This window comes from Rossellomorea sp. GAMAL-10_SWC (assembly GCF_049568075.1).
Lineage (GTDB): Bacteria > Bacillota > Bacilli > Bacillales > Bacillaceae_G > Gottfriedia.
Window position 1 is genome coordinate 4093697 of record NZ_CP144911.1, and the last position, 115343, is coordinate 4209039.

Annotated in this window: 90 protein-coding genes, 23 tRNA genes, 9 rRNA genes, 1 pseudogene and 3 riboswitches (2 of these 126 running past the window's edge); of the genes and pseudogenes, 17 read left to right on the forward strand and 106 right to left on the reverse strand. The window is 36.0% G+C overall.

All coding sequences use genetic code 11. The features are described 5' to 3' along the window. Positions 1 to 895, reverse strand: the 5' end (the start) of a protein-coding gene (locus V5E38_RS19765) for an endonuclease MutS2 (RefSeq protein WP_499211253.1). It extends 1007 nt beyond the left edge of the window; 895 of the gene's 1902 nt are visible here — the first part of the coding sequence; it begins with the start codon at positions 893 to 895; the stop codon falls past the left edge of the window. Between the two features lie 661 nt (positions 896 to 1556). Between V5E38_RS19765 and V5E38_RS19770 the strand changes: the two genes are divergently transcribed. After that, positions 1557 to 1994: a hypothetical protein gene (locus V5E38_RS19770; RefSeq protein ID WP_499211254.1), complete on the forward strand. Its 438-nt coding sequence runs from the start codon at positions 1557 to 1559 to the stop codon at positions 1992 to 1994. 770 nt (positions 1995 to 2764) lie between these two features. Here V5E38_RS19770 and rrf (V5E38_RS19775) read toward each other — a convergent pair. From rrf (V5E38_RS19775) to guaA, 9 genes are all read right to left on the reverse strand, one after another. Then, positions 2765 to 2880, reverse strand: a 5S ribosomal RNA gene (gene rrf / locus V5E38_RS19775). A gap of 57 nt (positions 2881 to 2937) precedes the next feature. Next, positions 2938 to 5875: ribosomal RNA gene (locus tag V5E38_RS19780) — 23S ribosomal RNA — on the reverse strand. Between the two features lie 153 nt (positions 5876 to 6028). Then, positions 6029 to 7578: ribosomal RNA gene (locus V5E38_RS19785) — 16S ribosomal RNA — on the reverse strand. Together the 16S, 23S and 5S rRNA genes form the textbook arrangement of a ribosomal RNA operon. A 350-nt stretch (positions 7579 to 7928) precedes the next feature. Next, a complete protein-coding gene (locus V5E38_RS19790; protein ID WP_499211255.1) occupies positions 7929 to 9614 on the reverse strand; it encodes a glycerol-3-phosphate dehydrogenase/oxidase in 1686 nt (561 codons plus the stop codon). Between the two features lie 132 nt (positions 9615 to 9746). Continuing rightward, positions 9747 to 11237, reverse strand: a complete 1491-nt coding sequence (gene glpK, locus V5E38_RS19795) for a glycerol kinase (protein WP_499211256.1) — start codon at positions 11235 to 11237, stop codon at positions 9747 to 9749. Positions 11238 to 11255: 18 nt separating this feature from the next. Continuing rightward, positions 11256 to 12080 carry an MIP/aquaporin family protein gene (locus V5E38_RS19800; RefSeq protein WP_499211257.1) on the reverse strand — a complete coding sequence of 275 codons (825 nt, stop codon included), beginning with the start codon at positions 12078 to 12080 and terminating at the stop codon, positions 11256 to 11258. Between the two features lie 310 nt (positions 12081 to 12390). Continuing rightward, positions 12391 to 12948 (reverse strand): glycerol-3-phosphate responsive antiterminator, encoded by a 558-nt coding sequence (locus V5E38_RS19805; protein WP_499211258.1) that lies wholly within the window; start codon positions 12946 to 12948, stop codon positions 12391 to 12393. A 111-nt stretch (positions 12949 to 13059) separates the two neighbouring features. Next, positions 13060 to 14388 carry an NCS2 family permease gene (locus V5E38_RS19810; RefSeq protein WP_499213612.1) on the reverse strand — a complete coding sequence of 443 codons (1329 nt, stop codon included), beginning with the start codon at positions 14386 to 14388 and terminating at the stop codon, positions 13060 to 13062. Positions 14389 to 14557: 169 nt separating this feature from the next. After that, a riboswitch (purine riboswitch) is annotated at positions 14558 to 14657 on the reverse strand. A gap of 568 nt (positions 14658 to 15225) precedes the next feature. Beyond that, the gene (gene guaA, locus V5E38_RS19815; RefSeq protein ID WP_499211259.1) at positions 15226 to 16761 is read right to left on the reverse strand and encodes a glutamine-hydrolyzing GMP synthase; all 1536 of its coding nucleotides are present in this window, start codon (positions 16759 to 16761) and stop codon (positions 15226 to 15228) included. Positions 16762 to 16907: 146 nt separating this feature from the next. After that, a riboswitch (purine riboswitch) is annotated at positions 16908 to 17010 on the reverse strand. 190 nt (positions 17011 to 17200) lie between these two features. Here guaA and V5E38_RS19820 point away from each other — a divergent pair. Further along, the gene (locus V5E38_RS19820; protein WP_499211260.1) at positions 17201 to 17548 is read left to right on the forward strand and encodes a DMT family transporter; all 348 of its coding nucleotides are present in this window, start codon (positions 17201 to 17203) and stop codon (positions 17546 to 17548) included. Position 17549: 1 nt separating this feature from the next. Next, a complete protein-coding gene (locus tag V5E38_RS19825; RefSeq protein WP_499211261.1) occupies positions 17550 to 17870 on the forward strand; it encodes a DMT family transporter in 321 nt (106 codons plus the stop codon). A 60-nt stretch (positions 17871 to 17930) separates the two neighbouring features. On the opposite strand, the gene V5E38_RS19830 is transcribed toward V5E38_RS19825, so the two are convergent. After that, complete coding sequence (locus V5E38_RS19830) at positions 17931 to 18689, reverse strand: peptidoglycan recognition protein family protein (RefSeq protein WP_499211262.1); 759 nt, start codon at positions 18687 to 18689, stop codon at positions 17931 to 17933. A 140-nt stretch (positions 18690 to 18829) separates the two neighbouring features. Further along, positions 18830 to 19231, reverse strand: a complete 402-nt coding sequence (locus V5E38_RS19835) for a hypothetical protein (protein WP_499211263.1) — start codon at positions 19229 to 19231, stop codon at positions 18830 to 18832. 231 nt (positions 19232 to 19462) lie between these two features. On the opposite strand from V5E38_RS19835, the gene V5E38_RS19840 reads away from it, so the two are divergent. Next, on the forward strand, positions 19463 to 20314 hold the full coding sequence (locus V5E38_RS19840; RefSeq protein ID WP_499211264.1) for an ATP-dependent DNA ligase: 852 nt from the start codon (positions 19463 to 19465) through the stop codon (positions 20312 to 20314). 895 nt (positions 20315 to 21209) lie between these two features. Here V5E38_RS19840 and groL read toward each other — a convergent pair. Beyond that, positions 21210 to 22835 carry a chaperonin GroEL gene (groL, locus tag V5E38_RS19845; protein WP_069033993.1) on the reverse strand — a complete coding sequence of 542 codons (1626 nt, stop codon included), beginning with the start codon at positions 22833 to 22835 and terminating at the stop codon, positions 21210 to 21212. 59 nt (positions 22836 to 22894) lie between these two features. Next, positions 22895 to 23179, reverse strand: coding sequence for a co-chaperone GroES (gene groES / locus V5E38_RS19850; protein WP_025672094.1), 285 nt, complete (start codon positions 23177 to 23179; stop codon positions 22895 to 22897). Between the two features lie 274 nt (positions 23180 to 23453). On the opposite strand from groES, the gene V5E38_RS19855 reads away from it, so the two are divergent. After that, a complete protein-coding gene (locus V5E38_RS19855; protein ID WP_499211265.1) occupies positions 23454 to 24125 on the forward strand; it encodes a CPBP family intramembrane glutamic endopeptidase in 672 nt (223 codons plus the stop codon). A 47-nt stretch (positions 24126 to 24172) separates the two neighbouring features. Here the strand turns inward: V5E38_RS19855 and V5E38_RS19860 are convergent, their stop codons facing one another. Further along, positions 24173 to 24799, reverse strand: coding sequence for a redox-sensing transcriptional repressor Rex (locus V5E38_RS19860; RefSeq protein WP_025672092.1), 627 nt, complete (start codon positions 24797 to 24799; stop codon positions 24173 to 24175). Positions 24800 to 24960: 161 nt separating this feature from the next. On the opposite strand from V5E38_RS19860, the gene V5E38_RS19865 reads away from it, so the two are divergent. Further along, on the forward strand, positions 24961 to 26886 hold the full coding sequence (locus V5E38_RS19865) for an ABC-F family ATP-binding cassette domain-containing protein (RefSeq protein WP_499211266.1): 1926 nt from the start codon (positions 24961 to 24963) through the stop codon (positions 26884 to 26886). Between the two features lie 215 nt (positions 26887 to 27101). Here the strand turns inward: V5E38_RS19865 and tsaD are convergent, their stop codons facing one another. From tsaD to V5E38_RS19925, 12 genes are all read right to left on the reverse strand, one after another. Next, a complete protein-coding gene (tsaD, locus tag V5E38_RS19870) occupies positions 27102 to 28124 on the reverse strand; it encodes a tRNA (adenosine(37)-N6)-threonylcarbamoyltransferase complex transferase subunit TsaD (protein ID WP_420488318.1) in 1023 nt (340 codons plus the stop codon). After that, on the reverse strand, positions 28121 to 28573 hold the full coding sequence (rimI, locus tag V5E38_RS19875; protein ID WP_499211267.1) for a GNAT family protein: 453 nt from the start codon (positions 28571 to 28573) through the stop codon (positions 28121 to 28123). Before rimI ends, tsaD begins: the two co-directional genes overlap by 4 nt. A 9-nt stretch (positions 28574 to 28582) precedes the next feature. Continuing rightward, positions 28583 to 29275 carry a tRNA threonylcarbamoyladenosine biosynthesis protein TsaB gene (gene tsaB, locus V5E38_RS19880; RefSeq protein WP_499211268.1) on the reverse strand — a complete coding sequence of 231 codons (693 nt, stop codon included), beginning with the start codon at positions 29273 to 29275 and terminating at the stop codon, positions 28583 to 28585. Beyond that, positions 29256 to 29723 (reverse strand): tRNA (adenosine(37)-N6)-threonylcarbamoyltransferase complex ATPase subunit type 1 TsaE, encoded by a 468-nt coding sequence (tsaE, locus tag V5E38_RS19885; RefSeq protein WP_499211269.1) that lies wholly within the window; start codon positions 29721 to 29723, stop codon positions 29256 to 29258. The genes tsaB and tsaE overlap by 20 nt, the downstream gene beginning before the upstream one ends. A gap of 395 nt (positions 29724 to 30118) precedes the next feature. Further along, positions 30119 to 30194: transfer RNA gene (locus V5E38_RS19890), tRNA-Asp, on the reverse strand. Between the two features lie 4 nt (positions 30195 to 30198). Further along, positions 30199 to 30275: transfer RNA gene (locus tag V5E38_RS19895), tRNA-Met, on the reverse strand. A gap of 181 nt (positions 30276 to 30456) precedes the next feature. Further along, positions 30457 to 30572: ribosomal RNA gene (rrf, locus tag V5E38_RS19900) — 5S ribosomal RNA — on the reverse strand. Between the two features lie 57 nt (positions 30573 to 30629). After that, positions 30630 to 33567: ribosomal RNA gene (locus V5E38_RS19905) — 23S ribosomal RNA — on the reverse strand. A gap of 153 nt (positions 33568 to 33720) precedes the next feature. After that, a 16S ribosomal RNA gene (locus V5E38_RS19910) occupies positions 33721 to 35270 on the reverse strand. Between the two features lie 82 nt (positions 35271 to 35352). Next, positions 35353 to 35426 (reverse strand) — tRNA-Gly (locus V5E38_RS19915). Positions 35427 to 35431: 5 nt separating this feature from the next. After that, positions 35432 to 35508 (reverse strand) — tRNA-Pro (locus V5E38_RS19920). Positions 35509 to 35513: 5 nt separating this feature from the next. After that, positions 35514 to 35590 (reverse strand) — tRNA-Arg (locus tag V5E38_RS19925). Positions 35591 to 36147: 557 nt separating this feature from the next. Here V5E38_RS19925 and cls point away from each other — a divergent pair. Both cls and V5E38_RS19935 read left to right on the forward strand, forming a co-directional pair. Further along, positions 36148 to 37593, forward strand: coding sequence for a cardiolipin synthase (cls, locus tag V5E38_RS19930; RefSeq protein ID WP_097978952.1), 1446 nt, complete (start codon positions 36148 to 36150; stop codon positions 37591 to 37593). Between the two features lie 117 nt (positions 37594 to 37710). Then, positions 37711 to 38529: a M15 family metallopeptidase gene (locus tag V5E38_RS19935; protein ID WP_499211270.1), complete on the forward strand. Its 819-nt coding sequence runs from the start codon at positions 37711 to 37713 to the stop codon at positions 38527 to 38529. A gap of 76 nt (positions 38530 to 38605) precedes the next feature. Here the strand turns inward: V5E38_RS19935 and V5E38_RS19940 are convergent, their stop codons facing one another. The 15 genes from V5E38_RS19940 to V5E38_RS20010 all read right to left on the reverse strand — a co-directional run bounded on the left by V5E38_RS19940 (position 38606) and on the right by V5E38_RS20010 (position 46182). Beyond that, positions 38606 to 39334: a GntR family transcriptional regulator gene (locus V5E38_RS19940; RefSeq protein ID WP_499211271.1), complete on the reverse strand. Its 729-nt coding sequence runs from the start codon at positions 39332 to 39334 to the stop codon at positions 38606 to 38608. Between the two features lie 60 nt (positions 39335 to 39394). Then, a complete protein-coding gene (gene frlD, locus V5E38_RS19945; RefSeq protein ID WP_499211272.1) occupies positions 39395 to 40177 on the reverse strand; it encodes a carbohydrate kinase family protein in 783 nt (260 codons plus the stop codon). Positions 40178 to 40240: 63 nt separating this feature from the next. Next, the gene (locus V5E38_RS19950; RefSeq protein ID WP_499211273.1) at positions 40241 to 41254 is read right to left on the reverse strand and encodes an SIS domain-containing protein; all 1014 of its coding nucleotides are present in this window, start codon (positions 41252 to 41254) and stop codon (positions 40241 to 40243) included. Between the two features lie 102 nt (positions 41255 to 41356). Next, entirely contained in the window at positions 41357 to 42721 is a 1365-nt protein-coding gene (locus V5E38_RS19955) for an amino acid permease (protein WP_499211274.1), read from the reverse strand. Between the two features lie 23 nt (positions 42722 to 42744). Continuing rightward, on the reverse strand, positions 42745 to 43566 hold the full coding sequence (locus V5E38_RS19960) for a sugar phosphate isomerase/epimerase family protein (RefSeq protein ID WP_499211275.1): 822 nt from the start codon (positions 43564 to 43566) through the stop codon (positions 42745 to 42747). A 406-nt stretch (positions 43567 to 43972) separates the two neighbouring features. Next, a tRNA-Leu gene (locus V5E38_RS19965) sits at positions 43973 to 44055 on the reverse strand. 13 nt (positions 44056 to 44068) lie between these two features. Beyond that, positions 44069 to 44141 (reverse strand) — tRNA-Lys (locus V5E38_RS19970). A gap of 122 nt (positions 44142 to 44263) precedes the next feature. Next, positions 44264 to 44338, reverse strand: a tRNA-Gln gene (locus V5E38_RS19975). 265 nt (positions 44339 to 44603) lie between these two features. After that, positions 44604 to 44678, reverse strand: a tRNA-Gln gene (locus V5E38_RS19980). Between the two features lie 539 nt (positions 44679 to 45217). Next, positions 45218 to 45293, reverse strand: a tRNA-Asp gene (locus V5E38_RS19985). 12 nt (positions 45294 to 45305) lie between these two features. Then, positions 45306 to 45381, reverse strand: a tRNA-Val gene (locus tag V5E38_RS19990). Positions 45382 to 45391: 10 nt separating this feature from the next. After that, positions 45392 to 45466 (reverse strand) — tRNA-Glu (locus V5E38_RS19995). 7 nt (positions 45467 to 45473) lie between these two features. Beyond that, positions 45474 to 45564, reverse strand: a tRNA-Ser gene (locus tag V5E38_RS20000). Between the two features lie 7 nt (positions 45565 to 45571). After that, a tRNA-Asn gene (locus tag V5E38_RS20005) sits at positions 45572 to 45646 on the reverse strand. 83 nt (positions 45647 to 45729) lie between these two features. Continuing rightward, positions 45730 to 46182, reverse strand: a complete 453-nt coding sequence (locus V5E38_RS20010; RefSeq protein WP_499211276.1) for a SprT family zinc-dependent metalloprotease — start codon at positions 46180 to 46182, stop codon at positions 45730 to 45732. A 301-nt stretch (positions 46183 to 46483) separates the two neighbouring features. Here V5E38_RS20010 and cmpA point away from each other — a divergent pair, with 301 nt between their 5' ends. Beyond that, positions 46484 to 46594: a cortex morphogenetic protein CmpA gene (gene cmpA / locus V5E38_RS20015; RefSeq protein WP_088003988.1), complete on the forward strand. Its 111-nt coding sequence runs from the start codon at positions 46484 to 46486 to the stop codon at positions 46592 to 46594. Here the strand turns inward: cmpA and V5E38_RS20020 are convergent. The 13 genes and pseudogenes from V5E38_RS20020 to msrA form a co-directional block, all read right to left on the reverse strand. Continuing rightward, positions 46584 to 48257, reverse strand: a pseudogene (locus tag V5E38_RS20020) (helix-hairpin-helix domain-containing protein); the annotation flags it as partial. The gene cmpA and the pseudogene V5E38_RS20020 sit on opposite strands and share 11 nt — an antisense overlap. 211 nt (positions 48258 to 48468) lie before the next feature. Continuing rightward, positions 48469 to 48819 carry a type II toxin-antitoxin system endoribonuclease NdoA gene (gene ndoA, locus V5E38_RS20025; protein WP_056476047.1) on the reverse strand — a complete coding sequence of 117 codons (351 nt, stop codon included), beginning with the start codon at positions 48817 to 48819 and terminating at the stop codon, positions 48469 to 48471. A gap of 4 nt (positions 48820 to 48823) precedes the next feature. Continuing rightward, positions 48824 to 49105, reverse strand: a complete 282-nt coding sequence (locus V5E38_RS20030; RefSeq protein ID WP_069033898.1) for a CopG family ribbon-helix-helix protein — start codon at positions 49103 to 49105, stop codon at positions 48824 to 48826. Positions 49106 to 49249: 144 nt separating this feature from the next. Then, positions 49250 to 50416 (reverse strand): alanine racemase, encoded by a 1167-nt coding sequence (alr, locus tag V5E38_RS20035; RefSeq protein ID WP_499211277.1) that lies wholly within the window; start codon positions 50414 to 50416, stop codon positions 49250 to 49252. Between the two features lie 168 nt (positions 50417 to 50584). Continuing rightward, positions 50585 to 51604 (reverse strand): LolA family protein, encoded by a 1020-nt coding sequence (locus V5E38_RS20040; protein WP_097978942.1) that lies wholly within the window; start codon positions 51602 to 51604, stop codon positions 50585 to 50587. Between the two features lie 344 nt (positions 51605 to 51948). Then, complete coding sequence (gene acpS / locus V5E38_RS20045) at positions 51949 to 52302, reverse strand: holo-ACP synthase (protein WP_097978941.1); 354 nt, start codon at positions 52300 to 52302, stop codon at positions 51949 to 51951. Between the two features lie 25 nt (positions 52303 to 52327). Beyond that, complete coding sequence (uvsE, locus tag V5E38_RS20050; protein ID WP_499211278.1) at positions 52328 to 53293, reverse strand: UV DNA damage repair endonuclease UvsE; 966 nt, start codon at positions 53291 to 53293, stop codon at positions 52328 to 52330. Positions 53294 to 53419: 126 nt separating this feature from the next. Beyond that, positions 53420 to 54967, reverse strand: a complete 1548-nt coding sequence (gene cshA / locus V5E38_RS20055) for a degradosome RNA helicase CshA (RefSeq protein WP_091024766.1) — start codon at positions 54965 to 54967, stop codon at positions 53420 to 53422. A 419-nt stretch (positions 54968 to 55386) separates the two neighbouring features. After that, positions 55387 to 56769 (reverse strand): UDP-N-acetylmuramoyl-tripeptide--D-alanyl-D-alanine ligase, encoded by a 1383-nt coding sequence (locus V5E38_RS20060; RefSeq protein ID WP_499211279.1) that lies wholly within the window; start codon positions 56767 to 56769, stop codon positions 55387 to 55389. Positions 56770 to 56849: 80 nt separating this feature from the next. Further along, entirely contained in the window at positions 56850 to 57950 is a 1101-nt protein-coding gene (locus V5E38_RS20065; protein ID WP_141437846.1) for a D-alanine--D-alanine ligase, read from the reverse strand. 286 nt (positions 57951 to 58236) lie between these two features. Further along, positions 58237 to 59508, reverse strand: a complete 1272-nt coding sequence (locus V5E38_RS20070) for an MDR family MFS transporter (RefSeq protein ID WP_499211280.1) — start codon at positions 59506 to 59508, stop codon at positions 58237 to 58239. 169 nt (positions 59509 to 59677) lie between these two features. Next, the gene (locus tag V5E38_RS20075; protein ID WP_097978935.1) at positions 59678 to 59905 is read right to left on the reverse strand and encodes a hypothetical protein; all 228 of its coding nucleotides are present in this window, start codon (positions 59903 to 59905) and stop codon (positions 59678 to 59680) included. A gap of 280 nt (positions 59906 to 60185) precedes the next feature. Continuing rightward, positions 60186 to 61133: a peptide-methionine (S)-S-oxide reductase MsrA gene (msrA, locus tag V5E38_RS20080; protein WP_235832967.1), complete on the reverse strand. Its 948-nt coding sequence runs from the start codon at positions 61131 to 61133 to the stop codon at positions 60186 to 60188. Positions 61134 to 61284: 151 nt separating this feature from the next. Here msrA and mscL point away from each other — a divergent pair, with 151 nt between their 5' ends. After that, positions 61285 to 61674: an MscL family protein gene (gene mscL, locus V5E38_RS20085; RefSeq protein WP_499211281.1), complete on the forward strand. Its 390-nt coding sequence runs from the start codon at positions 61285 to 61287 to the stop codon at positions 61672 to 61674. A gap of 78 nt (positions 61675 to 61752) precedes the next feature. Here mscL and V5E38_RS20090 read toward each other — a convergent pair whose 3' ends face one another. Together V5E38_RS20090 and lysA are read right to left on the reverse strand one after the other, a co-directional pair. Next, positions 61753 to 62958: a C40 family peptidase gene (locus tag V5E38_RS20090; RefSeq protein ID WP_499211282.1), complete on the reverse strand. Its 1206-nt coding sequence runs from the start codon at positions 62956 to 62958 to the stop codon at positions 61753 to 61755. A gap of 212 nt (positions 62959 to 63170) precedes the next feature. Beyond that, on the reverse strand, positions 63171 to 64490 hold the full coding sequence (gene lysA / locus V5E38_RS20095; RefSeq protein ID WP_387332593.1) for a diaminopimelate decarboxylase: 1320 nt from the start codon (positions 64488 to 64490) through the stop codon (positions 63171 to 63173). 135 nt (positions 64491 to 64625) lie between these two features. Continuing rightward, positions 64626 to 64799: riboswitch (Lysine riboswitch) on the reverse strand. A gap of 306 nt (positions 64800 to 65105) precedes the next feature. On the opposite strand from lysA, the gene V5E38_RS20100 reads away from it, so the two are divergent. Then, positions 65106 to 66044 (forward strand): cation diffusion facilitator family transporter, encoded by a 939-nt coding sequence (locus V5E38_RS20100; protein WP_499211283.1) that lies wholly within the window; start codon positions 65106 to 65108, stop codon positions 66042 to 66044. Between the two features lie 67 nt (positions 66045 to 66111). Here V5E38_RS20100 and V5E38_RS20105 read toward each other — a convergent pair whose 3' ends face one another. The 3 genes from V5E38_RS20105 to V5E38_RS20115 all read right to left on the reverse strand — a co-directional run bounded on the left by V5E38_RS20105 (position 66112) and on the right by V5E38_RS20115 (position 68026). Next, positions 66112 to 66768, reverse strand: a complete 657-nt coding sequence (locus tag V5E38_RS20105) for a DUF3159 domain-containing protein (RefSeq protein ID WP_499211284.1) — start codon at positions 66766 to 66768, stop codon at positions 66112 to 66114. 228 nt (positions 66769 to 66996) lie between these two features. Next, positions 66997 to 67464, reverse strand: a complete 468-nt coding sequence (locus V5E38_RS20110) for a DinB family protein (protein WP_499211285.1) — start codon at positions 67462 to 67464, stop codon at positions 66997 to 66999. Between the two features lie 175 nt (positions 67465 to 67639). Further along, positions 67640 to 68026 carry a DoxX family protein gene (locus V5E38_RS20115; RefSeq protein ID WP_097978520.1) on the reverse strand — a complete coding sequence of 129 codons (387 nt, stop codon included), beginning with the start codon at positions 68024 to 68026 and terminating at the stop codon, positions 67640 to 67642. Positions 68027 to 68202: 176 nt separating this feature from the next. On the opposite strand from V5E38_RS20115, the gene V5E38_RS20120 reads away from it, so the two are divergent. Both V5E38_RS20120 and V5E38_RS20125 read left to right on the forward strand, forming a co-directional pair. Beyond that, the gene (locus V5E38_RS20120; protein ID WP_499211286.1) at positions 68203 to 68847 is read left to right on the forward strand and encodes a TVP38/TMEM64 family protein; all 645 of its coding nucleotides are present in this window, start codon (positions 68203 to 68205) and stop codon (positions 68845 to 68847) included. Positions 68848 to 68959: 112 nt separating this feature from the next. Next, complete coding sequence (locus V5E38_RS20125; RefSeq protein ID WP_069033916.1) at positions 68960 to 69268, forward strand: magnetosome magnetite crystal formation protein family; 309 nt, start codon at positions 68960 to 68962, stop codon at positions 69266 to 69268. A 114-nt stretch (positions 69269 to 69382) separates the two neighbouring features. Here V5E38_RS20125 and V5E38_RS20130 read toward each other — a convergent pair whose 3' ends face one another. The 3 genes from V5E38_RS20130 to V5E38_RS20140 form a co-directional block, all read right to left on the reverse strand. After that, on the reverse strand, positions 69383 to 70267 hold the full coding sequence (locus tag V5E38_RS20130; RefSeq protein ID WP_499211287.1) for a TVP38/TMEM64 family protein: 885 nt from the start codon (positions 70265 to 70267) through the stop codon (positions 69383 to 69385). A gap of 300 nt (positions 70268 to 70567) precedes the next feature. After that, the gene (locus V5E38_RS20135; RefSeq protein WP_387332606.1) at positions 70568 to 71398 is read right to left on the reverse strand and encodes an aldo/keto reductase; all 831 of its coding nucleotides are present in this window, start codon (positions 71396 to 71398) and stop codon (positions 70568 to 70570) included. A gap of 39 nt (positions 71399 to 71437) precedes the next feature. Beyond that, entirely contained in the window at positions 71438 to 72640 is a 1203-nt protein-coding gene (locus V5E38_RS20140; RefSeq protein ID WP_499211288.1) for an MFS transporter, read from the reverse strand. Between the two features lie 394 nt (positions 72641 to 73034). Here V5E38_RS20140 and V5E38_RS20145 point away from each other — a divergent pair, with 394 nt between their 5' ends. After that, positions 73035 to 73400, forward strand: coding sequence for a winged helix-turn-helix transcriptional regulator (locus tag V5E38_RS20145; RefSeq protein ID WP_056476111.1), 366 nt, complete (start codon positions 73035 to 73037; stop codon positions 73398 to 73400). Positions 73401 to 73449: 49 nt separating this feature from the next. Here the strand turns inward: V5E38_RS20145 and V5E38_RS20150 are convergent, their stop codons facing one another. Next, complete coding sequence (locus tag V5E38_RS20150; protein WP_499211289.1) at positions 73450 to 74121, reverse strand: META domain-containing protein; 672 nt, start codon at positions 74119 to 74121, stop codon at positions 73450 to 73452. A gap of 63 nt (positions 74122 to 74184) precedes the next feature. Then, entirely contained in the window at positions 74185 to 75549 is a 1365-nt protein-coding gene (locus V5E38_RS20155; RefSeq protein ID WP_499211290.1) for an alkaline phosphatase family protein, read from the reverse strand. 332 nt (positions 75550 to 75881) lie between these two features. Here V5E38_RS20155 and V5E38_RS20160 point away from each other — a divergent pair, with 332 nt between their 5' ends. Together V5E38_RS20160 and V5E38_RS20165 are read left to right on the forward strand one after the other, a co-directional pair. Next, positions 75882 to 76424: a copper resistance CopC family protein gene (locus tag V5E38_RS20160; protein ID WP_499211291.1), complete on the forward strand. Its 543-nt coding sequence runs from the start codon at positions 75882 to 75884 to the stop codon at positions 76422 to 76424. After that, the gene (locus V5E38_RS20165) at positions 76421 to 77500 is read left to right on the forward strand and encodes a CopD family protein (RefSeq protein WP_499211292.1); all 1080 of its coding nucleotides are present in this window, start codon (positions 76421 to 76423) and stop codon (positions 77498 to 77500) included. Before V5E38_RS20160 ends, V5E38_RS20165 begins: the two co-directional genes overlap by 4 nt. Before the next feature lie 55 nt (positions 77501 to 77555). On the opposite strand, the gene V5E38_RS20170 is transcribed toward V5E38_RS20165, so the two are convergent. The 24 genes from V5E38_RS20170 to V5E38_RS20285 form a co-directional block, all read right to left on the reverse strand. Continuing rightward, a complete protein-coding gene (locus V5E38_RS20170; RefSeq protein ID WP_176522648.1) occupies positions 77556 to 77720 on the reverse strand; it encodes a hypothetical protein in 165 nt (54 codons plus the stop codon). A 90-nt stretch (positions 77721 to 77810) separates the two neighbouring features. Beyond that, positions 77811 to 78227, reverse strand: coding sequence for a methylglyoxal synthase (gene mgsA / locus V5E38_RS20175; RefSeq protein WP_097978524.1), 417 nt, complete (start codon positions 78225 to 78227; stop codon positions 77811 to 77813). A gap of 151 nt (positions 78228 to 78378) precedes the next feature. Continuing rightward, entirely contained in the window at positions 78379 to 79788 is a 1410-nt protein-coding gene (locus tag V5E38_RS20180) for a sensor histidine kinase (RefSeq protein ID WP_499211293.1), read from the reverse strand. Further along, positions 79778 to 80452 (reverse strand): response regulator transcription factor, encoded by a 675-nt coding sequence (locus tag V5E38_RS20185; protein WP_499213613.1) that lies wholly within the window; start codon positions 80450 to 80452, stop codon positions 79778 to 79780. The genes V5E38_RS20180 and V5E38_RS20185 overlap by 11 nt, the downstream gene beginning before the upstream one ends. A gap of 148 nt (positions 80453 to 80600) precedes the next feature. Further along, a complete protein-coding gene (locus tag V5E38_RS20190; protein ID WP_499211294.1) occupies positions 80601 to 81269 on the reverse strand; it encodes a PspA/IM30 family protein in 669 nt (222 codons plus the stop codon). A gap of 1 nt (position 81270) precedes the next feature. Further along, positions 81271 to 81681, reverse strand: a complete 411-nt coding sequence (locus V5E38_RS20195) for a hypothetical protein (protein ID WP_499211295.1) — start codon at positions 81679 to 81681, stop codon at positions 81271 to 81273. Between the two features lie 712 nt (positions 81682 to 82393). Next, positions 82394 to 84196, reverse strand: coding sequence for a glutamine--fructose-6-phosphate transaminase (isomerizing) (gene glmS, locus V5E38_RS20200; RefSeq protein ID WP_097978508.1), 1803 nt, complete (start codon positions 84194 to 84196; stop codon positions 82394 to 82396). A gap of 534 nt (positions 84197 to 84730) precedes the next feature. Next, the gene (gene glmM, locus V5E38_RS20205) at positions 84731 to 86074 is read right to left on the reverse strand and encodes a phosphoglucosamine mutase (RefSeq protein WP_499211296.1); all 1344 of its coding nucleotides are present in this window, start codon (positions 86072 to 86074) and stop codon (positions 84731 to 84733) included. Positions 86075 to 86087: 13 nt separating this feature from the next. Continuing rightward, positions 86088 to 87377, reverse strand: coding sequence for a CdaR family protein (locus V5E38_RS20210; protein WP_499211297.1), 1290 nt, complete (start codon positions 87375 to 87377; stop codon positions 86088 to 86090). Continuing rightward, positions 87370 to 88188, reverse strand: a complete 819-nt coding sequence (gene cdaA, locus V5E38_RS20215; protein WP_097978505.1) for a diadenylate cyclase CdaA — start codon at positions 88186 to 88188, stop codon at positions 87370 to 87372. The genes V5E38_RS20210 and cdaA overlap by 8 nt, the downstream gene beginning before the upstream one ends. Positions 88189 to 88775: 587 nt before the next feature. Then, entirely contained in the window at positions 88776 to 89675 is a 900-nt protein-coding gene (gene rocF, locus V5E38_RS20220) for an arginase (RefSeq protein WP_088014518.1), read from the reverse strand. Between the two features lie 239 nt (positions 89676 to 89914). Beyond that, positions 89915 to 89990: transfer RNA gene (locus V5E38_RS20225), tRNA-Ala, on the reverse strand. A gap of 20 nt (positions 89991 to 90010) precedes the next feature. After that, positions 90011 to 90085, reverse strand: a tRNA-Gly gene (locus tag V5E38_RS20230). 16 nt (positions 90086 to 90101) lie between these two features. Further along, positions 90102 to 90174 (reverse strand) — tRNA-Lys (locus V5E38_RS20235). Positions 90175 to 90202: 28 nt separating this feature from the next. After that, positions 90203 to 90277 (reverse strand) — tRNA-Gln (locus V5E38_RS20240). A gap of 8 nt (positions 90278 to 90285) precedes the next feature. Next, positions 90286 to 90370, reverse strand: a tRNA-Tyr gene (locus V5E38_RS20245). A gap of 18 nt (positions 90371 to 90388) precedes the next feature. After that, a tRNA-Val gene (locus V5E38_RS20250) sits at positions 90389 to 90464 on the reverse strand. Positions 90465 to 90474: 10 nt separating this feature from the next. Further along, a tRNA-Glu gene (locus tag V5E38_RS20255) sits at positions 90475 to 90549 on the reverse strand. Between the two features lie 16 nt (positions 90550 to 90565). Further along, positions 90566 to 90638: transfer RNA gene (locus V5E38_RS20260), tRNA-Thr, on the reverse strand. Positions 90639 to 90651: 13 nt separating this feature from the next. Continuing rightward, positions 90652 to 90726 (reverse strand) — tRNA-Asn (locus V5E38_RS20265). Between the two features lie 11 nt (positions 90727 to 90737). Then, positions 90738 to 90853, reverse strand: a 5S ribosomal RNA gene (gene rrf, locus V5E38_RS20270). Positions 90854 to 90971: 118 nt separating this feature from the next. After that, a 23S ribosomal RNA gene (locus V5E38_RS20275) occupies positions 90972 to 93909 on the reverse strand. A 153-nt stretch (positions 93910 to 94062) separates the two neighbouring features. Next, positions 94063 to 95612 (reverse strand): 16S ribosomal RNA (locus tag V5E38_RS20280). A 351-nt stretch (positions 95613 to 95963) separates the two neighbouring features. Then, positions 95964 to 96140 (reverse strand): hypothetical protein, encoded by a 177-nt coding sequence (locus V5E38_RS20285; protein WP_176522633.1) that lies wholly within the window; start codon positions 96138 to 96140, stop codon positions 95964 to 95966. Positions 96141 to 96292: 152 nt separating this feature from the next. On the opposite strand from V5E38_RS20285, the gene pdaB reads away from it, so the two are divergent. Then, positions 96293 to 97060, forward strand: coding sequence for a polysaccharide deacetylase family protein (gene pdaB / locus V5E38_RS20290; protein WP_499211298.1), 768 nt, complete (start codon positions 96293 to 96295; stop codon positions 97058 to 97060). A gap of 21 nt (positions 97061 to 97081) precedes the next feature. Here pdaB and V5E38_RS20295 read toward each other — a convergent pair whose 3' ends face one another. From V5E38_RS20295 to V5E38_RS20375, 17 genes are all read right to left on the reverse strand, one after another. Continuing rightward, positions 97082 to 97669 (reverse strand): KinB-signaling pathway activation protein, encoded by a 588-nt coding sequence (locus V5E38_RS20295; protein ID WP_097978185.1) that lies wholly within the window; start codon positions 97667 to 97669, stop codon positions 97082 to 97084. Between the two features lie 192 nt (positions 97670 to 97861). Then, positions 97862 to 98923, reverse strand: coding sequence for an Mrp/NBP35 family ATP-binding protein (salA, locus tag V5E38_RS20300; RefSeq protein WP_499211299.1), 1062 nt, complete (start codon positions 98921 to 98923; stop codon positions 97862 to 97864). Between the two features lie 421 nt (positions 98924 to 99344). After that, complete coding sequence (gene cwlD / locus V5E38_RS20305; RefSeq protein WP_056467529.1) at positions 99345 to 100055, reverse strand: N-acetylmuramoyl-L-alanine amidase CwlD; 711 nt, start codon at positions 100053 to 100055, stop codon at positions 99345 to 99347. 58 nt (positions 100056 to 100113) lie between these two features. Further along, the gene (locus tag V5E38_RS20310) at positions 100114 to 100545 is read right to left on the reverse strand and encodes a DUF2521 family protein (protein WP_088014585.1); all 432 of its coding nucleotides are present in this window, start codon (positions 100543 to 100545) and stop codon (positions 100114 to 100116) included. 240 nt (positions 100546 to 100785) lie between these two features. Next, complete coding sequence (locus V5E38_RS20315; protein ID WP_499211300.1) at positions 100786 to 102054, reverse strand: saccharopine dehydrogenase family protein; 1269 nt, start codon at positions 102052 to 102054, stop codon at positions 100786 to 100788. 164 nt (positions 102055 to 102218) lie between these two features. Next, entirely contained in the window at positions 102219 to 103544 is a 1326-nt protein-coding gene (locus V5E38_RS20320; RefSeq protein ID WP_499211301.1) for a phage portal protein, read from the reverse strand. 223 nt (positions 103545 to 103767) lie between these two features. Beyond that, positions 103768 to 104700 (reverse strand): response regulator, encoded by a 933-nt coding sequence (locus V5E38_RS20325; RefSeq protein ID WP_499211302.1) that lies wholly within the window; start codon positions 104698 to 104700, stop codon positions 103768 to 103770. After that, positions 104697 to 105950 (reverse strand): ATP-binding protein, encoded by a 1254-nt coding sequence (locus V5E38_RS20330; RefSeq protein WP_499213614.1) that lies wholly within the window; start codon positions 105948 to 105950, stop codon positions 104697 to 104699. Before V5E38_RS20330 ends, V5E38_RS20325 begins: the two co-directional genes overlap by 4 nt. Positions 105951 to 106124: 174 nt before the next feature. Continuing rightward, a complete protein-coding gene (locus V5E38_RS20335; RefSeq protein WP_499211303.1) occupies positions 106125 to 107819 on the reverse strand; it encodes an NAD-dependent malic enzyme in 1695 nt (564 codons plus the stop codon). A gap of 227 nt (positions 107820 to 108046) precedes the next feature. Further along, positions 108047 to 109483 carry an aspartate ammonia-lyase gene (aspA, locus tag V5E38_RS20340; RefSeq protein WP_499211304.1) on the reverse strand — a complete coding sequence of 479 codons (1437 nt, stop codon included), beginning with the start codon at positions 109481 to 109483 and terminating at the stop codon, positions 108047 to 108049. Between the two features lie 18 nt (positions 109484 to 109501). Continuing rightward, positions 109502 to 110773: a cation:dicarboxylase symporter family transporter gene (locus V5E38_RS20345; protein WP_499211305.1), complete on the reverse strand. Its 1272-nt coding sequence runs from the start codon at positions 110771 to 110773 to the stop codon at positions 109502 to 109504. Between the two features lie 387 nt (positions 110774 to 111160). Further along, a complete protein-coding gene (gene rpsI, locus V5E38_RS20350) occupies positions 111161 to 111553 on the reverse strand; it encodes a 30S ribosomal protein S9 (RefSeq protein WP_056467505.1) in 393 nt (130 codons plus the stop codon). A gap of 21 nt (positions 111554 to 111574) precedes the next feature. Beyond that, positions 111575 to 112012: a 50S ribosomal protein L13 gene (gene rplM / locus V5E38_RS20355; protein WP_056467502.1), complete on the reverse strand. Its 438-nt coding sequence runs from the start codon at positions 112010 to 112012 to the stop codon at positions 111575 to 111577. Between the two features lie 157 nt (positions 112013 to 112169). Continuing rightward, positions 112170 to 112913, reverse strand: coding sequence for a tRNA pseudouridine synthase A (gene truA, locus V5E38_RS20360; RefSeq protein ID WP_499211306.1), 744 nt, complete (start codon positions 112911 to 112913; stop codon positions 112170 to 112172). 12 nt (positions 112914 to 112925) lie between these two features. Further along, positions 112926 to 113720, reverse strand: a complete 795-nt coding sequence (gene cbiQ, locus V5E38_RS20365) for an energy-coupling factor transporter transmembrane component T family protein (RefSeq protein WP_499211307.1) — start codon at positions 113718 to 113720, stop codon at positions 112926 to 112928. Continuing rightward, entirely contained in the window at positions 113717 to 114583 is an 867-nt protein-coding gene (locus V5E38_RS20370; protein ID WP_499211308.1) for an energy-coupling factor ABC transporter ATP-binding protein, read from the reverse strand. The genes cbiQ and V5E38_RS20370 overlap by 4 nt, the downstream gene beginning before the upstream one ends. After that, a protein-coding gene (locus V5E38_RS20375; protein ID WP_097978196.1) for an energy-coupling factor ABC transporter ATP-binding protein crosses the window boundary here: on the reverse strand, positions 114559 to 115343 show its 3' portion. Its footprint extends 58 nt past the window's final position; only the last 785 of its 843 coding nucleotides appear in the window; its start codon lies beyond the right edge, outside the window; the stop codon is at positions 114559 to 114561. The genes V5E38_RS20370 and V5E38_RS20375 overlap by 25 nt, the downstream gene beginning before the upstream one ends.

A 115343-nucleotide genomic window follows, 5' to 3' on the forward strand; every position in this document is an offset into this window, starting at 1 on the left:
TTATATATCCAAAGTCATTTAATTTCGGCTCAACTCCACCAATATGTTTGCTAAATTTAGCTTTAGCAAACACCATATCATATTGACTAATTAACTCCATATTTATATTTATTTCATAAATGTTTTCTAAAATCATTCCTGAAAGAGTAGCTAAAATTTGATATTCTTCCATTGCCTCTTCAGCCTTCAGGCTTGCTAACTCACTGTTTAATTTAGTTACTGTATTCGGTTCAATAAAGACTGTTGCCCCTTTAGAAGAAACTTCAATAATCGATCCAGGAACTTGCTTCTTAAAGGAAGCTTTAATTGGTATTGTATATCGGTCATCTTTCTTACTTATAAAAAAGTCTTGAATATACATTTTATTAGCACTACTACTTAAAAACTTATTTAAACGATCTTTAATTTTCTCTTCAACTGATTCAATATTATTTCGTATTCGTTTAAGGTCCTTACTTGCCGCAGAATCAACGCTGTTTCCTTTAATTGAGAAGTTAATCTCATCTTCAATAGTTATAAATTCACTCATTGAGTTTGCGTATGAAGCGAGAATTGGAGCAAAAAATAGGTTATCTTGCATAAACTTTTTAATTCTTCTACATCCTCTTAAAAAGTCCGAAACACTGATTAAGTCACTCGGATCTAGTATCATGCCCTTTTCAAGATCTTGAATAAGATTTTCAATGTTAGAAACACCTAAAAATGGCACATGTCCTTCTACATCTAATATTGCCCGAGCTTCAGTTGTCTCATTTAATCTATTTTTAACTACTTTTATATTGCTACTAGGTTCTAATTGATTTATCAGTTTTTTACCTAATCCACTTACACAATAAGTTTTTACAATTTCTTTTAACTCGTTATATTGTAATTTTTCAAATGTTATATTATTCAACTTTTATTCTCCTCTTTCATATGATTTTATCGATCATAAATGGAGATACCTACCCGTTAGATTCCAATGAGATTATTATAGAATTAAGATTTACCCGAAAAAATATAAAAAAAGCTGCGGAGATACCGCAGCTTTAATCACATTACAAGGCAATTATAATTGAAATATAGTTAAATAAGCTATTACAGAATAGCCAAACTAAATTCATTACACGCATTATAAAGTATTGTAGGTATCTTCATAGGTTTGAAATAAATACATGACAAAATTAAGGGTACGAATTCTACAAATTCCCCTTTTTTTCATCCTATTTATTTCATTTAATTTTTTCCTATTTAGAACCTACCGCACTCACAAAATGCACCTCATTTATTATTATGTTCATTGAAAACTAACTTATTGAAATCATCATACTATGTGTAAATTGAAAAGTAAAGATGCTCTATTTACTATATGTGATTTATATAAATTTTCTACAACTTTTTCCCCTTCAGGTAAATACTCTTTTTTAAGTTTTAGATTCACTGTAAGTCAATTGAAAAAAGTAATAAATGACCATTCCAAATTTGTAGCAAATAGAAATTTAGTTTAATAAGAATTAATCATCGTATAAAAACACATCATTTAATTGAATATTAAATATAAAAACTGGAGATTTAAAATGAAAAATACAATAGCTCATCTCACTTTCAGTTTATTGTTCTTATTTAACTCAGTTACTACAGTACACGGAGAAATTGCAAATCATTTATTTAGGACAAAGTCTGTTAGTTTTAAAGGAGCCGATAATAACTGGGAAATTTTACACGAAATGACTTTGGTCGGAACTGATATCTTATATCAAACAACTTTAAAATATAAAGGAAAATATGATAAAGATTTAATTAAGTCAAACTCACACTATTTGATTAGCTATAATCACGGAACGATCGGAGGGGAGACATTTTTATTAAATCAATCTGGTGAATTTCATGGTAAGAAAAGAGAGTGCGGTGGATGTGAGTTTATTGATAAGGAAAAGGAGATAAATTATGAAATTTACTGGAAAGATACTATAAGTACCATTATTTTAAAAAAATTGGATAAACCAAGTACTTAACCTCTAAAAGTACTAAAGCATGTGATCGTTACAGAAAACGAACTGTTATAAGCAATTCGTTTTTTGTATTTGTTTTAGTTATTCAACAAGAATTAATAAATCAATGAGCTAAATACTAAGTATAATGCATAAATAAAATAACTCGGTATTGAACTGATTTTTATTTAGAATAGTTCTTCTTTTATTTAAATATTTTTAAATTAGGGAAGGAGTGTAGATCTTAATGACTGAAGTCCAAAAGAAAAAGTAGGTTGATAAAGGCATTATTCTATTATTAGCTTTAGTATTCATTATTTTAGCTACAAACGTCCCAAAAATACAAAATTTATATGAGTCAACTTTACTAGGAACTTACCACAGCAAAAAACTTCCATTTGCAACAATAGTATTTGATGAAGAGGACCATCATTCATTTTATTATTATAATCAATCTGAGACAGATAAAGGAACTTATACACAGAAAACAGATACGACGTATGTCATTAACAGTTCTAAGTTTCATAACTTGAAAATCATTTATGATAAAAAAGGAAGCACTTTTAAAATAAAAATTGATAAGGAAACCTATGTTTTTAAACAAACCGATACAATTCCTACGATTATTGATAATTCTGAATAACTAGATTTAGGTTCTTCAGTACTTGGTAATCAAATTTTGTACAAAGAATTTAAAAGAACAAAAATTGACAGTCCTTTATGTTTGTTAAATATCAACAATAAACCGATTCAAAATAAAAAAAGCACCAGCTAATTAGCTGATACTTTGGCAAACCAGGCGACGTTCTACTCTCACAGGGGGAAACCCCCAACTACCATCGACGCAAAAGAGCTTAACTGCCGTGTTCGGTATGGGAACGGGTGTGACCTCTTTGCCATAATCACCTGATTTGTATTGAGTTGTACTTCGTACCCTCAAAACTAGATAATGTCATCATCAAACTTGTTAGTTAAGTCCTCGACCGATTAGTATCAGTCAGCTCCACGTGTCACCACGCTTCCACCTCTGACCTATCAACCTGATCGTCTCTCAGGGGTCTTACTAGCTTAACGCTATGGGAAATCTCATCTTGAGGGGGGCTTCATGCTTAGATGCTTTCAGCACTTATCCCTTCCACACATAGCTACCCAGCCATGCTCTTGGCAGAACAACTGGTACACCAGCGGTGTGTCCATCCCGGTCCTCTCGTACTAAGGACAGCTCCTCTCAAATTTCCTGCGCCCACGACGGATAGGGACCGAACTGTCTCACGACGTTCTGAACCCAGCTCGCGTACCGCTTTAATGGGCGAACAGCCCAACCCTTGGGACCGACTACAGCCCCAGGATGCGATGAGCCGACATCGAGGTGCCAAACCTCCCCGTCGATGTGGACTCTTGGGGGAGATAAGCCTGTTATCCCCGGGGTAGCTTTTATCCGTTGAGCGATGGCCCTTCCATGCGGAACCACCGGATCACTAAGCCCGACTTTCGTCCCTGCTCGACTTGTAGGTCTCGCAGTCAAGCTCCCTTATGCCTTTACACTCTTCGAATGATTTCCAACCATTCTGAGGGAACCTTTGGGCGCCTCCGTTACTCTTTAGGAGGCGACCGCCCCAGTCAAACTGCCCACCTGACACTGTCTCCGAGCCGGATCACGGCTCTAGGTTAGAATTTCAATACAGCCAGGGTAGTATCCCACCGACGCCTCCACCGAAGCTAGCGCTCCGGCTTCTCAGGCTCCTACCTATCCTGTACAAGCTGTACCAAAATTCAATATCAAGCTGCAGTAAAGCTCCACGGGGTCTTTCCGTCCTGTCGCGGGTAACCTGCATCTTCACAGGTACTATAATTTCACCGAGTCTATGGTTGAGACAGTGCCCAAATCGTTACGCCTTTCGTGCGGGTCGGAACTTACCCGACAAGGAATTTCGCTACCTTAGGACCGTTATAGTTACGGCCGCCGTTTACTGGGGCTTCAATTCAGAGCTTCTCCCGTAAGGGATAACCCCTCCTCTTAACCTTCCAGCACCGGGCAGGCGTCAGCCCCTATACTTCGCCTTGCGGCTTCGCAGAGACCTGTGTTTTTGCTAAACAGTCGCTTGGGCCTTTTCACTGCGGCTCTCCCGGGCATACACCCAAAAGAGCACCCCTTCTCCCGAAGTTACGGGGTCATTTTGCCGAGTTCCTTAACCATAGTTCTCTCGCTCACCTTAGGATTCTCTCCTCGCCTACCTGTGTCGGTTTGCGGTACAGGCACCTATTTCCTCGCTAGAAGCTTTTCTTGGCAGCGTAGAATCAGGAACTTCGGTACTATATTTCCCTCGCCATCACAACTCAGCCTTATGATGTGCGGATTTGCCTACACATCAGCCTAATTGCTTGGACGCGCATATCCAGCAGCGCGCTTACCCTATCTTTCTGCGTCCCTCCATTGCTCAAACGGAAATGAGGTGGTACAGGAATATCAACCTGTTGTCCATCGCCTACGCCTGTCGGCCTCGGCTTAGGTCCTGACTAACCCTGGGAGGACGAGCCTTCCCCAGGAAACCTTAGGCATACGGTGGACGGGATTCTCACCCGTCTTTCGCTACTCATACCGGCATTCTCACTTCTAAGCGCTCCACCAGTCCTTACGATCTAGCTTCAACGCCCTTAGAACGCTCCCCTACCACTGATACCATACGGTATCAATCCGCAGCTTCGGTGATACGTTTAGCCCCGTTACATTTTCGGCGCAGAGTCACTCGACCAGTGAGCTATTACGCACTCTTTAAATGGTGGCTGCTTCTAAGCCAACATCCTGGTTGTCTAAGCAACTCCACATCCTTTTCCACTTAACGTATACTTTGGGACCTTAGCTGGCGGTCTGGGCTGTTTCCCTCTTGACCACGGATCTTATCACTCGTAGTCTGACTCCTATGGATAAGTCATTGGCATTCGGAGTTTGACTGAATTCGGTAACCCGTTGGGGGCCCCTAGTCCAATCAGTGCTCTACCTCCAAGACTCTAACACATAAGGCTAGCCCTAAAGCTATTTCGGGGAGAACCAGCTATCTCCGAGTTCGATTGGAATTTCTCCGCTACCCACACCTCATCCCCGCACTTTTCAACGTGCGTGGGTTCGGACCTCCATTCAGTGTTACCTGAACTTCATCCTGGACATGGGTAGATCACTCGGTTTCGGGTCTACGACCACGTACTATATCGCCCTATTCAGACTCGCTTTCGCTGCGGCTCCGTCTCTTCAACTTAACCTTGCACGGGATCGTAACTCGCCGGTTCATTCTACAAAAGGCACGCCATCACTCGTTAACGAGCTCTGACTATTTGTAAGCACACGGTTTCAGGTTCTCTTTCACTCCCCTTCCGGGGTGCTTTTCACCTTTCCCTCACGGTACTGGTTCACTATCGGTCACTAGGTAGTATTTAGCCTTGGGAGATGGTCCTCCCAGATTCCGACGGAATTTCACGTGTTCCGCCGTACTCAGGATCCACTCAAGAGGGAACGAGGTTTCAACTACAGGGTTTTTACCTTCTTTGACGGACCTTTCCAGGTCGCTTCATTTACCCCGTTCCTTTGTAACTCCGTATAGAGTGTCCTACAACCCCAAGAGGCAAGCCTCTTGGTTTGGGCTATCTTCCGTTTCGCTCGCCGCTACTCAGGAAATCGCTATTGCTTTCTATTCCTCCAGGTACTTAGATGTTTCAGTTCCCTGGGTCTGTCCTCAGTACCCTATGTATTCAGGTAAAGATACTACTCCATTACGAGTAGTGGGTTTCCCCATTCGGAAATCTCCGGATCAAAGCTTACTTACAGCTCCCCGAAGCATATCGGTGTTAGTCCCGTCCTTCATCGACTCCTAGTGCCAAGGCATCCACCGTGCGCCCTTTCTAACTTAACTAATTTTAAAACTAATTGAATTAAACTTACGCAGTTTAATGAATGACATTATCTAGTTTTCAAGGTACAAAGTTGAGAGTGAACTCTCAAAACTAAACAAAACAATGAAGAAACATTTTCATACATGAACCATCGGTTCATGATGTCTCCATAGAAAGGAGGTGATCCAGCCGCACCTTCCGATACGGCTACCTTGTTACGACTTCACCCCAATCATCTGTCCCACCTTAGGCGGCTGGCCCCTAAAAGGTTACCCCACCGACTTCGGGTGTTACAAACTCTCGTGGTGTGACGGGCGGTGTGTACAAGGCCCGGGAACGTATTCACCGCGGCATGCTGATCCGCGATTACTAGTGATTCCGGCTTCATGTAGGCGAGTTGCAGCCTACAATCCGAACTGAGAATAGTTTTATGGGATTAGCTCCACCTCGCGGTCTTGCAACCCTTTGTACTATCCATTGTAGCACGTGTGTAGCCCAGGTCATAAGGGGCATGATGATTTGACGTCATCCCCACCTTCCTCCGGTTTGTCACCGGCAGTCACCTTAGAGTGCCCAACTAAATGCTGGCAACTAAGATCAAGGGTTGCGCTCGTTGCGGGACTTAACCCAACATCTCACGACACGAGCTGACGACAACCATGCACCACCTGTCACTCTGTCCCCGAAGGGAAAGCCCTATCTCTAGGGTTGTCAGAGGATGTCAAGACCTGGTAAGGTTCTTCGCGTTGCTTCGAATTAAACCACATGCTCCACCACTTGTGCGGGCCCCCGTCAATTCCTTTGAGTTTCAGTCTTGCGACCGTACTCCCCAGGCGGAGTGCTTAATGCGTTAACTTCAGCACTAAAGGGCGGAAACCCTCTAACACTTAGCACTCATCGTTTACAGCGTGGACTACCAGGGTATCTAATCCTGTTTGCTCCCCACGCTTTCGCGCCTCAGCGTCAGTTACAGACCAGAAAGTCGCCTTCGCCACTGGTGTTCCTCCAAATCTCTACGCATTTCACCGCTACACTTGGAATTCCACTTTCCTCTTCTGCACTCAAGTTTCCCAGTTTCCAATGACCCTCCCCGGTTGAGCCGGGGGCTTTCACATCAGACTTAAGAAACCGCCTGCGCGCGCTTTACGCCCAATAATTCCGGACAACGCTTGCCACCTACGTATTACCGCGGCTGCTGGCACGTAGTTAGCCGTGGCTTTCTGGTTAGGTACCGTCAAGGTGCCAGCTTATTCAACTAGCACTTATTCTTCCCTAACAACAGAGCTTTACGACCCGAAGGCCTTCATCGCTCACGCGGCGTTGCTCCGTCAGACTTTCGTCCATTGCGGAAGATTCCCTACTGCTGCCTCCCGTAGGAGTCTGGGCCGTGTCTCAGTCCCAGTGTGGCCGATCACCCTCTCAGGTCGGCTACGCATCGTCGCCTTGGTGAGCCGTTACCTCACCAACTAGCTAATGCGCCGCAGGCCCATCTGTAAGTGATAGCCGAAGCCATCTTTCAATAAAGGAACAGGAGTTCCTTTATATCATCCGGTATTAGCTCCGGTTTCCCGAAGTTATCCCAGTCTTACAGGTAGGTTGCCCACGTGTTACTCACCCGTCCGCCGCTAACTAACGGGAGCAAGCTCCCATTAGTCCGCTCGACTTGCATGTATTAGGCACGCCGCCAGCGTTCGTCCTGAGCCAGGATCAAACTCTCCATAAAAGTTAAGTTTAAATCTTGTATTGCTCAAAAAACTAATAATTGACGTTTACTTCATGTTTTGTTTAGTTTTCAAAGTTCACTTTTCCGCTTCAGAAGCGACTTTTAAATCATAACATTTAAAGCTTGTTTTAGTCAACAACTTTTTAAATGTTTTTTGATTTTTATTTCGTTTGTTTTCCCTCGTTTGGGACAACATAGAATAATATATCAGCTATTTAGATTAATTACAATACTAAAATAAAAGAACTATTATTCAGAATCTTCCATTTAACAGACCCCTTTATTAACAATAGTGACTGTATTCACTTTAATATATCTAGGATGCTTCTTTATGAAGCATCCTTTGATTCTTATGCTAACGTTGCATTCTTCTTTAATTTTCCAATTGGTTTTACTGCTTCTACTAATGCTCGATCTAACTCTGTAGTGTATTTTGCTTTTTGTTCCTTACTCCACTCTAGCTTTATTGACATAAATTCAATAACTGAGTCTTTCCATTCATATACCCAATGAATATTGAAGAACAATGCACCAGTACGACGTATAAAAAAGTCGACTGGTTTTACAACCATCTCAAAGTCTATTGCATATAAAAGCGGTAAGAAGACATCTATAGGTAAATTATATTGATTAGCCACCACTCTGTATTGACTTGCTAACTGAAATAATGTGTCAACATTGGAACCATAAAATTTTGTAAAACGTTCTGCTAGATTTTCTGACAAACCATACTTGATTCCTTCTTTGGTTTTTTCAGAAATATATTTAGAAAATTGTGATGCTCCACCTACATGTCCACCAGAGATAGGCATATGTTTTGTCTTACTTTTTATATAGTTAGAATTGTATCCTTCCTTTTTTAGTAATCCAGTTACATAGTCGATTACCGTTTCGGCCATTTTTCGATACCCCGTTAACTTTCCACCAGCAATTGTTATTAAGCCAGAATTTGAAGTCCAAATTTCATCTTTGCGTGAAATTTCGGATGCACTTTTCCCTTCTTCATATATTAACGGACGTACCCCTGCCCAACTTGATTCTATATCCTTTTTCGAGATATTTATTGTTGGAAACATGTAGTTGATTGCATTGATAATATAGTTACAGTCTTCATTAGTCATTTGTGGTTTCGCAGCATCTTCTTTATAAAATGTATCTGTTGTACCAACATATGTCTTTCCATCTCGAGGAATCGCAAATACCATACGTCCGTCTGGCGTATCAAAATAGATTGCTTGACCGAGCGGGAAACGGCTATGATCAATAACTAAGTGAACACCTTTGGATAGCTGTAATACCTTACCTCTCTTTGATTGATCCATTTCACGTAGTGAGTCAACCCACGGCCCCGCTGCATTTACAATTTTTTTACCGTATACTTCATACACTTCACCATCCAATAAATCAAGGACAATTACACCGCATACTTTACCATCTTTATATAAGAAACCATCTACTTTAGCATAGTTCACTGCTTTAGCCCCATGAAAGATTGCTTCTTTCATTACCTCAATTGTTAGACGAGCATCATCTGTGCGGTACTCTACATAGTATCCGCCACCTTTCAACCCTTCTTGTTTTACAAGTGGCTCTTTTTCGATCGTTTGTTTACGATTAAACATTTTTCTGCGTTCATTTCTTTTTACACCAGCTAGGAAATCATAAATCCTTAATCCTATTGATGTACTAAATGCACCAAATGTACCACCTTTATGGAAAGGTAATAACATCCATTCTGGAGTTGTTACGTGGGGACCATTTTCGTAAACAATTGCACGTTCTTTCCCAACTTCTGCTACCATTTTTACTTCTAATTGTTTTAAGTATCGTAATCCGCCATGTACAAGTTTAGTTGAACGACTAGATGTACCTGCTGCAAAGTCTTGCATTTCAAATACAATTGTTGATAAACCACGTGTACTAGCATCTAAGGCAATACCAGCTCCAGTTATACCTCCACCGATAACGATTACATCTAATTCTCTTTTATTTACTGTTTTTAAGACATCTTTTCGTAATGCACCTGAAAATTTCATGGCTTTTCCTCCTTTAAATACGAAAAAAAGAGACCACAAACATCACTATAGAAATTCTTCTATAGCATGTTGTGGTCTCTCTAAATCTCCTACCGAAATATTAACTTGTTTCTATTTTAACACTATACTATGTTATTTGAAAGCTTTTGTTGCTTCGATTGCTTTTTTCCAACCACTGTATAGTTCTTCTCTTTTATCATCTTGCATTTCCGGTTTAAATCTCTTATCCATGTTCCATTGTTTTGAGATTGTTTCTTGATTTTCCCAATAACCAACAGCTAGGCCTGCTAAATAAGCTGCACCTAAAGCTGTTGTTTCATTTACTTCAGGACGTTCAACTGGGACATCTAATAGATCACTTTGGAATTGCATTAAGAAATTATTCTTAACTGCTCCACCGTCCACACGTAAAGTTTTTAGTTCAATACCCGAATCAGCTTCCATTGCACATAATACATCTTTGGTTTGATAAGCTAATGCTTCCAGTGTTGCACGAATAAAATGTTCCTTCGTTGTTCCACGAGTTAATCCAAAAACCGCTCCCCGTACTTCACTATCCCAGTAAGGAGTACCTAGACCAACAAATGCGGGTACAATATAAACTCCATCTGTAGATTCAACTCTAGTAGCATATTCCTCACTATTACTAGCATCTTTAAACATGCGCATTCCATCACGTAACCATTGAATAGCGGAACCTGCTACGAAAATACTTCCTTCTAAAGCATATTCAACTTTTCCATTTAGGCCCCATGCAATTGTTGTTAATAAGCCATGATTAGATTTTACCGCTTTTTCACCAGTATTCATTAACATAAAACAACCAGTACCATAAGTATTTTTCGCCATTCCTTCGCCAAAGCAAGCTTGACCAAATAACGCAGCTTGTTGGTCACCAGCTATCCCTGCAATAGGTACATTTTGACCAAAGAAATGGTAATCAACAGTATGACCATATACTTCAGAAGAAGATCGTACTTCTGGAAGCATACTTTTTGGTACCGTTAGCATTTCAAGTAGCTCATCATCCCAACTTAATTCATGAATGTTATACATTAATGTACGTGATGCATTTGAATAATCCGTAACATGTACATTGCCTCCAGATAATTTCCAAACAAGCCAAGTATCAATCGTTCCAAATAATAATTCATCACGTTCTGCTTTCTTTCTTGCACCTTCTACATTATCTAGAATCCACTTAACTTTTGTTCCAGAGAAATAGGCATCAATTAAAAGACCTGTTTTTTCACGAACAACCTCTCCATAGCCTTTCTCTTTTAGATCATCACATATCTCACTCGTTTGACGTGATTGCCACACGATTGCATTATAGATTGGTTTTCCAGTTGTTTTGTCCCACACAACGGTTGTTTCGCGTTGATTTGTAATACCTATACCTGCAATTTGCTCAGGTTTTACATCTGCTTCACTTAAACAAGTAGCAATGACAGCTAAAATTGATCCCCAAATTTCTTGCGCATTATGCTCAACCCACCCTGGCTTTGGAAAATGCTGTGTAAATTCTTTTTGTGCAACATGGACTATTTTGCCATTTTTATTAAATAGAATTGCACGAGAACTTGTTGTACCTTGATCTAAAGAAAGAATGTATTTATTCATAATCGTCCCATCTCCTCATTAAGCTACTACTTTTCTATTATTTGTATGACTTTGACTCTTTTTACTTGTTAAATAAGAAACTATCAAAATACCAACTGTTACAATTCCTACATAAATAATTGCAGAGTTATGCTTACCTTCAAAAATAATTTGATAGAATAATCCTGCAAGTGATCCTCCTAATGCTGGCCCAACAACTGGAATCCATGCGTATTTCCAATTTGAACCCCCTTTACCAGTAATAGGTAATAAAAAGTGTGCAATGCGAGGTCCTAAGTCACGAGCTGGATTAATTGCATAACCAGTCGTTCCGCCTAATGATAAACCAATGCTAACAATTAAGAAACCTACGATAAAAGGATTTAAACCATCTGCAAATTTATTTGAACCAATTGCTAAAATACCAAACACTAAGATGAACGTTCCAATCAATTCGCTTAAAAGATTTGCAAATGTATTAGGTATAGCAGGACCCGTTGCAAATACACCTAATTTTGTTCCTGGATCTTCTGTTTCTTTCCAATGAGGTAGGTAATGTAAATAAACAATTGCTGCTCCGATTATCGCACCAATCATTTGTGCTGCAATGTATTCGGGTACTTGACTCCATGGAAATGAGCCTTTAAAAGCTAATGCTAAAGTAACAGCTGGATTTAAATGCGCTCCACTAATACTTCCTACTGCATAAACAGATATTGCAACTGCTAGACCCCACCCTAGAGTTATTACAATCCAACCTGAATCCTTAGCAAATGATTTTTTTAAACTTACACCTGCACAAACTCCTCCACCTAAAACAATTAGCAAAGCAGTTCCAATTAATTCCCCTAAAAATGCTGACATAATTTCACTCCATCCACATTCAATTTAAGATTAAGTTTTCTCGTGAGCGAAAATAAATCGAATGGCCATTCTTTTTAATAATAACTCTGTTAATATAGAAAAGAAGTATTGAGACAATGAGTATGATATTAGTGCATACCAATTATTAACTGAGCCTAAAAACAAAAAGACCCACAATCAATCAGCTTCTATTAATAAATAGAAACAATTAATTGTGGATCTCTTCATTTCTCCGTCACGTTTATTAACTTGTCTTTTATGCTAACCTCAAATGAAAGCGGTGTCAACAATAATTTTCACATTTCTGCCATTATTTTAGGAATTTTTTCCATAAGTCTTTATCCGATGTTGTAATTGCAGTAGCACCAGCATTTAAAGCTGCATCCACATCTTCAACAGTTCTTATAAATCCACCAGCTAAAATAGGTATACCAGTTCTTTCTTTTACCTCTCCAATAACATTCGTAAGCGCTCCTGGTAACACTTCAATATAATCGGGCTTTGTTTTTTCTAATAACAAAAAACTTTTTTCCATTGCTCCGGAATCAATCAAAAAGATCCGTTGGATGGCAATAACCCCTTTTTGCTTAGCCTTTAAAATAACATTGGATTTTGTAGAAAGTAATCCATCTGGCTTGTATTCTTGACAAAGAAATTCCGCTGCATGCCCATCACTTTGTAAACCATGTATAAGGTCGACATGTAAAAATACTTTCTTTCCATGTTGCTTAGCTAGAGAAACTACACTTTTCAATTGACCGATATGAATATCAAGAATAACAATATATTTATACGAAGTAGTTAATAATTTTTCTATATCCTTTATTTTTCTAACCGCTGGTAGAATCTTTTGTTCATGAAAATCCATCAATATTACCCCTATAGAATTTTTTACTTTTATAGTACACAATATAAAAAAAAGAAAAAGCCTGTACAATAAAAGAATTTTCTTTGTACAGACTCTTTTTAACTTTTAAATCTACTCTCTGAAATACGCTAAGAATAATAGGAAGACTACAAACAATACGTACATTACTGGATGGATTTTTTTCGCTTTTCCAGCAGCAATCATCGAAATCGGATAGAAAATGAAACCAACTGCAATACCAGTTGCAATACTATAAGTTAATGGCATTGCAATAATTGTAAAGAATGCTGGAACAGCAATTTCGAACTTTTTCCAATCAATTTGTCCAATTGATGAAACCATTAATACTCCGACTACAATTAAAGCAGGTGAAGTTACCGCTGCAGTTACTACTCCTAAAAGTGGTGCGAAGAATAATGCTAATAAGAATAGAATACCTGTTACTACTGCTGAGAATCCAGTACGTCCACCAGCAGCTACACCAGCAGTTGACTCAATATAAGAAGTAGTAGTACTTGTACCTAAAGTTGAACCAACTACTACAGCAGTTGCATCAACCATTAATGCTTTACCAGCTCTTTCAAGCTTGTTTTCTTTTAATAATCCAGCTTGGTTAGCTACAGCTACTAATGTTCCAGTTGCATCAAAGAAATCTACAATAAAGAAAGTTAATACTACAGCAAACATTTTACCTGAAGAGAAAACATCTGGAATATGTTTAATTGCTTGACCGAATGTTGGAGCAATACTTGGTACTGGGCCAACAACTGAAGATGGTAAGTCGATAATTCCAAAAATCATACCTGCGATTGCAGTGATGATCATTCCTAAAAATACACCGGCTTTTATTTTTCTAGCCATTAACACTACAGTAATAACTAAACCAAAAATCGTTAATAAAACAGCAGGTTCATTTAATTTACCAAGTGATACGAATGTCGCAGGGTTACTTACGATAATACCTGAGTTTTTTAAACCAACAAATGTAATAAAGAATCCAATACCGCTACCAATTGCTAATTTTAATTCAATTGGAATTGCATTTATAATTTGTTCACGAAGACCAGTTAATGAAAGAATGATAAAAATGATACCTGATACAAATACGCCAGCTAATGCCGTTTGCCATGGAATACCCATTCCAAGAACTACGTTAAAAGCAAAGAATGCATTTAATCCCATACCTGGTGCTAAAGCAATTGGATATTTCGCATAAATACCCATTAAAATCGATCCATATGCTGCAGCTAAAGATGTAGCTACAAAGATTGCCTCTTTATTCATTCTTATTGCTTCTGGGAAATCCTTTATATCTGATAATGATAAAATCGATGGATTTACAAATAGAATATATGCCATTGCTAAGAATGTAGTTAAACCAGCAATTGTTTCTTGACGATATGATGTGCCTAACTTGTTGAACTCAAAATAATTACTGATACGTTCCTTCATGTGATCCTCCTAAGTTTTAGTCTTAAAAGTCGGTCTCTATTGTTTAAATAGAAAAGGCACTTTTACACAATGGTAAAAGCGCCTATCACGAGCAGTTTCATTCTGAACATATTAACCCAAGAATAGTAGAATAATAGCAAAATAGTAGGTTAATAACTTTCAGAAATCATTACTTCGTAGTCCGCCATTTTACGGTGGCGGGTAGAGACGCTAGTCCATATTTACTAGCCTATACGACAAGTTATGACAAATAATTTATTTAATTTACCTCTTTATATTACAATCAGTTTTGGCTAGTGTCAACAAAAAAACGAACGTTTTTTTATAAAACATTCGTTTTCGTTCGTTTTTACCATATTTTAGTTGTTCAATTAGACTTCATCATTTGGAAAAACACATTTTAGTCAAATAAAACGTTTAATTAACAGTAAATTCTAATAACTATTGTACTATAAATTGTTCAATAAATGACAAATTTCAACAAAAAAAAGATATAATCACTTACTAAAGAAGAGATTTAGCAATGTTTTACTATTTATAATACTTATTTTGTTTCCTTTTCGACTTTTAATAACCTATATAATAACGATGCAATTACTAATAATTATTGCGATTATCTTCAGTAAATTTATATTAATAATTGAATTGCTCTCTTACTCCCTAATACTCCTCAACACACTTTACTAACCTTGCCCAACTAAAAATACCGATTATAAACCAAAATTATCACAGCATACGATAACAAGTCCGGCTAATTGCTGCAGTTAAATCTCAAGATAAAATAAAAAAGCCATGAACCCAATAAGGGTTTATGGCTTTTTATTATTATTCCCACTCAATTGTTGCAGGTGGCTTACTAGTTACATCATAAACTATACGGTTTACGTGTTTAACTTCATTTACTATACGAGTTGAGATTTTTTGTAGTACATCCCAATCAATACGTGCCCAGTCAGCAGTCATTCCATCGATAGACGTAACTGCACGAATACCTACAGTGTAATCATACGTACGTTCGTCACCCATTACACCAACACTACGGATGTCAGGTAATACTGTGAAATATTGCCAAATTTCTTTATCTAAACCAGCTAAAGCAATTTCTTCACGTAAAATTGCATCTGATTCACGAACGATTTCAAGTTTTTGATCAGTAATTTCACCTAATACGCGAATTCCTAGACCTGGTCCTGGGAATGGTTGTCTCCAAACGATTGCATCTGGAATTCCTAGTTCAGTTCCAACTGCACGTACTTCGTCTTTAAATAATGTATTTAAAGGCTCGATTAACGTGAATTGCATGTCTTCAGGTAATCCACCAACATTATGATGTGATTTGATTGTTTGAGCTGTAGCCGTACCGCTCTCGATAATATCTGTATATAGAGTTCCTTGAGCTAAGAAATCCATACCTTCTAATTTAGCTGCTTCATCATCAAACACATAGATGAATTCATTACCGATAATTTTACGTTTTTCTTCTGGATCAGAAACGCCAGCAAGTTTACCTAAGAAGCGCTCTCTAGCATCTACTTTAATTACGTTCATGTGGAAGCCTTCACTAAACGTCTTCATAACGCCTTCAGCTTCATCTTTACGTAATAAACCATGGTCAACGAAGATACATGTTAATTGATCACCAATTGCTTTGTGAATTAATACTGCTACTACTGAAGAATCAACACCACCACTAAGTGCACAAAGTACTTTTTTGTCACCAACAGTATTACGAATATTTTCAAGTTGAACTTCAATGTAGTTTTTCATTGACCAGTTTGCTTCACATTCACAAATATTGAATACGAAATTCTTTAATAGATCATTTCCATATTCAGAATGACGAACTTCTGGGTGGAATTGTACACCATACATTTTTTTAGCTTCGTTACTCATTGCTGCGATTGGGCAAGAAGCACTAGTTGCATCTACAATGAATCCTTCTGGTTGTTGGGTTACTTTATCACCATGGCTCATCCAAACTACGTGGTCTGAAGGAAGGTCTTTTAATAAGGCAGACGGATTTTGAATATTTAATTCAGCTTTACCGTATTCACGTTGGTCAGCTCTAGCTACCGTTCCACCGAAATGTTGCGTCATTAACTGCATTCCGTAACAAATACCTAAGATTGGAATTTCTAAATCAAAAATTGCTTCATCACAGAAAAAAGCATTTTCACCATATACGCTATTTGGTCCACCAGAGAAAACGATCCCTTTAGCACCCATTTGCTTAATTTCCTCTGCAGTGATTGTATGAGGACGTAATTCACTATAAACGCCAAACTCACGGATACGGCGTGCTATAAGTTGGTTATATTGACTTCCAAAATCTAGTACTACAATTGTGTCATGTTGTTGCAAAACGGTCACCCCATCTATATATATTGAATTAACGTATCAGTTAAACTGATACTATTTTTCCCAAAAAAAATAAAAAAAGCCGACTTTCTCCTCTTTTTACATACGAAAAATACGCATAAGAAGGCAGAAAATCAGACTTAAATTAAACAAAGTCAGACTGCCTTCATAGTCAGGGCATGTTACGGCGCCCCGGTAGAGACTCTCGACCCGTATTGTCGAGGATATATGAAGAATAATGACGAATATTGTATTATTGTCTCATTCTAACAATGTATATTTTTTCGGTCAAGGTATTTCAATACATAAAAAAAATAAATTTTTGTGGAAACGTTACAACTTGTCATGAATAAGATTATAGTGTATCTTTTAACTAACGAACGGTAGGTAGTTTACCGGAACAAAATCATTTATTTAGTCTGCTATAAAGGGGAGATTTTTTATGAGTTGGATTTACTTAGTTATAGCGGGAGTTTCCGAAATTGCTTGGGCATTTGGACTAAAATACTCAGAAAGTTTTACAAATTTGTTACCAACAATTTTAACGATAGCTGGAATCTTGTTCAGCTTTTATTTATTTTCAAAAGCAATAAGAGATATTCCAATAGGTACTGCCTACGCAGTTTTTACAGGAATCGGTGCCGCTGGGACAGTTATTATAGGAATGTTATTTTTAAATGAATCAGCATCTATATTAAAAGTTATTCTGGTAATTACATTATTATCTGGAATTATTGGCTTAAAATTAACTTCAGGTGATAAAAAAGCAGAAAAGGGAGATGCAGCTTAAAATGGCTTGGTTATTTTTATTTATTGCAGGTTTGGGTGAAGTTGGCTTTGTCATTTTTATGAAGCTATCTAATAATTTTAAAAAACTTAACTATTCCATTTTGTGTATTCTATCTGGATGGACTAGTTTTTACTTATTATCAAAAGCCTTAAAGGTTATACCCGTCGGAACAGGTTATACAATCTGGACTGGTATAGGTGCCGCTGGTTCTGTTTTGATTGGCATGTTGTTCTTTAATGAATCACGTGAACGGAAGAGACTATTATTTATCACCTTAGTAATTGGTTCTGTTATTGGTTTAAAAATCATCTCACCTCATTAAATAAATCCCTATTTGAAAAAGAAATAGGGATTTTTCTTTGGGATTATGTGATATTGTCTTTTAAAACAGCTTGCCCCAAGTGTTTTTTCCAACAATTCCATCGACAACTAGTCCATTACTTGCTTGAAATTTTTTAACTGCATTTTCAGTAACTGGTCCAAAAATTCCATCTGCCGTTATTTTAAGTTTTTGTTGAACTTTTTTGACAGATTCCCCTCTTGATCCTTCTTTTAAAATACCAGGGTATGGAACTGAATCTGTTTGAGTTACCGGGGGATTTAAGATCGCATCAACTTGTGCTTTAAACTCGTTAAATCGATCGGGGTTGTCTATAAAGGTTTTTGGACATGGCTTATGTGTTATGTCATAATGTCTTACAATGTCATTTGCATTTAATTTAAACATCTTACACAATTCTGCAGTTACTCTGATCGTACGTGTTAATGTATATTGTGAAATCGTACCATCCTTTTCGACACACATTTCAACACCGATTGAAAGCTTATTTGCGTTCGGAGCGAGTTCATCCACCCCTCTATATACACCACCATTACTATTTCTTTCATAATGATCATTTGCATGATAAGCTACTTCATCAAGCGGAATAATACAAATTGCCTCTTTCGAATCAACAAAAATATGAGCAGATGCATATGTTTTATTTTTTATCGCTATACCGTTAAAATACCTTTGGTGACTTTGTGCACTTGCCCCCGGATTGGCTGTCCAATGCAGCACAATTTTTCTAACTTCTTTCAATTTTATTGACGGCCTCGTATACTTGTTCATCGAAATAAAATCATTTCTCCAAGTTGCCACAATTAGCACTCCTTTTCAATATTGGCATGTCCGAATACTTGGACATGTATACTAATACAGTATTCTGAAAGATAAAATTCGTTACATATAAAAAAGAGAGTATTAGATACTCTCCAGAAAGTTCCTTTTACTTAAACTAATTACTTTTTTAGCGGTTTAACATAAATTGCTTGTGATGAATTAACAGATATACATCCATCCAAATCCTTCTCTTTTAACAATCCCAAATTAATTGCAGACTTAATTTTATCTCCATCTGGTTTTCTTACTATTTGTATTAAATCAGACAGGTTTAGTTCTTCTAATTTATGAATTGTCTTCTCCTCATTAAATTTCTCTTTTTTTCTTATGATTCGTTCAAGTTTTAAATTATTAATAATTAGTTCACCTTTTTCATTCATTCCAACTTGATGATCAAAGTATCCATGAAAAATCTTTTGTAATTCTTCTAACTGATTTTCAATATCTTTCTTTTTTTGACTCAAATCATAGTACTCGTTCAACATCGGTTCCGTAATTTTGAAATTATTTTTCCTCACCATTTCATAACACCACTTTTCATAAGAAGATAATTAATCTTATTGTGAAATTAGACGAGTTATGACTTGAAATACATTTGAAATAAAAGTACATTAACTAGTGGAAGACTAAAAATAGAGTGAATTATTGCTATATAAGAAAACAAAAATTTTATGTTATTTATATATATCAAATGAAAAAGAAAGGAATCTTGATTATGTTGAAAAGCAACAATCATGATAGCGAAATGAAAAATGTTTATTGAGCCAATGCTATTACAAAATGCTGATAAACCATTTGACTCTGATCAACATTATTTTGAATTAAAATCAAATGGTGTTCGAATGATGCTTGAAAGGCAAAATGGGAAGAATAAACTTTTTAATCGAAATGGAACCGAGATTACGGAGAGAATCCCTGAACTCGAAAATATCGACTTAGATGATTGTTACTTAGACGGTGTTTTAGTTTGTTATAATGACGGCAGAGAGGATTTTGAAGCGGCAACCAATCGAGTAAGATTTATTCAAGAATACAAAATAATACAAGGAAGCAAACAATTTCCATTAACATATATCGTTTTTGATATTTTACGTCTCAAAAATAAAAACTTAATGAAAGAACCTTTATCTTATCGAAAAAAAATCCTTTCAGAAACCCTAGTTGATCAAGAATCAATTAAAAAAAGTTTTTATATCGAGTCAGAAGGTGAGACGTTTTTTGAGCAAATTAAAACTCTTGGACTTGAAGGTATAGTAGCTAAATCAAAAGATTCCACTTATATACCTGCACATCGATCACTAAATTGGTTAAAGATTATTAACTGGAGATTTAATAATTACTATATAACAGGCTATAAAAAACAAGGAATGGGATTATTAATCTCGGAATTAAAAAATGGTGAGTATGTAAATGTAGGGATAGTAGAGTTTGGAATGAATACTGGCCAAAAAACAGCTTTCTTTAGTCTAACTAAGCATATAAAAACTGGAGAAGACAAAAATTATATTTATGTAGAACCGCTAGTTCGATGTGTAATAAAAAATAGAGGTCAATTAAATAGCGGAGAATTAATTGAACCAATATTCCATGACTTTATCGTTTAAAAAATAACTTTTTTAGAGTAATGATCTACTCCCCTTTTATGTAGAAAGTTAGTAGCTTTTTACTTATGTGAAGGGGTTTTCTTATTTTCTATCTAAATATAAGCCATAATATGATCAACCAAAATGGTATAGAAAATAAAAGACCAAAAAGGCATCCTCTATATAAACCAAAATTCATCTAAATCATCCTTAAAAAGTTATTTAATATAACCGTAATAAAAGCATCAAAGGTTTTCTGCTTTTATCAAATTTACTATACATATTTAAACGATATATAGTCAATAAAGCCTAAGTCTTATTTAATTCAATTTCTTCAATCTAATACCAGTTAGTTATTCTCATTATCGACTACTCCAAAAGTAAATAATCGAAACATAAAAATAATAAAACTATAAAAGTCCCAGGTTTTTACTTTATTTCACTATATTTGCTAGCAATATTACTGTGAAATGAAGTCTAATACGGTCTTTTATAAAGATTTGTAATAAAACTCTTATATGCCACCTTTTAGGATGATTCTTATAACTGCCATAAAATTGCTCCAATAATTAAACGTACAGTCCAACTAGTATTACTTATATTCTCTCAATTTTTTGTTCAACCTTTACAATAGTACTCTCTGCCACTCCCAAAAGTGCTTTAATTTCTGCTATTTTTTCCTGTAATTCTTTAATTTCGTCTATCCATATCCCCTCATTTCTTTATAGCTTGTCCTTCTCTTAATATATTCAGAAAATATTAAATTTGTTAATAGAAAAAAGTATGAAAGAAATACTAATTTTTCATGTTAAAACCGAGTTGATTTCTTTGGTGAAAAAGAACAACAACCAATATTTTTAGATCTCGCAATTATATGCGAAAAAAAACCCTTGATTGCTCAAGGGTTTTTTCTTTATTACATCATGCCGCCCATGCCCATGCCGCCCATATCAGGCATTGCTGGAGCATTTTTCTCAGGGATGTCAGCTACTACTGCTTCAGTTGTTAAGAACATAGCAGAAACAGATGCTGCGTTTTGAAGTGCAGAACGTGTAACTTTAGTTGGGTCAACGATCCCTTCTTCGATCATGTTTACCCATTGTCCGTTAGCTGCATTGAAACCAACGCCAACTTCCGCACTTTTTAATTTCTCAATAATTACTGATCCTTCTAGACCAGCATTTGTAGCGATTTGACGAACTGGAGCTTCAAGTGCACGTAATACGATGTTGATACCTGTTGCTACGTCACCTTCTGCTTCGATTGCAGCTACTTTATTATATACGCTCATTAATGCAGTACCACCACCAGCTACAATACCTTCTTCAACTGCAGCACGTGTAGAGTTTAATGCATCTTCAATACGTAATTTACGCTCTTTTAATTCAGTTTCAGTTGCAGCACCAACTTTGATTACTGCTACACCACCAGCTAATTTAGCTAAACGCTCTTGTAATTTTTCGCGATCAAATTCAGAAGTAGTTTCTTCTAATTGAGCACGGATTACGCCGATACGTCTTTGGATTGCTTCAGTTTCACCAGCACCCTCAACGATTGTAGTGTTTTCTTTTGTTACTACAACTTTTGAAGCACGACCCAATTGAGTGATGTTAGTTGTTTTAAGATCTAATCCTAATTCTTCTGTAATCACTTCACCGCCAGTTAAGATCGCGATATCTTCTAACATTGCTTTACGACGGTCACCGAAGCCAGGAGCTTTAACAGTAACTGCATTGAACGTACCACGTAATTTATTTACGATGATCGTTGCTTGTGCTTCACCTTCAACATCCTCAGCAATGATTAATAGTGGCTTACCTTGTTGAACAACTTGCTCAAGTACTGGTAAGATTTCTTGAATGTTTGTTACTTTTTTATCTGTGATTAAAATATATGGATTTTCTAATTCAGCAACCATTTTCTCTGAATTTGTAACCATGTAAGGAGAAGAGTATCCACGGTCAAATTGCATACCTTCTACTACTTCTAACTCAGTTGTGAAACCTTTTGATTCTTCAAGAGTAATAACTCCATCGTTACCAACGCGCTCCATTGCTTCAGCAATTAATTGTCCAACTTCTGGATCCGCTGAAGAAATTGCAGCAACTTGTGCGATTGACTCTTTACCTTCAATTGGTTTTGAGATAGTTTTTAATTCCTCGATTGCTACAGCAACTGCTTTTTCGATCCCTTTACGGATACCCATTGGGTTTGCACCAGCAGTTACGTTTTTAAGACCTTCACGAATCATAGCTTGAGCTAAAACTGTCGCAGTTGTTGTACCGTCCCCAGCAACATCATTTGTTTTGCTAGCAACTTCTGCAACTAATTTTGCACCCATATTTTCAAATGCATCTTCTAATTCGATCTCTTTTGCGATTGTAACACCATCATTTGTAATTAATGGAGAACCGAATTTTTTCTCAAGAACTACGTTACGTCCTTTTGGTCCTAAAGTTACTTTAACAGCATCAGCTAAAGCGTCTACACCACGTAACATTGCGCGACGTGCTTCTTCACCAAATCTAATGTCCTTTGCCATGAAAATGACCTCCTTATAATATAAAAAATTTATTTTTTAATTTAAGTATTTTTATTTTATTAACCTATGATTGCAAGTATATCGTTTTCGCGAAGTACTAAGTATTCAGTGCCACCGTACTTAACTTCTGTTCCTGAATATTTAGAGAAGATAATGCGGTCACCTACAGATACTTCTAAAGCTACGCGCTCACCATTTTCAAGTACTCGGCCAGTACCTACTGCAACAACTTTGCCTTCTTGTGGCTTTTCTTGTGCACTACCTGGTAACACGATACCACTAGCAGTTTTTTCTTCAGACTCAACAAGCTCAATTACAACACGATCACCTAATGGCTTTAACATGTGTAATACCTCCTCAATAATCAAATCATTATTTTTTAGCACTCATGTATATTGAGTGCTAACACAATTATTAGTTTAAATAATATCAAAAAATTTTGCAAGCCCGAAGCAGGCACTTTTCTTGTCGAAATTTAATAAGTTTTTTTCTTTACAATCAAAAGTAAAATAAAAAGTGAAAATTTCTTTTAAGAAACAAAAGAAACGAGTAAAATAATGTACGTGTTGTTATAAACCTTTGGGTTCTGAAAAATATCAACACAAAGGAGCTATCGTATTGAAAACTAGAGATTTATGGATTTTATTAACGTATGTCGTTCTTCAATATTCAGCGGTATTTGGGGTGCCCTATTTATTAAATAGTAACTTATACGTTGGAGTGGATCAGAAAACAGCTTCTCTTGAAGCGGTGGCATTATGGGGTTGTATTAGTTTCGTTAGTGGATTAATTATTATACTTATCTTATTACATAAACCCATTTATGAAGGAATAAAGAATCTAAAAACTAATTTTCGTACAATAATAAATTGGGTTATTTTAGGTTATTTCATAACAATGTTAACTCAAATCATTTGTAATTTAATTTTAATTTATGTATTTGATTTACATAAGGGCTCAGAAAATACTCAAAATATCATAAACATCGCTAAGCTTAACCCGGCTTTTATTATCATCCCAAGTCTAGTTGCACCAATTTTAGAAGAGATTATTTTTCGTCGAATTATTTTTAAAAGGCTTTATAATCGTTTACCATTTATTATTTCTGCTGGGATTAGTTCAGCGATCTTTTCGCTTATGCACGGAGACATGCCCTTCTTTTTATCATACTTTTTAATCGGTTTTGTATTTTGTTATCTGTATAAACGAACAAACTCAATTATGGTACCAATCTTAACACATATGTTAATGAACTCTTTTGTCGTTTTTCAGCAGATCAATTTACATTAAAACCAAAAACCCCCAATTTTTTTGGGGGTTTTTATTTTGATATGAATTTATTGTTGTAAAAAATATGCCAATGTTTGCAGTTCAACTGCTAAGTCTATATGATGAATGCGAATATGTTCTGGTACACTAATTCGTGCAGGTGTGAAATTTAAGATTCCTCTAATATTTTTTCCATTTAATCGATCAGCTATTGATTGTGCTACAGGTGCAGGAACAGTTAAAATAACGATTTGGATATCTTCATTCATAACTTCCTCTAGATTATCTAGATTATAAACGGGTACTCCACCTATTTCAGTACCAATTTTATTTGGATCAATATCAAATGCCATCTCAATTTTTGTATTATTATTTTTTATAAAATTATAGTGTAAGAATGCTGTTCCTAAATTACCAACACCAATTAATGCAACTTTCATAACTTCATGCTGGTTAAGCGCTTTCGAGAAAAAAGTTAATAAATAATTTACGTTATAGCCATAACCTTTTTTACCGAGTGCTCCAAAATATGAAAAATCTCTTCTAATTGTAGCGGAATCTACCTTTACTGCTTCACTTAACTCTGCTGAAGAAACTCTTTGTTTACCTGATAAAGACAAATTCTTTATAAAACGGTAATATAAAGGTAGACGTTTAGCAGTAGCTTGTGGAATTTTAATTTGTTCCGAATCCATTTTTTAATCCCCCACTTACTGTAATTCTTTTTACTATGGTGTGTAATTTGACTTTATTTTAGTAATAAAGTACTTGTTCTAATGTAAAATATACACTATATTTAAGAATTTTGACAGTCTACAGTTACATACATAAAAAATTTTGCAATGAGGTGTTATCCATGATTCTTTTACAAGTAAATAATGTCTCAAAGTATTTTGGTAGTGACATTATACTTTCAAATATAAAATTAGAAGTTCAAACGAGTGATCGAGTTGCCATAGTTGGACGTAATGGTGCGGGAAAATCTACATTATTGAAAATCATAGCAGGCGAAATATCCTATGATGGCGGTGAAATAAATAAACCTAAAGACGTTACTGTAGGCTACCTAGCCCAAAACTCTGGTTTACAAAGCGATAAAACGATTTGGGAAGAATATTATTCTGTATTTAATCATTTAGTAGAGATGCAGGACAATATGAGAAAATTAGAAGTTAAAATGACTAGAGAGGATGTCTACTCAAATCAAGCCGTTTATGACAAGGTTATGAATGAATATGATCATCTTCAATATACTTTCAAAGAAAACGGTGGTTACCAGTTTGAAGCAGATATTCGTTCAATAATTAGTGGTTTAGGTTTTAGTAATGAAGATTACGAAACAAAAATTTCTTCGTTAAGCGGTGGACAAAAGACGAGACTGGCATTAGGTAAGCTATTATTGACAAAGCCTGATTTGTTAATCCTGGATGAGCCTACGAACCATTTAGATATTGACACTCTAAGTTGGTTGGAGCGCTACTTACAGTCATACCCTGGTGCTGTATTAATCGTTTCCCACGATCGATATTTCCTTGATCAAGTTGTTAATATTGTTTATGAAATATCTAATCATAAGCATCAACGATTTGTTGGTAATTATAGTAAGTACCTTGATCTAAAAGCAGCTCAATATGAACAAGAGTTAAAACAGTTCGAAAAGCAACAAGAGGAAATCTCTAAACTTGAAGATTTTGTGCAGCGTAATATTGCGCGTGCTTCAACTACCAAAAGAGCTCAAAGTCGTAGGAAACAATTAGATCGTATGGTTCGATTAGACAGGCCACTTGGAGACGAATCTTCGGCTAATTTTTCATTTACAATTGAAAAACAAAGCGGTAATGATGTGTTGTCTGTACAAGATTTATTTATTGGCTATGATCGTATCCCAACAATTGATGAGCCGATGAGATTCGTACTGAATCGAGGCGATAGTGTTGCTTTAGTCGGTCCAAATGGTGTTGGTAAATCGACATTACTTAAAACGATTATAGGAGATTTAGAAAAATTACAGGGAACGATTGATTTTGGTGCAAACGTTTCGGTTGGATATTATGATCAAGAGCAAGCAAAACTAACTTCTAATAAAAGAGTATTAGACGAACTTTGGGATGATTATCCATTAAAGCCCGAACAAGAAATTCGAACAATATTAGGGAACTTTTTATTTTCTGGAGATGACGTGACAAAGATTGTTACCTCTTTAAGTGGTGGAGAAAAAGCAAGATTAGCTTTGGCTAAGCTTATGATGAAAAAAGCTAATTTCCTAATTCTTGATGAGCCTACTAACCACTTAGATTTAGATAGTAAAGAAGTGTTAGAAAATGCTTTATTAGACTACCCTGGAACGATTTTATTTGTTTCTCATGATCGTTACTTTATGAACAGATTATCCACAAAAACTTTTGAACTAGCAAAAGCAGGATTATCAATTTATTTGGGTGATTATGACTATTACCAATTTAAGAAAAACGAAGCATTTGAAAAAGAACAAGCAGAAAAAGAGGCTACATTAGCACAGGTTAAACAATCCTCTCAACCAATTTCTGATTATCAACAAGACAAAGAATTGAAGAAAAAACTACGTCAAACTCAGCGCCGAATAGAGGAAATTGAAAGTAATATATCGCAATTTGAGCTTGATATAGAGACGATCGAACTAGAATTATGTAAGCCAGAAGTTTATGGTGATTTTCAATTAGTACAAGAATTAACAAATAAGAAAAATGAGATCGAAGCTAAGTTAATAGACCTAATGGAAGAATGGGAGAACTTACAAGATTAATGACTAAACGGATAAGCTTTTTGCTATCCGTTTTTCTTATCTACATATTTATCCACATATATTCAATCATCATTTAGCTTTTACACAGGTTTATACACATTATCCACAGAAAAACAGTAATGTTATACACAATTTTGTACACATAGTTTAATAAGTTTTTAACAAATAAAAAGTACTTATCCACATTTTATTAAAAAATTGTGAATAAGTACTTCTTACATATTCTCTAAATCCAAACCTGGATTCCCGTTTAATGCCAAATTACCTAGTTTTCCTTGTTTTAAACGGATAAATGCAGCAGCACCAATCATCGCAGCATTATCTGTACAAAGTGATAGTGGTGGTATAACTAATTCTATATTACTCAAAGCATTCATCTCTTCTTGTAATGTAGCTCTCAATCCTTTATTAGCTGCCACTCCTCCGGCTAATAAAACTTGTTTTACATTATATTCTTTTGCAGCTTGAATTGTTTTTGAAACAATTACTTCAATTACGCTCTCTTGGAAGCTTGCTGCGACATCCGCAGGTGATACTTCCTCGCCTCTTTGCTCGGCATTATGCATATAATTAATAACTGCTGACTTTAATCCACTAAAACTAAAATCATAGCTACCCTCTTCTAACCAAGCTCTAGGAAAAGGAATAGTCGCATTACCTTCTTGTGCTAGACGATCAATGTGAGGACCACCTGGATAAGGTAATTTAAGTGTTCTAGCGACCTTATCATAAGCTTCTCCTGCTGCATCATCCCTTGTTTCACCTATTACCTCAAAAATGCCATCTTCCTTCATGTAGACAAGCTCCGTATGTCCACCAGAAACTACTAATGCTAATAGTGGATATTGCAGGGGCTGTACAAGTTGATTAGCATAAATATGACCCGCAATGTGGTGTACTCCTATAAGCGGTAATCCATGTGCAAATGCAATTGCTTTTGCCGCATTGACCCCAATTAGTAACGCTCCAACCAGTCCTGGACCTTCTGTAACTGCAACGGCAGCTAGATCTTCATATTCTACCTGTGCCTGCTTCATTGCTTCTTCGATTACTAAAGTTATTTGTTCAACATGTAATCGTGATGCAACTTCAGGTACAACTCCACCAAAACGTTTGTGGATATCTATCTGAGTAGCTACTACATTACTTAAAATTTCATTTCCGTTTTTAACAACTGCTGCTGAAGTTTCATCACAGCTTGTCTCTATAGCAAGAATTAAACAATTTTCATTTATCATTTCAAATTCACCCACATAACTAATGCATCCTCAAAATTATCTGTATAATAGCTTTTTCGAATACCACCATCTTGGAAGCCCAGCTTTCGATATAGTCCCATTGCTACATGATTCGATACCCTAACTTCTAATGTTAATGTATCTGCTCCAAGATTTTTAGCAGTTTCCATTACCGCACAAAGTAACTTTTCGCCAAGACCTACTCCTCTATAATCTGGCAAAATAGCTATATTTGTAATATGTCCCTCGTCAATGACCACCCATAATCCACAATAACCTATTATTTTCTCATCAACTTCAGCCACTATATAATTGGCAAATTGATTCGAATACAACTCATTATAAAAAGCATCATATGTCCATGGTGTAGGGAATGATTGTTTTTCAATTTCTACTATTTGATCTAAATCTTCTTCTTTCATTTTACGAAAAGCAACCGATGAGATCATAATATCCTCCTACTTTTCTTGGCTTGCTAGCCAATTAGCTTCTGCTTCTGATAATCTTAAATATTCTGGTGCAAAATTATGAACTGATTCTTCTTTTTCTTCTAAGCTACATGTAAACAGTTCACTTGGTCTCTGGTTATTCATACTTTCTTTTGCAAAGACAGCTTTATCTTTTAAATGCTCAATAATAAATTCTTTATGAATTGATACATCATTACCAATAAATAAGATTTGTTCATTATAAGATTGAAGCTTTTCAATCCATATACTTCGGTCAATATTGCAGTCTTCTAATACCTCATTAGTAACCTGCCCTCTAAAATCATAAAGACCAGTAAATAATAAGTTGCGTCTTGCATCAAATAATGGGCAAACTAATCCATTAAAATATCGCCCGTTAGCAGCCAATACCTTCAAACTTGATACTCCGATTATTGGGATATTTAAAGTGAAAGCTAATGATTTAGCCACAGTGACACCAATGCGTACACCTGTATAAGAGCCTGGACCTTTTGCAACTACTATTTTAGATAGTTCCTTTGGTTTTATATTGCATTCTTCCATTAAAGTACTAATTGCTGGCATTAATCGTACAGAATGGTTTTTATTAATAAATGTTATCGTTTCTCCAATAACAGATTGATCTTTTATTAGACTAATCCCCATAACATTTGTAGATGTATCAATTGCTAAAACGGTCATTTTTTATTAACTCCTTACAAATAAATTCATACCTAGATCCACTTGGAATAAAAGTAATCATTCTACCATTTTCTTCATGAGTTATTATGATTTTTAAGAATTCATTTGGTAAGTAATCTGAAATTAAATGAGCCCATTCTACAACACAAACACCTTCACCCATAAAATACTCATCAAAGCCTAAATCTTCACTACTACCTTCTAAACGATAAACATCCATATGATATAGAGGAATTCTACCTTTATATTCTTTAATAATATTAAAAGTTGGGCTATTAACCGTTCTTTTTACATCAAGACCTTTAGCAAATCCTTTTGTAAAAGTGGTCTTTCCAGCACCAAGGTCTCCTTCTAATAATATTACATCTTTTTGTTGCACTAGTTGTCCGAGAAAAAATGCAATTTCTTGAGTTTCTTCCTCAGTATTTGTATGTAAAACAATTTCCAATTACTTCACCACCAAAATTCTAACTCGTCTATTTCTAACTTTGCCATATTATATCATTTCAAAACATTAAGCGAATGTCAAACAGTAATATTCTTTTGAATAGTTTAAATTAATTATTGAAATTTACATTAGGTTGTTTTCTTTTCTTTTGTTACTTATCCCGCTTTTTGCATGCCGTAAACAGTGTCTTCTAGTCGCATAGGCTCCTTGTAACCTCTACCTAAGCTTCCAAATTAAGTTTGAGTTAGGCAGTCTTTGCTTGTGTCAGATTCTGTTTTAAACAGTTATCGTTATAAGTAATAATCTTACAAATAAGGTCTAATTATATATTACACATTTCCAATATAATAAAAAAAACGAAACAATTTTTTGTTTCGTTTTAAGAATCGTATGTATGGCGGTCCCGACCGGGATCGAACCGGCGATCTCCTGCGTGACAGGCAGGCATGTTAACCGCTACACCACGGGACCATTTTGGTTGCGGGGACAGGATTTGAACCTGCGACCTTCGGGTTATGAGCCCGACGAGCTACCAGACTGCTCCACCCCGCGATAATGAGAAAACAATTTAATTTAAAACCATGAAGTTTAACCTGTTAAGACCATCCCAATCTCAGGATGTTAATACAAGTAGCGGCTCGATTGGTATGCTGAAGTAATTACTTCGAAGCATATTCGTTCGTGCTCCACCCCGCGATAATGTGGAAATAATGTATTTCCATAAAAAATCCAAACCAGGCGACGTTCTACTCTCACAGGGGGAAACCCCCAACTACCATCGACGCAAAAGAGCTTAACTGCCGTGTTCGGTATGGGAACGGGTGTGACCTCTTTGCCATAATCACCTGATTTGTATTGAGTTGTACTTCGTACCCTCAAAACTAGATAATGTCATCATCAAACTTGTTAGTTAAGTCCTCGACCGATTAGTATCAGTCAGCTCCACGTGTCACCACGCTTCCACCTCTGACCTATCAACCTGATCGTCTCTCAGGGGTCTTACTAGCTTAACGCTATGGGAAATCTCATCTTGAGGGGGGCTTCATGCTTAGATGCTTTCAGCACTTATCCCTTCCACACATAGCTACCCAGCCATGCTCTTGGCAGAACAACTGGTACACCAGCGGTGTGTCCATCCCGGTCCTCTCGTACTAAGGACAGCTCCTCTCAAATTTCCTGCGCCCACGACGGATAGGGACCGAACTGTCTCACGACGTTCTGAACCCAGCTCGCGTACCGCTTTAATGGGCGAACAGCCCAACCCTTGGGACCGACTACAGCCCCAGGATGCGATGAGCCGACATCGAGGTGCCAAACCTCCCCGTCGATGTGGACTCTTGGGGGAGATAAGCCTGTTATCCCCGGGGTAGCTTTTATCCGTTGAGCGATGGCCCTTCCATGCGGAACCACCGGATCACTAAGCCCGACTTTCGTCCCTGCTCGACTTGTAGGTCTCGCAGTCAAGCTCCCTTATGCCTTTACACTCTTCGAATGATTTCCAACCATTCTGAGGGAACCTTTGGGCGCCTCCGTTACTCTTTAGGAGGCGACCGCCCCAGTCAAACTGCCCACCTGACACTGTCTCCGAGCCGGATCACGGCTCTAGGTTAGAATTTCAATACAGCCAGGGTAGTATCCCACCGACGCCTCCACCGAAGCTAGCGCTCCGGCTTCTCAGGCTCCTACCTATCCTGTACAAGCTGTACCAAAATTCAATATCAAGCTGCAGTAAAGCTCCACGGGGTCTTTCCGTCCTGTCGCGGGTAACCTGCATCTTCACAGGTACTATAATTTCACCGAGTCTATGGTTGAGACAGTGCCCAAATCGTTACGCCTTTCGTGCGGGTCGGAACTTACCCGACAAGGAATTTCGCTACCTTAGGACCGTTATAGTTACGGCCGCCGTTTACTGGGGCTTCAATTCAGAGCTTCTCCCGTAAGGGATAACCCCTCCTCTTAACCTTCCAGCACCGGGCAGGCGTCAGCCCCTATACTTCGCCTTGCGGCTTCGCAGAGACCTGTGTTTTTGCTAAACAGTCGCTTGGGCCTTTTCACTGCGGCTCTCCCGGGCATACACCCAAAAGAGCACCCCTTCTCCCGAAGTTACGGGGTCATTTTGCCGAGTTCCTTAACCATAGTTCTCTCGCTCACCTTAGGATTCTCTCCTCGCCTACCTGTGTCGGTTTGCGGTACAGGCACCTATTTCCTCGCTAGAAGCTTTTCTTGGCAGCGTAGAATCAGGAACTTCGGTACTATATTTCCCTCGCCATCACAACTCAGCCTTATGATGTGCGGATTTGCCTACACATCAGCCTAATTGCTTGGACGCGCATATCCAGCAGCGCGCTTACCCTATCTTTCTGCGTCCCTCCATTGCTCAAACGGAAATGAGGTGGTACAGGAATATCAACCTGTTGTCCATCGCCTACGCCTGTCGGCCTCGGCTTAGGTCCTGACTAACCCTGGGAGGACGAGCCTTCCCCAGGAAACCTTAGGCATACGGTGGACGGGATTCTCACCCGTCTTTCGCTACTCATACCGGCATTCTCACTTCTAAGCGCTCCACCAGTCCTTACGATCTAGCTTCAACGCCCTTAGAACGCTCCCCTACCACTGATACCATACGGTATCAATCCGCAGCTTCGGTGATACGTTTAGCCCCGTTACATTTTCGGCGCAGAGTCACTCGACCAGTGAGCTATTACGCACTCTTTAAATGGTGGCTGCTTCTAAGCCAACATCCTGGTTGTCTAAGCAACTCCACATCCTTTTCCACTTAACGTATACTTTGGGACCTTAGCTGGCGGTCTGGGCTGTTTCCCTCTTGACCACGGATCTTATCACTCGTAGTCTGACTCCTATGGATAAGTCATTGGCATTCGGAGTTTGACTGAATTCGGTAACCCGTTGGGGGCCCCTAGTCCAATCAGTGCTCTACCTCCAAGACTCTAACACATAAGGCTAGCCCTAAAGCTATTTCGGGGAGAACCAGCTATCTCCGAGTTCGATTGGAATTTCTCCGCTACCCACACCTCATCCCCGCACTTTTCAACGTGCGTGGGTTCGGACCTCCATTCAGTGTTACCTGAACTTCATCCTGGACATGGGTAGATCACTCGGTTTCGGGTCTACGACCACGTACTATATCGCCCTATTCAGACTCGCTTTCGCTGCGGCTCCGTCTCTTCAACTTAACCTTGCACGGGATCGTAACTCGCCGGTTCATTCTACAAAAGGCACGCCATCACTCGTTAACGAGCTCTGACTATTTGTAAGCACACGGTTTCAGGTTCTCTTTCACTCCCCTTCCGGGGTGCTTTTCACCTTTCCCTCACGGTACTGGTTCACTATCGGTCACTAGGTAGTATTTAGCCTTGGGAGATGGTCCTCCCAGATTCCGACGGAATTTCACGTGTTCCGCCGTACTCAGGATCCACTCAAGAGGGAACGAGGTTTCAACTACAGGGTTTTTACCTTCTTTGACGGACCTTTCCAGGTCGCTTCATTTACCCCGTTCCTTTGTAACTCCGTATAGAGTGTCCTACAACCCCAAGAGGCAAGCCTCTTGGTTTGGGCTATCTTCCGTTTCGCTCGCCGCTACTCAGGAAATCGCTATTGCTTTCTATTCCTCCAGGTACTTAGATGTTTCAGTTCCCTGGGTCTGTCCTCAGTACCCTATGTATTCAGGTAAAGATACTACTCCATTACGAGTAGTGGGTTTCCCCATTCGGAAATCTCCGGATCAAAGCTTACTTACAGCTCCCCGAAGCATATCGGTGTTAGTCCCGTCCTTCATCGACTCCTAGTGCCAAGGCATCCACCGTGCGCCCTTTCTAACTTAACTAATTTTAAAACTAATTGAATTAAACTTACGCAGTTTAATGAATGACATTATCTAGTTTTCAAGGTACAAAGTTGAGAGTGAACTCTCAAAACTAAACAAAACAATGAAGAAACATTTTCATACATGAACCATCGGTTCATGATGTCTCCATAGAAAGGAGGTGATCCAGCCGCACCTTCCGATACGGCTACCTTGTTACGACTTCACCCCAATCATCTGTCCCACCTTAGGCGGCTGGCCCCTAAAAGGTTACCCCACCGACTTCGGGTGTTACAAACTCTCGTGGTGTGACGGGCGGTGTGTACAAGGCCCGGGAACGTATTCACCGCGGCATGCTGATCCGCGATTACTAGTGATTCCGGCTTCATGTAGGCGAGTTGCAGCCTACAATCCGAACTGAGAATAGTTTTATGGGATTAGCTCCACCTCGCGGTCTTGCAACCCTTTGTACTATCCATTGTAGCACGTGTGTAGCCCAGGTCATAAGGGGCATGATGATTTGACGTCATCCCCACCTTCCTCCGGTTTGTCACCGGCAGTCACCTTAGAGTGCCCAACTAAATGCTGGCAACTAAGATCAAGGGTTGCGCTCGTTGCGGGACTTAACCCAACATCTCACGACACGAGCTGACGACAACCATGCACCACCTGTCACTCTGTCCCCGAAGGGAAAGCCCTATCTCTAGGGTTGTCAGAGGATGTCAAGACCTGGTAAGGTTCTTCGCGTTGCTTCGAATTAAACCACATGCTCCACCACTTGTGCGGGCCCCCGTCAATTCCTTTGAGTTTCAGTCTTGCGACCGTACTCCCCAGGCGGAGTGCTTAATGCGTTAACTTCAGCACTAAAGGGCGGAAACCCTCTAACACTTAGCACTCATCGTTTACAGCGTGGACTACCAGGGTATCTAATCCTGTTTGCTCCCCACGCTTTCGCGCCTCAGCGTCAGTTACAGACCAGAAAGTCGCCTTCGCCACTGGTGTTCCTCCAAATCTCTACGCATTTCACCGCTACACTTGGAATTCCACTTTCCTCTTCTGCACTCAAGTTTCCCAGTTTCCAATGACCCTCCCCGGTTGAGCCGGGGGCTTTCACATCAGACTTAAGAAACCGCCTGCGCGCGCTTTACGCCCAATAATTCCGGACAACGCTTGCCACCTACGTATTACCGCGGCTGCTGGCACGTAGTTAGCCGTGGCTTTCTGGTTAGGTACCGTCAAGGTGCCAGCTTATTCAACTAGCACTTATTCTTCCCTAACAACAGAGCTTTACGACCCGAAGGCCTTCATCGCTCACGCGGCGTTGCTCCGTCAGACTTTCGTCCATTGCGGAAGATTCCCTACTGCTGCCTCCCGTAGGAGTCTGGGCCGTGTCTCAGTCCCAGTGTGGCCGATCACCCTCTCAGGTCGGCTACGCATCGTCGCCTTGGTGAGCCGTTACCTCACCAACTAGCTAATGCGCCGCGGGCCCATCTGTAAGTGATAGCCGAAGCCATCTTTCAATAAAGGAACAGGAGTTCCTTTATATCATCCGGTATTAGCTCCGGTTTCCCGAAGTTATCCCAGTCTTACAGGTAGGTTGCCCACGTGTTACTCACCCGTCCGCCGCTAACTAACGGGAGCAAGCTCCCATTAGTCCGCTCGACTTGCATGTATTAGGCACGCCGCCAGCGTTCGTCCTGAGCCAGGATCAAACTCTCCATAAAAGTTAAGTTTAAATCTTGTATTGCTCAAAAAACTAATAATTGACGTTTACTTCATGTTTTGTTTAGTTTTCAAAGTTCATAATGGAGCGGGTGATGGGAATCGAACCCACGACCGAAGCTTGGAAGGCTTCTATTTTACCATTAAACTACACCCGCGAAAATGGTCGGGAAGACAGGATTTGAACCTGCGACCCCCTGGTCCCAAACCAGGTGCTCTACCAAGCTGAGCCACTTCCCGTAATATGGCGCGCCCGAAAGGACTCGAACCCATAACCTTTTGATCCGTAGTCAAACGCTCTATCCAATTGAGCTACGGGCGCATATTGTAAAGTGTGTCGTCTTCGTTAGCGACTTTTACAGTTTATAACATCCAACTGTTCATGTCAACACTTTTTTAAAAGTTTTTTTAAACTTTAAAAGCTTACTACGATAAGCTCTCGTTGACTGCGTTAACTTGTCTGACGTGACTTAAACTATATTAAAGCATCGAACATTCAATGTCAACACTTTTTAAATAAAAAAAAGCACGAGTTTATTTACCTATTTGATTTTACTGGTTTTAGAGCCTTTTTAACTTATTAATGTAGCTTTAATCAGTACATATTTAACGTTTCTGACATAGTACTACTCAACAATAGCTGAATTACTATAGTACAATTTAAGGACAGACCCTGATAAAAATAGAGCAACTCCTTTTTCGCATAGTAAGTTCTATGTTTCATTTTTTGATTTTTTAACGAGATAGAATAGGTATAGATAATATGTAATATGAAGTGTTTTCGAATACTTTTTACTTTTAAATAAAAAATATTATTAATGAGCATAAAAAAGATATTAAACTAAAATAAGGAAATTTAACTAATAGGAAGTGTGAAAAATGGATATTAATAATTTTCTTACAATCCTCCTTATCATCAATATAATTCTAGCAGGAGTACTAGTGTTTATTGAAAAAAGAGATGTTGTCGCCACATGGGCGTGGTTAATGATCTTACTTTTTATACCTATAGTGGGATTTTTACTATATCTATTTTTAGGTAGACAGCTAAAACAAAAGAATTTCTACCATCTATCGACCAAAGAAAGAACTTATCTACAATTGGCGGTTACAGACCAAGCTAATAAAATTCATAATGATCAAAGTTTTCTTCAAGATGAGCTACTATCAAAGCATTCACAAATAATTATGATGAATTTAAAATCAGCTAACGCTTTATTAACGATAGATAACGAGATCCACACGTTTCGAGATGGACACGAAAAATTTAATTCTCTATTTAAAGACATCCAACTTGCCCAAAAAGAAATTAATATCCAGTACTATATCATCCAGCGTGATTCATTAGGAAAGAAACTTAGAGATGAACTTTCAAAAAAAGCGGCAGAAGGTGTGAAAGTACGAGTCCTGTATGATGACATTGGTTCAAAAAGAATCACCCCTTCTTTTTTCAAAGAACTTATTAAACATGGTGGTGAGGTAAGAGCTTTCTTCCCTTCTTTTTTAAGACTAATCAATTTTCGATTAAATAATAGGAATCACAGAAAACTATGTATTATTGATGGAAGAATTGCTTATATAGGAGGATTCAATATTGGAAATGAATATCTGGGTATTGATCAAAAATTTGGTTATTGGAGAGACACTCATTTTCGTATAATGGGAGAATCAGTTAACCAAATTCAAGGTAGATTTATTTTAGACTGGCAACAAGCTACTAATCAACCTATACATAATATAGAAGAATTCTCATTTAATAATGAAAAAAATATTGGAAGTACCCCTATCCAAATAGTTGCAAGTGGACCAAATTCAGAGACAGAACACTTAAAAAACATGTATGTTAAGTTAATTATGTCTGCCAAAAAATGTGTTTATATTCAAACACCGTATTTTATTCCAGATACAAGCATTATGGACGCATGCAAAATCGCAATTTTATCCGGTATCGATGTAAGAATAATGATTCCAAGTAAACCTGATCACCCATTCGTGTATTGGGCATCTCTATCGTACGCTGGAGAACTTTTATCGTATGGGGCAAAAATATTACTTTACGAGAATGGTTTTTTACATGCTAAAACAATCGTTGTTGATCATGAAGTAGCTTCGGTAGGAACTACGAATATTGATACACGTAGCTTTAAATTAAATTTTGAAATAAACGCAATTACCTATTCAGAAGAAAAAGCTTCTGAGCTACAAAATCTTTTTTTACTTGATAGTAAACATAGTAGTGAGCTTACAATTGAAAAATATCAAGAGCGATCAGTCATAATCAAGTTAAAAGAAGCAATCTCTCGCCTCTTATCTCCAATATTGTAAATAAAAACATTACTTAACGGTAATGTTTTTTATTTTATCTTATAGTTTCAAATTGAAAGGTAATGTGAGCTTTTCTGTAGAATAATCGTTATTGTTAAAAGTAAAGAAGGTGAAATTATGAGAATTATTAAGAAAATATTTGTAGTTTTTATAACTCTTTCAATCCTATCGATAAGTTTCTTTACAAATCCAACTTCTACATATGCAGCAAATAAAGTTTATACTGTAACTGCAAATAAATTAAACGTCCGTAGTGGGCCTAGTACATCATATAAGTTGATTGGTTCAGTTAATAAAGGCCAACTTTTAATGGTTATTAAAAAACACTCCAATGGATGGTATAAAATTAAGTTTAAAAAATCAACAGGATTTATAAATGGAGAATATGTGACGGCGGAGTTCACTAATGTTAAATCATTAGATAAAAGTATTATTGTTGACTTGAAATATAACACAACTAATAACTTTACTGGCAAACGTATTTATAATTTTAGTCAAGCAATACTTAGGACAAGCACAGCAAAAAAGTTAGCAAAAGCAAACGTAATCCTTAAAGAACAAGGATATACTATTAAAGTTTGGGATGCTTATCGTCCTTTATCTGCACAACAAACACTTTGGAACGCATATCCTAATTCGAATTATGTAGCTAAACCTGATCCTAAAAATATCCGTGGACACCAACTTGGCGCAACGGTAGATATTACAATATGTACTTTAGATGGAATAGAAGTACATATGCAATCTAAATTCGATGATTTTTCTTCACGAGCATCTCGAAGTTATAAACGAAGCAGTGAACAGGAAAAGAATTATCAAATTATGGATAAGGCAATGAGACAAGTAGGTTTTGTAGGCTATTCTAAAGAATGGTGGCATTACTCAGATAATAATCAAAAATTTAAAGCTATCCAGGTAATTCCTGCAAATTATTAATGCAAAAACTCACTTTTAAATAATAAAAGTGAGTTTTTTTATAAAAATATGTATTCTATTTAAAATAGAATTATCTCTATTTTGTGCGATGAACGGTTAAGGTTACTTTACTTGTTTCACACATAAATGTTGAAAGGTGGACAGGTTCCTCATTTGAATCATAGGCTATTTTTAGGATTTTAAAGAGATTGGCTCCTATATCGCATTCAAGGTAATTAGCATATACTTTTGTCGCACCGATTACGTCGATAATTTTATCGTTGCTTAGGATTTCCGTATTATAGTCCTTTGAGAGTACTTTATATGTGGATTCATCTGTTGCAATTTTCTTTTCCAAATCAGGAAAACGAATTAGTGAGTAATGTGCAATATCATAAAAAAGTGGACGGTCGTTCACATACATAAGTCGCTCAAGCTCTAGCACGCGACTTCCTTCTCCAACTTTAAGATGTTCTGCAACATCCTTTGATGCAGGGATGACTTCACTTCTAAGGATTCGGGAATTTGGAATCATCCCTAGTTGGTGGCTAAACTCCGAGAATCCGCTTACAGATAGCAGTTCATTATTAAACTTATTCGAAGCTACAAATGTCCCCCTGCGTGGTATGCGTGTTAATGTACCATCCTTCACTAATTCCTCAATAGCCTTTCGAATAGTGATTCGACTGACATTATACGTTTCACAAAGCTCAGCTTCTGTGGGAATCTGTTGATCTGGTTTATATTTCCCTTGTTGAATATCATTCTGTAGCATTTGCCTAATCTGCATATAGAGAGGCTGTGGGGTTGAAGAATTTAGGTTCATAATTTTCATCCTATCCGTCAATGTTTTTCAACATTATTATACACTGCCGACTAGTCATCGTCACCATGCACCTAAATATCCAATTGTTTTTGTAGCCGTTTTAGTCCCCAATTCCAAACACTGTTGGATCGAATGGCCCTGTAAAGTACCAAAAAGAAAACCAGCTATGAAAGAATCTCCTGCTCCCATCGTATCTACTACATTATCTTCCAATACTCCAAATTGATAAAAATGTTTCCCGTCGAAAGCTAAAGATCCATTTTCTCCAAGCGTAGCAACAGCAACCTTGGAACCTTTTGTTTTTACCTCCTTTAAAAATCCCCTGATATATTCATCATCTTTTTTATAAGAAAAAAAGGAATAGTCCACATAACTAGGTAGTTTCTTTACTAAATCGTGCTCTAACTGGTCTGAAAAATCAAATGCAGTAAGTAAGCCTTTTTGTTTAAAAAGTGGATAATACTCCTCAACATGTCCCCATATACCAGCGTGGACGAGTTGATGGGTTTGAATAAACTCCAGTTCTTCATCAGTTAATGTGAACTGTGCCATTACTCCTTCATCGTAATCTCCAAAATGACGGTCATTATTAACCAATTCAACATAGGTAACCGCTGTTTTTCCTATCTTTTTAGAAATAAACGATGTATCGACACCCTTACTTTGAATTGACTTAATCATTTGTTCACCATAGGAATCACTTCCAACCCACCCGATATACGAAGAGTCCGCCCCTAACTCCTTTAAATAGACAGCAACATTTACCGGATTTCCTCCAGGATACACTTTCTCGTTTGTAAGATAGACATCCATACAGTTATCGCCGACTGTAACAATTCTCATCTAATCCCAACCTTCTTTTTATTCTAAGAAACGAGCACTACTATGTAGTGCCCACTAAATATTTTAATATTCTACTTTGCGGTAGTATCTTCTTAGGTCTAATGAGTGGTTTCTTTCCTTTTCCAGGTAAACACTGATTCGACTTAAGACCGCCCAGTTAACGCTAACAGAAAAATGTTTTCTAAATTCCTCACTAATGCCTTGCAATTCAAAGTCCTTTGTATCAATAACAGTTAATTGATTTGTAACTTTTTCAGCAAATCTTTCAACACGATCCATCAATGGTCTTGTTTCATCTTCTCCTTTAAGTAAAATAACACTAGTATCTTCAACAACTAGCTCAAGCGTACCATGGAAAAACTCTGCTGCATGGATGGACTTTGCATGAATCCATTGCATTTCCTCCAAAATACACATTGCGTATGAATAAGTGTTACCCCACAAGTTACCTGAGCCCACCATCATATGATAATCTGTATCCTTATGTTTAATAGCAAATTCCTCAGCCTTATTATCAAAGTCTTTTACAGCAGCTAAAATTGCTTGTGGCAACAAGGAAACTTCTTTTGTGAACTGTTCATATTGCGGAAATTCATTGTTATTATACATGAAGCGAAATACTACCATGTACAACAACATAAAGAACGTATCAAAGGAATGCTTTTCCGAGCCGGTTGTAATACAGTAATCTACTACCTGGGTTAATGGAGTATTTGGCTCCGCTACTAATGCAATTGTAGTAGCTCCTCTTTCTTTACAAAACTCTGCTGCTGCAACAGTTTCTTGTGTTGTCCCTGAAACTGAGGTGAAAATACATACTGAATCCTTTGAAAAATGCTTATTGTTCATGACCATAAACTCCGCCGCGATTTCGGCATGTACATTGATCGTTGAGTTTGATTCTAAAATATATTTATAAGGATACATCATTGCAATCGTTCCGCCAGCACCAATCAGGAAAAGATTGCTGTAACCTTTTTGACAGATTGAATCGACGATATCCTCAATTTTACTTCTAAATGCAAGTCCTTCTTTTTCTACAAGTTTTAAAAATAACGCTTCATCAAATTTTAACATGGTTAGATCCCCCTAAATTATATTTGTTATGTCTTGTATTATAATTAAATATAACAAATAAAGCAAGATTTTTCAAAAAATTAAAAAGCTAGTAAAAGAACACTAGCTTCCTGAAATAATTGAATTCTTCTCTAGATTACCGCCATTTTTCTTATTCGGCCCGTACCGTTTTTCCCAGTAAAAGTAAACAGGTAGTCCGGTAACGATAACAATGAATGCAGCTACCATCCCTTGCCATGGAGCCCAAGTAAACGTACCCCAAGCAAGCCAAGAAGCTCCAATAATTGCTAAAATCGTCGTTAGTCTCCACATTGGCATCCTGTAAATCGGGTTATAGTCCTCTCTCTTACGGCATTTATAAACCGCTACAAAATCCAAAATATTAATCACTAATTGAATTAATGTGAAATAGCCTAGTAAAGTCGTTAAATTAGTTGCAAAAACTAGAATACATGCATAGGTAACTTGAACAATAATTGAAAAACTTGGTGTTTCATACTTTGGATGGACACGACCAAAACGTTGGAAAAACAGCCCGTCCTTCGCCATCGCGTATTCTAACCTAGGTTGAAACATGATACAGGAACTTAGTGATCCTAAAATAACTATAATTGCAGTAATCGCAACAAACGAAGAAGCAATATGAGATAGTCCTGGTATATACTTAACCGCATCAGAAACAGCTGCGCTAGAACCTATCAATTTACTAAAAGGCATTAATCCAATTACGCAGACTGCTAGCAAAGTATATAAGATTAATACAATAAAGACAGAGCTAATTAGAGCACGCGGTAGCGTTTTTCCAGGATTTTTAAATTCACCTGCCATAAAACAAATAGCGGCCATACCTGTGTATGCCCAGGTTGTTGCAGAGACACCACCGATTAGACTCGTTTTTACAACTTCTCCATGAGGCGTATAGGAGAAGTTCCCCGGGTGCATATACATTAAACCTAGAACAATAACAATAATGAACGGAATGATTTTCACGGCGGTAATAATTACTTGAAAAAGCCCGCCCTCTTTTACACTACGATAATGAATTGAAGTTATGATTAAAATGATCGCAACCCCTAACAACTTACCAGCAACTCCTGAGAAGAATGGGAAAAAGCTTGCCAAGTATGAAACTACTGCTAGAGCCATAATCGAAATAGATGGTGGATCAAGTGCCCAGAATGTTGCCCATCCATATAAAAAGGCTAAAGGTCTCCAGCCTGCTTTATTCAAATAAACGTAACCGCTTCCATTTTCAGGGTAAGCAGTTGATAATTCCGCAAGAACCATTACTTGCGGAATAGCGATAATACCGCCAATAATCCAAGCTAAAATAGAAATAGAAGGGGTTCCCGCTGCTTTTGCTACATCACCAGACGAGACAAAGATACCTGATCCTACAGTCGTACCAACTGCAATTGCTAATGCCGACCAAAATCCAAGCTTTCGTGTAAGCGTAATATTACTCATAAAGGCTCCTCCAAATTTTTAGATTATACAATTCCTAATTCATTTAGTTTTACTAAGGATTTTTTAACAGCATCTAGTGGATTTTGATAGTAAGTTGACCCCATAATTTCAAGAGTGCATGCCCCATCGTATTGGTGCTTTTGAATGCTTTTTACATATTCTCTCCATTGTAAATGACCATCATCTAAAGCAAGATGAGAATCTGTCTTGCGATCACCATCTATTAAATGGAAATGACATAACTCAGGAAGCAATAAAAAATAATCATCCGGTGTTTCACCAGCCAGGTTCATTGCAACAGTATCAATCATCCCTTTTAAATAAGGGGACTTTATTTCGTCAATCATTCTCTTTAATTCCCACGTATTAATAATTAAATTAGATTCGAATTTTGTTAACGGTTCGAGTGCAAGAGTGATACCCTCCTGCTCTGCCACCTTTGTAATTTGATATATTGATTCACTTGCATATTTCCACGATTCTTCTTTTGTTAGGGAGAAGTCACCGATCCCTGAAGTAATTACCATCTTATCCGTCTCCAATTCCACAGCAGAGTGAATATTTTCAATAAAATAATCAATACTCGTTTTTCGCCAATTCAGATCTGAAGCAGCAAGATTGTAAGGATAAATGCATTGTTCTGGCGTATAGCAGACTATTTCCATACTTCTAGCTTTAATTTCTTTCTTTATCTCTCTCAAATTGCAAAGCAAATTTCTATACACATAGAGATGTGGTTCACCAGCCCATAATTCAATGCTACTGATGCCTAATCGGTCCATACAATCCAAAAAATATTGGATCGGAAAATGCTTGAATGTAATATTCATCCCTGCTATTTTCATTGATTACCTCCTTTCACTTAAAGTCATTTCATTTGTTATGCTTTGTATTATAATCAAGAATAACATAAAATACAATAAATTTTTAAAATTTTTAATATTCATTTTAAAGTCTTACAAATTCTAGTACCGTAACCAACTGATTTATAAATGTCATACAATTTTTAAACACAAAAAAGGCCTCTACATCACGTAGAAGCCTTATTTCTTTTTATATAATTTGATGCACAATATTTTAAAATTGTATTCTACTATCAAGATAGCACATCTAACACTTTAAAATTCAATAAAAAAGATGTTACCGAAAACATCAGTAACATCTTACAATTTTATCTAATATGGAGTAAAAAGGAGTACGGCCTTTAATTCCAAAAAATAATTAATTTTTGAAAACCCTTGAAAACACTGATGCGGCCGAGAGGACTTGAACCTCCACGGAGAAACCTCCACTAGGCCCTCAACCTAGCGCGTCTGCCATTCCGCCACGACCGCGAATAAACAAAAGTGAGCCATGAAGGATTCGAACCTTCGACCCTCTGATTAAAAGTCAGATGCTCTACCTACTGAGCTAATGGCTCGTAATAATTAAAAGTAATTATAACTAAATACAATATATCTTTAAACCAACTTACTGTCTACACGATCGCATCTAAGATAAAAGCAATCCCCTTACCTTAAACATATTAATAAAAAACTAAAATGGCTGGGCTACCTGGATTCGAACCAGGGCATGACGGAATCAAAATCCGTTGCCTTACCGCTTGGCTATAGCCCAATGATATTACATCATGAATCAACTTCTCCGAGTAACCTTCATGAACCCGCACCGCAGGATTTTTTTTATGTTGTTTTGCTTCTACTTCTAGAATTAACTCCTCAAGATAAAAAACAATCCGACAACTTCGAAATTCATCTTTATCTAGAGTGCGAGTATGCTACATGAACCTACACCGCAGGATTTTTTTTATGTTGTATTGTTAATACCTCTCGAATTACTCCTCAAGATAAAAAACAATCCGACATCCTTACAAAAAAACAAATGGCTGGGCTACCTGGATTCGAACCAGGGCATGACGGAATCAAAATCCGTTGCCTTACCGCTTGGCTATAGCCCAATGAACTAGCTGCATGATCTACTTCCCCGAGTATGCTACATGAACCTACACCGCAGGATTTTTTTTATGTTGAAATGTTTTAACCTCTCGAATTTACTCCTCAAGATAAAAACAATCCGACATTTCAATATACTTCTTTGCTAAGTACGAGTAACCTACATGAACCTACACCGCAGGATTTTTTTTATGTTGAAATGTTTTAACCTCTCGAATTTACTCCTCAAGATAAAAACAATCCGACATTTCAATATACTTCTTTACTAAGTACGAGTAACCTTCATGAACCTACACCGCAGGATTTTTTTTATATTGAAATGTTTTAACCTCTCGAATTTACTCCTCAAGATAAAAACAATCCGACATTTCAAAATATTTATTATAAAATAGAAATTAACTCTATAACCCTAACAATAGAATCTGTAGAAGCTTATTGTTCAACTTTGGATCTAACTCTCAAAATAGAAAGGCTAACTCCAAAAACCCACTCTTACTATTTTTCTCCAAATAAAGAAAAAAATACTACAATTTGTAGTAAATAATGGCGGTCCCGACCGGGATCGAACCGGCGATCTCCTGCGTGACAGGCAGGCATGTTAACCGCTACACCACGGGACCATATGTAATTAATGGTGGAGGATGACGGGCTCGAACCGCCGACCCCCTGCTTGTAAGGCAGGTGCTCTCCCAGCTGAGCTAATCCTCCAGGATAAAAATGGTGACCCGTACGGGACTCGAACCCGTGTTACCGCCGTGAAAGGGCGGTGTCTTAACCGCTTGACCAACGGGCCTTATATATGGCAGAGAAGAAGGGATTCGAACCCTCGCACCGCGTAAACGATCTACACCCTTAGCAGGGGCGCCCCTTGAGCCACTTGGGTACTTCTCTATAATAATGGCTCCGCAGGTAGGGTTCGAACCTACGACCACTCGGTTAACAGCCGAGTGCTCTACCACTGAGCTACTGCGGAAAAATACTAATCTTTTCATCAATTGCTAAAACGTGATGACAAGTATTAATATAAACTAAATGCCTATTAGATGTCAACACTATTTATAATAGTTTTAATGGACTTTTGCATGATCCACATACATAGCGGCTTATGTCCACTTTTCTTTTTCTTAAGAAAGCTTGCCCACACCCTGAACATCTATATTTATACTTATAAGAATGCGTTCTTTTTTTTATTGAGTTTAGTGGTTTACAATACCTAGGTGCACCTACCTTTTTTAATAGCTCTTTAAAATCTCTATCTTCGTGCTTATATCCTTTCTTCATAATATGAAGATGATAATGACATAGCTCGTGTAATATGATCCCCTTTAACTCTCCAATTCCGTGTTCTTCATAATAAAACTTATTTAATTCGATATTACTTGTCTTTAATAAATACCTACCACCAGTTGTCCTCAATCTAGTATTGAAAGAAGCTTGGTGGAGAAATGGTCGATCGAAATAAGTGATTGATAGTTCTTCAACTAGTTTTTGTATCTCCTCATTATCCATTTATGAATCGCCATCCTTTTTTCTTCTTTATTATACTGAACAACTCACAAATTCTTGGGTATGCGCATACATTAAACTTACAAATGAGAATTTCAAAAGATCTTATTAGTACGATTTATGCTAAATGGGCTGCTCTTAGTAAATCTCTCTACAACGGCGTAATTTTTACTATCAAAATGAACAATACAGTTATCCTTTTAATACAGTGTATCGGAAGGTTACCCCTCACTCATTTATTTCATCGCCCATCCTCAAAAAAAGATGGGCGAAGATTTTTAAGTTGGAGGTTTTCATCATGGTAATGCCTAGTTGGCTTAAAACTCAAATGCAAAAAGCATTTTATGAAAAAAACCGTTATCAAATTAAATTATTGAATCAATGTTGGTTTTATTATCAAAAAATTAAGCTTTGACGATTTCTTTCGATTCAATTGGTAACATAGATAAACCTACTCTTTGTTTCTTTTGGTCTACTTCAGCAATCCATACTTTTACTACCTGACCAACCGATACAACATCAAGAGGATGCTTAATAAATTTGCTACTTATTCTAGAAATATGAACAAGGCCATCATTCTTTAGCCCGATATCAACAAACGCACCAAAATCGACTACGTTTCTTACTGTTCCTTCAAGTTCCATTCCTATTTTTAGGTCTTCAATTTGAAGAACATCTTGGCGAAGGATTGGTGCTGCTAATTCATCTCGTAAATCTCTTTCAGGTTGCATTAATGATGCTAAAATATCTTTTAGAGTAATTTCACCAATATCTAGTTGTTCTGATACTTCTTTTAAATTAATCGTTTTTAACTGTTCTTTCAATTCATTTGAACCAATTTGGCTCGTTGAGAAATTTAATTGCTTTAATAATTTTTTTACTTGTACGTAGCTCTCCGGGTGAATACTTGTACGGTCTAAAGGCTCATCTCCTTCAAGAACACGTAAAAATCCAATACATTGCTCATATGTTTTAGCGCCTAATCTCGGTATTGTTTTAAGCTCTTTTCGGTTTGTAATTTTCCCTTTTTCATCACGGTAATTAACAATATTTTTCGCTACTGTTTTGGACAAACCTGATACGTATTGAAGTAGTGAAACTGATGCTGTATTTACATTTACACCAACTTGGTTAACAGATGTTTCAACGACAAATGATAATGATTCATTTAAGCTCTTTTGAGATACATCGTGTTGATATAATCCTACCCCAACAGATTTCGGATCAATTTTTACTAGTTCTGCTAACGGATCTTGTAGTCGTCTTGCAATTGATACTGCGCTCCGCTCCTCAACTTGGAAATCTGGGAACTCTTCTCTTGCTAGCTCAGATGCTGAATAAACACTTGCGCCAGCTTCATTTACGATTACATAGTAAGTATTATTTTTCATTTCTTTTAAAATTCCAGATATAAACAGCTCTGTTTCTCTCGAAGCCGTACCATTTCCAATTGCGATCATTTCTATTTTAAATTTGATAAGAATATCTTTAATTTTTGTAATTGCTTGTTCTCTTTTATTTCTTTGAACCTCTTCTTTTTCTCCTCTGAAAGGATGAGGATAAATCACATCTATTTTGAGCACTTTGCCTGTCTCATCTACTACTGCTAATTTACAACCTGTACGAAATGCCGGATCTACTCCTAGTACGATTTTCCCTTTTAATGGTGGTTGCAGTAATAATGAACGCAAGTTTTCTGAGAAAATATTAATCGCGTGTGAATCAGCTTTTTCGGATAATTCTTTACGAATCTCTCTTTCAATCGAAGGCTGAATTAATCTTTTATATGCATCTTCAACGACTTCCATTAAAATTGGTCGTACAAAAGTGTCCTTTGTAATAACCCTTTTTTCTAAATATAAAATAATCTCATCAAAAGGAGACTGAATAGCAACTTTTAAAATATCTTCTTTTTCAGCACGATTCATTGCTAGTATTCTATGAGGAACTATCCTTGAAATTGGTTCAGAGTACTCGTAATACATTTCGTATACTTTTTTCTCGTCTTTTTCGGAGTCTTTTACCGTACTGTCAATCGTTCCTTTTTTGAAGGTAACTTCACGAATCCACTTGCGATAAATTTCCTTCTTCCTTTAATTCAATTACGGTAGCTACTTGTTTTGTAGTGATCGATAAATCAGATGCAATTTTATTAATCAATTGTTGTGACAAAAATAACGCCTCCAATTTTTAGGAATTTTAAAGGACCTAAAATAACCCTTTCAAGACGAAAGGGTTACAAAACAATTTATTATAATCTATGTAGGTAAAGCTGCTATAAAAGCAACTTTAAAAATCAACAAGTCCTAAACTGATTTGCAACGCTTCGTCAACCTGATCCATCATCTCATCATCAAGATGTGTTATCTTATCGGTTAATCGTTGTTTGTCAATCGTTCGAATTTGTTCTAGTAGTATAACCGAATCACGTTCAAATCCATATTTTTTAGCATCGATTTCAACATGTGTTGGAAGCTTTGCTTTTTGGATTTGTGCTGTAATCGCAGCGACTATAACGGTAGGACTAAAACGATTACCGATATCATTTTGTATTATGAGAACCGGACGAACTCCACCTTGTTCTGAGCCAACTACAGGGGAAAGGTCTGCAAAATATACGTCGCCACGTTTTACTATCAAGTGATTACCCCCCGCTAACTAAGCGCTCCACTTTAGAATCCGCTTCAGACTCAGCATAGAATGACTCAGAAGATATTAATAAGTTGATTTTAGCCATTTCCATGTATCCACGTCGCATTTGTTCGCGACTTTGGCGTCTTTTACGATCTTTTAAAAACATCTTAGTCGCTTGATAAATATACTCATTTCGATTACCGTTTTCTTGCTTTACTAATCCATCTAGTTCGCTTACTACATGTTTTGGTAAACGTACTGTTATTTCAGTTGTCGCATTTAGTTCGGACAAGTTTCAGCACCTCCAGAATCAACTATTACCCATATATCTCCCTATACTACATCATACCATTATTTTCAGTGATTGGAAAGACACATATCTTCGTTTATCTTAACCAAATAACAATGTTTCATACTTTAATACATCAAATTACAATTAATCTGATACTAGATAATTACTTATGGACTTAATATTTCCATTCTTTTTATATACCCTTGGTACCCTATGATTGATAAGGCAAGTTACTTCATAATTGATTGTATTCATATGTGTAGCGACTTCCTCAGCCGTTACTGCTCCATCCTTACTTTCTCCTATTAAAGTCACTTTTGTACCAACAGGATAATGTTTAGAAAGCTTGATCATACACTGATCCATACAAACTCTACCAACGATTTCTGCCTTTTCACCTTCAACCAACACAGAAAATCCTTGCATATCTCTAAGCCAGCCATCTGCATACCCAACTGGTAACGTCGCAATCCACTCAGAATCAGAAGTAAAATACGTTGCACCATAACTTACACCACTATTTACTGGTAATTGCTTAATATGAGTGATTTTCGTATAAAGGGATAGTGCTGGCTTTAATGTAAATGGTAACATTGGTTTTATTTCTAAAGATGGAGTTAAACCATACATGATAATACCAACACGTACAGTATTAAATAAGTTTGTTTCTAATGCAGCGGCTGCACTATTTGCACAATGAATTAGCTCTGGAGAGAATCCACTGCTCTTAACCCATTCTATACATTCATAAAATTTATCTACTTGCTCATTAAAATAGGATCTATTTAGCTCATCAGCAGTAGCGAAATGTGTAAACAAACCTTCCAGTATAATTGATGGATTTTTTCGTAAGATCGATGCAGCTTGCTCCCATTCAGAATTTGTTTTTAGGCCTAATCTACCCATCCCAGTATCAAATTTAATATGAATCATTGTACGATCTGTGCTTTTTAGATTTTTAGAAATACCTTCTAACCAATCAACATTATATGCCGTTAAAGTTAATTTATTCTTGATTGCCACGTTAATATCCTCTGGTCTAGTTGCTCCTAACACTAATATCGGCGCCTCTATACCTGCGTTACGCAGAAAAATCCCTTCATCAATAAAAGCAACTAATAATCTTGTTGCTCCAGATTTCAATGCTTGTTTTGCTACTTCAACGTAACCATGTCCATATGCATTCGCTTTTAAAGCTACATATATTTCTTGATGATTTGGGTAAAGCGATACAATATTTTTGATATTTTCCTCTATTGCATCTAAATCTACTTCTACCCAAGTGTCGCGAAAAAATGATGTTTCTGTCATGAACTACACTTCCTTATCGATTTACCCATTACTCTTTTTTTATATGTGTAAAATTATTTGCTTATTTTACTATAAATGTCAACCAATATACTACTCATTTATAGTTTATTTAAAATTTAAAAAGGCGTGATAAAGCATCATCACGCCCTTTTAAGTTTGAAAAAAATATTATTTTGTGCCTGTATCTCCGACTGATTGGGCAACTTGAATTAACTCACCTTGAGTTAAGTTTTTAGAAACAATCGTGAAATCTGTTCCACCGTATGACCATGTGATCATCTTATCTGATAATGCTCCTACCGTTTTACCTAAATCTACTGGTTCACCAGTGATTTCCATCGTTGTTCCAGACTCTGAAATTCGTGCTTTTTCCTCTATCAAAGTAAACGATTTTTTATCACCTTTATATGAAAGTATAACCTGAACACCATTGGCTGTTTTTACTTCTTGTTGATCATCTAACACAACACCCTTCATTAAATAATTAGGGTAAAGTGTAACTAATAAATTAGGATCATTATTTGGATTTGTAGATGTAGGAACACTTAAACGGGCGCTTGTCATATTTTTCTTCACATCAAAAGCATCATTATCAAACTTCGCATTGTATTGTACTTTATCGAATTTAACATCCAACACAACATTTTTATCTGTATCTAATAGTTTTACCGATTCAGGTGTCAGACCCTTTTTATTAAACGTAATTTCTTGTGTTGGGAGCAATTGTCTATTTGTGTAATTTGTTTTTGTTTCAAACACATATCCTTGCTTAGTTGCTTTAAACGTTGCATTCTTATCTTGTACTAAGTCATTAACTAATGATTCCGGTAAATATGGCTGACTGCTGTTTGATGGCCAATCGCTTTGGAAGCGATAGCTTTTATTTAATGCTGGCGTTAAAACAAACACACCCTCTTTGTTTCTTAAAATAATTTGGTTTTGATCACTCTTAGCATTTTTTAATTGAACACGGTAGTAAGAAGGCTTTTTATGCCAAATGACTACTTCATACTTTTGAGGATCATTACCATTATTAATTGTTAATGTTGCATCAGCCTTATAGCCATTCATTTTTTCCATCTGATTGCTAAGAGAACCTACAACATCATCTTTCGATTTCTTGCCACATGCAGCCAATGATAGTACTAACATGATTGTCAAAAGCATCGCTACAAGCTTTTTCTTCATCTCCCCAGCTCCTTTATTCCTCTTAAATTGTAAAAAAGAGAATTTTATGCAAAGGCTTATGAATAAATGTGCGCGAGTAGCTTAGAAGTAAAATCTAGATTTATTCATGCACGTTGCAACCTTGCTTCTCATATCCTCATGAAACTATATGAGGTCAAGCTCTAAAATATGCAGACTAGCATGACAAGCTAATTTAAAAAATTTAAAGAAAACGCTCTGATCACCGAGGGCTGTAAGTGAAGACAATGGAGTAGTTACACTTATTAATTAATCCTTATAATTTAACTATTACGTCGAGTACAAAAAAGAAAAGCCACTCTAAGGAGTGACTGTTTAAAAGGGTATTATACTTGCTGTAAGACCACTTGAGCAGCAGCATAATGTTCAGTATGCGTAATTGATAAAAACGGTATAAACGGCAAATCAACGGTTAAAACAGGCTTACCTTTTTCGTCATTTAAGATTTCAATATCATGAAATCCTAATTCCTTCCCAATTCCTGTACCAAAAGCTTTTGAACAAGCTTCTTTTGCGGCGAATCTTCCTGATAAAAATTCAAGTTTTCTTCGTTCTGATAAATTTTCGTATATTTCATATTCTGCTTCAGTTAAAATCCTTTTTGCAAACCGTGGCTGCGAGCTTATAATTTCTTTCATTCGTTCAATTTCTACTAAATCTAATCCTATACCTACGATCATATTTTCTCACCCTAACTTTCGAGTACTACGGTTTAAAATAAAAGCTTGAATCATTAACCATTTCAATAGACGGATGAGCTTTCATATCATCCATTAGTTGAAATAGTGCATTATCTTTTTGTTTTGCTTCAATCATACAATCAATTTGCCTAACCGAGCCATAAATTTCATTTAAAAATGTCATAAACATGTTAGGGTCAACAAAATCAGCATGAGCACGTATGTCTTTCTCATCTCTAGGGCTTGAAATATGCATTTTCATAGGCAAGCTCGAAGCTTTCCATGTATCGACTGCATAAGCCCAATTTTTTACCCAATCTTCATTTGTATGATTAACTAGATGATGATGATAGTCAAATACAAGTGGCACTCCTAATTTTTCACAAGCAAATAAGGTTTCATCAAACGTAAACGTAGTATCATCATTTTCAAACATTAGCATTTTTTGAATTTGCACAGGAACAAGGCTAAAATTCTCTATTAATTGTTCCAGTGATTTTTCCTTATCATCATACCCCCCACCAATATGGAGTACACATCGTTGTTCTGTATTAATCTTCATCGCTTTTAAAAGCTGATAATGCATTTTTAAGGTTTTTACCGATGTTTTTAATAGATCTTCATCCGTTGAATTTAAGATTACGAAATGATCCGGATGAAAATCAATCCTCATTTCATTCGTAATGGCAAATTTACCTAACTCAAGTAAACTTTCCTTTAATGGCTTTATGTAATTCCAGTCTGCTACTTCTTCATGGTTTGCTAAAGGGATTAATTTACTGCTCAGGCGAAAAAAAGATATATCGTGTGCTTTGTTGTGCTTTAGTAGTCTTAGACAGTTATTAATATTAGTATTAGCAATTTGCTCTAGCTTACGAATCGCCGCATCTTTATCCTTTTGTTTTAAAAACTGAGCAACCGTCATTGTCTTTGATGGTGAGGCGTTTTGTAAATTCATACTCATTGCGACATATCCAAGTCTTACTAACATTTTTATTCCAACTCTCATACGTTTTTAGTTAGTGTATGGAATCCGTCCAAATTCACACATTACAAAAGAATAAAATTATAAACAAAAAAGGCACATGGATTTTTACCATGTACCTTAACTAATACCTTATTTACTGCTGTCTTGTGGTTTGCGTTGTCCGCCACGGTTGTTATCACGAGAACCTTCGTTACGTTTGCCACGGAAGTTTCCTCCGCGGTTATCACGGTCTCCACGACGTCCATCTCCACGACGATTATCGCTACGACGTCCATCTCCACCGCCACGTCTATTTTCGCCACGACGGTATCCGCCGCCACCGCCACCGTTTCCTCCGCGTCCGCCACGGTCACGTTTGACCATTGGTGGCTCATCAGTTAAACGAACTGGTGTTTCATTTGGCTCTTTTGTTAGCATTTTTAAAGCTGCAGCTACAACACTTACAGAATCATGCTCTTCAAGTAATTCTTCTGCAATACGTTTGTAGAATGCTAAATTATCACTTTCCATAGTCGAAGTTAATTTTTCAGCAATGATACGTTGTTGACTTTCAATTGCTTCGTCTAATGTAGGTGCAGTCATACGTTCCATACGACGTTTAGTTGTACGTTCGATATTTTTTAATTGATTAAACTCACGAGGAGTAATAAATAACATCGCTATACCTGATTTTCCAGCACGTCCTGTACGTCCAATACGATGAACATAGCTTTCAGGATCTTGTGGAATATCAAAGTTGTATACATGTGTAACGCCAGAAATATCTAATCCACGAGCTGCTACATCAGTTGCAACTAAAACATCAATTGAACCAGCTTTAAATTTACGAAGTACTTGCTCACGTTTCGCTTGTGATAAATCACCATGAATACCTTCTGCAGCATATCCACGTAGGTTTAATGCTTCTGATAATTCATCAACACGACGTTTTGTACGACCGAAAATAATAGCTAATTCTGGTGTTTGAATATCTAATAAACGTGTTAGAACGTCAAATTTTTTCTTTTCTTGAACTTCAATAAAATGTTGTTCAATGTTAGGCATTGTAACTTCTTTTGCTTTTACTTTTACGATTTGTGGATTTGTCATGAAAGTTTCTGCAATGCGACGAATTGGGTCAGGCATAGTTGCAGAGAAAAGAAGTGTTTGTTTGTTTTCTGGAACTTCTTTTAAGATCGCTTCAATGTCTTCAATGAATCCCATATTTAACATTTCATCCGCTTCATCTAAAACAACTGTATTTACATTGTTTAGGCGAATTGTACGACGGTTAATATGGTCTTGAATACGACCTGGAGTTCCTACAATAATATGTGGGAATTTTTTTAATGAACGCATTTGACGATTAATATCTTGTCCACCGTATATCGGAAGGATTTTTACACCTTTATTCATACCGATTTTGTGTAATTCTTCGCCAACTTGAATAGCTAGTTCTCGTGTAGGAGCGATAACAAGTCCTTGGACATTGTTACTATCTACATCAATTTTTTCTAGTAATGGAATACCAAAAGCGGCTGTTTTACCAGTACCAGTTTGCGCTTGACCAATTACATCATGGCCTTGTTTTGCTAATGGAATAGTCTGCGCTTGAATTGGTGTAGCTTCCTCGAAGCCTAATTTTTCAATCGCAAACAGGATTTTACTACTTAATCCTAATTCTTGAAATGTTGTCAATTTGGTTAATCTCCTTTGTATCTCAATTGATCTATAAAAATTTAAAAAATTATATGTTTCGTGACTGTTTCATATGGAAGGTTCGTTTTTAGTGGAAAACAATAGTCCGAAGTTTCATGAAAAGGAAACAATATCTACCCATTATACGGACATTCCATCTAAAAAGCAAATGAAGTTATATTCTAACAATTTGATTTCCAAACTATATTTTACCCTTAAATTATCTTTAAATTCGCCATAAATTCATGTTTTTAGCCTTCTTCATCCCTTATATTACGAACAGTTTTCATTTGTTAAATTACGCGTATAAAGTTTTCACTTTGTATATTTCTACACGCGAGAAGTGAAGAGAAAAACTAAGCAAAAAAGGAAAACTTCTATTCCTATTTCTCCTGTCTTCCCCTCCCTTGATTATATGCTTACCCCTGATTTAGTAACGCATTTACAACTTCTTCTAATTTCATTCCCCTAGAAGCTTTAACTAATACTAGGTCATTAGGTTGTACTTGTTGTAATAAATCTTCAATTAATTTATTTTTATCTTCGAAGCTTTTTACTCTTGAAGAGTCCATTTGTTCAAAGGCTGATGTTGCTGCAAATTTACTTAATGGTCCAAAAGTATAAAGAAAATCAAAATGAAGATTTACAACTTCTTCTCCAATTTCTTCATGAAAAGCAATTTCTTGATCACCTAGTTCTAACATGTCGCCAAATACTACAAATTTTCGATTATAACCCTTTAGTTCTGAAGCAAATAAAAGAGCCGCTTTCATAGATGTAACACTTGCATTATAGGCATCGTTAATAATTGTTATTCCATTTTCACTCTTTAATAGTTCCATACGCATTTTTGTCATTTCTAAATTCTGCATACCAGAACTAATTTCATCCCATGTTAATGAAAACTTTCTCGCAACTGCAATAGCTGCCATTGTATTACTAATATTATGTTTGCCTAGTACGCCCAATTTGAAACGGACATCCTTAGCTTTATTTATTTCAAATTCACTACCAGATTCATTCATTTCAATAAATGTTGGAAACACATCATTACTTTCGTTTAAACCAAAAGTTTCGATTGTATAGACTAAGTTTTTGTCTTTTGTACCTTCGATTAATAATGGTTCATCACCATTAATGACAAGTAATCCATTTTTTGATAGTCCGCTAGCAATCTCAAGCTTCGCTTTTGCGATTCCAGCTCTTGAACCAAGTTCCTGCATATGTGACTCACCGATGTTTGTAATGATTGCCGCGTCAGGTTCAGCTAAATTAGATAAAAATTTAATTTCACCAAAATTGCTCATACCCATTTCTAAGACAGCAACCTCTGTATCTTCTGCCATCGCTAATACTGTTAACGGAAGTCCGATATGATTATTAAAGTTCCCTTGTGTTTTATGTACTTTATATTTTGCTGAAAGAATGCTAGTTAAAATATCTTTTGTCGATGTTTTCCCATTACTTCCTGTAATACCAACTATTTTACCATTCCACTCAGTTAAATATGATTTAGACAGTTTTTGTAATGCTTCTAATGTATCATCCACTAAGATAACAGATGCGTTTGTTGGTACATTTGAAAACTTTCTAGAACAAAGCACTGCACTAGCACCATTTTCAATTGCTTGAGGTAAAAATTGATGTGCATCGAATTTTTCACCAATCAGCGGTATAAATAATTTTTCATTTAAATCGACACGAGAGTCTGTTGAAACTCCGTTGATTGTTAAATCTTCACCCTTTAATTCGCTACCAGGGATCATGTTAACGATTTGAGATAAAGTACGTACGATTGACATTGTCACCGACTCCTCTTCTATAGCATGTTTCTTCTATTCACATGAAAACACTATTCAACCATGAATAGTGTTTTCAATTGTTAAATATTATATTTAATTTGTTGTTTTTGTTCGTAACGTTCAATTGCTAGGTCTATTAATTTTTCAATTAATTTTGGATATGTTAATCCAGTAGCCTGCCATAATTGAGGATACATACTGAACGGAGTAAATCCAGGCATTGTATTAACTTCATTCATTAATACGCCACCATCTTCTGTTACAAAGAAATCAGCACGAGTTAAGCCTGATCCATCGATTGCTTTGAACGCAACTTCTGCATAATGCTTAATTTTTTCATATGTTTCAGTCTCTACAGGAGCTGGGATAATTAGACCCGTATCGCCACTCTCATATTTTGCAGTATAATCATAAAATTCTACTGATGGTTTGATTTCGCCAACAACAGAACATTCAACTTGATCGTTTCCTAATACAGCAATTTCAATTTCACGGCCAACAATATTTTCTTCAATAATTATTTTACGGTCAAATTGGAATGCTTCTTCAAATGAAGCCATTAATGCTTCACGATTCTTAGCTTTCGTAATACCAACACTTGAACCTAAGTTTGCAGGTTTAACAAATACAGGATAGCCTAATTCTTTCTCGACTACTTCATAGCAAGACTCTGCATTTGATTTCCACTCTGTTTTTAAGAAATGTACATATTTAGCTTGAGGAATTCCAGCCTGAGCAAATAAGTTTTTCATAATCACTTTATCCATCCCAGCCGCTGAAGCTAATACACCATTACCTACATAAGGAATATTTAATAGCTCAAGTAAACCTTGAACTGTTCCATCTTCACCATTTGGTCCATGTAATAATGGGAAAATAACGTCAACTGGGCCAGTTGAATCTTGATTTGAAGCTGCTGGAATAATTGATGAAGTTAACGCGACAGGAGCGATTTCATTTACATGTTGATCTTCATTTGAGAATTTTAAAGCTGCAACACTTTCTACTTTCCCCTCAATTTGTTTCCCTTGTAACCATTCGCCTTGTTCTGTTATATAAATTGGATACACATCAAATTTTGTGTGATCTAAGGCAGAAATAACGGCAAAAGCTGTTTGTAATGATACTTTGTGTTCAGCAGATTTACCGCCATATAATAATCCTAACTTAATCTTCATGATGTTCCCCCTACTATTTTTTGCTCTCCCTATTGTACCACTTTATACAAATGTGTATAAGCTTTTATGGGTAGAAACCTATTTTTCTTTACAACATATGCAATGATATCTGTTTTGTGATTTCTTTACAACTAAAAAAAGCATAGCTCTACTTAAGCCATACTTAGTTTATAGACAAGAATACCCAAACTTGAATTCCAGACTGAGGGCAAGCGTTTTCAGGCAGTCCAAAAAGAGCAATAAGTACTGCTCATTTCACGATTCAACAAAGAAACAAGCGCCCTTAGAACTATTGCGCTATACCCTGTTGATTATCTCTAATCGCTACTTTTTCATCAAGTGAGCGATACATTAAACCTGATAGTACAACTCCTGTTCCTAGAATGATAAAAAGCCATATTCCAAGTTTTAAATCAAATAAAAATCCACCTAATAAAGGTCCAAGAAATCCACCAATCGTCCATTTCATACTACCAACCGCCATATAGGTCGCTCTTAAATCTTCAGGTGCAATATTCGCCACAAATGTCATTTGAACTGGCGACATGACCATTTCCCCAAATGTGTAGTAAATGAAGATCATTGCCAAGAAAAATAGAATTATCCACTTACCTAATCCAACTGTTAGTAATAATGGAGGTGCAAGGCCGATTGATAAAATACCTAAACCAAATAAAATGGTTCCATAAAACATCGTTTTTCCAATTGAACGATTCGATAAATAACTTGAAATCGGAAATTGCAAAAGAACAACTAACAATCCATTAAGCGACATTAAAAATGGGTAAGGATTCCACATACCAAATTGAGATTGAAAGGTTTGTTTAAAATAAAGTGGAAGCATTCCCTCAATTTGAGAGAAACCCATTGAAATAATTACGCCTGTTGCCACGTAAAAAATTAATAATTTATCAGATCTAATGATTTTCATAACCTTTTTAAAAGGTATTTTCGTTACTTCATTCTTTTCTTTAACATTCTTTTCTGCAGGAAGTGTTTCTTTTAATAGAATTAATTGTGCAATACTATAAAGCCCTAAAGTGATAGCTGCAATATAAAATAAACTGTCTTTTGAAAAGTAAACAATTGAACTTCCTAATAACGGACCGATCACAGTACCTACATTACTTCCAACCCTTAATAATCCATATGCTTCCGTTCTTTTCTCTGGTTCAGTAACATCAGCTACCATAGCAGAAGCTGCTGGACTAAAGAACGAGTTACTAATACCTAGTAAAATTGATAAAATTAAAAATGCTGTATAGCCTTCTGCTAAAGCAAAGGATACTAGAATAAGAGATGTTCCAAGCGTCGAAAAAACCATCATACGTTTTCGACCATATAAATCTGCGAGTCTACCACCAGCCATCGAACCAAATAATGATGCTATAGGTGAAATTGACATAATAAATCCTACCTTTAGCATTGAATCAACTTTTCCTTCTAGGTAGAGTGCAAAAAATGGCATAAGCATCATCATTGCACTACTCGTTATCGTTTCACCAATCACTCGAATCCACACATTACGATCCATACCTTTTAACTTTTTAAAAAAATTCATCCTTAAGCGGCACCTCCTAGTGCATCATAACTTCCATATTTAATCGTATCGGAAGAATTTTTAGTTTCAAATTACTTTATACTCGTATCCGATAAAATATGTTATACAAAACAAAAGGGCGTTCAAATTGACTTATCGCCATTTGAACACCCACTCTTTTTTTAAACTTTTAAACTTGTTCTTTTGAAGAAATTGAGAACATCAATCCCAAAAAAGTACCTAATAGAAATAAGGTTGAACAAGAGCCCATCAATACTATGCTCACCGTTAAGCTTACGCCCGTATGTAAGAAACCGCTTCCAGTGAAATATAGTAAAAAAAGAATAAGACCAATAAAAAAGGCAATACCAGAATATTGAGTATATGTTTCAACGATTTCATAATCAGTTCGCTTCATAATGATTAACCTCCTGTTTTCATCTTTTTTGTGAATTGCAATACCTAATTTGTGACAACTTTGTGACACTTTTATATTAACACACTCATTTCGCAATTGTAAATATTTTCTGAAAACTTTTTAGGAAATATTTTGGACAATATTAAGAAACTAATAATGTGGTTAGACAAATAACATCCCCCTTCTATATAAACAAACAAAAAAAACCGAGACGACAGTCATCTCGGTTCAAATTAAAATTATTTCAATTAGTTCGTACTTAGTTAAATATCCTTAGCGTCTATTTAAGAAAGATACTCTTATAATTACCATAGCCCTCTTCATCCATTTTTTCATATGGAACAAATCTTAGTGCCGCAGAATTTATGCAGTAGCGAAGGCCCTCGGGTCCAGGTCCATCATCAAATACATGCCCTAGGTGCGAGTCAGCTTCAGAACTTCTGACTTCAATACGCAACATCCCATGGCTATAGTCCTTCTTCTCTTCAATTTCACCTTTTAGAATCGGCTTTGTAAAACTTGGCCATCCACAGCCTGAATCAAATTTGTCTAATGAACTAAATAAAGGAAGTCCTGATACGATATCAACATAAATTCCTTTTTCTTTATGATTCCAAAACTCATTTCTAAATGGTGGTTCAGTAGCATCTTCCTGAGTAACAGCATACTGAATTGGTGTTAGTTTTTGCTTAAGCTCCTCTTGGCCCGTTTTCCAGTGTTCCTTTAAAAATTTTTGACGACCAGATCCTTTAAAGTAAAGCTGGTAACGAACCGGGTGCTTTTTATAATAATGCTGATGATATTCTTCTGCTTCATAAAATGGTTTTGCAGATAAAATTTCAGTCACAATTGGTTTCTTGAAAACGCCACTTTTCTCTAGTTTATCTTTCGAAGCTAAAGCTTGCTCTTTTTGATTTTCATTATGATAAAAAATTGCAGTTTTGTATGAACTACCTCGATCATTAAATTGCCCACCTACATCTGTTGGGTCAATTTGTTGCCAAAATAAGTCCAATAATTTTTCATACGGATAGACTTCTGGATCAAATGTAATTTGAACAGCTTCATAATGACCTGTTAAATGAGTGCATACTTCTTCATATGTTGGGTTTTCTTTTTCCCCACCTGTATAGCCTGAAACAACTTTAATAATTCCGTCCTGTTGATCAAACGGTTTTACCATACACCAAAAACATCCACCAGCAAATGTAGCCAATTCTGTGCCCATACCTTTACTCCTCCTAAAAATTGTCATTAATTATATTTACCATATCTAGAAGGTGATATAAATATTTTTGCTTAAAAAAGTCCATTTGCTAACTTGAAAGAATTAAGATTTGTATGTAAACTTATACGATAATTACACAGGAGGATATAAGATGTTAGAAGAATTTAAGAAGTTTGCTTTAAAAGGAAATGTACTTGATTTAGCAGTTGGGGTAATTATTGGGGGTGCTTTTGGTAAGATCGTATCTTCTTTAGTTGCTGATATAATGATGCCTATTTTTGCACTGATCATAGGAAAACAAAGCTTTTCTGCTTGGCATTATCATGAAATTAAATATGGCTCATTCATCCAAACAGTAGTCGACTTCCTTATCATCTCAATTTCAGTATTTTTCTTTGTTAGATTAATTAATAGACTTTCATTTAGAAAGAAAGAAGCAGAAGAATCAAAACCTGTTGTTCCTACTAAAGAAGAAGCTCTACTTATTGAAATACGTGATTTACTAAAAGAACAGGTTTCAAATCAAAAAGGTATAAGCTAAAAGCTTATACCTTTTTGATTTTAAGACAATATAAAAAACCTCGTACTATACTAAATATAATACGAGGTTAATAAACTATTAGAATTTTCCATAGCCTAAGAAGTGAGAACGAACCCAGCTATTACTTAAGCTGATTACGCTGATCCCTTTACTTCCAGCATGAACCATTTTATTTCCACCAATGTAAATACCCATATGTGAAGGACCATTAATATAAGTATTTTGTAAGAATACTAGGTCACCAGGTTGTGGAGAGCTGATTTTTGTCGCATTGCTCCAATATGTTTTTACATTTCCACGTGAGATGCCATATCCATTATGTGAATATACATACCAGATGAAACCACTGCAATCGAAACCGCTTGGAGACGTTCCACCAAATACATAAGGTACACCTTGGAATTGTAAAGCATAATCTACAAGTGAGTTTCCAGTTGCTGCTGGACCATCATTATTTGAATCTGATTTAGGTTTTGAATTTGAATCTGAATTTGAACTAGAATTTGAACTAGATTTCGAATCAGAATTTGAACTAGATTTAGTAGCTGGCGTGCTAACGCTGTCATCTTCTTCATCATCGCTAGATAATGCAGCTAACTCAAGAGATTGTTGCTCAAGACGTTGAACTCTTTCATCTTCTTTTGCATTCTCTAATTCTTTAACAGCTAACTTTAAGTTAGCTTCAGCAGTATTTAATGATTTTTGTTTTTCAGCTTGTGATTTTGAAAGTTCACTTTGTTGAGCCACTAAATCTTCTTTTGCTGTTACTAATGATTCTTTCTTCTGGTCAACAAGTTGTTTTTCTTTTACTACTTCTGCTTGTTCAGACTTTTGTTCTTTAATGATATTTTCATCAGCATCAAATAGTGTTGAAATTGAGTTTACTCGATTAAAGAAATCTACGATTGAATCAGAATTAAATAAAACGTCTGTTACTAGATTAACTTTTGGTTGTTTTTGCATTGCAACTAAACGATCCTCTAATAAATCGTTACGTTTTTGAATTCTGTCTTCTAAATATGTAATTCTTGCATTTTTATCTTTAATAATTTCTTCTGTTTCAGAAATTTCTGCTTTTTTTGCTTCTATGTTTTGCTTAGTTGTTTTAATTTGTTGATCTATTTTCTCTATCTCGTTGCTTAATTCTTTAAATTGTGATTGGAACTTATCTACTTCAGCTTGCTTTTTTTCAACTTTGCTATCAGCTAATACTGAAGCATTTGGCGCTAATGATAATACTATTGTACTTGCCATCGCCAGCACTGCTAGTTTTTTTCTTAACATTTCAGCGTTTCTCCTCTCGCTAATCTACGTAAATATTTATACCATAGATTCCCGAAGAGAGTCGCAATTGTTACAATATTGTAATATAAATGATAAATATGTCTTTATATGTCGATAAATTATCATCTTTTATTAAAGGAAACGAAATAAAACACTTCTATATTATATAGAAGTGTCAGTATTGATACAAATAACACAAAAACGTTAATTATCTATCTACGAGAGTTTTCGATGTAAACTCTGTCATTTCTAACTAAATCTTCATATGTTTCACGACGGACTACTTCTCTTGAAACACCCTCTTTAACAAATACTACTGCTGGGCGACGGATACGATTATAATTATTAGCCATTGAATAGCCATAAGCTCCAGTGCAAGATACAGCTAATACATCATTGTTTTGTACAACAGGTAAGTTACAATCCCAAATTAGCATGTCGCCACTCTCGCAGCATTTACCAGCAATCGATACAACTTCTTTATTCTCATCATTTGCTCGATTCGCAAGCATCGCTTCGTATTTTGATCCGTATAGTGCAGGACGAATATTATCAGTCATTCCCCCATCAACAGATACATATTTACGAATTGAAGGAAGAGTTTTTGTTGAACCAATCGTATAAAGTGTTGTTCCAGCTTCACCAACAATACTGCGTCCAGGCTCTAACCATAATTCTGGTAATTTGTAGTCTAGCTCTTCACATTGTTGCTTAATAATAGTAGTAATTTTTTCTATATGTTTAGCAACAGCTAAAGGCTCATCTTCCGAAGTATAACGAATACCAAAGCCTCCACCTACATTTAATATTTCAGCTGTAAAACCTAAATCATTTTTAAGTCCATTTAAAAAGCTCATTAATACATTGATTGCATGAACAAATCCATCTGGTTCGAAAATTTGAGATCCTATATGTGAATGTACTCCTAATAATTTTAGGTTAGTTGATTTTAAAGAAACTTCCACTGCTTCATTAGCTTGACCAGACATAATATCGAATCCAAATTTAGAGTCTTCTTGACCCGTCATTACATATTCATGTGTATGTGCTTCAACACCTGGCGTAACACGTAATAAGATTGATACTTCTTCATTACGTTGTTCAGCTAAGGCCTGTAATACTTCTAGCTCAAAGAAATTATCGACTACAAAACAACCGATTTTTGCATTTAAAGCTTCTTCAATTTCTTCAATTGTTTTGTTGTTTCCGTGAAAGTGAATTTTCTCAGCTGGATAACCTGCTTGCAATGCTGTATATAACTCTCCACCAGAAACAACATCTAGACATAGACCTTCTCTTTCTATTAAGCGGGCTTGTTCAACACATAGAAACGCTTTACTCGCGTAAGCAACCTGATATTTCATTCCCGTTTCTCTTAAAGCTTCATGGAATTCCCTACATTTTGATTCAATTAATGCTTCGTCATAAATGTATAGAGGGGTACCGTAATTTTTTACTAAATCTACAGTATCACAACCTCCGATTTCTAAATGTCCTTCATTATTAATTCGACTATTACCATGTAAATACATTCGTATTCTCCCTTCAAATCAAATGTAAGATCATTCTAAGAAGCTTCCTTCAATGTATTAGTGTATTAAAAAAGACACATGAAGGATATGTTCATGTGCCTATCGCTTTTTAAAAAAGGACTTAGCCAATCACATCTCTTCAATAGCTCTTCACAAACACATGTGACAGTACTACATTTATTAAATGTAGTCCCAGAAATAAAATGTGTGGCAATTTATTTCTTCGGCATAGGATCCTTTCTCATTTCGTCATAAAACCCACAGTTCTCTGAAATGATACTCATATACAATGCAACCTCTACGAATAGACTGTTATTTTTTATATTAGTCTATGTATAACACAGTCTAAAAATAGATGTCAAACCATTTTTAAATAGTTTGTCGATTTATATTCACTCACACACACAGCTTTTGCTTTCCAAAAATAGTATTTATAATATAGAATATGTTTTATGCGAGAGAAAAGGTGATTCAAAAATGAAAAATCATTTCAAAAATTATAAATTAAATCTAAAAAAGAAAAACCACTAACAAACTGTTAGTGGTTTTTCTTTTTTGTTGCCTTATTACAAAACTCTTAACTTAAGTAGAAAAAATTGGACTGGGGTGAATAGATTGCGTTCAAGCAAAATAGCTGTACTCTCAATATGTAGTAACACATTCATCGTTTTATTAAAATTAATTGTCGGGATTTTTACTGGTTCCGTAGCAATTATCTCTGAAGCAATTCATTCTTTATTGGACTTAGTTGCTTCAGTCATTGCCTTTTTCTCTGTAAGGATTTCAAACAGACCACCTGATAAGGAACATCCTTATGGTCATGGTAAGTTTGAAAATATTTCAGGTACAGTCGAAACAATCTTAATATTTGTAGCTGGTATTTGGATTATCATTGAATCTGTTGAAAAGCTACTTCATCCTACCCCAATTAAGATGCCAATTATCGGTGTAGTCGTCATGTTAATTGGAGCGTTAATCAATTGGAGAGTAGGAAAAATCGTTCAAAAAGTAGGTAATGATACTCATTCTGTTGCAATGCAATCAAACGCTTTGCATTTATTAACAGACGTTTATTCATCACTCGGAGTTGCAATAAGTTTAATTTTAGTCAGTCTTACTGGTTGGGAATTTCTCGATGCATTGATTGGAATTGGAATCGCAATTTATATAATGAAAGAATCAATCGAACTTGGACGTAAGTCGTTTACCCCCCTACTTGATACTGGGCTTTCTATAGATGAATTAAAACAAATCGAAAATGTATTATATTCTTTTAAATCCCAATTTATCGAATACCATGACTTACGCACGAGACGTTCGGGTGCTGAGGAGCATATAGATTTCCATTTAGTATTACCATCTCACATGAGCATTGAAGAAGCCCATATACTATGTGACAAAATAGAAGAAGAAATAAAAAAGGTTTTAGTAGATCCTAAAATATTAATCCATGTCGAACCAGAAAATGAAAGAATACAAAAACTTGATTTCATAAATACAGCATCTAGAGAAGAGCAGGAATTGCAAGGAGTAGGAAATTCATTAAAAGGATAAATGGATATTAGAAAACCCCACAAGGATTTTATAACTTGTGGGGTTCATTCTATTTTTAGGACATTTACTAAATAATAATTTCATCTGAAGGTTGCTCTGAATCGTCTCCTTTTAATTTTTGAGCTCTCATCGTAACCATTGCATAGCCGATCGCCATAATTATGCCAAAAACATATCCACCAACTGTAAAGATAATTGTACGTGAGTAATATGCTTTTAATCCATACGTATCAACCATCCACCATTGTGCAACAGCAAATACGATATCTTTAATAATCCATGCGACAAACAAGTACTGGAACACTTTGAACAGTGAAGGATGTTTATATAATTTTTTACTTTCTTCGCGATCTTGTCCCTGTATTGCAGCAATATCAATCATAAAATAATACGGTAATGGCTTTTTCAAAGCCAATAAAACTAAAAATACAACTACAACACCAAAGTGATAATACACATTGTACAAAATTAAGTTTTTCGCAGAACCTAATGCCATTAAATCAACGGCAGTACTTACAGTTAATGTTGAGATAATAAATATACCTGTAACATTAAACTGTTTAGTATACCAAAAACGAAATAAAGTATATAAGATCCCTGGAACCGTCGGTAAGAGCATCGCCCAATAGTCACTAAAATAGTGTTGTAAAACTTTATATAAAACAAGCGGAAATACTAAATACAAAATTAGATCGTAAATAATTAAATTACTTTCTTTTTTCATTTATACAACCTCGTTTTTTTAGGCCTTTTTCGTCATAATCATTGCTAGTTAATATTATTATTAATATTACTAAAAAACAAAAATCAATTAGAAAGTGCCATATTTTATTTTGAATTACCACAATTTTCAAACTAACAAAATGACAAATTGTTAAACATGATTATAACAAAAAAATCTAGGAGCATAAACTCCTAGATTTAATGTGTGGAAAAAAGTCAAAAAATAACTCTACTGGCCAAGTGATCTTTTTAAACCGTTTATTAATCCTGCATGTAGCCCTTCATGGAAAATGTTAAAGCTAATCATGTCTCGAACTGTCTTTATTTCAAAACTACCTAGTTTCATCTCTTTTGAAATGATTTCATCTAAGCGCCCTTCATATGTAGAAATAACTTGTTCAACTTGCTTTTCTAATAAAGTAACAATTTCCTCATATGATGGTGGCTCCGCTTGCCAGTCACCTGGTTTAGTCCCACCCTTGAAAAATTCAATGAATTCCTTTGGAAGTTTCCCAGCATCACCAGTGTTAGCATAAAGTAATTGCTCATATGCCCCTAGTACATGACCTGCATTCCAAAGAATATTATTGTTGAATCCGGCTGGTATTACATCTACAGCTTCTTTTGAAACAGAACCAAGAACTTTCAATGTATAAACCCTTGTAAACCTAAGTTGTTCAAAAATAGCATCTGCCATCTTGATCCCTCCATATAATGTCATTACTGATATTATCGTATCACGAATGAGGGATATTTTTCATAAAAAAGATGTTATCACGATAGAACCAGATGACTGTTTTTAACGATAATTAAGAAACAAAAAAAAGAGCCTCAATATGAGACTCCCTCCAGTACTATTAACTATCAATCTTTTAAAATAAAACCATTGATCCTGGACCAGTGAGCAATAACCCTACTGCAGCTGCAATAATTAATAGATTAAACTCAAATCCGTTCGAAGTATTCCAGAATCCGTTCTTTATATGAACCTTTAATACTGCTACTGCCATCACTACTATTATCAACCATGCGCCTATTTCTGTATATACACCAGCCGCTACAAAGAATCCACCTACAATTTCTGCCGCTCCTGTTATAAAAGCAAAAAATGCTCCAGGTTTGATTCCAATCGACTCTAACCATTGTCCAGTTCCTTTAATACCGTAACCACCAAACCAACCAAATACTTTCTGCACTCCGTGACCTAATAAAATAATACCTAAAACAAGTCGAATAACTAATAGGCCTTCATCAAGCATATCTCCACCTCACTTCTCTTTAATTTGAGATATTTAGTGCATAATTATTTTTATTCATTTTTTGACATGTTTATGACCTTTATTATTAATTTTTAAAAAATGAATCAGTTTTCTTGTATTCGAGGAATAGAATACTATAACAGAAGATTTTCTAACTTAAAAGGAGAGCATACATCATGAAAAAAGTCGTTCCACTAACTGTAATCGGCTTTTGGATTTTAATGCTACTACTCGCCATTCGATATCATTTATTTCATTTATCATTGCAAGATATAAAACATTTTATTACTAATTCTTCCATCAACCCGATGCTATTATTTGTCGCTATTTTCTGTGCAAGAATCTTTCTATTCATTCCTAGCTCTGTATTAATTGTAGTAGGTAGCTTGTTTTTTCACCCGTTTGAAACCATTCTCTTATCATTAATCGGAATGGCCATCACAGAAACAATTATTTACTTATTAAGTAGAAGTATTTTAAGTGATTCAATCCAGCAATTCATGGAGAATAAATATCCCTCTCTATTTGAAGAGATTATTTCGAACCGAAAGAGATACTTATTCTTAACAGTTGCAACTCCACTAGCCCCAACAGATGGTGCATGCTTTATCGCAGCCTCCACTAATATGAAATACTTGTCCTATATCGTAATTGTGCTTGCTGGTAATATTCCAATTGCAGTTCTTTATACGTTATACGGAAATTTCTTGCTTGGCTCACCATGGATTACAATCTGTATTACTGCTACAATCTTAGTCGGGTTTTTCATTTACATTTCTTTAAAAAAGAGACAAAAAAAGGATACACATTTCTCAGCCTAAACTTTTTCAAACTAAGTATTTTAAAAAATTGTTAATAAATAAATCGATTTTTATATATAAATTAAACTATACTAAGATTAATTAAAATTTTTTAAGAAATCGAGGTAAAAAGATGGAAACAAATAAGATTTTGTCCTCATTATGTTATTTTAGCGTATTCTTCGCACCTTTTTTATTCCCTATAATTGTTTATTTCGTTGCAAAGGATCAACAACTAAAATCGCATTCTAAACGAGCATTTTTTTCACATATACTCCCATTTCTAACGATTATTATTTTAGCGATTATTTCCCTTTTCACTTTTAATACTTTTGGTGATGGTGCAGGTTTTGCTCTTATCGGTGGATTTATATTAGCATTCATTGTTAATTTAATTGTCTTTATATGGAATATTGTTCAAGGTATTAAAGTATTGATGTAAATTCGTCATGTTTTCTACATTATTTCTCAGGAAATTTTCTATTTCGACAAACGCAATTATTCTTAATAAGTAAAAAGGCAATGTAATATTAAACCATTACATTGCCTTTTTTTATTATTCACTTTGTGTTACATAAGCTTCTTTTGAATTAGTTCGTTTAATTGATTTCTTAATCATTAATGATAAAGATAAGATGCAGGCAATTAAAATGGAGCTAGTTAAAGCTATTTGCGATGTTGTTAAAGAGAAAAATTTAGCCAAATAGACAGAGTATGAAAGTAGAGATGATGTAATTAATTTTGAAATCGAAGCAATTAAAAGAAACTTTTTGAAAGATACTTTACTAATTCCTGCCCCGACACAAATAATTTCATCAGGTAAAATCGGAATGATAAACATTAAAGTTAAAATAATTGTTTCATTTTTTTTGACATATTCCTGGTATTTTTTTAACTGTCTTTCTTTAACAAACTTTGAAACTAATTTAAGTCCACCTATTCTTGCTAAGAAATACATAATGACAATACCTAAAGTTGAACCTAAGAATCCAATTAACGCTCCTGTAAACGATCCGATTACAGCACTACCTGCAGGAATAGTAAGTGCTTCTGGTAAAGGTAAAAAAATCGGTTGAAATAAACAGATTAAGAAAAATAATAACTTTGCAGTTGTAATATGATTGGTTAATATTCGCTCAACTCCGTACTTATCTACGAATACTAGAAATTGACTGGCATAAAATAGAATTCCAACTACTGATATACAAAGTAGTAAACTAATTAGCGCTATTTTTGTAACCTTTAAAAACTTTTTATGATTCGATACAACTAGATAGAAATCTAGTAGCAGATTTCCCATGATTGCAAAAATAAATGATATTTTATAGATCGTTACGACAGTAGGTAAACTAGTGACTAATATTAAGATTGATATTGTAGCTAATACTATGTGTAATGTAATTTCTTTCATTGTATTAAACTGTTTATTTTCTTTCTTCAATGTTATCAACTCCTATACTACTGCTTGACCGTTCTTCAGTATTTTTCGTTACACTAATCGTAACGATTTAATATACAGTTTAAAACGCACTTAAGTATTAAACTTAGTAAGTCTTAGGTCTTACATTAAGGAAGTTTTTTTAAAATGAATGAATTTATATTCAAATATTCAACATTTATGATAAAATGCATCTATGGTTTTATATAGAAAATAAATATTTTATGATAATCAAACGGCCTCATTCGATTAAATAAAAAAACGACTGTCATCTTTTGACAGTCGTTTTGTTTTATTATTTAATTAAAAGTCAAAATTGTCTGGGTCTGGACCAACACGGTGGTTTTGGTTCAGAGAGTTGATTTGGTTCATATCTTCTTCTGTTAGTTCAAAATCGAAAATATTTGCGTTTTCTTGAATGCGGTGTTCTTTGATTGATTTTGGTATAATCACTACACCGTTTTGTAAATGCCATCGTAATACAACTTGAGCAATTGATTTATTATGTTTGTTTGCTATTTGTAGTAATGTTTCATTTTCAAATAATTGTCCTTGCATTAATGGAGCCCATGCTTCTACTTGAATTGAGTTTGCTTTTAAAAATTCTCTTAGTTCAACTTGACTTAACATAGGATGTAACTCAACTTGATTGATCATAGGCATTATCTCAGCATTCGCCATTACTTCTTTCAAGTGATGAATTTGGAAGTTACTCATTCCAATTGCTTTTACTTTTCCATTTTTGTATAGTGTTTCAAGTGCTTTCCATGATTCAACATATTTACCTTCTACTGGCCAGTGGATTAAATATAGATCTAAATAATCAAGACCTAGTTTTTTCAAACTTAATTCGAAAGCATCGATAGTTGATTGGTAGCCTAGATCAGCATTCCATACCTTTGATGTAATAAATAAGTCTTCACGTTTAAGACCATTTTCTTCAAGAGCTTCTCTAATTCCTTGCCCTACACCTTCTTCGTTTTGATAAATCGCTGCCGTATCGATACTACGGTACCCATTTCGTATTGCAGCTTTTACAGAATCAATTACGACTTGTCCATCTTCTACTTGGAAAACTCCTAACCCAATTACTGGCATTTCTAAACCATTATTTAATTTAACTAAATTATTCATTTTATTTCTCCCTTTTTTATATAATATTTTTTAAAAAATTTACTTTTTCTTTTCTAAAGAAGCACTCCAGATGCTTAACAGAACTGCTCCGAATACCATGATTCCACCAATCCATGGGGTATGAATCAACCCGATTGTATCTACGACTAAACCGCCAATAAACGCTCCAATTGCAATACCTACGTTGAATGCTGCTATATTTAGTGCTGATGCAATATCTACAGCTGAAGGAACATACTTCTCAGCTAATTTCACAACATAAATTTGTAGACCAGGTACATTCATAAAAGCAAGTAAGCCTAAGAAGAAAATCGTTACAATCCCTACTATTTTAAACGGTGCCGTAAACGATAGAATGATGAGAACAATTGCTTGAACAGCAAACATCCATGTTAGTGCTTTTAAAGGATTTTTATTTGCCGCTTTTCCACCAATCGTATTACCAAGTGCTACTGCAATTCCATAAACAAGTAAGATCATACTTACAGAGTTTGGAGCAAAGCCGGTGATTTTTTCAAGGATTGGTGACAAGTATGTGAATGCTACAAAAGTACCTCCATATCCTAATGCTGTAATAGCAAATGCCAAAAGTAATGGTCCATTTTTTAAAACTTTCAGGTTATCACTTAATTTTGAAGCTGGCGGTTGTTTAATTGTTTTCGGAACTAAAATTGCAATTGCTATAATTGCAATCACACCTAATAATGCCACAGCCCCAAAAGTAGATCTCCAACCAAAATGCTGACCAATAAATGTGCCTAATGGAACTCCTGTTACAGTTGCAACAGTTAAGCCCGTAAACATGAATGCAATCGCACTTGCACGTTTGTTTTCAGGAACTACATCCGCTGCAATTGTTGAACCGATTGAAAAGAACACCCCATGTGAAAATGAAGTAATGATTCGAGCAACTAACAATAGGCCAAAACTAGTCGAAAAGGCAGCAACGCTATTACCTACTATAAAAATAATCATTAAAAGCATTAATAACGTTTTTCGGCCAATCTTATTTGTTAATGCCGTTAAAATTGGTGCTCCAAAAGCAACACCCATCGCATATCCAGAAATTAATAATCCCGCTAATGTGATTGAAATTTTCAAATCACCAGCTAGAGTTGATAATAAACCAACGGGAACAAATTCAGTTGTTCCGATACCAAATGCACTAATGGCAAGAGCCATTAACGCGGGAGTGCCACTTTTTTTCTCTTGTATTTTAATCGAAGTAGCAGTCGAACTCATATAACTCCTCCTTGTGTTATAGTTATTTTTATTATTAGTTTGAATACAAAGAGACATGGCGCCTGAATAAAGTCTCTTCGTCATTCAAAACATAAATGAAATGAAATAGTAAAAGATTAACGTCTTCATCTGTACGTTTACTTTTTATAAATGTTTGTTAATCAATTAACTATTGTCATTATGCGCGATAGGATTGATTAAAAGAAGTATGTACTTTGAAGTGATATAGTTACTTTTTAGTAACATTTAAGTGAATAAAGGATTAAAACAGAGAAAATTTATAAAAAAATTTTTAACCAGACTTGAAACTACACAGTTTACGAAGAGAATGTTATGATATTTTAATCATTAAAAATATGTTGCGTAAGTAAATATGAAAGAAGGAGAGGCGAAAATGAAAAAATACAATATCCCAGTTGAGGCTTCCTTAGATGTAATCGGTGGCAAATGGAAGGTTGTGATTCTTTGTCATTTAACAAAAGGTACAAAAAGGACTTCTCAATTAAAAAAATTAATGCCGAACATTACTCAAAAAATGTTAACTCAGCAACTAAAGGAATTACAGGAAGATAATATCGTTCACCGAAAAGTATTTAATCAGGTTCCGCCAAAAGTGGAATATTCCTTAACTGATTACGGATGGTCTTTAAAAGAAGTATTAGACTTACTGTGCTCTTGGGGAGAAAATCATATTGAATGTATGTACCCTGACAAAAATGACGTACTTCTGCCACCAGTTGAGGATGAGATAACCTTATAAAATAAAAAAACTCCTTTTTCTATCTAAGAAAGGAGTTTTTTTCTGCAATCTATTTAAAATCTACTTTTACTTTTTGTGCTTTCGCAATTACTTTATGTTGATCATCTAATACATCACTTGTTGTTAACTCGATCCATTTTAGACTAGGATCAGTATGTTCTACTATAAATCCCATTGCACCTTGTTTTGAACCATTAGGATTGATTTCCCCACCTAAATATTCAATATAGAAGTCATCTTTAAATTCCTTTACTTCATTATTACTTGTCATCAAATGGGCAACTGGACCAAAGTGTAATTGTTTATCGGAGTGGTTAATGATTTCTACCTCTACCTTAATAAATCGAAAGCTTTCATAGCTTTCAGTATAATAATGAAAATAATCCATTAAAGAATACGTCGGTAAGTTTTTGATCAGCTTAATCTGTTTAATTTTCATTTCAATCGGCCCAATTGTGTAAGACTTATTTAATTTAGCATTGCCTTCTAAAGTAACTTCACCTTTTTCATCTTTCAGTGTTTGACCTTTAAGAAGTAAATTCGTATCATCTGAAACCTGTGGATTTGGCACATATACATCGTTTAATGACTTTGCTCGGCTTTTGGAGATTGTAGAGACATTTTTTATATTCTCTGCTGAAGCAGTTGTTTTCTCCTTCTGAACTAAGCTACATCCTGAAAGCATTAAAGAAAGTAAAATAAATGGAATCAATTTTTTCATAAAAATCCCCTTTCATCCTTAAATCCCGTTAAATGGGTCATTTAACGGGAGCTGATTTTTTACTTATTTACCATTCTTTAAAATACTAAAGATGTTTTTTGCTTGGTCAGTATTATCAATTTTCCCTGCAAATAGTTGACTACCAGGGCCATAAGCATAAACATTTACGTCTTCACCTGTGTGACCACCTGTAGTCCAACCAGTTACTGAACGGTTATCAAAAATTGCTTCGATTGCATTATCAATCTCTAACATATTTTTTGACTCTGCCGCTTTTTTTACAGATTGAATTTCTTCAGGCTTCAATTCTAAGTTAATGTTCGATTTTAATGTTTTTTCTACATCTGCTCCTTTACTAATTTGTTCAGCCATGAAATCAGGAGTACGATTAGCTGCAGCAATCGGTGCGCCGTACCAATTGTAATCTCCTTTTGCCCCAATAGAATATCCGCCTGTTGAATGGTCTGCTGTTGCAACGACTAATGTATGCTTGTCCTTTTTAGCAAATTCAATTGCAGCTTTAAACGCTTTTTCAAAGTCTTCCATTTCACTCATTGCCGCAACAATATCGTTATCATGTCCAGCCCAATCAATTTGACTACCTTCTACCATTAAAAAGAATCCATCTTTATCTCTGCTTAATTTATCAATTGCTGTATTTGTCATATCACTTAATGATGGCATTGAATCATCACGATCGATCATCTTTGGCATTCCACCAGGAGCAAATAAACCTAATACTTTATCGTTTTTATCTTTTTGCATTTGATTTTTATTCGTTACATAAGAGTATCCATCTTTTATAAATTGCTTTGTTAAATCACGATCTTCTCGAACAAAATTACTTAATCCGCCACCAAGCATGACATCTATTTTATGTCCACCTTTAATTAGTTCATCATAATAATCATCCGCAATAGCATTCATATTTTTACGACTTACATCATGCGCTCCATAAGACGCCGGTGTAGCATGGGTAATTTCTGAAGTAGCTACAAGCCCTGTTGCTTTTCCTTTTTCCTTTGCAGCCTCTAGTACTGTTTTTACTCTTGACCCATCATTATCTACACCTATTGCTGCATTATAGGTTTTAACCCCCGCTGACATAGCTGTTGCCGCTGCGGCAGAGTCAGTAATATTTTGCATTGGATCCTCAGGATATGTCATTTGTTGTCCTACTAAGTAATGATCGAATTCTGTTTGTTCAACTTCTTTTGTTTTTGGATCATCTTTTAAATAACGATAAGCAGTCGTGTATGAAACACCCATTCCATCACCAATTAAAAAGATCACATTTCTAATTTCATTCTTGTTTGTTTCCTTAGCTTGTACTGTATGATTAGCAAATGAACCAATCAACGAACCAAATGCCATCGTTGAAAGCACAGCCACTGGAATTAACTTTTTCTTAAGTTTGTTTCTGAACATAAAAAATCCCCCTAAAAATTAAAATTTCATTAGATTTCACCTCTTAATTTTAATGAAATTTTATTAATTTACTTTGGAGGTTCTGTAAATAGAGTATTAAGAATTGTTTTTAATAAATTAATTTTCTTAATTAAAACTAACTACTACTTTTTGATAGGATTACAAATATGTACCGACTAGCTGTGTCTTCTTCACAAATACATCACATTTTTGAACTAAAATGTCTAATTGAATAGAGTGGTTAATTTAACAAAAATAATAATATTTCATAATTACAAGTTTTTACATTATATTAAATTAAGCACAAATTTTTACATAAGAAGGAGATTTATATGAAAAAAGGTTTATCAATCATAATTTTACTGCTATTTTTATTCCCAACTATGGCAAGTGCGCATACTAAGCTTGTTTCTTCTAATCCATCAAATGGGCAAATTATCACTGAACCAACTAAACAAATTACGCTTGAATTTGAAGAGGCTCTTGAACAATTAGGTACAATCAAATTATATAAAACTGGGTCTGCTACAGCTGTTACAAATGTTTCTATTAAAGGTAATAAATTAATTGCTGATCTACCAAATGGTTTAGAAAATGGTGATTATAAGATTGAATGGAAAGTAGTAAGTGAAGATGGTCATCCAGTAACAGGTCAAATTCCTTTCAAAGTGCAATTAAAGCAAGCTGAAACTAAAACGACAACTGAAACTAAAACAACTGACAAAGTAGTTAAAGATCAAACGCCAGCTAAAGAAAAACAAAAAGATGCTACTCCTAAAAAAGAAAGATCCAAATATCTTATTCCATTAATTGCAATCGGGCTATTTGGAATCGCGTTAATGGTTGGTGGAGTTGTTCTTTGGAATAGAAAATGAGTTATATCGTTCCGATCACGGAGTTCATAACATATATCCTTTATTCGATATTAGCAGGAAAGTTTGTATTAGATTTTGTACCGTCAGATAAAAAACCAACAATCAGTATTTCGAAAGGTACTGTTTATTTGGTTATTATCGGTATATTATTCTTTTCACTATTTCCTGCTATTCGAATTATTACTTTTTTCCTAGATGATGTTCATCTTAAAACAGCTATATATTCTGTTTTCATAAAAACAGCTGTAGGTAATGCATGGATTTATTCGAGTATGTTTGCCATTATGCTTGTCATTAATATTTATAGCGATGGCAAAAGGTTTTTTAATTTCTTTTGGTTATTCATGATGATTTTAAGTATCGGTTATGCAGGTCATATAACCTCTATGAATTTTTGGACGGGTTTTATCTTTCAAAGTAGTCATTTTCTAATGGTTTCTATTTGGAGTGGAATTCTATTTAATGTCACTTGGCTAGCTAAGGACACGAATAAATATGGTAGATTCTTGAAATGGTTTACACCTTTAGCCATCATATGTGTCGTTATTATTTTCACTAGTGGTGTAGTCTTAATGCTAGAAGTCGTCAAATTGAAAGACTATACGAATGCTTGGTTACTTCCTTATGGACAGATGTTAGTCTTGAAGCACATTAGCATTATTCCAGTATTGTTTTTTGCTTTTTTCAATGGTGTACTAATGAGGAAGTCCGCTGAAGGCACTACGAGTAATATTCGTAGTTGGTTAAAAGCAGAGTATATTACCATCATAATTGTGTTCTTTTTTACAGCTATTATGGGTACTAAATCTCCACCGCATAATATTAATTTAACTTTGCAAAATGAGGGTCCGTCTAAATGGAGTGAATGGATTATGGGAATTGATATTACTTTACCTATTAGAATAGCTTTTACTTTTACGGTAGAAGGAACGATGTTAATGAGTATGTCGATCATCTTCCTAGTGTTATTAGTCATCAGCTTTATGAAAAAGACAAAAATCATGCTACCAATTGTATTTAGTCTTTGCTTTGTGATGACAATGTATCTTGGTCTAATGTATAGCGTATCGGTTTAGAAAAAAGATTGTACTATGTATTTAAGTACAATCTTTTTTTCTTTATTATCTAGTTTTAACGTCCGTGTCTCCATTTAGTTGGCTTTCCTGATGAAGGGCAATTAGGGAATTTTTGTCCTGCTTGTAATTCAATATGTTCCCCGTCTTTATCAGTATAATAGCCCGAAATCTTTACTGTTTCACCTGTATCATGTGTATGTCCAAATTCTTGAGTATCCATCATAAACCTCCTTTTCAACTGAACTAGAATTACTTTTTCCTTCATCAAAGTTAATTATTCGATTACGACATCTTTTTTAGGATTTTTTGCTTATCTTTCTCGAATTTGTTTATCATGTACGATGTTTCTCCACTTTAAGTCCCCTCGCTCTAGACCATGAATTAAAATTTCTGCTGTACCCATGTTTGTTGCTAAAGGGATTGAGTAAACATCACATAAACGAATTAAAGCCAAAATATCTGGTTCATGAGGTTGCGCTGTAAGTGGATCGCGAAAGAAGATAACAATATCCATCAAATTCTTCGCGATTAAGGCACCGATTTCCTGATCTCCCCCAAGCGGTCCAGAATTAAATCGATGTATTTTTAAATTTGTATTTTCCATTATTTTTGTTCCAGTTGTTCCTGTTGAATATAATTCATGTTTAGATAAAATAGATTCATATGCCATCGCAAAATTTACTAATTCTTTTTTCTTTTGATCGTGTGCAATGAAAGCAATTTTCAACGTCAACATTCCTCTCTTTTCGGAAAAATCGATTTTAATTTCGGCAATTGTTCGTAAAAACAATCGGAAACGACTCCATTCAAATTTAACCTTTATATATTTTTTTACTTCTTTGTATTGGTTATTCTACTCTTGCTTATGCTTTTTACTATTATTTAGAAGTTGGAATCCGAATAGTAAACGTACTTCCTTTTCCCACTTCACTATTTACTTGAATAGTTCCATTATGAATTTCCACAATCCATTTTGCAATCGCCAAGCCTAAACCATGGCTACCGATTTGTCTAGATCTTGATTTATCAGATCGATAAAAACGATCAAATATTCGGGCATGGTCTTCCGGTTTAATCCCAATACCAGTATCTGTTACTTGGATACATAGTTCATTTTCTTTATCCGAAAGAACTAACTGGACCTCTCCTCCAATAGGTGTATACTTAATCCCATTATCTATTAATATATATAAGAGCTGTGATAACTTTTCAGAGTCTCCTTCAGCGACTACATTCTCTGGAGCAGTTAAGTTTAAATTGATTTGTTTTGATGCTGCTAACGGTTGTAGAGATACAATCGCCTTTTCTGCAATGGAGCGAAACTCAAACTTTTCTAATTTAATTTCAACTTGATCTGAGTCTGAACGAGCTAATGTTAATAATCCGCTGACTAAGTTTGTCATCCTTTTTACTTCGTCTTTCATATTAAATAAAAGCTTTCGAGAAAAATCATCTTTCTCTGTATCGATTGTCATTTCCATTGCATCGATTGACGATAACAAAACGCTTAATGGTGTTCTTAATTCATGAGATGCATCTGCAACAAATTCGCGCTGTCGATTAAATGATTTAAAGATAGGGATCATCGCTTTTTTTGACATAAAATAACTGATATATAGTGCAACCCCAGAAAATACGATTGTTAAGCCTACCAGTATAATGACAACAAATTTGAATAAATGGTAAATATCCGATATATCTTTTCCAACATAGATTGTACCGATGATATTTCCCTTATAAAATAGTTGTTTACCTGAAACCATCAAACTAATCTCTTTTCGATTTGAAGGAACATGTATTTCATGATCATGGAATTTTCTCATGTCCTTTTCAAACTCTTCATGTTCTAATTTAATTTTTAATTTTCGGGTTTCATTTCCTTTAGGAATCCATCCTTTTATTTGTCCAAACAGCCTAGACCTTAATTGTGGGATATCCTCCTGTCCCATTATTAATTCACCATTTGGATTAACTACATAATAAAAAAATTGATCGACACCTGCTAAAACTACTTCTTGGTTATCGTCTTGGAGGTTTCCTTGTTGATTTTGAATCATATAGTTTTCGATAATCTTTGCTTCTTGAGTAGCCAATGATTCCACTGTACGTCTTTGATCATTCATTATGACTACATATAACACTGCAAAGACTATGATGATGAATATAATTAGAAAAAGCATAACAAGTCCGCTATATAGTATTGTTAGGCGATTTTGCGTTAGGTTAAAAACATCTCTTCCTCCGCGATTTCGAAAATCACGTAAATAAGATATAAGATTAGTGATCAAATTTATATCCTACCCCTCTAATGCTTTGTAGCAAATCTTGTTTACCAAGCAAATCTAGTTTCTTTCGAAGAAGTTTAACAGTGGCATCAATCGTTTTCATTGCAACATCTGAATCAAAACCCCATACACGCTCCAAAATAATTTCACGAGGTAATACTTGACCTTTATTTTGTATTAAAAAATCAACTAATTGAAATTCGCGAGGGCTTAATTGTATTTCAGTGTCTCCACCTCTGATTGATTGACTTGTACGATTTAGAATCATATCACTAATAAGAATTTCTTCCTCTAATATAGGAGCATAATTACGCCTAGAAAGTGCTCTTAATCGAGCTAGTAACTCATCAATTTCAAAAGGTTTAACTAAATAATCATCAGCTCCTGAGTCCAGTCCTACAATGCGGTCTTCTAGGGCGTCTTTAGCTGTAAGGATTAAAATCGCTCCTGAATATCCTTCTTTTCGTAACCTACGACACACTTCTATTCCTGTTCCTCCTGGCATCATCCAATCTAATATTAATACATCATAATGGGTGTTCGTAGCGTAATAGTAAGCTTCTTCTCCTTCTGTAACCCACTCCACTTTATAACCTGCTTTTTTCTTTAACATATAACTGATTAGCTCACCAAGTTTCAAATCATCTTCAGCTACTAGTATATTCATCATCAAAAATACTCCCTTGTTTTATATAAGATCTCTATAATTTTCAGTTGTCTTCTTCATCTTTTCCATTTTCAAATCAATTATAAAATAAAAGGAAGCACCCGTTAATTAATACGGTGCTCCCCGATATTTCTTTTAAATCATGACCTTAGGCAGTTTCCACAGCATGCTGTTTTAGCTTTTGTAGCTCTTCTTCTATTTCTTCACTCATTACGTTATCTTTATATCCATTAGATAGGTTATTATGATATGCAAATTTATTTTGAGCTTGTACTTCTGCCTCCATCATAAGTATTCGATCTTCTGCACGTGCGATTCCATTTGCGATTGTTTCTGAATTAAATGAAACGGATGTTTGTTGAATTTGTTTAATTGATTTTGCAATATTTGCTCTAGATACTAGTAAAAGTCTCTTATGCAGATATTCATCATATTTACCTTTCAGTTCATCTAATTTTTCATATAGTGACTGAGTTTGATTTTGAATTGTATTTAGCTGCTCTGTATAGAGGCTTAATTGATTTTCATGAACAAGTTTTTCCTGTATAGCCAGTTTTGCAATGGAATCTTCTCCATTTTCAACTGCTAGCTTAGCTTGTCCACTTCTTTTGTTTACTAGTCCTTCTGTCTCCAAGATCAATGCTTTTTGCTTATTCTCTAAATAGATTTGACGAGAGAGTGCTTCCTGACCTTTCAAAAGATCTTCTTCCATTTCCCTAATATATTGATTCAACATTGAAATTGGATCTTCTAAACCATCCAGTGCTCCATTCACTTTAGCCAAAGATATTGATTTCATTCTTTTAAAAATGCCCATTTTATTTATTCTCCTTTTTTGATAATAAATTTTTTTCCCATTTATCCAATAAATCTGCGTTTGTTCTGTTTATAGGTGTGTTAAAACTAGTTGTATCTAATGAAATTTGATTAACCTGGCTAGCTTGTCCCTTTTTAACTAATTTTTTAAAGATAAAAGTCACTACCGCAAATGCGATTAAAAGGAATAATACTAAACCAATCCAAGAAAAGTCATGAAAATGGTGTGGACCATGCATCATCTGATGTGATCTAAATTCGTTTCGACCGTCTCTATCCATGTACATTGAATGTTGATCAGCAAAACGTCTTTCATGAAAACCACCTAGTAATCTAAGAAAAAAATGCACCCCTAAAACAAAAACTGCTGTTATAGAGACCCATGTAAATAATCTCCTTACTCTTTTATTCATGTTATTTCCCTCCTCTCATTTCTTAATAAATTGAATTCTAATAGAGTATGGTGAAATTATGGTGAAAACGAAAAATTAGTCGTTTTGCTTATTAAAAAAAGATAGGTAACAGATTTTCATCTGCTTTCCTATCTCTTTTTACGTATATTTATTTATAGGCTTCAATTAATTAATCCGGTCCCTTTAATTTTCACTTCAAAACAGTAAATTTTTAGTAGCCTCTTTTGTTATTAATATTCAACCTGATTTGGTTTTTTTATGACAACACGCTCATCATCTTCACTAACATGAAAGTCATCTTTTGTTGGAATGAAGTTTTCATCGTAAATTTTTATCATCATTTTCACTCCTGCTCATTATTTAATAGCAAATTTTTTCCATATCCTTAAGTTAGCTTGATTAGAAAAGGTTTATTCTTAGTTTTTGAAAATTTTTGCTTTGTCTAACTTCAGAAATGGAGAAGCTTGGATGTGTCGTCATGTTCAATTAAAAAAAGGACTAATGGTCAGCACCACTAGTCCCCTGTATTCTATATTTAAAGTTATTTAATTGGTTTTCTTATTACAACACGCTCATCAACTTCACTAACGTGAAAGTCGTCTTTTGTAGGAATGATATTTTCATCGTTAAACTTGATCATCATTTTTACACTCCCTGCTCAGTTTTTATGTTCAAATCTGTTTTTTAATAAACTTTAAGATTACTAATTTGATTATTCAACAGTAACTGATTTTGCAAGATTACGTGGTTTATCAACATCACAACCACGATGTAAAGCAGCATAGTAAGAAATTAATTGTAATGGTACGACTGAAAGGATTGGAGATAATTCTTCTTGTACTCTTGGTAAAATGAAGCGATCGCCTTCCATATTTAATCCTTCCATAGAAATGATACAAGGGTTAGCACCACGAGCAACAACCTCTTTTACATTTCCACGAATGTTTAAGTTTACTGATTCTTGTGTTGCTAATGCGAAGATTGGAGTCCCTTCTTCGATTAGAGCAATTGTACCGTGTTTTAACTCTCCACCAGCAAATCCTTCTGCTTGGATGTAAGAAATTTCTTTTAGTTTTAATGCACCTTCTAAGCAAACGAAGTAATCTACGTTACGACCGATGAAGAATGCATTACGAGTTGTAGCTAAATATTCTGTGGCAATTTTTTCAAACTCTTCTTTTTGGTTTGTAATTGATTCCATTGCATTTGCTACAATTCCAAGTTCTTTAACTAGGTTAAAGTTAACTGTTTTTCCTTTTTCTTTTGCAAGAGCATTTGCTACAATTGCAAGTACTGCTAATTGTGCAGTGTAAGCTTTCGTTGATGCAACAGCGATTTCAGGACCTGCGTGTAAAGGAAGAGTGAAATCAGCCTCACGTGATAATGTTGATCCTGGAACGTTTGTAAGTGTAATTGCTTTATGACCTAATTTATTTGTTTGTACTAAACATGCTCTACTATCAGCAGTTTCACCGCTTTGTGAAATATAAATGAATAATGGTTTTTCTGAAAGCAGTGGCATATTGTAAGAGAATTCACTTGCAACATGTACTTCTACAGGTACTCCCGCCATTTTTTCAATAAATTGTTTTCCAACAAGACCAGCATGATAACTAGTTCCACAAGCAACAATATATAATCTGTCAGCTTCTGCTAAAGCCGCTTTAATTTCTGAGTCAATCACAAGCTCGCCGTTTTCATCTTGGTACTTTTGGATAATATTACGGATTACTAAAGGTTGCTCATCTGTTTCTTTTAACATGAAATGAGGATAAGTTCCTTTTTCGATATCGCTAGCATCAATTTCTGCAGTATATGGAGAACGTTCTTTAACATTTCCGTTTAGGTCCATTAATTGAACACGATCTTTAGTAAGTAAAATAACCTCTTTATCCATTAATTCAATAAATTGATCAGTAATTTGTAACATTGCCATCGCATCAGATGCAATAACATTAAACTCTTCACCAACACCAACTAGTAATGGACTTTTGTTTTTTGCTACATAAATTACATCATCGTTTTGTTTATCTAATAATGCAATTGCATATGAACCTTTCAGAAGCTTAAGTGTTTCTCTAAAAGCATCAAGCACAGATAAACCTTTTTTTATATGCAGTTCAACTAACTGAACAATTACTTCAGTATCTGTATCACTTGTAAATTCAATATCATTTAAATAATCGTTTTTTAATTGTACATCGTTCTCGATAACGCCATTATGAACAAGTGTAAAACGTTCAGTAGAGCTTTGGTGAGGATGCGCATTACGTTTACTTGGAGCACCATGCGTTGCCCATCTTGTATGACCAATTCCAACGTTTCCGTCCGTTTTTGTAGGGATTGATTTACGTAATACTGCAATTCTACCTTTTTCTTTATAAACTTCTACACCATTGTCAGTTAAAAGTGAAATCCCAGCAGAATCGTAACCACGATACTCTAATTTCTCTAAACCTTTTAATAAAATTTCTTTCGCATTATCATTTCCAATATATCCAACGATTCCACACATAATTAACTATTGCTTAGTAAGTCCTAAAACAAGACATACAAAATGTATAGGAATGGAACGCTGTTTTCCTAACCGTTTAACTATTTAATTTTCTATTCCCTCGTCATGTTTAATAATGGTAGAGGACTTACAAGCAATATCCACCTACCTTTCATATTCCGCTCATTAGCGAGTTCATTTTTTTTGTTTTAAACGGTGTATCAGATTATTTACGTTTGTGCACACAGTCACCCATGTGTTTTACATAAATAATTTCGGTTGTGATACAGCAACCGGGAGTCATCCGCCGAAACTTCGATAAAACTCCACCTCGTCAACTACACATTCACGTCTAATGTAGTTCTGGCGCTTTTTTAATACTTTATTATTTCTATACTCCTTCCCTGTTAGGAAAACAATAAAACAACTATACTATACTGTATTAAAAATGGTCAACAAAAATATGTTGAAATAAGTTATAGAATAGCTGTATATAACAAAAATATGCATAGACTTACACAAAAGTGCTCATCAATGCATATTTTTTAATTTATATTATTCTCCAACTTCTTCTTTTACAACAGCAACAATACGTTCAACATATTGTTTACATTCTGCCTCAGAAGGAGCCTCAGCCATTACACGAATAAGTGGCTCAGTACCAGAAGGACGAACTAAAATGCGACCATTGCCGTTCATTTCTTCTTCTACCTCTGAAATGATTGCTTTAATGCGTTCGTTATTAAGTGCTTCATTTTTATCTGTAACACGAACATTAATTAATAATTGTGGATACTTTTTCATTTCTCCAGCTAATTGTGATAAAGTTTTACCTGTTTCTTTAACAATACTTACGAGCTGAATCGCACTTAACATACCATCACCAGTCGTAATATGATCTAAAAAGATGATGTGACCAGATTGCTCACCGCCAAGATTGAAGCCATTCTTTCTCATCTCTTCCATTACATAGCGATCTCCAACACCTGTAACTGCACTTTTCATCCCATTCGTTTCTACTGCTTTGTAGAAGCCTAAGTTACTCATAACAGTTGATACAATTGTGTTTTGTTTTAGACGACCTTTTTCATTTAAATATTTTGCACAAATATACATTATTTGGTCACCATCAACGATTTCACCATTTTCATCGATTGCAATTAGACGATCTCCATCACCATCGAATGATAAACCGATGTCAGCACCTTTTTCCTTTACAAGAACTGCTAAAGCTTCAGGATGTGTAGAACCTACACCATCGTTTATATTAAATCCATTAGGATTCGTTCCCATTGTAACAATATCTGCTTCTAAATCTGCGAATAAATATGGCGCTAATGAAGAAGTAGCACCGTGTGCACAATCTAGAGCAACTAATAGGCCAGAGAAATCTTCATCAATTGTGTTTTTAAGGAATTGTAGATATTTTTGACCACCTTCAAAATAATCACTAACTTGACATAAATCATTTCCAGTTGGTCTTGGTAGATGATCAACTTCTGCATCCATTAGCTCTTCAATTTCATCTTCTTGCTCATCCAACAATTTAAAACCGTCTGGACCAAAAAACTTAATCCCATTATCTGCAACAGGATTATGTGAAGCTGAAATCATAACACCCGCTTGTGCTCCAAGTGCTTTTGTTAAATAGGCAACACCTGGAGTAGAAATAACACCTAATCTCATAACTTCAGCACCAATTGATAATAAACCTGCAACTAGTGCTCCTTCAAGCATATGTCCTGATACACGTGTGTCACGCCCAACAATTATTTTAGGTTTGACATTGTTTTTAGTTAATACATAACCGCCACAGCGTCCAATTTTATATGCTAATTCAGGAGTTAACTCTTTATTTGCAACTCCTCGTACACCATCAGTACCAAAATATTTACCCATTTTAACTCTCCTTCTAATTCGATGACTGTCCTACATCGCCTGAATTCTCATTTTCATCAGTTTGAGCAGATTTTTTATCAGTAATTTCAATCGTTATTGTATCAAACTCTAAACTATATATAACTCCTTTAGGGCCGGTAATAGTAAGCGCTACATCTCTAGTTCCTGGATCTAGTCCATTAACTTTTGCTGTAATATTTAAATCGCTTGGATTAATCGCATCCAAGTCATCCTTAAATCCCTTAGCAGTAACTACTACTTTTCCTAATGGAGGCTTAGTAAACTTATATTCAAATTGATTATTTTCACCCACTAAATTAATAGGGATATTACTAAATTTCTTTTCCGTTTCTTGATCAAAATTAACGTCTACATTAATCGTGCTAGAGTCAACTCTAAATGCTCCATTTGGCGTAGGTACATTAACTTCATATGTACCACTTTGATTAAATGAAGATATGTCAACTGGCACTTCTATAGGACCGTTAAACTTGTCCAACCAATCTTTAGACGCATAAATTCTTATTGCATCAACTTTACTAGCAAGACTACTTAGTTTTAAACCATCCTTAAGTGTTCCTGTTTGCACTAACTTAATCGGGAAGCTAGCACTTTCAGAAACAATAGGGACAGTTACTTCAACTTTTCTTGGACTTGTAGTGAACGGAAGTTGAACACCTTTTTTATTGTATAATCTAACAGGTAACACCTGACTAAATGTCTGATTCGCATCAGTAACATCCACACCAACAGTTGCATATGCCACTTGTGAAACTTCATCTCTTGATCCTACTATTGTCACTAAACCAGGTTTAACAATTGCATTTTCTGTCTTATAGCCATGTTTAATCCTTTTTTCATTTAGATAGACAACTTTAACTGAAACTGCTTTTTCAATTTTTTCATTAATTGTCACTCTAACTGTTCTTGGTTTAATAGTTGCCTTTATTTTATCTGAAATATTTCTAATTTTTAAAGGAACTTCATATGTACCTAAAGCATAAGAAGTTAGATCCAAATATACTTCAAAATCCTTCTTCATTTCAGCAGTTTTTACAATACTATTTGGTCCATCTAATTGCACTGAAACATTCTTTGGAATTCCAGTTACAATTAGATTACGTTGATCGTAAATAGGTGTCACTGGTACGTCTCGCACTAATTCTTTATTATTAACAAACGGTATGTCTCCTAATCCCGATGTACTTGATTGTGGAACTAGATTGACAGACATGAAAAGTAATAATGTTACTAGTAAAGCGATTCCTCTTAATATCCAACGATTATCCATAAAATTATCCATTACGTTTCACCTTCCAATTCCATTTAGATGTAGTGGACTCTTCTGGTGATTTTAGTTCAGTATTTAATAAGTTTATAAGCTCGTCTTTTGATAATTCTCTATATAGGTTTCCATTCCTTGCTACTGAAACTGCACCTGTTTCCTCAGAAACTACTATCGTAATACTGTCAGTAACTTCACTGATACCGACTGCTGCTCGATGTCTCGTTCCTAATTCCTTTGAAATAAATGCACTCTCAGACAAAGGTAAATAGCAGGCTGCTGCTGTTATCTTTTCACCTTGTATAATTACCGCTCCGTCATGTAGTGGTGTATTTGGTATAAAGATATTAATTAATAATTCTGATGATAAATTAGCATTCATACGAATACCAGACTCTATGTAGTCACCCATACCTGTTTGTCTCTCAAATGAAATAAGTGCACCTATTCTTCGTTTAGCCATGTATTCAGTGGCTTTTGCAATGTTCTCAACAATATCATTTCGGTCATTAATCCCACTACCTGTCGTTCTAGAGAAGAAACGGCCACGTCCAAGCTGTTCTAGTGCTCTCCTTAATTCTGGTTGAAAGATAATAATAACCGCCAAGAATCCCCATGTTAATGCTTGATCCATTAAAAATTGTAAAGTATGCAAGCCAAATAGGCTGCTTAATACTTTTACGACAATAATGATTGTTACACCTTTTAAGAGTTGGACTGCCTTCGTCCCTTGAATAATGATAATTAATCTATATATAACAAACCAGACTATTAGGATATCTAATCCATTCTGTAAATACTGTAAAAAATTTATATGTAAAGAAGGCATCTTTTACCCTCCAAATTCTATAGAATAAAACTGTATCTTGAGTATTATACCATATTTTTGCAATACACAAAATTTGTGAGTTATTAATTATATTAACAATACTTTAACGACTATTTTAGTTATATTAAACAAAATTACAGAATTATATATGTTGTTATCTAAATTCGTAGAAGAATAACCAACAATTATTTCTTTCTTGAAGGACAGTCCCAAACGGTTTTTATAAAAACAAAAAAGCTAGCGAATGCTAGCTTCTTGTAGTTGAAAAACAACCTAGTCAATTATATAGAAAATTTTCGTAAAAGGAGTAGAGTGATGTTGATTTCCACTACAGGATGCTCGCTTTCCATGGGGCGAGACCTATCCCATAGGAGTCGAGCATCCTTTCGTTCCAATCAACTTATTCATAAAAAAAGTCTGCATTAAATATCTAATCAAATACCCTTTACTTAGTGTAATCTAACATTTGTTTATAAATCAGTTTGTAGGTGGTCAATTAAGATCTAAGCATTGTAATCAATAGCCATAATTTGTTTGAACATTGACTACGCAACTTTAATCTCTCTTTAGTGAATTTTATTTAATAATTATAGTAACTTCTCACCTAATAATGAGCCTATTAATGCAACGGCTACGATTGCTGTTCTATTTCTTTCGTCTAAAATTGGATTAACTTCTACGAATTCAATAGAAGTAATGATATCAGCATCAGATAACATTTCCATTGCTAAGTGACCTTCTCTATAAGTGATTCCTCCAGGAACAGGTGTGCCCACTCCAGGAACGTGAATTGGATCTAATCCATCAAGATCTAATGATAAGTGTACACCGTCACACCCTTTTAAGTGGTCAATGCTTTCTTCCATTACTTTTGTCATTCCTAATTTATCAATTTCATGCATTGTATAAACTTTAATTCCTAATTCTTTAATAATTGCTCTTTCACCTTCATCAAGATCACGTGCGCCAATAATGATCACGTTCTCTGGTTTTACTTTAGGGAAGTAACCACCTATTTTCGTTAATAAATCGTGGCCATGACCTAAAGAAACAGCTAATGACATACCATGAATATTACCAGAAGGAGATGTTTCAGCAGTATTTAAATCTCCATGTGCATCAAACCAAATTAATCCTAGATTATTATAATGTTTTGATACACCTGCTAATGTACCGATTGCAATACTATGATCACCGCCAAGTACTAGTGGCATTCTATTTCTTTTAATAACTTCATCTACTTCAGCAGCAAGCTTTTCACATGTTTCTTTTACAGATTTTAAGTTCTTTAAATTATGTTCTGAATTATCTTCTTTAACAGGTGTACGTTCTACTAAAATATCGCCTAAGTCTTCTACTTGATAAGACATTCTTTCAATACGTTCGTGTAATTGTGCATATCTAATTGCACTTGGTCCCATATCTACTCCACGTCTAGTTTGTCCTAAATCTAGTGGTACTCCAATAATTGAAATATCTTTTAACATTTTTATTTCCCCCATCTATGAATTCATAAAAGAAAACGCTTACTTGATTTTGAAAAAATATAATTTTTTGGCTGTTAAAGTTATTAATTATATTAATAGTTTAAATCTTTTGAAACAAATGGGTCAACTCGACATTTTTTTGTATACATATGCATTTTTAGCTTTTGAATTACTATATCATATGATTATATACAACAAAAAACCTTAGTCAAATGACTAAGGTTTAACTTTATGTATATTGGTGGAGCCTAGCGGGATCGAACCGCTGACCTCCTGCGTGCAAGGCAGGCGCTCTCCCAGCTGAGCTAAGGCCCCACTATTTATGTATATGCGAATGGAGCGGAAGACGGGGCTCGAACCCGCGACCCCAACCTTGGCAAGGTTGTATTCTACCACTGAACTACTTCCGCACATAAAAAAAAAGAGTGAGCCATGAAGGATTCGAACCTTCGACCCTCTGATTAAAAGTCAGATGCTCTACCTACTGAGCTAATGGCTCGTAATAAAATTACGATAAAATAAAAAAATGGCTGGGCTACCTGGATTCGAACCAGGGCATGACGGAATCAAAATCCGTTGCCTTACCGCTTGGCTATAGCCCAACAATAAATGGTGGAGGGGGACGGATTCGAACCGCCGAACCCACAGGGAGCGGATTTACAGTCCGCCGCGTTTAGCCACTTCGCTACCCCTCCGGTATTTATTAAATTAGATGGTGGAGGATGACGGGCTCGAACCGCCGACCCCCTGCTTGTAAGGCAGGTGCTCTCCCAGCTGAGCTAATCCTCCGTAATATAAATGGTGACCCGTACGGGACTCGAACCCGTGTTACCGCCGTGAAAGGGCGGTGTCTTAACCGCTTGACCAACGGGCCAGTACAACTTTTCCTAAGCTTCCAACCGGGCTCGAACCGGTGACCTCTTCCTTACCATGGAAGTACTCTGCCTGCTGAGCTATGGAAGCATTAAGTTAAAAATGGCTCCGCAGGTAGGGTTCGAACCTACGACCACTCGGTTAACAGCCGAGTGCTCTACCACTGAGCTACTGCGGAATAAACTTAAAACCAAGCGACGTTCTACTCTCACAGGGGGAAACCCCCAACTACCATCGACGCTGAAGAGCTTAACTGCCGTGTTCGGTATGGGAACGGGTGTGACCTCTTCGCTATCATCACTTGATTCATTTTATTTAGGACATTAATTATTATATCAAATTTCATTTAAAAGTCAATAACTTTTATGAATTTTTTTATAAAACTTATACCCTCAAAACTAGATAATGTCATTATCAAACTTGTTAGTTAAGTCCTCGACCGATTAGTATCAGTCAGCTCCACGTGTCACCACGCTTCCACCTCTGACCTATCAACCTGATCGTCTCTCAGGGGTCTTACTAGCTTAACGCTATGGGAAATCTCATCTTGAGGGGGGCTTCATGCTTAGATGCTTTCAGCACTTATCCCTTCCACACATAGCTACCCAGCCATGCTCTTGGCAGAACAACTGGTACACCAGCGGTGTGTCCATCCCGGTCCTCTCGTACTAAGGACAGCTCCTCTCAAATTTCCTGCGCCCACGACGGATAGGGACCGAACTGTCTCACGACGTTCTGAACCCAGCTCGCGTACCGCTTTAATGGGCGAACAGCCCAACCCTTGGGACCGACTACAGCCCCAGGATGCGATGAGCCGACATCGAGGTGCCAAACCTCCCCGTCGATGTGGACTCTTGGGGGAGATAAGCCTGTTATCCCCGGGGTAGCTTTTATCCGTTGAGCGATGGCCCTTCCATGCGGAACCACCGGATCACTAAGCCCGACTTTCGTCCCTGCTCGACTTGTAGGTCTCGCAGTCAAGCTCCCTTATGCCTTTACACTCTTCGAATGATTTCCAACCATTCTGAGGGAACCTTTGGGCGCCTCCGTTACTCTTTAGGAGGCGACCGCCCCAGTCAAACTGCCCACCTGACACTGTCTCCGAGCCGGATCACGGCTCTAGGTTAGAATTTCAATACAGCCAGGGTAGTATCCCACCGACGCCTCCACCGAAGCTAGCGCTCCGGCTTCTCAGGCTCCTACCTATCCTGTACAAGCTGTACCAAAATTCAATATCAAGCTGCAGTAAAGCTCCACGGGGTCTTTCCGTCCTGTCGCGGGTAACCTGCATCTTCACAGGTACTATAATTTCACCGAGTCTATGGTTGAGACAGTGCCCAAATCGTTACGCCTTTCGTGCGGGTCGGAACTTACCCGACAAGGAATTTCGCTACCTTAGGACCGTTATAGTTACGGCCGCCGTTTACTGGGGCTTCAATTCAGAGCTTCTCCCGTAAGGGATAACCCCTCCTCTTAACCTTCCAGCACCGGGCAGGCGTCAGCCCCTATACTTCGCCTTGCGGCTTCGCAGAGACCTGTGTTTTTGCTAAACAGTCGCTTGGGCCTTTTCACTGCGGCTCTCCCGGGCATACACCCAAAAGAGCACCCCTTCTCCCGAAGTTACGGGGTCATTTTGCCGAGTTCCTTAACCATAGTTCTCTCGCTCACCTTAGGATTCTCTCCTCGCCTACCTGTGTCGGTTTGCGGTACAGGCACCTATTTCCTCGCTAGAAGCTTTTCTTGGCAGCGTAGAATCAGGAACTTCGGTACTATATTTCCCTCGCCATCACAACTCAGCCTTATGATGTGCGGATTTGCCTACACATCAGCCTAATTGCTTGGACGCGCATATCCAGCAGCGCGCTTACCCTATCTTTCTGCGTCCCTCCATTGCTCAAACGGAAATGAGGTGGTACAGGAATATCAACCTGTTGTCCATCGCCTACGCCTGTCGGCCTCGGCTTAGGTCCTGACTAACCCTGGGAGGACGAGCCTTCCCCAGGAAACCTTAGGCATACGGTGGACGGGATTCTCACCCGTCTTTCGCTACTCATACCGGCATTCTCACTTCTAAGCGCTCCACCAGTCCTTACGATCTAGCTTCAACGCCCTTAGAACGCTCCCCTACCACTGATACCATACGGTATCAATCCGCAGCTTCGGTGATACGTTTAGCCCCGTTACATTTTCGGCGCAGAGTCACTCGACCAGTGAGCTATTACGCACTCTTTAAATGGTGGCTGCTTCTAAGCCAACATCCTGGTTGTCTAAGCAACTCCACATCCTTTTCCACTTAACGTATACTTTGGGACCTTAGCTGGCGGTCTGGGCTGTTTCCCTCTTGACCACGGATCTTATCACTCGTAGTCTGACTCCTATGGATAAGTCATTGGCATTCGGAGTTTGACTGAATTCGGTAACCCGTTGGGGGCCCCTAGTCCAATCAGTGCTCTACCTCCAAGACTCTAACACATAAGGCTAGCCCTAAAGCTATTTCGGGGAGAACCAGCTATCTCCGAGTTCGATTGGAATTTCTCCGCTACCCACACCTCATCCCCGCACTTTTCAACGTGCGTGGGTTCGGACCTCCATTCAGTGTTACCTGAACTTCATCCTGGACATGGGTAGATCACTCGGTTTCGGGTCTACGACCACGTACTATATCGCCCTATTCAGACTCGCTTTCGCTGCGGCTCCGTCTCTTCAACTTAACCTTGCACGGGATCGTAACTCGCCGGTTCATTCTACAAAAGGCACGCCATCACTCGTTAACGAGCTCTGACTATTTGTAAGCACACGGTTTCAGGTTCTCTTTCACTCCCCTTCCGGGGTGCTTTTCACCTTTCCCTCACGGTACTGGTTCACTATCGGTCACTAGGTAGTATTTAGCCTTGGGAGATGGTCCTCCCAGATTCCGACGGAATTTCACGTGTTCCGCCGTACTCAGGATCCACTCAAGAGGGAACGAGGTTTCAACTACAGGGTTTTTACCTTCTTTGACGGACCTTTCCAGGTCGCTTCATTTACCCCGTTCCTTTGTAACTCCGTATAGAGTGTCCTACAACCCCAAGAGGCAAGCCTCTTGGTTTGGGCTATCTTCCGTTTCGCTCGCCGCTACTCAGGAAATCGCTATTGCTTTCTATTCCTCCAGGTACTTAGATGTTTCAGTTCCCTGGGTCTGTCCTCAGTACCCTATGTATTCAGGTAAAGATACTACTCCATTACGAGTAGTGGGTTTCCCCATTCGGAAATCTCCGGATCAAAGCTTACTTACAGCTCCCCGAAGCATATCGGTGTTAGTCCCGTCCTTCATCGACTCCTAGTGCCAAGGCATCCACCGTGCGCCCTTTCTAACTTAACTAATTTTAAAACTAATTGAATTAAACTTACGCAGTTTAATGAATGACATTATCTAGTTTTCAAGGTACAAAGTTGAGAGTGAACTCTCAAAACTAAACAAAACAATGAAGAAACATTTTCATACATGAACCATCGGTTCATGATGTCTCCATAGAAAGGAGGTGATCCAGCCGCACCTTCCGATACGGCTACCTTGTTACGACTTCACCCCAATCATCTGTCCCACCTTAGGCGGCTGGCCCCTAAAAGGTTACCCCACCGACTTCGGGTGTTACAAACTCTCGTGGTGTGACGGGCGGTGTGTACAAGGCCCGGGAACGTATTCACCGCGGCATGCTGATCCGCGATTACTAGTGATTCCGGCTTCATGTAGGCGAGTTGCAGCCTACAATCCGAACTGAGAATAGTTTTATGGGATTAGCTCCACCTCGCGGTCTTGCAACCCTTTGTACTATCCATTGTAGCACGTGTGTAGCCCAGGTCATAAGGGGCATGATGATTTGACGTCATCCCCACCTTCCTCCGGTTTGTCACCGGCAGTCACCTTAGAGTGCCCAACTAAATGCTGGCAACTAAGATCAAGGGTTGCGCTCGTTGCGGGACTTAACCCAACATCTCACGACACGAGCTGACGACAACCATGCACCACCTGTCACTCTGTCCCCGAAGGGAAAGCCCTATCTCTAGGGTTGTCAGAGGATGTCAAGACCTGGTAAGGTTCTTCGCGTTGCTTCGAATTAAACCACATGCTCCACCACTTGTGCGGGCCCCCGTCAATTCCTTTGAGTTTCAGTCTTGCGACCGTACTCCCCAGGCGGAGTGCTTAATGCGTTAACTTCAGCACTAAAGGGCGGAAACCCTCTAACACTTAGCACTCATCGTTTACAGCGTGGACTACCAGGGTATCTAATCCTGTTTGCTCCCCACGCTTTCGCGCCTCAGCGTCAGTTACAGACCAGAAAGTCGCCTTCGCCACTGGTGTTCCTCCAAATCTCTACGCATTTCACCGCTACACTTGGAATTCCACTTTCCTCTTCTGCACTCAAGTTTCCCAGTTTCCAATGACCCTCCCCGGTTGAGCCGGGGGCTTTCACATCAGACTTAAGAAACCGCCTGCGCGCGCTTTACGCCCAATAATTCCGGACAACGCTTGCCACCTACGTATTACCGCGGCTGCTGGCACGTAGTTAGCCGTGGCTTTCTGGTTAGGTACCGTCAAGGTGCCAGCTTATTCAACTAGCACTTATTCTTCCCTAACAACAGAGCTTTACGACCCGAAGGCCTTCATCGCTCACGCGGCGTTGCTCCGTCAGACTTTCGTCCATTGCGGAAGATTCCCTACTGCTGCCTCCCGTAGGAGTCTGGGCCGTGTCTCAGTCCCAGTGTGGCCGATCACCCTCTCAGGTCGGCTACGCATCGTCGCCTTGGTGAGCCGTTACCTCACCAACTAGCTAATGCGCCGCGGGCCCATCTGTAAGTGATAGCCAAAGCCATCTTTCAATAAAGGAACAGGAGTTCCTTTATGTCATCCGGTATTAGCTCCGGTTTCCCGAAGTTATCCCAGTCTTACAGGTAGGTTGCCCACGTGTTACTCACCCGTCCGCCGCTAACTAACGGGAGCAAGCTCCCATTAGTCCGCTCGACTTGCATGTATTAGGCACGCCGCCAGCGTTCGTCCTGAGCCAGGATCAAACTCTCCATAAAAGTTAAGTTTAAATCTTGTATTGCTCAAAAAACTAATAATTGACGTTTACTTCATGTTTTGTTTAGTTTTCAAAGTTCACTTCATCGCTCGTAAGCGACTTTTTAATATTACCATTTCGTAATATAGTCTGTCAACATTTTTTAAAAATTATTTTTTAATTTGTTGAATCAGTTCTTGTTGTCGTTGAAGACAAGAAATAATATACCACGTATTCAAATATAACGTCAACACAAAATATGATTTTTTTAAAAATCTTTTTCATGGACTAAATGAACAAGCCTCCTACTAATTGCGAAAATGGAAAGCAATTATACTTTTTACACTCTACACCATTATTTAAGTGAATCCTCTCACAGCGGTAATCTATTATACACTTCATATAAGATTTTCTTCTTTAGAATCATTTCATTTTTAACTCTTTCATTTAAGTTATGCGATGATAACTCTTTATCTAATTCATATAGCGAGCGTATTATGAGCGACTCGATCTCTAATACATGCTCCTTATTTAGAAGTATACCAAACATAATTCCCACTCCATGGTACTTTCGTCTTTAAGAAAATCCCAGTTTTATTGTTCTAATACTTAAAACATTTAATCATTTCGTTTTATAGCATACAAGCTTACTAAATCTCATATCCTTTATATAAGAACTTGGACAAGAAAGAAGGCGATTTTATGCTTTTTTACTTTTACATCACTTCAAAAAGGAAACTAAAGCAATTTTCTTTAATTACTATTATTGCATTTTTCACAGCTTGCTTAGTTTATATACAAGCACCTAAAACATTTTCAACTTTTTCAACCAACAAAGGGCCAATGGCAATTTACAAAGGTGATGCCTCGCAAAAAAATGTAGCTCTTACTTTTGATATAAGCTGGGGCGATGAAAATGTACTCAAAGTTTTGGATGTATTACGAAATCAAAAAATTACGAATGCCACTTTTTTCTTATCTGCATCATGGGCAGAGCGACATCCAGAGATCGTTGAAACAATCGTTAAGCAAGGTCACGAGATTGGAACACTTGGGTATCGATATAAAAGCTACACCCAGCTAACTCCAGTTGAAATGCAAAGAGATTTAAATAATTCAGCAGAAGTATTTAATCGTCTAGGCGTAAAAGATGTTAAGTTATTTAGACCACCAAATGGTGAATATAATAAAGAAGTTATAAAACTTGCTGCACGGAACAATCTTTCTGTGATTCATTGGAGTGTTAATACTGAAGACTGGAGAAATCCTGGAACAAATAAAATTGTTAAAAGCGTAGAAAATAATACTGATCCGGGCGACATCATTTTGCTTCATGCAAGTGATTCGGCACTTCAAACGCCAAAAGCATTGCCATTAATTTGGTCCTACTTAAAAGAAGAAGGATATAAAAACATAACAGTTTCTCAAATGATATCTAATACTAAAACAAATATTAAAGTTGTAAAATAAAAAAGCTAAGAGAAATTTCTCTTAGCTTTTTAGTATTTTGTGTAGTGTTAATAACTGATACGCATTACAAATAAATAACGGTACTAACATTAGAATTAACCACGAAAGATCATTCTGTCTTAATGCAGGAACCCATTCAACGATTGTAACGACAATCATAAAAAATAGTGCTGGAATAAACGCCCCTTTGTTTGTTTCTTTCATTTTTATATAAGAAACAATCAAACTACCTACTAAAAGTACTATTGGGAATATTAAATAGACAGTAAAAGCTTCTCCATGCGCATACTCTTTAAATCGAAAATAAGCTAAATCAAATAGAGCTAATATGATTAATACAATTTGAACTGTATTCCATAATGACTTAAATAAGCCTAATCCGAATCTATGTATTGTCAAATATGCAAAGAATCCCATCTGACTTACAGCACTGAATACTAATCCTAATATAAATAAAAATGATACTTCTACTAGAAGTTTAATAAATCTACCATCTTGAACATAACCAAAATACTCTTTATATCCATAAAGAATACCCGTTAAGATTGTTGCGATCCCACCAACTAGTAATGTTGTTAAAAATAATCGAACCAATTTCCGACTCGTCATTCGTTTCTTAATCCCCCGTTTTCACAAAGCTTCTGATTTTCTTCTTAAATTAACGATTCATATAAAACTTTATTAACTATTTAATCAATATAAATACCCTAATAATTTAATTCATGTCTAAATATTATCAATGGTTATCGTATAACCATTGATAACAAAAAACAAGCATACAAATTAAAAGGGTATTGTTTATTATTTATTTAATACGATTTTTTCGACTACTTGCTCAGCAATCAACGTATAGATTTTACCAGTTGGGTGATCTTTATCATATATTGAAGGAGCAAAGTCCTCTTCATCCCAATCAGGCTGCTGTAAAGGTAATTGTCCTAATAGAGTTGTTTGAAGCTCTTTTGCAAGCCTTTCTCCTCCACCTTTACCAAAAACATACTCTTTTTCGCCAGTTTTTTTACTTTCAAAATAACTCATGTTTTCTACAACACCAATAATTTCATGATTTGTTTTTAATGCCATTACTCCCGCTCTAGCCGCAACAATTGAAGCTGTAGGATGTGGTGTTGTAACAATTATTTCCTTACAAGATGGTAACATGCTATGAACGTCTAACGCTACATCTCCAGTACCTGGTGGTAAATCTAGTAATAAATAATCTAAATCTCCCCATTCAACTTCTGTGAAAAACTGTTGTAGCATTTTACCAAGCATTGGACCTCTCCAAATAATTGGTGAATTATCTTCTACAAAGAATCCCATTGAAATAACCTTTACGCCAAAACGATCGACTGGAATGATACGCTCACCCCTGATCACAGGTCTTGTCGTAATCCCCATCATATCCGGTACACTAAAGCCATAAATATCAGCATCTATTATACCTACTTTTTTACCTAATCTTGCTAGAGAAACAGCTAAGTTTACAGAAACAGTTGATTTTCCTACTCCACCTTTTCCACTTGCGATCGCTAAAAATTGTACTTTTTTATTATCTAATAGTGAAAGTGTTGAGTTTTCTTCATTGTCTTCAATAAACTGACCTTTTTCTTCTTCTGTAAATTCAGTAAATCGAATTCCAACTGTATCAGCACCATTCTGCTTTAATAACTGAACAATTTGTGTTTGAATTTGCATTTGTTCAGCTGTGCCCGTTTTCAACAATGCAATTTTAACGCTTACATGTTTCTTCTCTTCTTTTATCGATATTTCTTTAACAGCATCTAATTCTGCTAATGATTTATTTAAAAATGGCTCATTAATTGTACCTAAAAGTGATAATACTTGTTCATTGGTAAGCATATTTACACCTCGTTATCTTAATATACTAAATAGTATAACACATGTATCATAGTTAGTCTTAAGTAACATAAATTAGTTAGTAAAAATGAAAACCACCGAATAATTCGGCGGTTCCTTATCGTAGACGAAGTCCAAAAAATATGATATTCAAACTAATTGAAACCTAAATGGTAATGAGCGACGTAAGCAGACGAAGTAACGAAGAAAGCGAGCGTTTGCCAATAGTTTGAAACACCGATTAATTCGGCGGTTTCTTTACGTAGACGAAGTCCAAAAAATATGATTTTCAAACTAATTGAAAACGTTTGTCTTTCAAGGCACGTAGTCTGTGCGGAGCGGAGTTACCCTAAACGGTAATGAGCACCGTAAGCAGACGAAGTAACGAAGAAAGCGAGCGTTTGTCAATAGTTTGAAACACCGATTAATTCGGGGGTTCATTTTTATCTGTATAATATCTAATAACCCCTCTATATATAGCTGCAGCTAGTTTATCTTGATATTCTTCATCTCTTAACTGCTGACTTTCTTCATAATTTGATAAAAAGCCAACTTCTACAAGTGCACCTGGTACTTTTGCATATTTCATCAAATAAACATGATTAATAATTTTCGCTAATCGATGAGTATTATTTAAACTTTCCCTTAACTCAGCTTGGACGTATTTTGCAAATCGCTCATTTTCAATTAATGAACCATAAAAGAATGTTTGTGCACCTTTTGAAGATGTTCTTGGTAAGGAGTTTAAATGAATTGATATGTATAGGTCTGCGTTCGATCCATTAATAATTTCTACCCTTTTCCTTAAATCAACGCTTTTTCTTCTACTATATCCTTTCATTCCATCCTCTGCTAGATCGTAATCTCCATCTCTTGTCATAATAACCGTTGCACCTTGACCTTGTAAATAATCCCTCAGTTTGTTTGTTATTGATAGAGCAACAACTTTTTCAATAACATCTCCACCTGAAGCACCTCCATCTGGTCCGCCATGTCCAGCATCCAAAACAATCACTTTTCCATCTAGAGGTAGTCCTCTAAAATTCCAGGTCTTTGAAGTTTTTTGTAATAAAGGTATACTCAAAATCAAAAAAACAAAGGTTACAATGATAACGATTAAATGCCATCTTTTCATTTTTTCTCCCCCTGATTGTCCTATAAAAAATATATGGGACAACTAGGAAGAATATGACTTACTTTGATAAACGAAGTCTATGTCTTCTTTCACCTTTTACATATCCATCTAACCACCAATTATTTAAAAAAGATTTACATCGGTCAAATGGTTCTGTTTGAATATCATCCTTACGACCAAATACAGATGAATAAAATAAATAAGCTAACCATTCAGATTCTTTAGCTGATCTTCTTTTAACATTCTCAATTGGTTCACCATAAAAACCAAATCGGCTATATCTTGCACCCAATAAGTATGTTTCTACCGCTAACTCTAAACAATAATCTTCTCTTGCTTTTCTTTGGTTAATGTCTGCGTCTATACAGTAGGAAAACGAATCCTTTAATTGGGCTTTTAATTGCATTATTTTTAGTTCTTTTAATAAGCTTTTTTCAAATGTAATTTGCTTTGCTCTTCTTTTTTCTCGGAAATTAGTTATAAGATTCATGATGAAACCTCCCCGTAGCCATAGTCTAAGACGAAAAGGGGTGCTTCATTCAAAAACTACATACTTAATTTCTTCCATAAAAAAATAATAATTTTCATAAAAAACACCGATTTTATATAATAGAAAAATTGTATTAATTTTGAATTAACAACGCATTTTTTTAAGACTTACAAAGGTCTACCCATACTTAGATAAAATAAAAAGAGGGGAATGAAAAAACTTTCCCCCTCTTTCGTATTTTTAATTATCGAATGATTTCATTCTTTGTAAAAGTAATCCATCACTTTTTTCATTTTCTCCATAGACAAACTGAGTCATATGATATTTTAAATACTGTCCATATTTACTATTTGTATTTAATATTAACTCATCAACAAAGTAGGCACCTTTTACTACTGTATCCAATAATAAACTTGCAACTCCTGCATAAACTCCGCACGCAACTTGAAGATAGGTTGCATTTGTACCGTAATTAGCGAATGAATCTTTATTGTTCATAACATTATAGATATAGCGCTCTTTATCTTCGTACACAAGTAAAACTCCAACTACGTCCTCTCCTACTAATGGAGCTGTTGAAGGATCTAGAAGCTTTTTATCAAAACCCAATATTTCGTCAGTGTTTTTTAAATTATTTTTAATTAGATTTGTTGTATGCTCATTAACACGATACACAAAACCACTCTCTAAGTTGAACAATTTGCCAATAATAAAAACTTCTTCATGTGGCATAAGACAACCATAAAAGACTTTTTCCCCCAACGTTACTTTAAATTCAACAGAATAGACATCATCATACAAGAAGATTGGAATATTTTGTTTAACAAACATAGGAAAGCTTGTGACTGCCTCTTCTAGGAAGCAATCTGGGGACCATGTGGTGTAAATTGTTTCTTTTTGAGCTATTGAAGGGTTTTCATAAAAAGAATTATCATGTTCAACAATGTAACATGCAAGAGGTTTTTCGGAAGGGAATTGGTTCATTAAATCGATTGCCATCCATTGCACAATTCCAGGATTCATTCCTGAACCAATAATTGCTGTAGTATTTTTAAACTTTCGTTTATTTTCCTCGAAGATACGTAAGCGTTCTTTAAGTGGAAACCCAGAACTAATACTTTCATCTTCATCAACTATTTCACTTTCTAAAGCTGTGTTGACATACTTCACACCAAACTCATTACAACAGCGCAACATTTCAACAGAATCTGCTCTAGACACATCAACTACAATAACTGTATTACTCTCTATGAGATGTTTTTTCATTAAATCAATATTATTAACATTCATTTCATGAAATGTAACGTTTTCTATAAGGTTAGGGATAATCCTTTCAAAATAAGTTAATTCTCTTTGTTTCAAATCAATTAAATGAAACCTGGCATTTTTCATTATCTGATGGATCGGATCTTTTGGATCCTTTGCCGCTTTATTAAATATAGAAAGTACTGCCTTTGCCACTCCGCCAGAACTACCTAATAGGGTAATAATCGCATCTTTTTCAAACATATAAACAACTCCATAAATTGGTTTAATATTAGCTTTTACTTTACTATATGAACCTATGGAAAAAGTGTTCGGACAAGTATCCTGTCTATCTAACCAATGCTAACTTTCTAATTGAAAAAAAAAAAGCCTAACTAATAATTAGTTAATAGCTCTATTTTATCTAATTATTTATTTTTTTCGTCTGTTTCTGGTTTTTCTAAAAGTTTCTTCTGTTCTTCCTTACAAAATTCTTTAAATTCTTTGCATTCTTCTAAACACTCTTGTCTGCATCTTTCAATTTCTTCTTCGCGTTTCTTTTCCCTTTCAACACGCAACTCAAATTCTCTATCTCTTTCTTTCTGATCGATTGGTGCTGTATCATTTTTTAGAAGTGGTACAGCGCCTCTTTGGATTGGTCCGATTCCAAATAGTGCCCGCCATTCATTAGGTGTTAAAGAAGCTCGTTCTACCATAATTGAAAATGCTAATTTAGTTGCAATCGATGCAAATTCTAAGTTAGATGCTTCAAAAACGATCCGATTACCATTTTTCCGTTCCGCTGGAGTGAAGAATTTACGTGTAAATTCATTATTTAGCTGAATGACTAAAGGATTAATAACAGCTTCATTATACGAATTCCACTGATCCTCATTAAATGTACTTTGAACGATGTTTTCGTTCGTATTAAAAAAACTATAGATTCTTTTGATTGCATCACTTGTTCTTTGTGCTTCTGGAGCATAATTACTTGTAGGTACTTGTTGTAAAGTGTAAGTTGGCTCTGAAAAACCTGCTTTTACACCGTCTCCTGTATATTTCATATAATTGTTTACAAATTCATTCGTATTCTTGATCATATCATCTTGATCTAGTACTTCCTTAAAGTTCAATAACCAATTCATAAAACGATTGTTACTTACATTATTGATGATACTGTCATCTACCGAATCAATCACTTCTAATAAAGGAAGTAAAGGATCATATGGGGGCGTACCAAATAGATCATTACTATTAAAATCTTGTCTTAAATGAATGATATCGCTATAAGGTAAAATTAGTACATTTTTGGTTTTGAATGTGAATTTTAAAAAGATCAAACCTTGATTATTTTCGAGCACTTCAACTTTCGTACAAGGAATAGGAAAAATAGCAGTAGGATAACCAAAATCATTTCGCTTTATAAATGCAAATGCATTACTGTTCAGGTCAAGCTGGGTTACCATTTTCTCTAAAAGTAATTGCCTAGACATAAATGGATTTGGTTCTTGCAGTACATTATAAACCCATGGATCAGGGTTAATCTTGCATTCCCTATTATTTTCTCTAACATGCGTTACTTTTAGTTTTCCAATTGCATTGGCTTTAGGCCTAATACATGCCCTGATCACATCATTCTTAAATAATGTATCACCTAATGTTAATTGGCCATCCCCTTCATCATTTAATAATTCAAAAGAACTAGTGCTTGATTGGAAATTCATTTTGCCCATTATCCAGTCGATTAAGCCCAATGTACATCACCCCTAACGTAGATGGCCATAGGTATAATTTATTAAGGTATATTATTTTATTCTTTTAAAACTCTTCTATGCTACAATTTGAGAATGAATTATTAGAATTTTTTAATTTTCGTCATTTTAGAATATGAGTATACTATTTAGTTTATTCCAGAAAGTAATCTCATACGGAAAGGCCCTCAGCAAAAGCGCCCTGAGGGCCTACTAAAATTTATTTTTAATATCTTTCAACTAAAAGCTGTTTCGATTCGAAGTATAAAACTTGTATAAATTTCTTTGCATTAATGCGAGTATGTGTTGATGAAGTCAAGGATGCTTGCTTCAATTCACTCATTCTTTGACGAACTGTTTCAAAATCAAAAAACTTTGAAGCATAATTTTCAAATTTAGGGTTCGCAAAATCTGTCAGTCCTATTGATGCCATATGGTTTAATGATTGATAAATCGCTCTACGAACTCGTTGTTCAGATGATTTCCTTTCCCGCTCAACGTCTTCTTGAGAATTTACAATCCCTAGCTTTTTCAAACTGATGTGCGTGTATATATCCTTTAATGTAGGAAACCCTGCCTCTAAACCAAAATTCGTTTCATATTCATATAGGTAATTGAGCATATCAAGCAAGTCTTTACTCCCATTTTCTCCAGCTATGCCAAGTTCTGATAATAGTACCTGTCCCCAATCCGTTATTTTCTTTTTATCAGACACTGGTTTATGTTGATTGATTGAATTTACATCAAAAACATTACTTAATGACTTTTGAATATCAAGAATCGATCGCTCTAGTCGAATTCGCTCCAAGACCTTTCTAACGACCGATATCACTTCAATTTTGTTCAATGGCTTAGTAATGTAATATTCAATACCGAGAGAATAAGCTTCTCCAATTAATTCTTTAGACTCCACTTGAGAAATCATAATAACTTTCCCTTTGAATGTAGATCCCATTCTCCGTATTGTTTCTATACCATCCTGAAGAGGCATTAATAAATCGATAAATAATATATCAACATGATTTATTTCAAGCGTATTTGTATCTAAAAAAAAGCCGTCTTCCGCCTCGCCAACAACTTCACCTAACTCTTCATCCTCTATGATTTGTGATAACATCGATCGAAAGACTTCATCATCATCTGTGATATAAAAATTCATAAATTCACCCTTTCTAAGACGAGAGCTCCGATTGGTAGTCGGATCGTAAAAATACATTCACTCTCTTTTTGATTGAGAGTAACTTCTCCTCCAAGTTCTTCTGCCATTTCTTTGATATAGGATAAACCGATTCCTGTAGATGGAGTTCCATCATCGCTATATTTAGAAGTAAACCCAGGTTTAAAAATAAGCTTCATGTTCTTCGAAGGTACTCCAGGTCCATTATCAATAACCTTACATTCAATCCAATCTTCAACTCTTTCTATTGATAAGAGAATCGTCCCTTTATGCTCTATAGCTTCAACTGCGTTCGCAACTAAGTTATTAATGAATGATAGCATTAGATAGATATGATAGTGCGGATGTTGTCCCTTTATTTCGGAAATAAACTCAATATTCTTTCCTAGCATGCCTGCATATTTTTGATTAATTCGGATCACCATTGTCACTAAATCATTTACACTCATATATTCAGGCAAACTTTCACTTGTAATTAGTTTAGAAAGTCCAGCAAAAATTCTTTGGTTATCCTTTTTTATTTCATGTACCTCTCCTGCAATTCTTAAAGATTTGCTCCCCCATTTTTCAATTGGAACTCCTAAATCCTGTTTGTACTTACTCATGTCTCGATATAAATTGTAGGATTCTTTTGTTATTGTTTCAGCATTTTGTAATGTCTTTTTCAAATAAACAGACTCTACATACAAATTGGATAAATGCATCAGCATATTTTCATTTTCTTTACGAGTTTGTGATTCCTTCAGTTTTAGCTCGTAAAGTTTCATCATATTGATAAACGCTAATACAAAGAAGCTTCTAAACACCGCAATAATAATAATTTTGTTTAACTCTTCGACTGTAAGTGAAGAACCCATTCCATATAGTTGAAGTATTAATTCGATTAAACTAGAAGTGATTTCAATCGTAATACCGAAGATTCCTATTAGTAAAGGATGCTGATTTCGATTCACCTTCAGTAAATAAAAGAAAACGGAATATGAAAAATAATATAAGAAAGTAGGAAATCTAACCGAAAAAGATGAAGCAAGATTAAAATCGGTCAATATTAACCAATCTAGTCCAACACGGAATACAGAGACAGATATGCCTATTAAAAGCCCTATTAAAACTGAATGATATTTCCTAAAATACAATAAAGAAAAGAAAAAAATTGGGGTTCCAAAACTAACGCGAAATATATTATCAAAAGGATGAAAGTTCAGTTCACCCGCTATTGGAACTATAACCATAAGTGCAATAACAATCCAGAAATCTTTACCTTGCAGTCCTTTAGATTTCAAATCCACCACTTCCTGATTTTTGCTACTAGTATATCGCCTTGTTGTTATTAACACAATGATCCTCCATACTACTAAATTTCATAAGAAAATACAGCTTGATCATACAAGCTGTATTTTTTATTTTTATATAGTGACCAATTCTTTTGTAGCTTTCATCGGTCGATATGCAGGCTCCCACATTGCGTTTCGTACTGCTTGTTCAATATCGTCGTGTACAACTCGAGCTACTCCATCAGCGACTGCTGCTTTAGCTACTTCAATCGCAACTACTTCAGAAATAGTTCGTAGATTCTCAATTTGAGGAAGTAAAGGTGCACCTAACTTACTTACATCGATCATTTCTGCTACAGCTTCTGCAGCCGCTGCAAACATTCCATCAGTAATAATACTAGCGCGTGAAACATTTGTTCCAAGTCCTAAGCCTGGGAAAATAAGCGCGTTATTTGATTGACCAATTACATAAACCGTTTTGTTAAATGTTACTGGAGCAAATGGACTTCCTGTTGCTACCAATGCTCTTCCTTCAGTCCACTTAATTAAATCAGAAGGTTTTGCTTCTGCAAGTGGTGTAGGATTGGACATCGGTAAAATTACAGGTCTTTCAACATGTGCTGCCATATCTTTTACAATCTCTTCTGTGAAAGCACCAGCAACAGTTGAAGTACCAATTAAAATCGTTGGATGAACTTGGCTTACAACTTCTGCTAGGCTGGCACCTGAATTATTTTCCTCGATTGGGCGTGCATACGGTTGTTGGAAGTCGAACAACCCTTCCATATCCTCTGCAATCAATCCATTTCGGTCAATACACCAGAATCTACGGTTTGCTAATTCAAATGAAAGGCCTTCACGTACCATTGCATCACGTACTTGATCTGCGATTCCAATACCAGCCGCTCCTGAACCGAATACAACTACACGATGTTCACTTAATGGAATACCAGAAGCATTCACTGCTGCTAATACAGCTGCAAGTGATACAGCTCCTGTGCCTTGAATATCATCATTGAAAGTACAAACTTGGTGACGATACTTATCTAATATGTTTCGTGCATTTTTAGAGCTAAAATCCTCCCAATGAAGTAATGCATTTGGGAATTTTTCTACCGCAGTCGTTACAAACTTATCAATGAACGCATCATATCTGCTATCGCGAACGCGAGGATGACGGTTTCCAACATAAAATGGATTATCTAGTAGCTCTTCGCGATCAGTACCAACATCTAAAACAACTGGCAATACTCGTGCTGGATCAATACCTGCCGCAGCAGTATATACCGCTAATTTGCCGATTGCGATATTAATACCTCCAACTCCCCAGTCACCAATTCCTAATATTCCTTCACCGTCAGTAATAACGATTAAATCAATCTCATCAGCATTCGCGCCATGATTATCAAAAGCTTGTTCAATACCATCTTCTTCATTAATAGAAAGATACAAACCACGAGGTCTTCTATATTCATTACTATAACGTTGAATTGCTAAACCAACTGTTGGTGTATAAACAACCGGAAGCATTTCAGGTAAGTGATCAGTTAGTACTCGATAAAATAAAGTTTCATTACGATCATGTAAAGCTGATAATGCAACATTTTTATGCAAATCAGTAGGTTGTGACGAGAATTGCGCGTAAGCACGTTTAGCTTGCTCCTCCAACGTCAGTACAGCAGGCGGTAATAATCCTGTTAAACCTAATTCTTTTCGTTCCTCTTGAGTAAATGCAACTCCTTTATTAAGCATTGGCACACCTAATAATTCGGCACCACGCAAGGTAGTCTCCACTTCTCCATTCGAACCTACCTTGAATTTATGCATATAATCCCATCCCTTTTTTATCTAATTTATTTTTATCTTTTTTAGTTAAGCAAAAAAGGGCTTTTCGCCCTTACTTTGTAATAATTAATTGTCAGACTGATTGAAAACGAATTATCTTTCAATGCGCAAGGCCAGAAGCGGTGCTAAAATTACATACATGGCGGTATAGGCACCGCAAACAGGCTAAGCAACATAGAAAGTGAGCGTTTATCTGCAGGCTAGCCGATTTATTGACGTTCTAAAAGAACTGCACCAGCAATACCAGGGTGAGTCATTTCAAATGGATCTAAAATTAAATCAAGCTCATCTTCTGATAATACATCATATTTTAAGCAAAGTTCACGAATTGGCTTTCCTGTTAAAATAGCTTCTCTCGCTATTCTCGCAGCAACTTCATAACCGATATGTGGATTAACCGCTGTAATTAGACCAACGCTTTTTTCTACATATTCTTTCATTCTGTCTTCATTTGCTTCAATTTCTTTTAAACAATTATCAGTAAATGCACGGAATCCATTATTCATAATGTTAATTGATTGAAGTAAATTAAATACAAGAACTGGCTCCATAACGTTTAATTCTAATTGTCCCGCTTCAGATGCTAAACAAATTGTATGATCATTACCGATTACTTGGAATGCAACTTGATTAATAACTTCTGCCATTACAGGATTTACTTTACCTGGCATAATAGATGAACCAGGCTGACGTGCTGGCAATGAAATTTCACCAAGACCTGCACGTGGGCCAGAAGCCATTAAACGTAAGTCATTCGCAATTTTAGACATATTCATCATACATACTTTTAGAGCAGCCGATACTTCTGTGTAAGCATCAGTGTTTTGAGTAGCATCAACTAGATGCTCAGCTCCAACAAGTGATAAGCCGCTTATTTCAGCAAGTTGCTTAACAACTAGTTCAATATAGCGTGGATCTGCATTTAAACCTGTTCCAACCGCTGTAGCCCCCATATTTACTTCATATAAGTGCTGACGAGATTGTTCGATACGTTTTATATCACGACCAAGTACTCGAGAATATGCTTCGAATTCTTGTCCTAAACGAATAGGTACTGCATCTTGCAAGTGAGTACGGCCCATTTTAATGACATGGTCAAATTCTTTTGCTTTTAAGTCAAATACATCACGCATATAATTCATTGTGTTTAACAATTTCTCTAACATATTTAAAGTCGCGATATGAATTGCAGTTGGGAATGCATCATTTGTAGACTGCGACATATTTACATGGGTATTTGGACTAATGCAGAAATAGTCACCTTTTTCTTTACCTAGTATTTCAAGCGCACGATTTGCAATAACTTCATTTGCATTCATATTCATTGATGTCCCTGCTCCACCTTGAATCGGATCAACAATGAACTGATCATGCCATTTGCCCTCAATAATTTCTTGAGCTGCCTCTGCAATCGCTTTACCATTTCCCTCATAAAGGCGTTTTGTTTCTACGTTAGCAAGTGCTGCTGCTTTCTTTACAATTGCTAAAGCTTTAATAAGCTCTTCGTGAATTTTATAACCAGTAATAGGAAAATTCTCAACTGCGCGTAATGTTTGGACACCATAGTAGGCATCTGCTGGAATTTCTTTTTCCCCTAAAAAATCTTTTTCAATGCGTATGTTTGGTTTAATTTCAGTAGCCGCCATTTGTTTTTTCTCCCATCTTTACGCAACTTTTGACTCCTTAATCGAATCAATATATTGTTGCGCTTTATCTTTATCGTATTCGCCTTCCCATTTCGCCATCGTAATGGCTGCTAACGAGTTTCCTAATACATTTACTGCAGAACGAACCATATCTAAAATACGATCAATACCTGCAATTAATGCGATTCCTTCTAAAGGTAATCCCATTGAACCTAGTGTAGCCAGTACTACTACGAACGATGCACCAGGGACACCAGCCATACCTTTTGATGTAAGCATTAGTACAAATAATAATGTTACCTGCTCCATAAATGACATGTGAATATTGTACATCTGAGCAACAAATAATGCAGCAAGTGCTTGGTAAATCGCTGAACCCGTTAAATTAAACGAGTACCCTGTCGGTATAACAAAAGATACTATTGCTTTTGGACAACCCATGTCCTCCATTTTTTTCATAATGTTTGGAAGTACTGCTTCCGAACTTGCTGTTGTAAAAGAAAGAATCAGCTCTTCCTTTAAAATCTTCATAAGTGTAAAAATATTCGTCCCTGTCATTTTAGCATTAATACCTAAAATAACAATAGCAAAAAATGCAACAGTTACATAAACAGCTAAAACAAGTTTACCAAGTGGTAATAAAGTACTTACACCAAACTTTGCAACTGTTACAGCAATTAACGCGAAAACCCCAAACGGAGCGGTTTTCATAACTTGATTTGTAACCCAAAACATCGCTTCTAATACGCCTTCAAAAAATCCAAGAACAGGCTTTCCTTTATCCCCTATCGCTGCTACTCCTAAACCAAATAGAACAGAGAAGAAAATAATCGGCAATAAATCACCTTGTGCCATTGATTCAAACACATTTTTCGGGAAAATATGAACAATTGTCTCTGCAAAACCACTTTGTTGAGTTGCAGTTGCTGTTTGTTCATATGCTGAAATATCACCTTTTTGCAGATGAGTCATATCTACACCTTTACCTGGGTGGAATAAATTCGCTGCAAGCATTCCAATACCAAGCGCAATCGTCGTAATGATTTCAAAATAAAGAAGTGTTTTTCCTCCAAGTTTCCCTAGCTTCTTTATATCCCCTACACCTGCTACAGCTACTACAAGAGCTGAAATTACAATTGGCATAACGATCATTTTAATTAAATGAATAAAGATATCACCAATCGGTTGAATATAAGATATTGCCTTTTCATTTCCGTATACAAAAGCTCCTACAACAATACCTAATATAAGAGCAACAAAGATTTGCGTAGCTAATCCAAATTTCTTCATATAAATCCCCCTTGTTAACGCTTTCAAACATATAAATGAAATACATAACTAATTCTATATGCAAACCTACAAAACAATACAAAAACCTACAAAGACTTTTAAAATAATTATAAAAAGTTTCAAAAACGTTAAATGGTCGAACGGATTGAACAAGGAATAGATCAAAAGAAAGAAGAAGCCCGTGTAATAGAGCCCTTCATCCTGAAATAATTTCAGACAGACAAAAATTAAAAAGTCTGTCCATAATTAAAGGAAAGATAGGGAAAAGGAAGTATAGTAAGGGAGAAGAATTGAAAATAGCAGAATATATGCATGATGAAATAAACCCACAAAATAAAAAACTCCTGTCCACAAAGTGGAGAGGAGTTTTGAACGTATAAATAAAAATTAACGTTTTGAGAACTGAGGAGCTCTACGTGCACCTTTAAGACCGTATTTTTTACGCTCTTTCATACGTGCATCACGAGTTAATAATCCAGCGCGTTTTAAAGTTCCGCGGTATTCAGGATCAACTTGTAATAATGCTCTTGAGATACCGTGACGAATTGCACCAGCTTGACCAGTGTATCCACCACCGTTAACGTTTACTAAAATATCATAGCTACCTAATGTTTCAGTTGCAACAAGTGGTTGTTTAACAACTTCTCTTAATGCAGCGAATGGGATGTAATCTTCAAAATCACGACCGTTAATGATAACGCGTCCTTCGCCAGGAACTAAACGTACACGAGCTACTGAGCTTTTACGACGTCCTGTGCCATAGTATTGTACTTGTGCCATGTGAATGCCCTCCTTTTATTATTATCCGCGAAGTTCGTAAACTTCTGGTTTTTGTGCTTGGTGTGGATGCTCGTTACCAGCATACACGTGTAACTTTTTAATTTGAGCACGTCCAAGACGTCCTTTTGGAAGCATACCTTTAACAGCTAACTCAAGCATTTTAACTGGGTAGTTAGTACGCATTTCTAAAGCTGTACGCTCTTTTAAACCACCAGCATACATTGTATGACGGTAGTAAATTTTATTGTTTAATTTGTTTCCTGTTAATTCAACTTTCTCAGCATTGATGATGATTACGTTATCACCTGTATCAACGTGTGGTGTGAAAGTTGGTTTGTGCTTACCGCGAAGTAAAGTAGCTACTTCAGTTGCAAGACGACCTAAAGTTTTTCCTTCAGCGTCTACAACGAACCACTTACGTTCAACTTCGCTAGCTTTTGCCATATAAGTTGTGCGCATTCTATTTTCCTCCTAATACAATATACATAAAGTAAAATTGTTTTTATTGTTTATCTTTAACACGACTGGTTCCGGGGCTAATCGTGGTTCTTAAAACAATACCGTATTTAATATTAAACTTTATACCTTCTAATGTCAAGCAAATGTTACACCAGGATTAGTTGTTATAATCAACTTTCCATAAAAAGAGCCCATTAGGCGGTGAAGTCTTGCCAGCCTTGGCCCGATCACGTGCTAATAATGCGTTTTTAACACTTTTTACATCACGCTTTCCTTGCCCTACTTCAATTAATGTTCCAACAATTATTCTTACCATATTATAAAGAAAACCATTTCCTTCAAGAGCGATGACAATCCCCTGATCTGTTTTATTAATACTTCCTTTATAAATCGTACGTACTTTGTCCTTAATATCCGTATTTGATGCACAAAAGGAACTAAAATCATGTGTACCTAGTAAGCAATCTAATGCTTCTTGCATTTTAACAATATTTAGATCAAAAGGAAAAAAATAATGATGGTTTCTAGAAAAAACATTTTCGTCTTTTTCATTCCAAATAAAATAACGGTATTCTTTCCGAACGACGTCAAATCTAGAATGAAAATTATCATCGACAATCTCTACATATCTCACATTAATATCTTTAGGCAATTGTGCATTTAATGCTCTCTTCCATTGCTCTGGATGAAGGGCATATTCACTATCAAAATGAATTACTTGTCCTACTGCGTGTACCCCTGTATCTGTTCTACCAGATGCATGGATTCTTATTGGATTACCTTTGTGCATTTTTGTTAGAACCTTCTCAAAATCTGTTTGGACTGTTCTCTGATTAGGTTGTACTTGGTATCCATTAAATAGTGTGCCATCATATGAAATTATACATTTAATTCGATTCATAACTTATCTCCATTACTTACGTAAAAACAATAATAGTAAAAATAAAAACAGTAATACAACAAAACATGCTGTATCCCGTAAATGCCACTTCATAATACGAAACTTTGATCTTCCATCTCCGCCTTGGTAACCTCTAGCTTCCATCGCAACTGCTAAGTCTTCAGCTCGTTTAAATGAATGAATAAATAATGGAACAAGTAAAGAAACTAATGCTTTTAACCGGTCTTTTATAGGTCCTGAAGAGAAATCTACTCCTCGAGACGATTGTGCCTTCATGATCTTTTCAGTCTCTTCCATAAGCGTTGGAATAAATCGGAGTGAAATTGACATCATTAAAGCCATTTCATGCACTGGTAGACCAAACCTTTTAAATGGGTTAAATAATGACTCAAGTCCATCGGTAATTTCGATTGGATTTGTTGTTAATGTCAGTAAAGTAGTAATTGAAACTAAAAGAAAAAATCTCAAAGATATATAAATACCTTGAATAATTCCTTCTTTATGAATTTCGACCCATCCAAAATGATAAATTAGTGGTCCCCCTTTATTTGTAAAAACATGCAATAGAAACGTAAACACTGCTAACAACCAGATTGCTCTTAATCCTTTTAAATAATAATTAAGAGGTACTCTCGATAACAATACTGTTACAATTGAAAATAAAAATAAAATACCGTATGTTATAAAATTGTTCGCTAAGAAAACGATACAGATAAAAATGAACATTGTAAGAAGTTTTGCTCTAGCATCTAGACGATGAATAAGAGAATCAATTGGAATATATTTTCCGATAATTAGACTATTCATTTTGTTTCCCCACTATAAAGATTCGCTATATAATTAGCGAGCTGTTCGATTGTTAAACTTGTAGCTTTTTCTTTAATGCCTAATTTTTGATTCAGATCTTGGTGGAATTTTAAAGAAAGTGGAATTTGTAATCCAATTTCCTCTAGTTCCTTTTCATATGAGAACACTTCTAAAGGGGTTCCCTTTAAATACGTAGTCCCTTTTTGAAGCACATGGATCGTATCAGCATATCTCGCTGCATCATCCATGCTATGCGTCACCAAAATGATCGTCAGGCCCTTTTCTTTATGCAAATCGTAAAACATATCCATTAACGCCTTCTGACCACTAGGATCAAGACCAGCAGTTGGTTCATCCAAAACTAAAACTTCTGGCTCCATTGCTAAAACACCTGCAATAGCAACCCTTCTCATTTGACCACCACTTAATTCAAATGGTGACTTCATTAAATATTCTTCACTTAAGCCTACTTTTTCAATTAAATCGTTAGCTCTTTTTTTTGCTTCATCTTCAGAAACACCAAAATTCATTGGACCAAAGCAAATATCTTTCTCTACAGTTTCTTCAAATAATTGCTGCTCGGGAAACTGAAAAACTAAGCCTACTTTTTTTCTTAATGACTTTAAATTCTTGTTTTTCTTATCTGATAAAAGGGTAATATCGTCTATTTTAGCGATACCCTCTGTTGGTTGTAAGAGGCCATTTAAATGTTGCAGAAAAGTAGATTTACCTGAGCCTGTGTGACCTATTACAGCATAATATGACCCATCTGGTATGGTAACATCAATTTCATAAAGAGCACGATGCTCGAAAGGCGTCTTCGGCTGATAAGTATAGCCTACTTTTTCAAAAGTAATTTGCATAATTCGCTCACCAAGCTTTCTTGCTCTAGATGGTCTTGTCTCAAAGGTAAACCTTTTTCAATTAATAAACTAGAAAGGTTATTTGTAAAAGGAGATGCTAATCCAAGCGACTCTAAAGAAAACTCTGTTTTTAAAAGTTCTTCTGGCGTTACACTTTGAACTAAATGACCATCATGCATAATTAAAATACGGTCTGCATGTATTGCTTCTTCTATATCATGAGTAATTGAAATAACTGTCATATTAATGTCTTTATGTAAATCACGAATAGTCTCTATTACTTCTTTTCTACCGAAAGGATCTAACATCGATGTAGCTTCATCTAATATTAAGATACTTGGTTGAATTGCTAATGCTCCTGCTATTGCTACTCTTTGTTTTTGGCCTCCAGAAAGAGAGTGTGGCTCATGGAGTACAAATTCATTCATATTGACGATGTTTAAAACTTCTTCAATTCGACGATCCATTTCTTTTTTCTCAATTCCATGGTTTTCTAATCCAAATGCAATATCGTCTATTACTGTCGTACCTACAAACTGATTATCAGGATTTTGAAATACCATCGCTACTTTCTTTCGCACGTCCCAAATTGTTTTTTCTGATAAGCTAATTTCCTCATCAATCACAATTTGGCCTTCTTCGGGTAATATAAGTCCATTTAAAAGTTTAGCTAATGTTGACTTTCCTGAACCGTTTCGACCTACAATAGCGATCCATTCATTTTCTTTTATATTAAATGATACAGAATGAACTGCATTTG

Excerpts from the sequence above, each read along its gene's own strand:
- V5E38_RS20125 (WP_069033916.1), top strand. The coding sequence starts at position 68,960 with ATGGAAACAAATAAGATTTTGTCCTCATTATGTTATTTTAGCGTATTC.
- glmS (WP_097978508.1), bottom strand. The coding sequence starts at position 84,196 with ATGTGTGGAATCGTTGGATATATTGGAAATGATAATGCGAAAGAAATT.
- cwlD (WP_056467529.1), bottom strand. The coding sequence starts at position 100,055 with ATGAAAAGATGGCATTTAATCGTTATCATTGTAACCTTTGTTTTTTTG.
- V5E38_RS20115 (WP_097978520.1), bottom strand. The coding sequence starts at position 68,026 with ATGCTTGATGAAGGCCTATTAGTTATTCGACTTGTTTTAGGTATTATT.
- V5E38_RS20090 (WP_499211282.1), bottom strand. The coding sequence starts at position 62,958 with ATGTTAAGAAAAAAACTAGCAGTGCTGGCGATGGCAAGTACAATAGTA.
- V5E38_RS20155 (WP_499211290.1), bottom strand. The coding sequence starts at position 75,549 with ATGTTCAGAAACAAACTTAAGAAAAAGTTAATTCCAGTGGCTGTGCTT.
- V5E38_RS20315 (WP_499211300.1), bottom strand. The coding sequence starts at position 102,054 with ATGTTTGAAAAAGATGCGATTATTACCCTATTAGGTAGTTCTGGCGGA.
- rimI (WP_499211267.1), bottom strand. The coding sequence starts at position 28,573 with ATGATCTCATCGGTTGCTTTTCGTAAAATGAAAGAAGAAGATTTAGAT.
- alr (WP_499211277.1), bottom strand. The coding sequence starts at position 50,416 with ATGACAGAAACATCATTTTTTCGCGACACTTGGGTAGAAGTAGATTTA.
- V5E38_RS19955 (WP_499211274.1), bottom strand. The coding sequence starts at position 42,721 with ATGAGTAATATTACGCTTACACGAAAGCTTGGATTTTGGTCGGCATTA.
- V5E38_RS20370 (WP_499211308.1), bottom strand. The coding sequence starts at position 114,583 with ATGCAAATTACTTTTGAAAAAGTAGGCTATACTTATCAGCCGAAGACG.
- V5E38_RS20150 (WP_499211289.1), bottom strand. The coding sequence starts at position 74,121 with ATGAAAAAATTGATTCCATTTATTTTACTTTCTTTAATGCTTTCAGGA.
- rpsI (WP_056467505.1), bottom strand. The coding sequence starts at position 111,553 with ATGGCACAAGTACAATACTATGGCACAGGACGTCGTAAAAGCTCAGTA.
- cdaA (WP_097978505.1), bottom strand. The coding sequence starts at position 88,188 with ATGCCTTCTTTACATATAAATTTTTTACAGTATTTACAGAATGGATTA.
- lysA (WP_387332593.1), bottom strand. The coding sequence starts at position 64,490 with ATGTATTTACATGGTAATAGTCGAATTAATAATGAAGGACATTTAGAA.
- uvsE (WP_499211278.1), bottom strand. The coding sequence starts at position 53,293 with ATGTTAGTAAGACTTGGATATGTCGCAATGAGTATGAATTTACAAAAC.
- V5E38_RS19935 (WP_499211270.1), top strand. The coding sequence starts at position 37,711 with ATGAGAATTATTAAGAAAATATTTGTAGTTTTTATAACTCTTTCAATC.
- tsaD (WP_420488318.1), bottom strand. The coding sequence starts at position 28,124 with ATGATAAATGAAAATTGTTTAATTCTTGCTATAGAGACAAGCTGTGAT.
- glmM (WP_499211296.1), bottom strand. The coding sequence starts at position 86,074 with ATGGGTAAATATTTTGGTACTGATGGTGTACGAGGAGTTGCAAATAAA.
- V5E38_RS19840 (WP_499211264.1), top strand. The coding sequence starts at position 19,463 with ATGTTTATTGAGCCAATGCTATTACAAAATGCTGATAAACCATTTGAC.
- V5E38_RS19770 (WP_499211254.1), top strand. The coding sequence starts at position 1,557 with ATGAAAAATACAATAGCTCATCTCACTTTCAGTTTATTGTTCTTATTT.
- V5E38_RS20285 (WP_176522633.1), bottom strand. The coding sequence starts at position 96,140 with ATGTTTGGTATACTTCTAAATAAGGAGCATGTATTAGAGATCGAGTCG.
- mscL (WP_499211281.1), top strand. The coding sequence starts at position 61,285 with ATGTTAGAAGAATTTAAGAAGTTTGCTTTAAAAGGAAATGTACTTGAT.
- V5E38_RS20145 (WP_056476111.1), top strand. The coding sequence starts at position 73,035 with ATGAAAAAATACAATATCCCAGTTGAGGCTTCCTTAGATGTAATCGGT.
- V5E38_RS19790 (WP_499211255.1), bottom strand. The coding sequence starts at position 9,614 with ATGAAATTTTCAGGTGCATTACGAAAAGATGTCTTAAAAACAGTAAAT.
- V5E38_RS20295 (WP_097978185.1), bottom strand. The coding sequence starts at position 97,669 with ATGACGAGTCGGAAATTGGTTCGATTATTTTTAACAACATTACTAGTT.
- V5E38_RS20185 (WP_499213613.1), bottom strand. The coding sequence starts at position 80,452 with ATGAATATACTAGTAGCTGAAGATGATTTGAAACTTGGTGAGCTAATC.
- pdaB (WP_499211298.1), top strand. The coding sequence starts at position 96,293 with ATGCTTTTTTACTTTTACATCACTTCAAAAAGGAAACTAAAGCAATTT.
- V5E38_RS19960 (WP_499211275.1), bottom strand. The coding sequence starts at position 43,566 with ATGAAAATAGCAGGGATGAATATTACATTCAAGCATTTTCCGATCCAA.
- V5E38_RS19805 (WP_499211258.1), bottom strand. The coding sequence starts at position 12,948 with ATGGATTTTCATGAACAAAAGATTCTACCAGCGGTTAGAAAAATAAAG.
- V5E38_RS20040 (WP_097978942.1), bottom strand. The coding sequence starts at position 51,604 with ATGAAGAAAAAGCTTGTAGCGATGCTTTTGACAATCATGTTAGTACTA.
- salA (WP_499211299.1), bottom strand. The coding sequence starts at position 98,923 with ATGCTTACCAATGAACAAGTATTATCACTTTTAGGTACAATTAATGAG.
- V5E38_RS19800 (WP_499211257.1), bottom strand. The coding sequence starts at position 12,080 with ATGTCAGCATTTTTAGGGGAATTAATTGGAACTGCTTTGCTAATTGTT.
- V5E38_RS19825 (WP_499211261.1), top strand. The coding sequence starts at position 17,550 with ATGGCTTGGTTATTTTTATTTATTGCAGGTTTGGGTGAAGTTGGCTTT.
- msrA (WP_235832967.1), bottom strand. The coding sequence starts at position 61,133 with ATGGGCACAGAATTGGCTACATTTGCTGGTGGATGTTTTTGGTGTATG.
- V5E38_RS19950 (WP_499211273.1), bottom strand. The coding sequence starts at position 41,254 with ATGTTAAAATTTGATGAAGCGTTATTTTTAAAACTTGTAGAAAAAGAA.
- V5E38_RS20160 (WP_499211291.1), top strand. The coding sequence starts at position 75,882 with ATGAAAAAAGGTTTATCAATCATAATTTTACTGCTATTTTTATTCCCA.
- tsaB (WP_499211268.1), bottom strand. The coding sequence starts at position 29,275 with ATGACCGTTTTAGCAATTGATACATCTACAAATGTTATGGGGATTAGT.
- V5E38_RS20335 (WP_499211303.1), bottom strand. The coding sequence starts at position 107,819 with ATGCATAAATTCAAGGTAGGTTCGAATGGAGAAGTGGAGACTACCTTG.
- V5E38_RS20135 (WP_387332606.1), bottom strand. The coding sequence starts at position 71,398 with ATGAATAATTTAGTTAAATTAAATAATGGTTTAGAAATGCCAGTAATT.
- V5E38_RS20330 (WP_499213614.1), bottom strand. The coding sequence starts at position 105,950 with ATGGTTATAGTTCCAATAGCGGGTGAACTGAACTTTCATCCTTTTGAT.
- V5E38_RS19820 (WP_499211260.1), top strand. The coding sequence starts at position 17,201 with ATGAGTTGGATTTACTTAGTTATAGCGGGAGTTTCCGAAATTGCTTGG.
- truA (WP_499211306.1), bottom strand. The coding sequence starts at position 112,913 with ATGAATCGAATTAAATGTATAATTTCATATGATGGCACACTATTTAAT.
- V5E38_RS20190 (WP_499211294.1), bottom strand. The coding sequence starts at position 81,269 with ATGGGCATTTTTAAAAGAATGAAATCAATATCTTTGGCTAAAGTGAAT.
- V5E38_RS19865 (WP_499211266.1), top strand. The coding sequence starts at position 24,961 with ATGATTCTTTTACAAGTAAATAATGTCTCAAAGTATTTTGGTAGTGAC.
- aspA (WP_499211304.1), bottom strand. The coding sequence starts at position 109,483 with ATGGCGGCTACTGAAATTAAACCAAACATACGCATTGAAAAAGATTTT.
- acpS (WP_097978941.1), bottom strand. The coding sequence starts at position 52,302 with ATGATCGTAGGTATAGGATTAGATTTAGTAGAAATTGAACGAATGAAA.
- glpK (WP_499211256.1), bottom strand. The coding sequence starts at position 11,237 with ATGAATAAATACATTCTTTCTTTAGATCAAGGTACAACAAGTTCTCGT.
- V5E38_RS19835 (WP_499211263.1), bottom strand. The coding sequence starts at position 19,231 with ATGGTGAGGAAAAATAATTTCAAAATTACGGAACCGATGTTGAACGAG.
- V5E38_RS20060 (WP_499211279.1), bottom strand. The coding sequence starts at position 56,769 with ATGTCAATCGTACGTACTTTATCTCAAATCGTTAACATGATCCCTGGT.
- V5E38_RS20075 (WP_097978935.1), bottom strand. The coding sequence starts at position 59,905 with ATGAAGCGAACTGATTATGAAATCGTTGAAACATATACTCAATATTCT.
- V5E38_RS20325 (WP_499211302.1), bottom strand. The coding sequence starts at position 104,700 with ATGAATTTTTATATCACAGATGATGATGAAGTCTTTCGATCGATGTTA.
- rocF (WP_088014518.1), bottom strand. The coding sequence starts at position 89,675 with ATGTTAAAAGATATTTCAATTATTGGAGTACCACTAGATTTAGGACAA.
- cmpA (WP_088003988.1), top strand. The coding sequence starts at position 46,484 with ATGCCTAGTTGGCTTAAAACTCAAATGCAAAAAGCATTTTATGAAAAA.
- V5E38_RS20070 (WP_499211280.1), bottom strand. The coding sequence starts at position 59,508 with ATGAATTTTTTTAAAAAGTTAAAAGGTATGGATCGTAATGTGTGGATT.
- V5E38_RS20165 (WP_499211292.1), top strand. The coding sequence starts at position 76,421 with ATGAGTTATATCGTTCCGATCACGGAGTTCATAACATATATCCTTTAT.
- V5E38_RS20345 (WP_499211305.1), bottom strand. The coding sequence starts at position 110,773 with ATGAAGAAATTTGGATTAGCTACGCAAATCTTTGTTGCTCTTATATTA.
- cls (WP_097978952.1), top strand. The coding sequence starts at position 36,148 with ATGGATATTAATAATTTTCTTACAATCCTCCTTATCATCAATATAATT.
- V5E38_RS19940 (WP_499211271.1), bottom strand. The coding sequence starts at position 39,334 with ATGAACCTAAATTCTTCAACCCCACAGCCTCTCTATATGCAGATTAGG.
- frlD (WP_499211272.1), bottom strand. The coding sequence starts at position 40,177 with ATGAGAATTGTTACAGTCGGCGATAACTGTATGGATGTCTATCTTACA.
- V5E38_RS20010 (WP_499211276.1), bottom strand. The coding sequence starts at position 46,182 with ATGGATAATGAGGAGATACAAAAACTAGTTGAAGAACTATCAATCACT.
- rplM (WP_056467502.1), bottom strand. The coding sequence starts at position 112,012 with ATGCGCACAACTTATATGGCAAAAGCTAGCGAAGTTGAACGTAAGTGG.
- V5E38_RS20195 (WP_499211295.1), bottom strand. The coding sequence starts at position 81,681 with ATGAATAAAAGAGTAAGGAGATTATTTACATGGGTCTCTATAACAGCA.
- V5E38_RS20105 (WP_499211284.1), bottom strand. The coding sequence starts at position 66,768 with ATGAAAAAAGAAAGTAATTTAATTATTTACGATCTAATTTTGTATTTA.
- V5E38_RS20140 (WP_499211288.1), bottom strand. The coding sequence starts at position 72,640 with ATGAGTTCGACTGCTACTTCGATTAAAATACAAGAGAAAAAAAGTGGC.
- V5E38_RS20170 (WP_176522648.1), bottom strand. The coding sequence starts at position 77,720 with ATGGATACTCAAGAATTTGGACATACACATGATACAGGTGAAACAGTA.
- cbiQ (WP_499211307.1), bottom strand. The coding sequence starts at position 113,720 with ATGAATAGTCTAATTATCGGAAAATATATTCCAATTGATTCTCTTATT.
- groES (WP_025672094.1), bottom strand. The coding sequence starts at position 23,179 with ATGTTAAAGCCATTAGGTGATCGTGTTGTAATTGAGCTTGTTGAGTCT.
- V5E38_RS20310 (WP_088014585.1), bottom strand. The coding sequence starts at position 100,545 with ATGAATCTTATAACTAATTTCCGAGAAAAAAGAAGAGCAAAGCAAATT.
- V5E38_RS20110 (WP_499211285.1), bottom strand. The coding sequence starts at position 67,464 with ATGGCAGATGCTATTTTTGAACAACTTAGGTTTACAAGGGTTTATACA.
- V5E38_RS19860 (WP_025672092.1), bottom strand. The coding sequence starts at position 24,799 with ATGGATTCGGAACAAATTAAAATTCCACAAGCTACTGCTAAACGTCTA.
- V5E38_RS20120 (WP_499211286.1), top strand. The coding sequence starts at position 68,203 with ATGAAAAAAGTCGTTCCACTAACTGTAATCGGCTTTTGGATTTTAATG.
- groL (WP_069033993.1), bottom strand. The coding sequence starts at position 22,835 with ATGGCAAAGGACATTAGATTTGGTGAAGAAGCACGTCGCGCAATGTTA.
- V5E38_RS20210 (WP_499211297.1), bottom strand. The coding sequence starts at position 87,377 with ATGGATAATTTTATGGATAATCGTTGGATATTAAGAGGAATCGCTTTA.